Annotated in this window: 81 protein-coding genes and 2 tRNA genes (1 of these 83 only partly in view); 41 read left to right on the top strand and 42 right to left on the bottom strand. The window is 44.7% G+C overall.

Going from position 1 to position 93,280, the window contains the following annotated elements; translation table 11 throughout:
• The first annotated feature begins 274 nt into the window (after positions 1-274).
• Positions 275-667 carry a hypothetical protein gene (locus AC23N5_RS12800; protein WP_487755889.1) on the top strand — a complete coding sequence of 131 codons (393 nt, stop codon included), beginning with the start codon at positions 275-277 and terminating at the stop codon, positions 665-667.
• 8 nt (positions 668-675) lie between these two features.
• Here AC23N5_RS12800 and AC23N5_RS12795 read toward each other — a convergent pair whose 3' ends face one another.
• Positions 676-1,413, bottom strand: coding sequence for an alpha/beta hydrolase family protein (locus tag AC23N5_RS12795; protein WP_487755888.1), 738 nt, complete (start codon positions 1,411-1,413; stop codon positions 676-678).
• A 244-nt stretch (positions 1,414-1,657) separates the two neighbouring features.
• Here AC23N5_RS12795 and hppD point away from each other — a divergent pair, with 244 nt between their 5' ends.
• The 5 genes from hppD (at position 1,658) to AC23N5_RS12770 (ending at position 4,746) form a co-directional block, all read left to right on the top strand.
• Positions 1,658-2,791 carry a 4-hydroxyphenylpyruvate dioxygenase gene (gene hppD, locus AC23N5_RS12790; RefSeq protein WP_183975858.1) on the top strand — a complete coding sequence of 378 codons (1,134 nt, stop codon included), beginning with the start codon at positions 1,658-1,660 and terminating at the stop codon, positions 2,789-2,791.
• Between the two features lie 18 nt (positions 2,792-2,809).
• Positions 2,810-3,535, top strand: a complete 726-nt coding sequence (gene phhA, locus AC23N5_RS12785) for a phenylalanine 4-monooxygenase (RefSeq protein WP_487755887.1) — start codon at positions 2,810-2,812, stop codon at positions 3,533-3,535.
• Positions 3,536-3,650: 115 nt separating this feature from the next.
• Positions 3,651-3,737, top strand: a tRNA-Ser gene (locus AC23N5_RS12780).
• Positions 3,738-3,758: 21 nt separating this feature from the next.
• Positions 3,759-3,833: transfer RNA gene (locus AC23N5_RS12775), tRNA-Pro, on the top strand.
• A gap of 367 nt (positions 3,834-4,200) precedes the next feature.
• Complete coding sequence (locus AC23N5_RS12770; protein ID WP_183975862.1) at positions 4,201-4,746, top strand: fasciclin domain-containing protein; 546 nt, start codon at positions 4,201-4,203, stop codon at positions 4,744-4,746.
• A gap of 72 nt (positions 4,747-4,818) precedes the next feature.
• On the opposite strand, the gene AC23N5_RS12765 is transcribed toward AC23N5_RS12770, so the two are convergent.
• Positions 4,819-5,295 (bottom strand): methylated-DNA--[protein]-cysteine S-methyltransferase, encoded by a 477-nt coding sequence (locus AC23N5_RS12765; RefSeq protein WP_487755886.1) that lies wholly within the window; start codon positions 5,293-5,295, stop codon positions 4,819-4,821.
• Positions 5,296-5,383: 88 nt separating this feature from the next.
• Here AC23N5_RS12765 and AC23N5_RS12760 point away from each other — a divergent pair, with 88 nt between their 5' ends.
• Entirely contained in the window at positions 5,384-6,601 is a 1,218-nt protein-coding gene (locus tag AC23N5_RS12760) for a pyridoxal phosphate-dependent aminotransferase (RefSeq protein WP_183975866.1), read from the top strand.
• Between the two features lie 71 nt (positions 6,602-6,672).
• Here AC23N5_RS12760 and AC23N5_RS12755 read toward each other — a convergent pair whose 3' ends face one another.
• The 5 genes from AC23N5_RS12755 to AC23N5_RS12735 all read right to left on the bottom strand — a co-directional run bounded on the left by AC23N5_RS12755 (position 6,673) and on the right by AC23N5_RS12735 (position 10,452).
• A complete protein-coding gene (locus AC23N5_RS12755) occupies positions 6,673-6,984 on the bottom strand; it encodes a DUF3817 domain-containing protein (protein ID WP_487755885.1) in 312 nt (103 codons plus the stop codon).
• 10 nt (positions 6,985-6,994) lie between these two features.
• Complete coding sequence (locus AC23N5_RS12750) at positions 6,995-7,459, bottom strand: hypothetical protein (protein ID WP_487755884.1); 465 nt, start codon at positions 7,457-7,459, stop codon at positions 6,995-6,997.
• A gap of 63 nt (positions 7,460-7,522) precedes the next feature.
• On the bottom strand, positions 7,523-8,431 hold the full coding sequence (locus tag AC23N5_RS12745; RefSeq protein WP_487755883.1) for an AraC family transcriptional regulator: 909 nt from the start codon (positions 8,429-8,431) through the stop codon (positions 7,523-7,525).
• Positions 8,432-8,445: 14 nt separating this feature from the next.
• Positions 8,446-9,399: a serine hydrolase gene (locus tag AC23N5_RS12740; RefSeq protein ID WP_487755882.1), complete on the bottom strand. Its 954-nt coding sequence runs from the start codon at positions 9,397-9,399 to the stop codon at positions 8,446-8,448.
• A 63-nt stretch (positions 9,400-9,462) separates the two neighbouring features.
• Complete coding sequence (locus AC23N5_RS12735) at positions 9,463-10,452, bottom strand: 2-hydroxyacid dehydrogenase (RefSeq protein ID WP_487755881.1); 990 nt, start codon at positions 10,450-10,452, stop codon at positions 9,463-9,465.
• Positions 10,453-10,572: 120 nt separating this feature from the next.
• On the opposite strand from AC23N5_RS12735, the gene lysM reads away from it, so the two are divergent.
• A complete protein-coding gene (gene lysM, locus AC23N5_RS12730; RefSeq protein ID WP_028524782.1) occupies positions 10,573-11,034 on the top strand; it encodes a peptidoglycan-binding protein LysM in 462 nt (153 codons plus the stop codon).
• A gap of 224 nt (positions 11,035-11,258) precedes the next feature.
• Positions 11,259-12,203: a polyphosphate kinase 2 gene (gene ppk2 / locus AC23N5_RS12725; RefSeq protein WP_122929887.1), complete on the top strand. Its 945-nt coding sequence runs from the start codon at positions 11,259-11,261 to the stop codon at positions 12,201-12,203.
• A gap of 41 nt (positions 12,204-12,244) precedes the next feature.
• Here ppk2 and AC23N5_RS12720 read toward each other — a convergent pair whose 3' ends face one another.
• Both AC23N5_RS12720 and dnaA read right to left on the bottom strand, forming a co-directional pair.
• A complete protein-coding gene (locus AC23N5_RS12720; RefSeq protein ID WP_487755880.1) occupies positions 12,245-13,210 on the bottom strand; it encodes a GNAT family N-acetyltransferase in 966 nt (321 codons plus the stop codon).
• Positions 13,203-14,630 (bottom strand): chromosomal replication initiator protein DnaA, encoded by a 1,428-nt coding sequence (gene dnaA / locus AC23N5_RS12715; RefSeq protein ID WP_122929889.1) that lies wholly within the window; start codon positions 14,628-14,630, stop codon positions 13,203-13,205. Before dnaA ends, AC23N5_RS12720 begins: the two co-directional genes overlap by 8 nt.
• A 238-nt stretch (positions 14,631-14,868) precedes the next feature.
• On the opposite strand from dnaA, the gene AC23N5_RS12710 reads away from it, so the two are divergent.
• The 5 genes from AC23N5_RS12710 to AC23N5_RS12690 all read left to right on the top strand — a co-directional run bounded on the left by AC23N5_RS12710 (position 14,869) and on the right by AC23N5_RS12690 (position 20,802).
• The gene (locus AC23N5_RS12710) at positions 14,869-16,266 is read left to right on the top strand and encodes a methylmalonyl-CoA mutase subunit beta (RefSeq protein WP_487755879.1); all 1,398 of its coding nucleotides are present in this window, start codon (positions 14,869-14,871) and stop codon (positions 16,264-16,266) included.
• A 13-nt stretch (positions 16,267-16,279) separates the two neighbouring features.
• Entirely contained in the window at positions 16,280-17,314 is a 1,035-nt protein-coding gene (locus AC23N5_RS12705; protein WP_183975882.1) for an AI-2E family transporter, read from the top strand.
• A 60-nt stretch (positions 17,315-17,374) separates the two neighbouring features.
• The gene (gene scpA / locus AC23N5_RS12700; protein WP_487755878.1) at positions 17,375-19,525 is read left to right on the top strand and encodes a methylmalonyl-CoA mutase; all 2,151 of its coding nucleotides are present in this window, start codon (positions 17,375-17,377) and stop codon (positions 19,523-19,525) included.
• 102 nt (positions 19,526-19,627) lie between these two features.
• Entirely contained in the window at positions 19,628-20,137 is a 510-nt protein-coding gene (locus tag AC23N5_RS12695) for a hypothetical protein (protein WP_487755877.1), read from the top strand.
• 77 nt (positions 20,138-20,214) lie between these two features.
• On the top strand, positions 20,215-20,802 hold the full coding sequence (locus AC23N5_RS12690; protein ID WP_487755876.1) for a hypothetical protein: 588 nt from the start codon (positions 20,215-20,217) through the stop codon (positions 20,800-20,802).
• A 76-nt stretch (positions 20,803-20,878) separates the two neighbouring features.
• Here AC23N5_RS12690 and AC23N5_RS12685 read toward each other — a convergent pair whose 3' ends face one another.
• Positions 20,879-22,060 carry an ATP-binding protein gene (locus tag AC23N5_RS12685; protein WP_183975886.1) on the bottom strand — a complete coding sequence of 394 codons (1,182 nt, stop codon included), beginning with the start codon at positions 22,058-22,060 and terminating at the stop codon, positions 20,879-20,881.
• 318 nt (positions 22,061-22,378) lie between these two features.
• Here AC23N5_RS12685 and AC23N5_RS12680 point away from each other — a divergent pair, with 318 nt between their 5' ends.
• The 7 genes from AC23N5_RS12680 to AC23N5_RS12650 all read left to right on the top strand — a co-directional run bounded on the left by AC23N5_RS12680 (position 22,379) and on the right by AC23N5_RS12650 (position 36,085).
• Positions 22,379-23,173 (top strand): thymidylate synthase, encoded by a 795-nt coding sequence (locus tag AC23N5_RS12680; RefSeq protein WP_487755875.1) that lies wholly within the window; start codon positions 22,379-22,381, stop codon positions 23,171-23,173.
• A 22-nt stretch (positions 23,174-23,195) separates the two neighbouring features.
• Positions 23,196-25,091 (top strand): helix-turn-helix domain-containing protein, encoded by a 1,896-nt coding sequence (locus AC23N5_RS12675; protein ID WP_487755895.1) that lies wholly within the window; start codon positions 23,196-23,198, stop codon positions 25,089-25,091.
• A 345-nt stretch (positions 25,092-25,436) separates the two neighbouring features.
• The gene (locus AC23N5_RS12670) at positions 25,437-28,310 is read left to right on the top strand and encodes a SusC/RagA family TonB-linked outer membrane protein (protein ID WP_487755874.1); all 2,874 of its coding nucleotides are present in this window, start codon (positions 25,437-25,439) and stop codon (positions 28,308-28,310) included.
• A 17-nt stretch (positions 28,311-28,327) separates the two neighbouring features.
• Complete coding sequence (locus tag AC23N5_RS12665) at positions 28,328-29,923, top strand: RagB/SusD family nutrient uptake outer membrane protein (protein WP_487755873.1); 1,596 nt, start codon at positions 28,328-28,330, stop codon at positions 29,921-29,923.
• Positions 29,924-30,042: 119 nt separating this feature from the next.
• Positions 30,043-31,353: a SusE domain-containing protein gene (locus AC23N5_RS12660; RefSeq protein ID WP_487755872.1), complete on the top strand. Its 1,311-nt coding sequence runs from the start codon at positions 30,043-30,045 to the stop codon at positions 31,351-31,353.
• 103 nt (positions 31,354-31,456) lie between these two features.
• Positions 31,457-33,292 carry a glycoside hydrolase family 13 protein gene (locus tag AC23N5_RS12655; protein ID WP_487755871.1) on the top strand — a complete coding sequence of 612 codons (1,836 nt, stop codon included), beginning with the start codon at positions 31,457-31,459 and terminating at the stop codon, positions 33,290-33,292.
• A 9-nt stretch (positions 33,293-33,301) separates the two neighbouring features.
• Positions 33,302-36,085 carry an alpha-amylase family glycosyl hydrolase gene (locus AC23N5_RS12650; protein WP_487755870.1) on the top strand — a complete coding sequence of 928 codons (2,784 nt, stop codon included), beginning with the start codon at positions 33,302-33,304 and terminating at the stop codon, positions 36,083-36,085.
• 1 nt (position 36,086) lies between these two features.
• Here the strand turns inward: AC23N5_RS12650 and AC23N5_RS12645 are convergent, their stop codons facing one another.
• Genes AC23N5_RS12645 through AC23N5_RS12635 form a run of 3 tightly spaced genes read right to left on the bottom strand, consistent with a single transcriptional unit; the run spans position 36,087 to position 39,089 of the window.
• Positions 36,087-38,075, bottom strand: a complete 1,989-nt coding sequence (locus tag AC23N5_RS12645) for a hypothetical protein (RefSeq protein ID WP_487755869.1) — start codon at positions 38,073-38,075, stop codon at positions 36,087-36,089.
• 5 nt (positions 38,076-38,080) lie between these two features.
• Complete coding sequence (locus AC23N5_RS12640) at positions 38,081-38,455, bottom strand: MerR family transcriptional regulator (RefSeq protein ID WP_487755868.1); 375 nt, start codon at positions 38,453-38,455, stop codon at positions 38,081-38,083.
• Positions 38,442-39,089: a hypothetical protein gene (locus AC23N5_RS12635; RefSeq protein ID WP_487755867.1), complete on the bottom strand. Its 648-nt coding sequence runs from the start codon at positions 39,087-39,089 to the stop codon at positions 38,442-38,444. The genes AC23N5_RS12640 and AC23N5_RS12635 overlap by 14 nt, the downstream gene beginning before the upstream one ends.
• A gap of 432 nt (positions 39,090-39,521) precedes the next feature.
• On the opposite strand from AC23N5_RS12635, the gene AC23N5_RS12630 reads away from it, so the two are divergent.
• The 7 genes from AC23N5_RS12630 to AC23N5_RS12600 all read left to right on the top strand — a co-directional run bounded on the left by AC23N5_RS12630 (position 39,522) and on the right by AC23N5_RS12600 (position 48,614).
• Entirely contained in the window at positions 39,522-41,882 is a 2,361-nt protein-coding gene (locus AC23N5_RS12630) for a TonB-dependent receptor (RefSeq protein WP_487755866.1), read from the top strand.
• An 11-nt stretch (positions 41,883-41,893) separates the two neighbouring features.
• Positions 41,894-42,652, top strand: a complete 759-nt coding sequence (locus tag AC23N5_RS12625) for a type III pantothenate kinase (protein WP_183975908.1) — start codon at positions 41,894-41,896, stop codon at positions 42,650-42,652.
• On the top strand, positions 42,645-43,913 hold the full coding sequence (bamG, locus tag AC23N5_RS12620) for a BamG family beta-barrel-assembly machinery protein (protein ID WP_487755865.1): 1,269 nt from the start codon (positions 42,645-42,647) through the stop codon (positions 43,911-43,913). The genes AC23N5_RS12625 and bamG overlap by 8 nt, the downstream gene beginning before the upstream one ends.
• Positions 43,914-44,185: 272 nt before the next feature.
• Positions 44,186-44,743: an LPS export ABC transporter periplasmic protein LptC gene (gene lptC, locus AC23N5_RS12615; RefSeq protein ID WP_229600075.1), complete on the top strand. Its 558-nt coding sequence runs from the start codon at positions 44,186-44,188 to the stop codon at positions 44,741-44,743.
• Positions 44,744-44,831: 88 nt separating this feature from the next.
• Entirely contained in the window at positions 44,832-46,538 is a 1,707-nt protein-coding gene (locus tag AC23N5_RS12610) for a hypothetical protein (protein WP_487755864.1), read from the top strand.
• Positions 46,539-46,575: 37 nt separating this feature from the next.
• Positions 46,576-47,895 carry a Gfo/Idh/MocA family protein gene (locus AC23N5_RS12605; RefSeq protein WP_487755863.1) on the top strand — a complete coding sequence of 440 codons (1,320 nt, stop codon included), beginning with the start codon at positions 46,576-46,578 and terminating at the stop codon, positions 47,893-47,895.
• 68 nt (positions 47,896-47,963) lie between these two features.
• Positions 47,964-48,614, top strand: coding sequence for a MerR family transcriptional regulator (locus AC23N5_RS12600; protein ID WP_487755862.1), 651 nt, complete (start codon positions 47,964-47,966; stop codon positions 48,612-48,614).
• Between the two features lie 32 nt (positions 48,615-48,646).
• On the opposite strand, the gene AC23N5_RS12595 is transcribed toward AC23N5_RS12600, so the two are convergent.
• The 16 genes from AC23N5_RS12595 to AC23N5_RS12520 all read right to left on the bottom strand — a co-directional run bounded on the left by AC23N5_RS12595 (position 48,647) and on the right by AC23N5_RS12520 (position 64,874).
• On the bottom strand, positions 48,647-49,081 hold the full coding sequence (locus AC23N5_RS12595) for a c-type cytochrome (RefSeq protein ID WP_229601375.1): 435 nt from the start codon (positions 49,079-49,081) through the stop codon (positions 48,647-48,649).
• Positions 49,068-49,712 (bottom strand): SCO family protein, encoded by a 645-nt coding sequence (locus tag AC23N5_RS12590; protein ID WP_487755861.1) that lies wholly within the window; start codon positions 49,710-49,712, stop codon positions 49,068-49,070. The genes AC23N5_RS12595 and AC23N5_RS12590 overlap by 14 nt, the downstream gene beginning before the upstream one ends.
• On the bottom strand, positions 49,709-50,140 hold the full coding sequence (locus tag AC23N5_RS12585; protein ID WP_487755860.1) for a hypothetical protein: 432 nt from the start codon (positions 50,138-50,140) through the stop codon (positions 49,709-49,711). The genes AC23N5_RS12590 and AC23N5_RS12585 overlap by 4 nt, the downstream gene beginning before the upstream one ends.
• A 62-nt stretch (positions 50,141-50,202) precedes the next feature.
• Complete coding sequence (recN, locus tag AC23N5_RS12580; protein WP_183975922.1) at positions 50,203-51,879, bottom strand: DNA repair protein RecN; 1,677 nt, start codon at positions 51,877-51,879, stop codon at positions 50,203-50,205.
• A gap of 77 nt (positions 51,880-51,956) precedes the next feature.
• Positions 51,957-52,184, bottom strand: a complete 228-nt coding sequence (locus tag AC23N5_RS12575; RefSeq protein ID WP_487755859.1) for a hypothetical protein — start codon at positions 52,182-52,184, stop codon at positions 51,957-51,959.
• Positions 52,184-53,116, bottom strand: coding sequence for a type IX secretion system protein PorD (gene porD, locus AC23N5_RS12570; RefSeq protein WP_487755858.1), 933 nt, complete (start codon positions 53,114-53,116; stop codon positions 52,184-52,186). Before porD ends, AC23N5_RS12575 begins: the two co-directional genes overlap by 1 nt.
• 52 nt (positions 53,117-53,168) lie before the next feature.
• Positions 53,169-54,377, bottom strand: a complete 1,209-nt coding sequence (coaBC, locus tag AC23N5_RS12565) for a bifunctional phosphopantothenoylcysteine decarboxylase/phosphopantothenate--cysteine ligase CoaBC (protein ID WP_487755857.1) — start codon at positions 54,375-54,377, stop codon at positions 53,169-53,171.
• Positions 54,378-54,459: 82 nt separating this feature from the next.
• Positions 54,460-54,774 carry a DNA-directed RNA polymerase subunit omega gene (locus AC23N5_RS12560; RefSeq protein ID WP_028524748.1) on the bottom strand — a complete coding sequence of 105 codons (315 nt, stop codon included), beginning with the start codon at positions 54,772-54,774 and terminating at the stop codon, positions 54,460-54,462.
• 23 nt (positions 54,775-54,797) lie between these two features.
• The gene (locus AC23N5_RS12555) at positions 54,798-55,718 is read right to left on the bottom strand and encodes an outer membrane protein assembly factor BamD (RefSeq protein WP_487755856.1); all 921 of its coding nucleotides are present in this window, start codon (positions 55,716-55,718) and stop codon (positions 54,798-54,800) included.
• A gap of 85 nt (positions 55,719-55,803) precedes the next feature.
• Positions 55,804-56,427, bottom strand: a complete 624-nt coding sequence (locus tag AC23N5_RS12550) for a T9SS type A sorting domain-containing protein (RefSeq protein WP_183975932.1) — start codon at positions 56,425-56,427, stop codon at positions 55,804-55,806.
• A gap of 164 nt (positions 56,428-56,591) precedes the next feature.
• Positions 56,592-58,289 (bottom strand): OstA-like protein, encoded by a 1,698-nt coding sequence (locus AC23N5_RS12545; protein WP_487755855.1) that lies wholly within the window; start codon positions 58,287-58,289, stop codon positions 56,592-56,594.
• Between the two features lie 248 nt (positions 58,290-58,537).
• Positions 58,538-59,515, bottom strand: coding sequence for an N-acetyl-gamma-glutamyl-phosphate reductase (gene argC / locus AC23N5_RS12540; RefSeq protein WP_487755854.1), 978 nt, complete (start codon positions 59,513-59,515; stop codon positions 58,538-58,540).
• A gap of 32 nt (positions 59,516-59,547) precedes the next feature.
• Positions 59,548-59,889 (bottom strand): gliding motility protein GldC, encoded by a 342-nt coding sequence (gene gldC / locus AC23N5_RS12535; protein WP_183975938.1) that lies wholly within the window; start codon positions 59,887-59,889, stop codon positions 59,548-59,550.
• 114 nt (positions 59,890-60,003) lie between these two features.
• The gene (gene lon, locus AC23N5_RS12530; protein ID WP_487755853.1) at positions 60,004-62,496 is read right to left on the bottom strand and encodes an endopeptidase La; all 2,493 of its coding nucleotides are present in this window, start codon (positions 62,494-62,496) and stop codon (positions 60,004-60,006) included.
• A 343-nt stretch (positions 62,497-62,839) separates the two neighbouring features.
• Positions 62,840-64,480 (bottom strand): chaperonin GroEL, encoded by a 1,641-nt coding sequence (groL, locus tag AC23N5_RS12525; protein ID WP_183975942.1) that lies wholly within the window; start codon positions 64,478-64,480, stop codon positions 62,840-62,842.
• A gap of 115 nt (positions 64,481-64,595) precedes the next feature.
• The gene (locus tag AC23N5_RS12520) at positions 64,596-64,874 is read right to left on the bottom strand and encodes a co-chaperone GroES (protein ID WP_157607636.1); all 279 of its coding nucleotides are present in this window, start codon (positions 64,872-64,874) and stop codon (positions 64,596-64,598) included.
• 330 nt (positions 64,875-65,204) lie between these two features.
• Here AC23N5_RS12520 and AC23N5_RS12515 point away from each other — a divergent pair, with 330 nt between their 5' ends.
• Positions 65,205-65,921, top strand: a complete 717-nt coding sequence (locus AC23N5_RS12515; protein WP_487755852.1) for a hypothetical protein — start codon at positions 65,205-65,207, stop codon at positions 65,919-65,921.
• Here the strand turns inward: AC23N5_RS12515 and AC23N5_RS12510 are convergent.
• Together AC23N5_RS12510 and AC23N5_RS12505 are read right to left on the bottom strand one after the other, a co-directional pair.
• A complete protein-coding gene (locus AC23N5_RS12510; RefSeq protein WP_487755851.1) occupies positions 65,918-66,487 on the bottom strand; it encodes a TetR/AcrR family transcriptional regulator in 570 nt (189 codons plus the stop codon). The genes AC23N5_RS12515 and AC23N5_RS12510 overlap by 4 nt on opposite strands.
• A gap of 189 nt (positions 66,488-66,676) precedes the next feature.
• A complete protein-coding gene (locus AC23N5_RS12505; protein WP_122929933.1) occupies positions 66,677-67,144 on the bottom strand; it encodes a redoxin domain-containing protein in 468 nt (155 codons plus the stop codon).
• A 126-nt stretch (positions 67,145-67,270) separates the two neighbouring features.
• Here AC23N5_RS12505 and AC23N5_RS12500 point away from each other — a divergent pair, with 126 nt between their 5' ends.
• The 4 genes from AC23N5_RS12500 (at position 67,271) to AC23N5_RS12485 (ending at position 71,254) form a co-directional block, all read left to right on the top strand.
• The gene (locus AC23N5_RS12500) at positions 67,271-68,197 is read left to right on the top strand and encodes an ROK family protein (protein ID WP_183975950.1); all 927 of its coding nucleotides are present in this window, start codon (positions 67,271-67,273) and stop codon (positions 68,195-68,197) included.
• Between the two features lie 50 nt (positions 68,198-68,247).
• Positions 68,248-68,664 carry an EVE domain-containing protein gene (locus AC23N5_RS12495; protein ID WP_183975952.1) on the top strand — a complete coding sequence of 139 codons (417 nt, stop codon included), beginning with the start codon at positions 68,248-68,250 and terminating at the stop codon, positions 68,662-68,664.
• A complete protein-coding gene (locus tag AC23N5_RS12490; protein WP_487755850.1) occupies positions 68,651-70,252 on the top strand; it encodes a hypothetical protein in 1,602 nt (533 codons plus the stop codon). The genes AC23N5_RS12495 and AC23N5_RS12490 overlap by 14 nt, the downstream gene beginning before the upstream one ends.
• A gap of 120 nt (positions 70,253-70,372) precedes the next feature.
• Entirely contained in the window at positions 70,373-71,254 is an 882-nt protein-coding gene (locus AC23N5_RS12485) for a class I SAM-dependent methyltransferase (RefSeq protein WP_183976240.1), read from the top strand.
• A gap of 71 nt (positions 71,255-71,325) precedes the next feature.
• Here AC23N5_RS12485 and AC23N5_RS12480 read toward each other — a convergent pair whose 3' ends face one another.
• Positions 71,326-72,711 carry a Gfo/Idh/MocA family oxidoreductase gene (locus tag AC23N5_RS12480; protein ID WP_487755849.1) on the bottom strand — a complete coding sequence of 462 codons (1,386 nt, stop codon included), beginning with the start codon at positions 72,709-72,711 and terminating at the stop codon, positions 71,326-71,328.
• A 157-nt stretch (positions 72,712-72,868) separates the two neighbouring features.
• Here AC23N5_RS12480 and AC23N5_RS12475 point away from each other — a divergent pair, with 157 nt between their 5' ends.
• The 4 genes from AC23N5_RS12475 (at position 72,869) to msrB (ending at position 77,941) form a co-directional block, all read left to right on the top strand.
• Positions 72,869-74,590 carry a GMC oxidoreductase gene (locus AC23N5_RS12475; protein ID WP_183975958.1) on the top strand — a complete coding sequence of 574 codons (1,722 nt, stop codon included), beginning with the start codon at positions 72,869-72,871 and terminating at the stop codon, positions 74,588-74,590.
• Between the two features lie 84 nt (positions 74,591-74,674).
• Positions 74,675-75,334: a hypothetical protein gene (locus AC23N5_RS12470; RefSeq protein ID WP_487755848.1), complete on the top strand. Its 660-nt coding sequence runs from the start codon at positions 74,675-74,677 to the stop codon at positions 75,332-75,334.
• Positions 75,335-75,606: 272 nt separating this feature from the next.
• Positions 75,607-77,319: a GMC oxidoreductase gene (locus AC23N5_RS12465; protein WP_183975962.1), complete on the top strand. Its 1,713-nt coding sequence runs from the start codon at positions 75,607-75,609 to the stop codon at positions 77,317-77,319.
• Positions 77,320-77,392: 73 nt separating this feature from the next.
• Positions 77,393-77,941, top strand: coding sequence for a peptide-methionine (R)-S-oxide reductase MsrB (msrB, locus tag AC23N5_RS12460; protein WP_487755847.1), 549 nt, complete (start codon positions 77,393-77,395; stop codon positions 77,939-77,941).
• A gap of 2 nt (positions 77,942-77,943) precedes the next feature.
• On the opposite strand, the gene AC23N5_RS12455 is transcribed toward msrB, so the two are convergent.
• From AC23N5_RS12455 to AC23N5_RS12425, 7 genes are all read right to left on the bottom strand, one after another.
• Positions 77,944-78,660 carry a VIT1/CCC1 transporter family protein gene (locus tag AC23N5_RS12455; protein WP_487755846.1) on the bottom strand — a complete coding sequence of 239 codons (717 nt, stop codon included), beginning with the start codon at positions 78,658-78,660 and terminating at the stop codon, positions 77,944-77,946.
• Between the two features lie 14 nt (positions 78,661-78,674).
• Positions 78,675-79,442 carry a c-type cytochrome domain-containing protein gene (locus tag AC23N5_RS12450; protein WP_487755845.1) on the bottom strand — a complete coding sequence of 256 codons (768 nt, stop codon included), beginning with the start codon at positions 79,440-79,442 and terminating at the stop codon, positions 78,675-78,677.
• 4 nt (positions 79,443-79,446) lie between these two features.
• Positions 79,447-79,998: a YceI family protein gene (locus tag AC23N5_RS12445; RefSeq protein WP_487755844.1), complete on the bottom strand. Its 552-nt coding sequence runs from the start codon at positions 79,996-79,998 to the stop codon at positions 79,447-79,449.
• 8 nt (positions 79,999-80,006) lie between these two features.
• Positions 80,007-80,909 (bottom strand): DUF5777 family beta-barrel protein, encoded by a 903-nt coding sequence (locus AC23N5_RS12440; protein ID WP_487755843.1) that lies wholly within the window; start codon positions 80,907-80,909, stop codon positions 80,007-80,009.
• Between the two features lie 13 nt (positions 80,910-80,922).
• Positions 80,923-81,351, bottom strand: a complete 429-nt coding sequence (locus AC23N5_RS12435) for a QcrA and Rieske domain-containing protein (protein WP_487755842.1) — start codon at positions 81,349-81,351, stop codon at positions 80,923-80,925.
• Positions 81,352-81,443: 92 nt separating this feature from the next.
• The gene (locus AC23N5_RS12430) at positions 81,444-82,754 is read right to left on the bottom strand and encodes an FAD-dependent oxidoreductase (protein WP_183975983.1); all 1,311 of its coding nucleotides are present in this window, start codon (positions 82,752-82,754) and stop codon (positions 81,444-81,446) included.
• A 129-nt stretch (positions 82,755-82,883) separates the two neighbouring features.
• A complete protein-coding gene (locus AC23N5_RS12425) occupies positions 82,884-83,246 on the bottom strand; it encodes a c-type cytochrome (protein ID WP_183975985.1) in 363 nt (120 codons plus the stop codon).
• Between the two features lie 114 nt (positions 83,247-83,360).
• Here AC23N5_RS12425 and AC23N5_RS12420 point away from each other — a divergent pair, with 114 nt between their 5' ends.
• From AC23N5_RS12420 to AC23N5_RS12410, 3 genes are all read left to right on the top strand, one after another.
• Entirely contained in the window at positions 83,361-84,026 is a 666-nt protein-coding gene (locus tag AC23N5_RS12420) for an RNA polymerase sigma factor (protein ID WP_487755841.1), read from the top strand.
• The gene (locus AC23N5_RS12415; RefSeq protein WP_487755840.1) at positions 84,019-85,320 is read left to right on the top strand and encodes a hypothetical protein; all 1,302 of its coding nucleotides are present in this window, start codon (positions 84,019-84,021) and stop codon (positions 85,318-85,320) included. The genes AC23N5_RS12420 and AC23N5_RS12415 overlap by 8 nt, the downstream gene beginning before the upstream one ends.
• A gap of 134 nt (positions 85,321-85,454) precedes the next feature.
• A complete protein-coding gene (locus AC23N5_RS12410; RefSeq protein WP_487755839.1) occupies positions 85,455-85,889 on the top strand; it encodes a DUF3592 domain-containing protein in 435 nt (144 codons plus the stop codon).
• 385 nt (positions 85,890-86,274) lie between these two features.
• Here the strand turns inward: AC23N5_RS12410 and AC23N5_RS12405 are convergent, their stop codons facing one another.
• From AC23N5_RS12405 to AC23N5_RS12395, 3 genes are all read right to left on the bottom strand, one after another.
• Positions 86,275-87,447, bottom strand: coding sequence for an efflux RND transporter periplasmic adaptor subunit (locus tag AC23N5_RS12405; RefSeq protein ID WP_487755838.1), 1,173 nt, complete (start codon positions 87,445-87,447; stop codon positions 86,275-86,277).
• A gap of 13 nt (positions 87,448-87,460) precedes the next feature.
• Positions 87,461-91,792 (bottom strand): CusA/CzcA family heavy metal efflux RND transporter, encoded by a 4,332-nt coding sequence (locus AC23N5_RS12400; RefSeq protein WP_487755837.1) that lies wholly within the window; start codon positions 91,790-91,792, stop codon positions 87,461-87,463.
• Positions 91,793-91,889: 97 nt separating this feature from the next.
• Positions 91,890-92,276: a hypothetical protein gene (locus tag AC23N5_RS12395; RefSeq protein WP_487755836.1), complete on the bottom strand. Its 387-nt coding sequence runs from the start codon at positions 92,274-92,276 to the stop codon at positions 91,890-91,892.
• 165 nt (positions 92,277-92,441) lie between these two features.
• Between AC23N5_RS12395 and AC23N5_RS12390 the strand changes: the two genes are divergently transcribed.
• A protein-coding gene (locus AC23N5_RS12390; RefSeq protein ID WP_487755835.1) for an aminotransferase class V-fold PLP-dependent enzyme crosses the window boundary here: on the top strand, positions 92,442-93,280 show its 5' portion. 421 nt of this gene lie beyond the right edge of the window; 839 of the gene's 1,260 nt are visible here — the first part of the coding sequence; its start codon is at positions 92,442-92,444; its stop codon lies beyond the right edge, outside the window.

Below are 93,280 nucleotides of genomic sequence, written 5' to 3'. Positions count from 1 at the left end.
TCAGTATCTAGTTACCATTGAGTAATCGGTTTGACTCCTTCATTACCAAATATTATTTCGCAAAGGTAAATCTACAATGAGTAACCGCTTGCACGGAATGTGCTTTCGGTTGCTCACAACCGAAAGCTTGCGCCGAGGTTTAATTCGCAGCGGGCTGCGGTTATGAATAACCGCTTGCACGGAATGTGCTTTCGGTTGCTCACAACCGAAACCGTGGTCACTCATAACCACGAAAACCAAAATGAGAAAGCGTAGTTTTAATTAAAAAAGACCAATGGAAATCATTAAAAATAGTTTTTGGATAGTCGCTTTGTTTTTGAGTCTGATAGGATGTACATCGGCTCCTGACCGAATTGGCGATTTAGACCTAAAAAAATGGCGCAGCGACCGTGGAGGTTGTGAAGGCATTCGTAAAAACCAGCTTGCAGATTTTAAAAAAATAGAATCACAACTCCTAAATAAGCACATTGATGAAGTGGGGCAGCTACTGGGGCGTCCCGATATTCATCAGCTAGGAGGTCGTGATCAAAAATTTTACGTCTATTTTTTTGAAAAAGGGACTCACTGTACCGACATCACCAAAAAATCAGAGGGGCAGAAAGTGATACTTCGTTTTAATGCCATCGGTTACTTAGCCGAAGTAACACACCAGACGAAACCGTTGTAAAACGACGGTCAATTCTTCAAAAAGCTCAACACATAAGTAATGATTTCTTTCCGTTGGCTTTCATTGGCGCTGTCATCCATATTATTGTGGATGGTATTGGGAAGCGGTATGACTGTTATACCATAGTTCTTTTGCTCAGCAGGAGTTGGTAGTACCCCCTCATCGGCGGGTTGGTCGCTCGAACGCAAGGAGTAAATTTGTGGGCGACGAGTGCGTGGAAATGGCATTCGTCGATTATCCAACGAAATCACTTTGGTGATTAATTTGGGGTATTGATGAGCAAAAAGCACCGACATATCGCCCCCATTAGAATGCCCAATCAATGCTACGTGTCGGTAATCAGCCTGAGGAAGGCGTTTTTTGAGCTCGCCTAACACAAAATGAATGTTAGTGGCACCACGCTCCCAATTTGGCCGCCGAACTACCTGAGGAACCCCCGTCAGAGGCAATAAATCATCTGTAGGAAGCTCGTGTTGGATGCTTGCTACGACGTAGCCCGATGCTGCCAACGCTTCTGTTAAATAAGAATAAGCTCGATTATCTCCCCCTTTATTGAAGCCGTATCCGTGGCTTAGTATTACCACTTTGGCCTTTTTCAACGAGTTGGGAAGGTAGAGCTCAACAGGAATAGCCCGATTTCTAGTTGCATCTAAAAACACGACACTGTCTTGTTTAAAAGGAGCGGATTGGGCAAAAGTGACAATTGAGAGGACAATCAGGCTGAAAACTGAAACAAAATATCGCATGGAGAAAATGAGGGACGGCTGTTTTGGGGCGAAGATACTACTTGCCCAAATGGAACAAAAGTAGTCGTTTCGGTTTCATCAAAATTTAATGGATAAGTTCATTAAAAATTCACAAGAAATTTGCCGTTGTAAATAATTGTCTATAAAATTGTAAGTAAAATAATAATTAGTAAAGCAATTAAATGTTTTGCACTTCATCAACAAACGTAAACTTAGTGCTCAATAGTCTAAAAATCAGAAAGATATGAACAGTGTAGTAGCAAATTTTGAAGAAGCAGTAAAAGCAACCACCGATTTTTTGCCGCTCAACGGGACTGATTATGTGGAGCTGTATGTCGGAAATTCCAAGCAAGCTGCCCATTTTTTTCAGACAGCTTTTGGTTTTCAACCCTTGGCGTATGCAGGTTTAGAAACGGGCCTTCGCGACCGTGAGTCGTACGTGTTGGTACAAGATAAAATTCGATTGGTGCTGACGTCGCCGCTTCAGGGTGGTACCGAAATCGGGAAACACCTCGACAAGCACGGCGATGGTATTAAAGTGGTCGCTTTGTGGGTGGACGATGCACACTATTCGTTTGAAGAAACCGTCCGCCGTGGAGCAAAGCCCTATTTTGAACCCGTAGTGGAAGAAGATGCGTTTGGGAAAGTGGTACGTTCGGGTATTCATACGTATGGGGATACCGTTCATATTTTTGTGGAAAGAAGTCAATACAAAGGCGTTTTCTTGCCAGGTTTTAAGTCGTGGAATCCTGCCTATCGCCCCGCCGAAATTGGCCTAAAATACGTGGATCACATGGTAGGAAATGTGGGTTGGAACGAAATGTTGCCTTGGGTAAATTTTTATGCCAATGTAATGGGTTTCAATCAGTTGGTGTCGTTTGATGACAAAGACATTTCGACCGATTACACCGCACTGATGAGCAAAGTGATGAGCAACGGCAACGGGCGAATCAAATTCCCCATCAACGAACCTGCCGAAGGAAAGAAAAAATCGCAGGTAGAAGAATACCTAGATTTTTACGGTGGAGCAGGGGTGCAGCATATTGCGGTGGCTACGGATAATATCATCGAAACGGTGACCGAATTGCAAAACCGTGGCATTGAATTTCTACGCGTGCCCACTACCTATTACGATGATTTGCTGTCGCGCGTGGGTCACATTGATGAAGACCTAGCACCTTTACGCAAGTTAGGTATCTTAGTGGACCGCGACGACGAGGGGTATTTACTTCAAATTTTCACCAAACCTATCATGCCTCGCCCGACCCTGTTTTTTGAAATTATTCAGCGGAAAGGAGCGAAGTCGTTTGGTAAAGGAAATTTTAAGGCGCTGTTTGAGGCCATCGAGCGTGAGCAAGAATTAAGAGGAACGTTGTAGCACCTAACAGGTAAAACAATGCAGCAGGACTTTAATAACTATTCGCCCAGCGATCACCAAGTGTGGAGGACGTTGTTTGAGCGGCAAATGGAACAATTGCCGCTCATGGCGAGCAAAACATACCTAGAAGGAATCAAAAAAGTGGGATTTGTCGCCGACCGTATCCCTAATTTTGAAACCGAAACCAATCCCCGACTACGGGCGCTGACGGGTTGGGAGGTGGAGCCTGTGACGGGTTTGATTCCCAAACGTGATTTTTTTGAATTATTGGCCAACCAAAAATTCCCCGCTTCGACTTGGCTACGTACGCCCGAGCAGTTGGATTATTTGGAAGAGCCCGATATGTTTCACGATACGTTTGGACACGTTCCGCTGTTGGCGCACCAGCCGTTTTGTGATTTTATGTCGGAGTTAAGTAAAGTGGCATTGCGGTGGCTCGACGTCCCCGAAGCCATTGAGCAAATCGGTAGTTTGTATTGGTACACCGTGGAGTTTGGGTTGATAGAAGAAGAAAACCGACTCAAAATTTACGGAGGGGGTATTTTGTCTTCGATTGGGGAAAGTACCTATTGTCTCCGCGCGGATGTTCCCAAAATTCGTTTTGATGTAAGAGCGCTTTTAGCCGCTTCTTACCACATCGACCGATTTCAAGACCATTATTTTGTCATAAATTCTTTCGATGAATTGTATCGTTCAGTGCCTGATATTGAGGCTGTTTTAACGGAAATGCACTTTTTGGTGTAAAAAAATATAAGTTTTTTTGCGAAAAAATTTGTTTTAAATATTTCAGAACCGCTATATTTGCGCCTCGATAAACGACAAACCAACGCGGTTTTAATTTATCGTTCAGCCTTTAAACGGAGAGATGGGTGAGTGGCTGAAACCAGCAGTTTGCTAAACTGCCGTACTCGCAAGGGTACCGAGGGTTCGAATCCCTCTCCCTCCGCTTGCTTGAAATAGCAGGAATCGGGATGTAGCGTAGTCCGGTCATCGCGCCTGGTTTGGGACCAGGAGGTCGCAAGTTCGAATCTTGCCATCCCGACAAAAAAGCCTTCCAACTTGGAAGGCTTTTTTTATTTTCTATAGCTTCATTTTTTACCCGCAGAAACCCCCTGAATAATACAAACGCAGATGGACGCTGACAGAAGACTTAATGAGTTTTTTCAGCGTCCATCTGCGGGTTAAATCTGCGAAAGTCTGCGGGTAAAACCTTAACCAAACTTAGCAAATACGCTACTTGTTTATTTTTTGTTATTTGTAAAATATTGATTATCAGTATTTTGAAAAATAATTTCAAAGAAATTTTAAGAAAAATAACCCACTTCAAATCTAACCGCTGACCAATCGCCGTAAGTCTGTTTGTAATTCAACATTTGAACAATCCATAAAAAAACCAAATTACAAACAGAATGAAAAAGCTAGTAATGTTGCTCGTGTCAGCGTTTATTTTCAACGCATCTTTTGCACAAGAAAAAACAGTTGAAGTAGGTGGAGCTCCTATGTATCCGTCGAAAAACATCGTGCAAAATGCAGTTAATTCTAAAGACCACACGACGCTTGTCGCAGCCGTAAAAGCCGCTGGGTTGGTAGAAACTTTGCAAAGTGCAGGTCCATTTACAGTTTTTGCTCCTACGAATGCTGCTTTTGACAAATTGCCTGCGGGAACGGTAGAAACACTCGTAAAACCTGAAAATAAAGGTACGCTCACTACAGTGTTGACTTATCACGTAGTGGCAGGTAAAATGGATTCAAAAGCAATTGCAGCTGCTATCAAAGCAGGAGGTGGAACGGCTACGTTCAAAACTGTACAAGGTGGAACGTTAAAGGCAATGATGAAAGGGAAAAAATTGGTTCTTACTGACGAAAAAGGCGGTATGTCAACAGTAACAATCAAAGACGTGTATCAAAGCAACGGCGTGATTCACGTTATTGACACAGTCGTAATGCCAGGATAGGTAAGTGCGGATGGTTGGCTTACGGCCTGCGAGCGGTGGATAATTTCCACCGCTTTTTTTATTTTGTGTCAACTAAAACAAACTTCCCTGCAATCCTCCCTTTTCAAATTCAATAAGCCATTTTTTGCGCCAAAGTCCACCTGCATAACCCGTAAGACTACCGTCGGAGCCAATGATGCGGTGGCAGGGCACAATGAGCCAAATGGGATTTTTGCCATTGGCGGCGGCCACGGCACGAATGGCTTTTTCGTCGCCTAGTTGCCGAGAAAGTGCTAAATAAGAAGTGGTGCGGCCAAAAGGGACAAGGAGTAAGTCCTGCCAAACGCGTCGTTGAAATTCGGTTCCTTTGGGATTTAGCTTTAGGTCAAAAACTTGACGTTTCCCTTCAAAGTATTCTTTTAATTGGGCTACACAGCTCTGAACTACCTCACAGGTTGGGGCTTCGACGGCAGGAAAGGCATCGTTGGTAATGGTCACTTTTTGGATGCCTTCGTCGTCACCTTCAATGTGAGCTACTCCGAGGGGCGTTTGCAAATACGCAATAGACATGGGTTGTAGTTGATAAAATTGAAATAAAAATAGGTTTTTTTTGCATATAATCGTAATTTTGCGCGCAAATTTTTTAAAACAACTTACTATGTCTGCTGTTGTAGAAACGGCCAGTGTTTTGGCCGACCGCATTAACGCGTTAGAAGAGTCTTCTACGTTGGGAATGACCAAAAAAGCGCGCGAACTCGCCGCACAAGGTCATAAAGTGATTAGCTTGAGCGTTGGTGAGCCCGACTTCAAGACCCCCAAGCACATCTGCGAAGCTGCAAAGCAAGCCATCGACGAAGGCTATCACGGCTATTCGCCAGTGGCAGGTTATGCCGATTTGCGCAAAGCCATTGCTGATAAGTTTAAGAACGAGAATAATATAAATTGGAAACCTGAAAATATCGTGGTTTCAACGGGGGCGAAGCATTCGTTGGCTAACGTGATTCAGGTATTGGTAAACCCAGGCGACGAAGTGGTGATTTTGTCTCCATATTGGGTGAGCTATTCCGAAATGGTGAAGTTGGCGGAAGGGAAATCGGTGATTGTGGATGGTAGCTTTGAAAATGATTTTAAAGTAACACCTGAGCAATTGGAAGCGGCCATCACGAGCCGTACCAAAGTAGTAATGTTTGCTTCTCCAAACAACCCAACGGGTTCGGTATATAGCGAAGAAGAACTTCGTGCGTTGGCAGCGGTGATTGCAAAATACGAAAATGTGTATGTATTGGCCGACGAAATCTACGAATACATCAACTTTACACCACAAGGTCACTTTAGTATTGGTTCTGTAGCCGAAATTCACGACCGCGTGGTTACGGTTAACGGAGTTGCCAAAGGATATGCCATGACAGGATGGCGCATTGGTTACATCGGTGCAGCTAAATGGATTGCCGATGGGGTAGAAAAATTACAAGGCCAAGTAACTTCTGGAACGGGGTCAATTTCACAGCGCGCTGCGTTGGCTGCCATCACAGGACCTAAAGATGCCGCCAAAGAAATGTGCGAAGCCTACGACCGTCGCCGTCATTTGGTGGTTGGTTTGTTGAAAGAAATTCCAGGATTCAAAGTAAATATGCCACAAGGTGCGTTTTATGCGTTCCCTGACATTAGCTATTATTTCGGTAAAACGGATGGTAAAACGGCCATCAACGACTCGGATGATTTCTGCATGTGGTTGTTGAACGAAGCGTTTGTGGCCACAGTTGCAGGTTCTGGTTTTGGAGCACCAAACTGTATGCGTATCTCAACGGCTGCTTCGGACGAAAACTTAACCGAAGCATGTCGTCGTATTGCAGAAGCCGTAGCAAAATTGTATTAGTCACAGACTGCGACTGACGAAAATACGTGTACCCCGAGAAAGCAAACGCGCTTTTTCGGGGTCTTTTTTTGCTATTGCTTTGGAAGCTTTTTAAGAATGGCTGAATCAATATAAAACGTACCAAAAGGAATAAAGCACGCCAGTAAAACTTTCCAAGTTACCGTTCGGAAAGGCCAACGTTGTTCAAGGCTTATTTTGAGGGTACTAAAAACAAAAAGTACAAAAAGGATACCATGGACAGGGCCAATGGCTTTTACCCAACTTGGATCATGCGCTATGTACTTGAGCGGGACTGCTACAAAAACAAGCACCAGTAGAGAAATGCCTTCCAAAAAGGCAATAAGCCGTAACCGACCTACGGAGGTCGTGAAAAAAGAGCTCATAATGTAAATGTTAGAAAGTTCTAAAAAGTGGTCGAGTAGAGAGCGGAGAAAATGGCCAAGGTATGGCAATAAAAATAACCAAGAGGGTCAATCCAAACCAGAAAAACATGGTTTTGAATTTATCGTGGTCGGTGACTTTTCGTTTTGCTAACGCCGAACCGATGGTGACAAGAACAACCGCGATAAACATTAGCAATGGATGAATCAATCCGAAGAATGTTAAATCTAATTGTTGAAAACCCATTCGGATATGTTTCAAAAAATACATTGCCATCGGGCTTTCGCTGTAAATCCATAAGCCGAGCATCAATTGAATATGGGCCATAGTAGCTGTCCAATGCCGAAAAGCGTTATCGGCTCTTGTGAATGGACGGGGTTGGCGAATTCCTAAATAAGCCCTAATCAGGGAGATAACTAAGCTGGCGACGACCAACCAACGAACCGTGGAATGTAGAAATAAAAGAAGTGAGTACATAAATCTTTTTTTGGCAAAGGTCGTTGCTAACCGAATACAAAAGTAGGACGAGAAAAGCCGATATTAGGACAAATCAATCCTTTTGCGAAACTCAAGCGGACTGACTCCCACGTATTTTTTAAATAGCCTACTAAAATAAGAAGCGTCTAGTAAGCCAAGTTCGGTAGCAATTTCACTGATACTCAGTTTGCTTTGAAACAGGAGCACTTTGGCCTCCAGCACGAGCGTTTCATCTATCCATTTGGAGGGAGATTGGTTTGTAACATCACGAATAATTTTGTTGAGGTGGTTGGGGCTAACGTGGAGTAATTCGGCGTATTCACTCACAAGATGTTTACTGCGAATGTATTGATGTAAGAATGCTTTGAAGCGATTGGTTAGGTGTAAAGACGTCGTGCTTTTTCCTTGTGCCAGTGGTTGATAAGCCGTATTTAACTCGCACAGTGCCGCAATAAAATAGGGCTGAATCAACGAACTTCCCAAGCCGTATTGTTGGTATTCGAGCTGTACCCGTTGAAAAAGCATTGCTAAAAAAGGGGCGCTTGACGGCTCTGGGCAAATGATGGGGTTGCCCCAAAGCGTAAGAAACTCAAATTGGTCAATCAGTTCTTTACTGCCAATTTTACCAATGAGAAAATCACTGTTAAAAACCGCGATGTATCCTTGATTTTGCTCGTATTTGTCGTAGGAAAAGACCTGTCCAGCGGGTACAACAAGGCATTCGTTGGCTTGAATGCAAACATCGTGGAAGCCAATTTTCATGGTAGCTTCCCCTGACGTTAAGTAAATAAGCGAGTGCGTAGTGGAGCGAGAAGCGGGAACGGGTAATTTAGACAGTTTTATCAATTCTTGCACATCTACAATAAAGAAGCGCCCAAAGTCGGGGCGCATCATTTCTTGCAGCGGAGGCTCAGGCTCAAAATACCTATCGACAAATTCGTAGGTCGAAAACGTTTTTATTTTTTTTGACACGGCACTTGTCTCGTTTATTCGACGGCTTCTTGGTACCATTTTTCAAAATTGGCAGGAGCCTGCCAAGGGTGTTTTGGTTCGTAATAATTCCAAAGCGCTTTTGCTACCTTTCTAAGTAAAACATAACCAGCGTTATTGGAGGTCCAACTTTCGTCTTTGTTGTTTTTGGTAATGACACAATACACGTACTCTCCGTGAGGCGCATGAACCAAGACGGCTTCTGAGCGAGAGCGATTGACCGCGCCATTTTTACAGGCCGTTTTGATTTCAGGGGGAAGTTGCGAAAGCCCTTCGCCGTCCCAATATTGGCGGGTTAAGTTACGGTACATACGGTCGGAGGCATCGGGGCTAATGGCTTTTCCCGTCCGAATCATCGCAATGAGTTCGGCCATTTCGCGGGGACTGGTTTGTCCCCAGCCGTAACGCGTGCGGTTGGCTTCGCGGCCAGGGGTTCGCGAATTGACTCGGGTGGCCGTGAATCCGTTTTTGTCCAACCATTCGTTGATACTTTTGCCACCTCCCGCCAAGGCTTGACACCAAAGACTGCCTGTGTTGTCGCTGACGGTTTCCATGAGCATTACCACTTCGCTCAGCGGAATTTTGGCGCCGTCTTTGAGTGAGCCCACAATCCCATCGTCGTAGTGTAACGAATCTTTGTAGGTAAGAATGGCATTGTATTTTAACTCACCCTTACTGATTTTGTCAAACAACCCGCACTGAATCGGTACTTTAATCATGCTGGCGGTAGGAAACAGCGTATCGGCATTGATTTCGACGATTTTGTTGGTTTTCAAATTCCGAACGTAAATCCCGACATCGCCTTCATGCCCCTTGATGAGTTCTTGAAGTAGCGCCGTAAGTTTTTTGTCCATTTTGGGGTTACCAATTGCGGAAGGCTGAGCCGATGCTGTAATAATACCGCAAAGGCAAATGATGATAAGAAAGGAAAGGCGAGTTGATGAAAACATGGGTTGGTGTATTGGGAATTAAAGTGTGCTTTCGGTTGCTCACAACCGAAATAGTGCGCTACGTTAGTGAACCAACGTGGTGGTTTCGGAAAGCTGGTTATTCTCAAAATCTGACAGGTTTTGCAACGTCACTTGGGCGATTTGCGTGAGGGCTTCTTCCGTAAAAAAGCCTTGGTGCGCCGTAATCAGCACATTTGGAAAACTCATCAGTCGCATGAGCATATCGTCTTGGATGATGCTTTCCGAAAAATCATTGAAAAACAAATCGGCTTCTTGTTCATAGACATCAATGCCCAAATATCCTAATTTTCCGTTTTTTAGGGCATTAATAACCGCTTTGGTGTCGATAAGCCCGCCGCGACTCGTATTGATGAGCATGGCGTTAGGTTTCATTTTTTCGAGCGACTCGCTGTTGATGAGGCGATTGGTTTGGGGCGTAAGCGGGCAGTGCAGTGAAATTACGTCCGACTGGGCAAATAGCTCGTCTAATTCCACAAATTGAACTCCAGCATTGATAAGAACAGGATTGGGATGAATGTCATAAGCCAGTACTTTGCACCCAAACCCTTTCATAATGAATGCAAAAGCCTCCCCAATTTTTCCTGTTCCGACCACGCCGACGGTTTTTCCGTACAAATCAAAGCCCGTGAGGCGTTCCAACGAAAAATTCCCTTCACGGACGCGGTTGTAAGCTTTATGCGTTTTTCGATTAAGCGTCATGATGAGTGCTACGGCGTGTTCGGCCACGGCGTGAGGCGAGTAAGCAGGTACACGAACGACGGCAATGCCCTGTTTTTGAGCCGCTTGAAGGTCCACATTGTTGAAACCCGCACAGCGTAGGGCGATGATTTTGATGTTTCGCGCGGCGAGTTGCGCAATGACTTCAGCGTTGAGTTGGTCATTGACAAAGACGCATACCCCGTCGTAGCCGTTGGTCAAATCAACGCTTTCGGCGTTGAGGGGATTTTCAAAGTATTTTAACTCATGGTATGTATTGTAGCGGTTAAAATAGATTTTATCGTAGATTTTTGAACTGAAAAATGCAATTTTCATACCTTTTGTGTGACTTAAAACTAAAATAACGGTCTAACGATTTGCAAGGACTTAAAAAACACTTAGATTTGAGCCTTGTGAATCAAATATAGTATAAACCAAACAAAATCTTTTTCAACCATGGGACTCATGTCATTTTTTAAGGGTGTTGGAGAAAAAATCTTCGGCAAAGACGAACCAGCTGCAGCACCTGAAAAAGTTGCGGAACTCAAAGCAGGCGCGTTGTTACAACACGTAAAAACGTTGGGCTTGCCTTACAATAAACTTATTGTAAAAGTTGCGGGTCACACCGTTATTATCGAAGGTGAAGTTGCGAAACAAGAAGACGCTGAAAAAATCGCGTTGGCAGTAGGAAACGTTGAAGGCGTTGAAGCTGTTGATAACAAAATGGAGGTAGCTGAACCAGCTCCAGAGGCTCAGTATCACACAGTTGTAGAAGGTGATTGGCTTTCTAAAATCTCAGCTAAGTACTACGGAGACCCAATGAAGTACGAAATTATTTTTGAAGCAAACAAGCCAATGTTGACTCACCCTGACAAAATTTACCCAGGTCAGGTGTTGCGCATTCCGCCGCTTTCATAATTCAACTTTCTGAAAGTTTTAACCCAACTTCCCGAAAGTTTTGAACTTTCGAGAAGTTCTCCACAAGCCCTTCTAAGCGTCATTTCTTGGAAGGGCTTTTTTGTTGTTACTACCCCCAAAAAAGTGAAACTGATTTTTATCATGGTTTGGGTTAACAAAAAGTCATAAAAGGCTAGTGGGAAAATGATTGTTTTGAGAACAAACATTTTAACCATCGTCGCACTATGACAAAACGTATTTCTTCCTCGACACCCATTGCGGCCCCAAGCCCCGCGTCAGAATCGGTAGTTGCTAGTTCCATTGTTGATGTAAATGAAGTGGATGCGTCCATTCAATTGTCCGAACTGCGCAACCTTCGCACCAAAAAAGACCTGTCCGATTTATTTAAACGCAACAACTCTGATCCCCGTAAAGTGCTGGAAACCATTCGCTACGAAGAGGAATTGGAGAAATTACAAATCGAACTAGTAAAACTTCAACGTTGGGTACAGGCCAAGGGAAAACGGATTGCGATTTTGTTTGAAGGGCGCGATGCGGCTGGAAAAGGAGGAACCATTCGGCGATTTACGGAACACCTCAATCCCCGTGCGATGCGGGTGGTGGCCCTACCCAAACCGACTGAAGAAGAAAAAGGTCAATGGTATTTTCAACGCTACGCCAAGCAACTTCCCAACCGTGGCGAAATTGTTTTTTTTGACCGAAGCTGGTACAACCGCGCGGTGGTTGAGCCAGTCAATAACTTTTGTACGGAAGGACAATACGATATTTTTATGCAGCAAGTGCCTGAGTTTGAGCACATGTTGTACGAAGACGGACTTATCATTATCAAGTTTTGGTTTTCGATTTCCAAGGAAGAACAGTTGAATCGGTTCAAATCGCGAAAAGCCAATCCGTTGAAACAGTGGAAATTAAGTCCCGTAGATATGCAAGCGCAAGAAAAATGGACGACGTACACGAAGTTCAAAGAACAGATGTTTAGCAAAACGCACACTTCGTTTAGTCCGTGGATTATTGTGAAGGCAAACAACAAACAAAAAGCGCGTTTGGAAAGTATTCGGTATGTATTGTCCATTATTCCTTACGAAGGAAAAGACAAAAGCGTTGTTTCACTCTATCCCAATCCTAATATCATTACGCGTTTTCACCGAAATGCAATGACGGTAGATTAATAGCTATCTTCCCGAAAGTTTAAAAAACTTTCGGGAAGATATTAAACTTTCGGTGAGGCTTTTCTCCTCCGATACGCCTGTAATTGTTTCAGCGGAAAAGGCAGGTTATTGTAATGCAGCACTGAATATTGTTCGGGCTGAGCACCGAAGGAAGCATAAAACGAGGCAATGGATGCCTTTTCGGGACTTTCAAAGTCGAAAATATAGCCCGAGTTGGCGTAGGTTTGAAAGAGTTGATCAATCAACAATGTACGCGCGTTGCCTTTGCGCCCGACGGGAGAGGCGGCGTTGAACAAATAAATAATGCGCTGGTCGTGGATGGCAAACAGCGCTCCAGCCTCTATTTTCCCGTCTTTGAGCGCATAAATAAGGCGCGCGGCTTTTTGGTGTCGCAATACTCCTTCCACCTTGCGTAGTAATTCGTAAGCCGTTTCGGCCACGCCCCCCTGAATGTTGGCAGCATGGTTTTCTTGAAATAATTGTATCAGTGGGTCAATGTCTTGGTTCTCGGTGATTTCCCACCCAAAACGAAGCGCCCGTTGTAGGTTCATCCGACGGTCGGGAGAATAGCGTTGACGGAGGGTAGGATAGTGCGCATCCAGCGGAAAAAGGTGCGTGTAGCAGTGCCGAAGTTCAAATTGTTGGGGAAATTGTTCTCCCAAAAACCGCCCCGAATAGCTAGAAACGTACCGAAAATGCGTAGAAAGAGCTTCCAAAAAAGCAGCTTGCACCGAGGTAAGCTCGACCGAAGGTGCAGTGAAAATTCCTAAAAATTGACAGTAAAATGGCTGTTGGACTACGTTTAACCCCCATTTTTGCTGAACAGGCAACGGCATGATGGCCTTCCAAATTCCTTCTTCTTCCCAAACCAATGCCTGCCACTGCGGCGAAACCACCTCCAAATACCACGAATAGGCATACACGACCCGCTGCGGGGAAGCCGCAATAAAAGCATCCCAACGGCTGAGGGAAAAATCGGTATGCGGGAGGAGGTGGAGGTTACCCAAAATTACTCCGAATTTTTTGGAGCGCTTCTTTGACTGCTTCGTCTTGTTCCATCAAATCACTGATGGTCTGTACGGCGTGAATGACCGTGCTGTGGTCGCGGCCGCCAAAGTGATAGCCAATGGACTTCAAGGACAAATCGGTGAGTTCTTTGGCAAAATACATGGCCACCTGACGCGGAAATACCAACTCTTTTTTACGGCTCTTGCTTTTCAAATCGGCGATGGTCACGTCGTAAAAGTCCGATACAATGTCCTGAATCGTGTCGATGTTGACTTCTTTTTCTTCGGTAGAAACAATGTTTTTCAACACGTTTTTGGCCAATTCAAGGTCAATATCGCGGCGAACAAGCGATGCCTGCGCCATAAGGGAGATAATTACGCCCTCAAGTTCGCGAACGTTGGTGTTGACACTGTGCGCCACGTACTCAATCACACTTGCCTCGATGTAAATCCCCTCGGCTTGGAGTTTGCGCTGAATGATGGCAATCCGCGTTTCGAGGTCGGGTTGTTGGAGGTCGGCCGTAAGTCCCCACTTAAAGCGCGAAAGCAAACGGTCTTGAAGTCCTTGCAATTCACTCGGACGGCGGTCGGAGGTCATGATGATTTGACGTCCCGATTGGTGCAAGTGATTAAAAATATGGAAGAAAGTATCTTGCGTTTTTTCTTTGCCCGACAAAAACTGCACATCGTCCAAAATCAACGTATCCACCCGCATGTAGAAGTCGGTGAAATCTTGCAGGGTGTTGTTTTTGATGGCGTTGATAAATTGGTTCGTAAATTTTTCCGAAGAAACGTACAACACCGATTTGTCGCCAAAATGACCTTTGATGTGGTTACCGATGGCTTGTACCAAGTGTGTTTTGCCCAATCCTACACCGCCATAAATCAGAAGCGGGTTGAACGAAGTAACGCCTGGGCGCTGGGCCACGGCCATTCCAGCCGAGCGGGCCAAACGGTTGCAATCTCCCTCGATGTAGTTATCAAAACTGTAATTGGCATTGAGAAACAAATCCAACTCCGTCGTATCAATCCCTCTCACGGGCGGTGGAGCAGGCTTTCGGGGTTCGGAAGCTGCTTTCTGACGCGCCTCGGCCGCTACGGGCGAGTTGGTCGTCGGAACGTGCACCTTAATTGGCGGCTGGCGGTCGGTGCCTGTGTCAACAATGATAGAGTATTCGAGTTGTCCTTCACGGCCAATAGCGAAATCGAGTGCGCGTCGAAGAACGTGAATATAGTTTTCTTCGAGCCACTCATAAAAAAACTGACTAGGTACTTGTATGGTCAAAGTTTTCCCATCAAGCCGAAAGGGAACAATCGGCTCAAACCAGGTTTTAAAACTTTGTTCGGAGATATTTGCCTTGATGACTTGCAGGCATTTCTCCCATACCTCATCGACTTCGCGGCGTAATTGATAGTTCACTCAACTCTATTTTTTGGACAAAGGGCTGCAAAATTAGGGAAAACTTACGCATAAACAACAAGCAGGAGGTGCTGATTTTTGTCAGAAATGCAGTTTTTTTGCAAAAAATCATGGGTTTTTTGCGCATCTATATCTATATAGCAGCAAATCCAGCACAAGGCTTGAAACGGAAAGTTATTCCCTCTATTTTTACCCCATCGTTATAAAATTATTTTTTCTTTAAAAAGTACCAAACTTCATGAACTTACCTCTTTTCTCCGAATTTTCCCCCGCCTCCAAAGAAATTTGGAAACAACAGACCCTCAAAGACTTAAAGGGAAAGGATTTTGAGGCAACCTTGTTTTGGAAAACGGCGGAAGGGATTGTGGTCGAACCTTACTATGCGGCGGAAGACCTTGTGGACGAGCGTTTTGTGGAAATACAAGCCTGCCAAGTCAAAAATACGGGTTGGCTCAATCAGCCACAAGTGGAAGTAGGGGAAGAAAAAGCAACCAATGCACAACTTAAGGCACTACTTCAAAAAGGAGTGGATGCGTTGACGTTGGATTTGGCAAAAAATAAAAAAATAGAACTGACAAAATTGCTCGATGGGATAAAGTTGAGCGAAACGCCCGTTTTTTTTCAAACAGGAGGACGAGAAGCGGCCACCGTTTCGGAATTACTCCGATTGATACCTTACCAAATGAAAGGCGGTTTGGCCGACGACGGCTTGGCGCGTTGGACGCAAACGGGGGAACTTTCAGCCACGTATTTTGAAGAGTTGGCCAACTGTATTCGACAAACTCAAACATCGCCGCAGTTTCGGTCGGTGTGCGTGAGTAGTCATGCGTTTCATAACGCAGGAGCCAACATTGCCCAAGAGCTGGCCTTCACGCTTTCATCAGCAGTGACCTTCCTAGATAAACTTACCGATGAAGGTCTTGCGGTGGAGGATATTTTGCCAAAAGTATATTTCTCCTTATCCATTGGTACAAATTATTTTCTGGAAATCGCCAAACTCCGTGCACTGCGGTATTTGTGGGAGCGAATTTGTGGGCAGTTTTTGAAGGAAGAAGGTACCTCCTTGCGTCGGTATGACAAAGCGAACTGCTACATCCATGCGCAGACATCGACGTTTTATGAGGCAGCCACCACGCCCAATACCAATATGCTACGCGCCACGACGGAGGCCATGAGTGCGGTTATGGGCGGTTGTGATGCGTTAACCGTACACGCGTACGATGCAGTTTTTCAGGAAACGGACGAGTTCTCAGAGCGGATTGCTCGGAATATTTCCATTTTGTTGAAGGGGGAAAGTTATTTAGACAAGACTATTGACCCTGCGGCGGGAAGTTATTACCTCGAAAACCTGACGCTTCAATTGGCCGATGCGGCTTGGGCATTGTTCTTGGCTATTGAAGAAAAAGGTGGGTTTATGGAGGCAATTGCCCAAAATTTTATTCAAGATGCCATTGAGGAGAATTTCCAACAAACGCTCAAAGCTTTGGAAGAAGGGAAACGTGTGATGGTGGGCGTCAATAAATTTAGGTTTGATGATGGCACCGTTGTGATACCTCCCGCCATTGATGAAAAGTCCATTCAATCAGCGTTTAAATTACTTGTCAACCGTCGAATTGCCCAATCGTTTGAAGTATAAAAGCTAGGATAGAATGACCACACCAGATAAAGTAAGTCGGTATTTACAAATCCTGCTCATGGGGGCAGTGATTATGTATTTCACCAAAGTGATTAGCATTCCGATGATGTTTGGGTTACTGATTGCGATGGTACTTTACCCGCTTTGTCGGTGGCTTGAACAACGTCGTTGGCCTCGTAGTGCTGCCATTGCGGCGTGTCTTGCCATTGTGTTGGTGATTGGCGCGGGCTTGGTTGGAATTATGGTGTGGCAAGTGGTCGAATTACGGCAGGAACTACCACGATTGACGCTGAAAAGTGACAAGATATTGGTTGATTTTCAACAGTGGCTCACGACGAAATGGCATATTTCGCTTGACATGCAAATCAATTGGCTGCGACAGACGGCTAATAATTTGGGCAGTCGATTGGGAGCAGTGCTGTTGGGGACGGTCAATGCGACGGCAAGTTTACTGTTCAATTTGGTGATGATACCGCTTTTTACGGCCTTGTTTTTAAGCTACCGAGAACTGTTGATGCGGGGCTTATATCAGCTTTTTGGCGATGCAAACCGTAACCGAGTAAGGGTGGTAGCGATGCAAACGGTAGATACCTATTATAACTACATCAAAGGCTTGCTCTTGGTATATTTGATTGTTGGTATTCTCAACAGTGTGGGCTTGGCCATTGTGGGGTTGAACCAAGCGATTTTGTTTGGTTTTATTGCGTCCATTTTGACCATCATTCCTTACGTTGGGATTGCGATTGGGGCGTTGCTGCCCATTTCGGTTGCTTGGATGATGCACGATTCTATTTGGTATCCGTTGGGTGTGGTGGCGGTTTTTGGCATCGTTCAGTATTTGGAAGCCAACGTCATTTTTCCTTGGGTGGTAGGCGTACAATTAAAGGTAAATACGCTGGCGTCGGTAGTGGCGTTGTTTTTGGGCGGGGTTATTTGGGGGGTATCGGGCATGGTGTTGTTTTTGCCTTTTGTGGCTATTTTAAAGCTCATCGCCGATAATGTGGACGAGTGGAAACCCTTAGCGACGTTTTTAGGGCCTGATAAATAAAAACCCATCTGTGTGCATCCGTACGAAAAATGGTATGAATTAACATTTGAACTATAAATTATGAAACCCAACTTCCTCAACATAGAAAAAGAACTAGCTACTTCCTTGCGTCAACATGACAAACCGCAAGAGGGGTTAAAACCCTTCGTTACCGCCGAAGGCATCAAAGTAAAAACAACTTTTACCAACGCAGACGTAGCCGATGCCGAACATTTGGGGTTTGCGGCGGGCATTCCTCCCTTTTTGCGCGGTCCGTACAGCACTATGTACGTGATGCAACCTTGGACGGTGCGCCAATATGCAGGTTTTTCAACGGCGGAGGAGTCCAATGCTTTTTACCGTAGAAACTTAGCCGCAGGGCAAAAAGGACTTTCAGTGGCGTTTGACTTAGCAACGCACCGTGGGTACGATTCCGACCATCCAAGGGTGGTGGGTGACGTAGGCAAAGCAGGGGTAGCCATCGACAGCGTGGAGGATATGAAAATTCTTTTCGACCAAATTCCCCTTGACCAAATGTCGGTTTCGATGACCATGAACGGGGCCGTGGTGCCGATTATGGCCTTTTATATTTTGGCCGCCGAAGAACAAGGCGTTTCTCCCGAACAGTTGGCAGGGACGATTCAGAACGATATTTTGAAAGAGTTCATGGTGCGCAACACCTACATTTATCCTCCCGCGCCAAGTATGCGCATCATTGGGGATATTTTTGCGTACGCAAGTCGTTTTATGCCCAAATTCAACAGCATCAGTATCAGTGGCTACCACATGCACGAAGCGGGCGCACCTGCCCACATTGAGCTTGCTTATACATTGGCCGACGGGTTAGAATACATTCGTACGGGCTTGGAGGCGGGTATGGACATTGATGATTTTGCGCCGCGTTTGTCGTTCTTTTGGGGGATTGGCATGAATCATTTTATGGAAATTGCCAAAATGCGCGCAGGACGGTTGTTGTGGGCAAAAATTGTGAATCAGTTTTCCCCAAAAAACAAAAAATCGCTGGCATTGCGTACTCACTGCCAAACCTCAGGCTGGTCGCTGACGGAGCAAGACCCGTTTAACAACGTGGCTCGCACGGCGATTGAAGCGATGGCGGCGGCCTTGGGTCATACTCAAAGTTTGCACACCAATTCGCTCGACGAAGCCATTGCTCTACCTACTGATTTTTCGGCGCGGATTGCTCGGAATACCCAATTGTATTTACAAAATGAAACGGACATTTGCCGCGTGGTGGATCCGTGGGGAGGGAGCTACTATGTCGAATATTTGACCAAAGAATTGGCTGAAAAAGCGTGGGCGTTGATTGAAGAAGTGGAGCAAATGGGCGGAATGACGAAGGCGATAGAGGCGGGCCTTCCCAAAATGCGCATTGAAGAAGCGGCCGCCCGCAAACAAGCCCGCATTGATAGCGGCAAAGATATTATTCTGGGTGTCAACAAATTTAAACCTGACTCGGAGAAGGCGCTGGATATTTTGGAGGTGGATAATCAGGCCGTTCGAGTGTCGCAAATTACGCGATTGAATCGTTTGAAAGCCGAGCGCGACCCCGAAAAAGTACGAGAAGCGTTGGAAGCCATTACGGAGGCGTGTCATCGGCAAGGAGGAACGGATTTTGACTCCAATTTGCTCAGTTTGGCCGTAAAAGCGGCGCGTTTGCGCGCAACTTTGGGAGAGATTTCGGAGGCAATGGAAAAAGTTTTTGGAAGATATAAAGCCGTGATACGTTCAATTTCAGGAGTATATAGTGCGGAGGTTTCGGACGATGAAAACTTCCGTTTGGCCCGCGAGATGGCCGACCGTTTTGCCGAACTTGAAGGGCGTCGTCCGCGTTTGATGGTGGCCAAAATGGGACAAGATGGCCACGACCGTGGTGCCAAGGTAATTGCGACGAGTTTTGCCGATTTGGGTTTTGACGTGGACATGGGGCCGCTGTTCCAAACCCCAGAAGAAACGGCTCGCCAAGCGGTAGAGAACGATGTGCACGTAGTAGGAGCGTCGAGCTTGGCAGCGGGGCACAAAACCCTCGTTCCACAATTAATTGAAGAACTCAAAAAACTAGGCCGCGAAGATATTATGGTGATTGCGGGCGGCGTGATTCCTCCCCAAGACTACGATTTCTTGTACAAAGCAGGGGTAAAAGGTGTTTTTGGCCCAGGGACAATTATCTCCATTGCTGCTCAGAAGATTTTGAAGGAATTGATGGGAGAGTAGAGAGAATAATAGGAGGATATTCTGTACTAAAAATATAATAAACTCGTTTGTAATAGAGTCTGTCTATTGCAAACGAGTTTATTGTTTAATGAGAAAAATAGTATGAAGAATTTTTTATACATCCTTCTTTTTCTTGCTTTTGTGAGTTGTAAAGACTCTGATGATCAAGGAACTATTCCGTTGAATCCGAATGAGCCGTTTGGCGCGCGCTACCAAGTCATGTTGAACTATCATATAAAAGTAATAGATTATGCCAACGGCTATAAGTCGTATTGGGTAGAAAAAGGAGGGAATCAAGCGGTGGTTCTATTTACATTAGAACCAGGTGCCGACAGAAGTTGCTGTGATAATGGTTCTCCTTTTATTGCCTTTGAAATAGACCCTAACCAACCCAAGTTTGAATATACTACGCCACAACAGCTTGAAAATGCGAAAGCAAATACAGGTTTAACAAACAGTTTTGCGGGGCCTCAGTCGTATGGATTAAAAGACGGAAAAGTGAGTGGTGTGAAAGTAACACCCAAGGAATGGCAAATCACCATGGATATTCCTCAAAAAACGAATAGCTTTTACAATGGTATGGTGGTGAAAGGGAATTTCGTTGAAATATAAAACCTAATTTCCTGCAAGAAATGCAAAGTAAATGGATGCCTTTAGTTTTGACACTGTGCTTAGCGATGGTATTAAGCTTGCTTGTCTCAAAATTTAAGAACTGGAAGTCGAGAGAAAATTTTGGTACTGCATATAACGACGAACGAGAAGGTTTGGGGATTCCTCCTATTGGCCGTAAATGGTATTTTTCAACAGACACTGTAAAAGTCCATAATATCGTCAACCTACATTGGTTTAAATATGAAAACCCAGAAAAGGTAATTTATAATTCTACCATATTGCCTCAGCACATCAGTAAAACAGTAGTTCTGACCAATGGCAAGCGTTCGTTGGAGCGTGATACCTATTATTTCAAAAGCAATGGAGTGTTTCAAACGTTGACCTTGAGTTATGATTTTGACGAAAAAAAATGGGGTAGTTCGTTGGAAGTAGATTACAACGCGGATATTTTGATGGAGATGAATGCCGAAATGACCGAAAATCTGGAAGAAATATCGTTAAATAATGAGGTGACTCTTGAAATTAGAAATCGGGTGATAAATGAAGTATCAAAAAAATACCAGCCCACAATGAAGGCACCTTCTAACACTTATTTTGAAGTAAATGCCTTACAAAAAGCCGATAGCATTTTGGCCAGTTGGAAACTACGGCGGGTTGAAGGTTAAAAAATGCAACTCTCAAACCTGTAGCCCCGTTAGCATTAGCGGGGCATTTTTTGTTATTTTGAGACGTACTGATTTTCTAAAATAGACTTCCGCCCCATAAAAAATTAGAAAAACCACTTTCGGGACGATAGCGGCCAATGAGCTGACAATCTCCAACTGATAATTGTTTTGTCCGATCTGTTAACGTTTTGAGGTCGTATGGCGTGCAGGTCTCTTTTACTTCAAAAGCTATTTCTCCGTTTAAAATAAAATCAATCTCTGTACCAGCACTTTTTTCAAAGTATTGAATTTTCCCCAGAGGTTGCAATTGATTGGCAATCTTGTTTTCGAACAAAGCTCCGCTACTGACTTTGCCACAAACTTGAAGTAAGCCCGTGTCAGAGAAGTACATTTTGGGTTGTTTACTAATTTCTTTATCAATTCCGTTTGTTAAGGGGGAAATGGTCTGAATAAAGTAAGTGTATTCGAGAAGGTGCAGATAATCTTTTATCTTGTGGCGGTTAAGCCCCGTTAAGCTTGCAAGTTTGGTATAATCAATTCGACTACCTACTCGATTAGCCAATAATAAAATGAGTTTATACAAACTATCGCTCACAGAGAAGTCGGATAATAGCTTAATATCAAGCTCAATATAGGCATTCAAAACGTCTTTGAGGTAGTCGATTTTATCCTGATGGGTATCGGCAAGAACAACCTCAGGAAATCCACCGAATTGGATGAATTCTTCGTATAGGTCGTGCCATAAATCAAAATAAGTGGGTAAGAACGGCCGAAATCGCTCACTCAGTAAACGATTTGCATCAAAACCTTTGAAAGTGACAAACTCTTCGAAGTCAAGTGGCCACATCTCAAAAATTTGCTTTCGGCCAGCTAAACTTTCCGAAAAATGATTTTTCAAGTAAAACGAACTCGAACCTGTTACCAAAAATTTTATGTCATAAGTATCGTATAGACTTTTAATTACGCTTGTGCTGTTGGGGACAAGTTGAATTTCATCAAGAGCGAGTACAGCAGGTTGTTTTAGGTTGAGCCCTAATGCGACTAATCCTCGTTCAATGTCATTGTATGATTGTTGGTTGAAAAGGACTCTGTTTTCAATACGCTCGAAATCTAGGTATAATTTGTTTGAATGGGTTACGTGGTCGAGTAAATAGCGTAAAGCTGTGGACTTTCCCACCCGCCTCATGCCAGTGATTACCGTAACTTGCCTTTTGGGTAAGTGGGTTAATAATTGCGAAAAAGTTTTTCTATTGTACATATTATCGGAATTTATGTATAAATATATGACAAAAATTCCAGAATTGGCATTTAATAAACAACTATTAGTAATGAAAAGGAAGGAAAGACACGGTTTGGATGGCTAATTGTGACTAGGGCGGTCTTGACCGTCAGTTAAATTTAAACCTGATACCTCCGTTAGCAATAGCGAGTCATTTTTTGTTATTTTGAGACGTATTTGATGCTCATCTTACAAAAGGTAAATGAGTACAAAGCAAATTTTGGGTAATGGATTTTTACTTAAATGTATCAAAATCAGAGGCCAACTTTTTAAAAATGAACAATTAACGAATTTTCAATGCAACAATACCACGACTTACTTCGCCATATTTTAGCCAACGGAACCCGTAAAACTGACCGTACGGGCACAGGAACCATTAGCGTGTTTGGCTACCAAATGCGTTTTGATTTACAAAAAGGTTTTCCTTTGGTCACAACCAAAAAAGTCCATACCAAATCAATCATTTATGAGCTGTTGTGGTTCTTGAAAGGCGATACCAATACCAAGTACCTCAAAGACCACGGCGTAAGCATTTGGGATGAATGGGCGGATGCCGATGGCAACTTAGGACCCGTCTATGGAAAACAGTGGCGTAGCTGGGAAGCTCCTAACGGACAGGTGATTGACCAGTTTATGGATGTGTTGAAACAATTGAAAAATAGCCCCGATTCTCGTCGGATTATCGTTTCGGCCTGGAATCCTGCGGATTTGCCAAAAATGGCGCTTAGTCCTTGCCATGCCTTGTTTCAGTTTTATGTCGCCGATAACAAACTTTCTTGTCAGCTGTACCAGCGGAGTGCCGATGTGTTTTTGGGCGTGCCCTTCAACATCGCTAGTTATGCGTTGTTAACGATGATGATTGCCCAAGAATGTGGTTTTGAGTACGGTGATTTTATTTGGACGGGTGGAGATACCCACATTTATCTTAACCATTTGGAACAAGTTGAGTTACAACTTAGTCGGGAACCTAAAGAGCTGCCAACCATGAAGCTCAATCCTGACGTGAAGAGCGTATTTGACTTTACATTTGAGGATTTTACCCTCGAAAATTATAATCCTTGGCCAGGTATCAAAGCCCCCGTGGCTGTTTAGTTGGACCTAATACTAAATCGTGATGAAGAATTGGTGGCGTTGTTTGATGGGAGTGCTGTTGCCTCTGTTTGCTTTTGGGCAAATTAGGATTGAGATTGTGCGTCATGCCCCTTTCAAAACGGCTAACCAGCGACTTTTTTTAGCCAGCGATTTTAATAATTGGCAACCTGGAGATGCCGCATTTGAATTTAAACGGGATAAAACGGGCAACTTCTTTTTGGATTTGCCCGATACACTGACCAATTTTAAGTTTAAGGTAACGCAAGGAAGCTGGGGGTTAGTAGAAGGGGATAGCACAGGAAAAAGCCGTCCTGACAGGGTCTATTATCGTTTTGATGAGAAAAATCCAAAATTCCTGCAAATCAGTATTGATGGCTGGGAGGCAAGGGCAATGTATCGTTTTGTGATTAACGAAATCCCCGAAAATACGCCCAAAGATGCCACAATTTACATCACAGGTAACTTTAATAACTGGCATGCGGGAGACGAAGATTTTAGGCTAAGAAAACAAGTAGATGGCACATACCGTGTCACAGTTGCGTCGGATTTACCAAGGCTGGAGTATAAGTTTACTCGTGGAGACTGGAATAGCGTTGAAGGACAGGAAAACGGAAAAACGCGAATCAATCGAATTTTATACCGAGGTCAAATTATTAATAATGAGAATATTGAAGTAAAAATAGAAAGTTGGGAAGACCTTTCGGGGACGTTTCGCTCCATTTCAATTTATGATCTTCTGTTGTTGTTTTCGGCCTTTCAAAGCATTTTATTAATCATTGCCATTACTTCCATGCAAGACTACAACCGACACGCGAATCGTTGGTTGGTGGTTTCGCTGGCGTTTATGGCTGTGGTAGTGGCTATCAAAGTGGTCAGTGCATACCGTGAAGTAGCGCAAGAATATACTAAGATGCTACTTATCCCCGATTTCGCGCTGTTTTTGTACGCCCCACTTTTTTATTTTTATATTCAAAAACTGCTTTTCAAAATTCCCAAATTTCCGCGCCACTGGTGGGGGCATTTTTTATTGCCAGCGGTTCAGTTGCTGGTCTATCTTCCTTTCTTTTTTATGGAAGAAAAGCGCCTTCAAATCAAAATTGTCAACCGTGAAATTGACATTGTTTGGTTGTTTTGGGGAACAGGAACGCTGGCGCTATTGACCAATTTGTACTACTGGATGGTGTGTTATCGCGCCATTCGTTCGTATCGGTCATTAGCTGCCAATCAATCTTCGTCTGAGTACAACCTTCAATACCTTTCGACGGTTTTGGGCTTGCAATTGGTCTGTTTGGTGCTTTGGCTTTTTTCGGGCTTGTTGTTTGGCGTGGGGTATTTTTTCAAAATTGAAACAGTGTCGATTGTCCAAAAAAGTATTGATACCATTTGGTTGGCTTTTTCGACGATTCCCTATTTCCTGGGTTATTTTGCCATTCACCAGCCCGAAATTTTTAAAATTCAGGCCAAACCTCAGCCTTTCCTGAAACCTACCGAAGAGCCAACGGTCACCATTGCATTGCACGATACATTGGCACCCGTGCTAGAAAAAGAGGTGGATACGCTCGAAAATTTAGGTGGGTACAAAAGCAAATTGGAAACCTACATGCTGCAATACAAGCCTTATACAAACCCTGGGTTGACGCTCAATGAATTGGCCCAGAAATTAAAACTTGCCCCTCATTTATTGTCAAAAATTATCAATGAAGGCTACAACAAAAACTTCTTTGACTTTATAAACGAATACCGAATCGAGGAATTTAAACAACGTTTTGAAGACCCGCGCAACAAGCATTTTACCCTTTTGGCGATTGCCTTTGAAGTAGGGTTTAATTCAAAAACGGCTTTCAACCGCGCTTTCAAAAAAATGACGCAACAAACCCCGCGAGAATATTTCTTTGAGGCGAGGATTGAGGATGAATAAGCAGAGTTAGCTTCGTAAATGTGTACCATTTTAATGGTTAGGACGTGCCACCTTCTAAAAGTGGCACGTCCTTTTTTTTGTAATATTCTGATAAATAGTTGTTTATAAAAAATAGTGGCTCTTTTTGTCATTATTGCAAAGTGGGACGACAAGCGGGGTTAAGTATGGTACTTTTGCAAGAAGAAATTGATGAAACGCCATGTTTACTCCATTTCAATCTTTCCAATTATCCAATTTAACTTACATCAAACCCCTATGATGATTTCGATGTACAAGGTTTTTGGCCGAACAAATGTTCGTCTAAATTTGATGATGTTGCTGTGGGCTTGTGTGTCCATAACAACCATGGCGCAGGACATTACTGTGTCAGGAAAAGTCCAAGAGTCCAACGGTTCGGTGCTCCCAGGCGTGAGCGTGTTGGTGAAAGGAACCACGCGCGGAACGCAGACTGACGCCGATGGTAACTTTAAAATTGCGGCGCCAAGCAGCGCAACGTTGGTGTTTAGTTTTGTGGGCATGACTTCGCAGGAGGTGGCCATCAACAATCGCACGCAGCTTTCGGTGACGTTGCAAAACGACAATAAGCAACTCGCTGAGGTAGTCGTGATTGGGTACGGAACGCAACGTAAAAAAGACCTGACGGGCTCTATCGCTTCGATCACTACGGCCGACTTTAACAAAGGCAACATTGCCACGCCCGACCAACTCGTAGCGGGTAAAGTTGCGGGGGTGCAGATTACGCCCAACGGCGGAGCGCCAGGCGCGGGAAGCACGATTCGTATTCGCGGCGGGGCTTCGTTGAATGCCAGCAATGATCCACTTATTGTTATCGACGGTGTGCCTTTGGACAATACCACCATCAATGGCGCAGCAAACCCTCTGAGCTTGATTAACCCCAACGACATTGAATCATTTAATATCCTTAAAGATGCTTCTGCAACGGCTATTTATGGTTCACGAGCTTCTAACGGGGTCATTATGATTACGACCAAAAAAGGTAAAAAAGGCGATGTGATGCGCGTAAACTTGAGTACGCAAGCGTCAGTTGGTCTTAAAACAGGCTTGGTTGATGTACTTTCGGGCGATGATTTCCGCGCGTTGGTCAATAAATACGGTACGGCAACGCAAAAAACGTTGTTAGGTAAAGCAAACACGGATTGGCAAAATGAAATCTATCGTGCGGCAGTAAGTACGGACAATAATTTGAGTATCACAGGGGCATTCAAAAATACGCCTTACCGCGTGTCGGTGGGTTACACCAACCAAAACGGTATTTTGAAAACTTCTAACATGGGCCGCACCTCGGCCTCGGTGGGATTGACTCCGATGTTGTTGGATAATCACCTCAAAATTGACATCAACGTCAAAGCGGCTTCGATTAAAAATAAATTTGCCAACCAAGGGGCTATTGGGGCAGCGGCTTCTTTTGACCCCACCCAACCCGTGTATTCGGGGACGGAAGCGTACGGCGGTTATTATGAGTGGGTAAACGCCGATGGAAAACCTAACACGATTGCGACGCGCAACCCACTTGGCTTGTTGAATTTGACGGACGACCGTGCCACTGTAAACCGCAGCATCGGAAATGCGCAGTTTGATTATAAATTTCACTTCCTTCCAGAACTACATGCTAACCTGAACGTAGGTTATGATGTGTCAAGAAGCGATGGTAAAAAGGTTATTCCTGCTTTGGCAGCTTCTAACTTCAGTAATGGCGGCGAAAAGACGGTTTATACCCAAGACCGCACCAACAAATTGTTGGATTTCTACCTCAACTACGTCAAAGACTTGACAAAAGATACACGCCTTGACTTGATGGCGGGCTATTCGTACCAAGATTTTATGAATTCGACGACGACCATCACCAAGGACGAAGCCGAAACCAAAACCCTCAACGACAGTCCCTACAAGACGCAAAACACCTTGGTGTCGTTTTTTGGTCGGGCCAATTTGAACGTGCAAGACCGTTATTTGTTGACACTGACCCTTCGTCGCGATGGTTCTTCTCGCTTTGCCAAAGAAAACCGTTGGGGAACGTTTCCGTCGGCGGCTTTTGCTTGGAAAATCAGCGAAATGGATTTCTTGAAAAGCTCTAGTGTGATTTCAGACTTGAAATTACGTGTCGGATACGGGGTAACAGGTCAGCAAGATGTGGGACAAAACTTCGCTTATTTGGCACGTTATACTCCAAGTACGGCCACTGCCCAGCAGCTTTTGGGAACAACCTACTACAACACACTCCGCGCCGAAGGCTACAATGCGAACATCAAATGGGAGCAAACGGTTACGCAAAACGTTGGATTGGACTTTGCGTTCAAAAAAGCACGTTTGTCGGGTAGCATCGACTACTACATGAAAAATACGTCTGATTTGTTGAACGTCGTACCAGTAGCAGCGGGCACCAACTTGACCAACGAAATCCTGTCGAACGTTGGTTCTATCGAGAACAAAGGTTTAGAGTTGTTGTTGAACCACAACACCATCAGCCGCGAAGATTTTACGCTAGACTTAGGCTTCAACGCGACTTACAACGAAAACAAAATCACCAAGTTAACCTCGGCCAATGATCCAAATTATAAAGGGGTATTGGTGGGTGGAATTTCAGGTGGAGTAGGAAGCACCATTCAAATCCACTCGGTTGGCTATCCTGCTTCTTCGTTTTTCGTAGCCCAACAAGTCTATGATGCCTCAGGCAAACCCGTAGAAGGTGTGTATGTGGATCGCAACGGCGACGGAAAAATCACGGTGGACGATTATTATCACTACAAATCACCCGCTCCACGCGTATTTATTGGTTTCAATGCCCAAGCGACGTACAAAAAATTGAGCGCAGGCTTTGTCTTACGTGGCAACTTTGGCAACTACGTTTATAACAACATTCTTTCAACCAATGGCGTATTGCAAGCCTTCCAAGGTGCCAATAATTCATTGGGCAACGTTGTGCCAAACGTCCTTACTACCTTGTTTGCGACACCTCAGTATTTTTCTGATTACTACATGCAAAATGGTTCGTTTGTACGCATGGACAACGCATTTGCAGGTTATGATTTAGGGAAAATATTTGGCGGAAAATCGACGGCCCGCCTTTCAGCAACGGTTCAGAACGTGTTTGTAATTACAAAATACACGGGGCTCAACCCTGAAGTGAGCGGAGGAATTGATAATAACATTTATCCTATTCCACGTACGTTTACCCTTGGCTTAAACATCGGATTCTAATCGAAACTTGAAAAAAGATGAAACATTTCATTTCTAAAAATACAGTACTTGGAGGGATTGCACTCGCGTTGACAATGTCCTCTTGTATCAAAGACCTAGACCGTAAGCCGTTCAATGAAGTTACTTCAGCAACGGTCTATAACGACCCTGCGGCCTACAAACAAGTAGCCGCCAAACTGTACGCTGGTATGATGCTGACTGGGCAGCAAGGCCCTGCGGGCGACGACCGTACGAAGGACATCAAAGGAATGGATGAAGGGTTTTCGAGCTATTTGCGTAATTATTGGTATTTGCAAGTACTCCCAACCGATGAGGCCGTGATTGCGTGGAGTGACGCAGGTTTGCCCGAAATCAATTACATGAAGTGGTCGTCGAATAACGCATTCATTCGTGGTTTTTACAACCGTGTCTTTTACCAAATTGCTTCTTGCAATGAATTTATTCGCGAAACCAGCGATGCTAAACTGACCGAAAGAGGTGTTTCGGGGACTATTTTGACCGAAACAAAAGCCCTTCGTGCGGAAGCGCGTTTTTTGCGGGCATTGAGCTACTGGCACGCATTGGATTTGTTCGGTGGCAATGTGCCTTTTGTAACAGAAAATGACGCTGTGGGTTCTGCTCCACCAAAACAAACAAATGCAAAAAGCTTGTTTGAATACATCGAATCAGAATTGAAAGCAATTGATGGCGAGCTAGTTGACGCTCGTAAAAACGAATATGCTCGCGCCGATAAAGCGGCTGCGTGGATGTTATTGGCGAAATTGTACCTCAATGCCGAAGCCCAAGGCCAAGGAAACCGCTACGCAGACGCGGCTACCTACGCCAAAAAAGTGATTGATGCAGGGTATTCTTTGCAAACCAAATACGAAGATTTGTTCAAAGCCGACAATAACACCTCAACGGAGGTGATTTGGGCACTCGCCGCCGACGGAACGCGTAGCCAAACTTGGGGTGGAATGACGTTCCTATGCCATGCACCCGTAGGTGGTTCGATGCCTGCTTCTGCCTATGGAATCGACGGTGGTTGGGGCGGTGTCCGTGTGACGCCGTCTTTTGTGAAGCTTTTTGCTGATCCAACGGGAAAAACGGACAAACGCGCGATGTTTTATACCGATGGACAAAAACTTGAAATCAACGAATTGAGCACATTTACGGACGGATATGCCATGCCTAAGTTTAAAAACGTAACCTCGGCGGGTAAAGTAGGAAGCAACCTAACGCACCCTGATACCGATTTCCCAATGTTCCGTTTGGCAGATGCCTACTTGATTTATGCCGAAGCTGCCGCTCGTGGCGCTGGTGACAAAGCATTGGCGTTGGACTATGTCAATAAAATCCGCGCGCGTGCCTATGGAAGTGCCGCTGGAAACATCACTTCATCTGAGTTAACGCCTGATTTTGTGTTGGCCGAACGTGCCCGTGAATTATCGTGGGAGGGAAGTCGCCGTACGGACTTGATTCGCTATGGTAAATTTACGGGTGCGTCTTATTTGTGGGCGTGGAAAGGTGGCGTTAAAGACGGTGCGGGGGTTCAAGATTACTTGAAAATATTCCCACTTCCATCTACTGACCTAACGGCGAATCCAAACTTGGTTCAAAACACAGGGTATTAGTCCGCTGTGCCTCTGGTTGCTCACAACCAGAGGACGTGATGAAGTGTTTCTGGTTGCTCACAACCAGAAAAAGCGCGAGACATTCATAGACAATAGTCAATAAAAAATTGAAAAGACAAATGAAAAAGTGGTTTCATAAATACGTATTCGCGGTCGTTGCGACGACTATGTTGGCCTCATGCGAAAAAGACGAAATAAAGGCCGTCCTCAATTCGGGGGCAGTGCCTGTGGTGACCCTTTCTTCGCAAACAGTCGTACTGACAAAAGAAAATGCGGACAAAGATGCCTTGACGGTATCGTGGGCAAAACCTGATTATGGTTTTGAGGCACCTGCCAACTACACCGTTTTGATTGACAAAAAAGGAGGTGATTTCTCCAATGCAGCGTCGATTGTGACGGGAACGGAATTGAAAAAGACGTTTAAAGCCTCTGAATTGAACCCGATTTTGTTGAAACTCGGCTTGAAAGCAGCTACCGCTGGCGACATCGACATCAAAGTTCAGTCGTTTTTGGGTGGAAGTACCACGTTAGCATCAACGGTGATGTCCGTAAAAGCAACACCATATTTGGACAAACTTGACCTTTCTACCAATTGGGGAATCGTGGGAAGTGCGACTGTAAACGGCTGGAATGGCCCAGATATGCCGTTCTACAAATCGGATAAAGCCAATGTGTATGTAGCGTACGTAGCGTTGGTGGACGGAGAAATCAAGTTCCGTCAAGACAACAAATGGGATGTAAACATGGGCGATAATGGCGCTGACGGTACCCTTGAAGCAGGTGGTGCCAACATTGTAGTCAAACAAGGGAATTATAAGATTACGTTTGATGCAGGCGCTTTGAAATATACCATTGATAAATTCTCTTGGGGAGTAGTGGGAAGTGCTGCTCCAAGTGGCTGGAATGCACCTGATGCACCGTTGTTCTATGACCCTGCCACCGATCAATGGCGTGCCATTGTGACGTTGAAAGACGGTGAAATCAAAATTCGTCAGAACGAAGATTGGGCGGTCAACTACGGTGACAAAGGGGCCGACGGCACGCTTGACGCAGGCGGTGACAACATCGTGGTAAAAGCAGGTTTGTATTTGATTACGGTTGATTTTAAGTCACTTAAATACACCATTGTTCCTTTCAAAGTATGGGGGGTTGTGGGAAGTGGCGCACCAAATGGCTGGAATGGCCCTGATACGAAATTTACGCCTGATTTTGGTAATGAGGGAATTTGGACATTGAACGGCATTAAATTGGTGGACGGAGAAATCAAATTCCGCCAAAATGATGATTGGGCTGTTAACTACGGTGACGACAAGGCCGATGGTGTAATGGAGGCAGGTGGTGCCAACATCGTCGTAAAAGCAGGAACGTACGACATTGTCCTCGACTTTACGGTGGCGGCAAAACCAACGTATAAATTGACGAAGAAATAACAATTGCATAAGTAACAAACTGAAAACTAATAGGTTGAACTGCAAAGCACCGATGAATTTTTGTCGGTGCTTTTTTCTACTACTTAACTCCTGTACAACCATCATGAAAAAATATAGCTTGTTTTTGTTCTTTATCGCAGCAGTACTGCCGCTTTATGCCCAGCGCGTCGAACCTGCCTTTTGGTGGGTGGGAATGAAAGAACCGCGTTTGCAGTTGCTCATCCACCAAAATAATATTGGTACTACCGAGCCTCAAGTGACCTACGCGGGGGTAAAATTGACCAAAGTGACGCGCGTAAAAAGCCCCAATTATCTTTTTTTGGATTTAACCATTGCAGCTACTACCAAAGCTGGAAGTTTCCCAATCACGTTTAAAAAAGACGGAAAAACGGTGGCAAGTTATTCGTACGAATTAAAAAATCGGGAACCTAATTCAGCTAATCGCCAAGGGTTTACCTCGGCCGACGCCATGTATTTGGTAACTCCAGACCGTTTTGCCAATGCGAATCCCGCCAACGATAACGTGGAAGGGATGACGGATGAAGTTGACAGGGCGGGCAAAGACAAACGGCACGGAGGTGACATTCAGGGAATTATCGAACAGTTGGATTACATTCAAAAGTTAGGTTTTTCGGCGCTTTGGATTTGCCCACTCCAAGAAAATAATCAAAATATGGGCTCGTACCACGGCTATGCCATGACCGATTTGTATAAAGTGGACGCACGTTTTGGGAGCAATGAAGAGTACCGAAAGTTGTCGAAAGAAGCCCAAAAAAGAGGCATAAAATTGGTGATTGATTTGGTGCCTAATCACTGTGGTTCAGAACATTGGTGGATGAAAGATTTACCCACCGACGACTGGGTGAATTTTCAAGGAAACCCTAAAATAACCCACCACGCTCGCGAAAGTATTCAAGACCCTCATGCGAGCGAATACGACAAAGAACTACACGCCAGCGGTTGGTTTGTGCCAAGTATGCCCGATTTGAACCAGCGTAATCCGTTGATGGCCAATTATTTGATTCAAAATACGATTTGGTGGATTGAATACGCTGATTTGCACGGAATTCGGGTCGATACGTATCCTTATTCTGATAAAGACTTTATGAGTCGCTGGTCGCAGCGCATCATGCGTGAGTATCCCCGTTTTAGCATGGTCGGGGAAGAGTGGTCGGTCAATCCTTCGATTGTCGCATTTTGGCAAAAAGGGAATAAAAACACCAATGGATACGTGTCGGAAATGTCAAGTATGTTTGATTTTCCGCTGCAAAATGCCTTGACAGAAGCCTTGAATGAAGATGACCGAATTTACAACCGTGGTTTGGTGAAAATATACCAAACGCTGTCGCAGGATTTTTTATATGCCTCGCCCAATGATTTGGTTATTATGCCCGACAACCACGACATGAGCCGTTTTTACACCCAAATCCACGAAAATTTCGACCTTTGGAAAATGGGAATTTCGTTTTTGCTGACGACGAGGGGCACACCACAAATTTATTACGGAACAGAAGTGCTGATGACCAATCCGAAAAGTGATTCGCACGACGAAATTCGGGGAGAAATGCCAGGGGGATGGGCTGACCATACCGTGAGTGCGTTTACGGAAAAAGGCTTGACGCCTCAGCAGTTGGAGGCAAAACAGTTTATGACAAAAATGCTGCAATGGCGTAAAACCAACGCGGCCGTTCAAACGGGGAAATTGAAACACTTTACCGCCCGCGATGGCCTGTATGTGTATTTTAGGTACAACGATGCCCAAAAAGTGATGGTGGTGATGAACAAAAATAAAGAACCCTTGAAGTTGGATTTGGGCAAATATTCAGAACTACTAAAAGGGGCTTCGACGGCAAAAAATGTGTTGACGGGAGAAACGAATTCGTTGGCCAATGGCTTGACTGTCAATGCGTCGTCGGTACTTGTTTTGGAGGTAAAATAAATCAATGGTATGAAAAAACTCATTTCTATTTTTCTAGGATTGTTGCTGAGCCAGTGGAGTTGGGGACAAGCGTTGGTCTTGAAACCAGAATTTCCCACCGCTGATGGTGAAGTAACGTTGACGTTTGATTTGACGCAAGCGAAAGATAGCCGTAAAGCTGCCTTGATGAATCAAGCCTCGGGGTTGTATATTTGGGCTTGGGGGGGCTCGGATGTATCGAACCGAACGTCCGAATTTGGCCCCGCTGGTCAATCCAGTTTTTCACAAGCCTACGCACCTGGACTGTTGACGCGGGTAAGTGACAACGTTTGGACGATTAAAATTACGCCTTCAAAATACCTGAGCGTGCCTGCGGGAAAAACGCTTCGGTGGATGGGCGTATTGGTGAAAAACGCCAACGGCTCAGGCCAAACCGAAGACTTTTTGTTTAATTTTTACGCTTCTAATCAGTTGTTTGTAAGATTTTCGACTCCGACCGAAAAAACACTTTTTGTCGATGCCAATGCTTCGTTGCGCGTTCGGGCAAGCGCTTCCACGAGTTCTCAGCTCACGCTGACGCTTGATGGAGTGACTGTTGCGTCAGTTAAAGATACGGCCATTTCTACCTCAATTTCGGTGGGGAATACGCCCAATCAGCGGCGAACGGTGAAAGTTACGGCAAGTGCTAATAACCAAGAAGTCACGGATGAATTTTCGTTTACGGTGAGTCCTACCCCTAAAGTAGCGGCTCTTCCTGCTGGACTGAAAAATGGCATTAATTACACTTCGGCTACGACGGCGACATTGGTGCTATTTGCTCCAAACAAGAAGTTTATCTACGTCACGGGCGATTTTAATAATTGGGAAACGCGCACCGACTATTTGATGAATCGAGCCCCTGATGGTCAGGCGTATTGGTTAGAAATCAAAGACTTAACACCTCAAAAAGAATACGCGTTTCAGTACTTGGTCGATGGCGTAACGCCCATCAGTGACCCGTACAGTGAGAAAATCTTGGATGCTGCCAACGATAAATTTATTCCCGCAACGAACTATCCTAACCTGATGGCGTTCCCCGCGAAGGCGTTGGGGAATAGCGCTTCGGTACTCCAAACGGCCCAAGTACCTTACGTTTGGAAAACCACCAATTTCAAACGTCCCGCCAACGAAGATTTGGTGATTTATGAGCTACTCGTACGCGATTTTGTCGATAGTCGTTGGTATAAAACCGTCGGTGATTCGCTTAATTACCTCAAAAAATTGGGTGTCAACGCCATTGAATTGATGCCCGTGATGGAGTTTTCGGGCAATGATTCGTGGGGGTACAATCCCATCTTCCACGCGGCCCCTGACAAGGCATACGGCACGCCCGATGATTTGAAGGCATTCATTGATAAGTGCCACGCCAACGGCATTGCGGTGATTTTGGATATGGTGCTCAATCAAGCCGATTATGAGTTTCCGTACGTAAAAATGTACTGGGATGGCAACCGCCCGTCGGCCGATAATCCCATGTTCAACATTCAAGCTACGCACCCGTTTAGCGTGTTTTTTGATTTTAACCACGAATCCGCCGCCACCAAGTCGTACGTGGAGCGGGTCAATGAATTTTGGTTGAAAGAATACCGTTTTGATGGCTATCGCTTTGACTTGTCCAAAGGATTTACGCAGGTGAATTCGGGAAATGACGTGGCTTTTTGGGGTCGTTACGATGCCAGTCGAATCGCGATTTGGAAGCGAATTTATGACCAAATTCGCAAAACTGACCCGACGGCCTACGTAATTTTGGAACACTTTGCCGATGATAACGAAGAGGCTGAGTTGACCAATTACGGAATGATGGTGTGGGACAACCAAAACGGTGCCGTACGAGAGGCCGTAAAAACGGGGAAAGGAAATTTTAACCGATTATCGTGGAAAAACCACGCAGGTTTTCAAAAACCAGCGGCCATTGGTTATATGGAAAGCCACGACGAAGAGCGAATTATTTACGACGCCATCACCAACGGCAGTGCTGAGGTGAAAAGTGTGGCCACGGCCATTGAACGCGTAAAGGCCGCCGCCGCGTTGTTTTTCCTAACGCCAGGGCCAAAACTGGTTTGGCAATTTGGAGAATTGGGCTACGACGTGTCGATTGACCAAAACGGTCGGACGGGGGCTAAACCCATTCGTTGGGAGTACTTGCGGGATAACAAACGACTTCAACTCTACAATGTGTTTTCGGAGCTTATTCGTTTCAAAACAACTCAAGCAGTCACGAAAACGACAGATTTTAGCCTCCAAACGACCGAAACGGTTAAACAATTGATTCTGAATACGCCGACTATGAAAGTGCAGGTTATGGCCAACTTTGGCCTTACCGACCAAGTTGTTGTTTTGCCCGTAGGCCGTTGGTTCGATTTCTTCTCGGGCGATGAAATCACGGTGACGTCTTCCTTGCCGCAATACGCGTTTCGGGCGGGGCAGTTTCACATACTGACCTCCGAAAAGGTAGCGGTTACCTCGCAAAATACCGTTTCGTGGAAAATTCAAACGATTACCTCGGTAGAACCTTCGTCCAAAGAGACAGCCCTGCAATTGTCGCCTAATCCTACCCAAGATTGGCTAAACGTGGCGTGGGAGAGTGCCTACCGCGGGGAGGTAAGAATAGAAATTATGGATATGACAGGACGGGCGCTGCGCTATTTTTTACCCCAAAAAACGACCAACCAAATGCAGCAGCGCATTTCGGTGAAAGAAGTGCCAGTGGGTACTTATTTCTTGAAAATAGGGGAAGGAACAGCCTCCCAAACCCAACGCTGGATAAAACAATAATTTAAAGGGCTTCGATGTACAGCGCATTGCCGTCGGTGGTGCGCTGTATTTTTTTGCCGTTGATAGTCACCGTAAACTGCACTGGTTCAAAGGCTTCTGCAAATGTGTCTTGGAACAATAGCAACCGTTTGCCCGTTTTGGGATTACGCCACACCTGCAACCACGGTTGATTAAACTTAAATGCCCGAGCAAATTCCCCCGTATCGTTTTGCCAAGTCGCTTTTTGGGTTTTTTGAGTAGAACGTTGGTAGTCAAAAGCATAACTTTCGCGTACTTGACTGCCATCCAAAATGAGTTGATGTTTTGCAAATAGCTCGTGCGCTTGCACCATCGCCGCTACGCCGAGGGCATCTTTTCCCATATAGTCTTCGGCAACTGTGGGGCAAGTGGGCTGGTCGGGACCTTGATAGTCATACACAAAATAGCCGCCTGTATTTTGCGAAACACAAGACAAATTACCGTTGATTTTGGCGTAACGAAGGGCTTGGTACGGGTCGTACGATTGGCCAAAAATCCAGTAGTTGGTATAAAAAACGCGGGGATTGCACAAGTGAACAAAAACCGCATCGCGCACCAAATTCATGGGATACATCACCCGATTGTCTAGTTGCCGAATGTAACCTTTTGAGCCGTGCCCCACCTTAAAACGTCGGGTGTGGCTTCGGCGCGCATCGGAAGGTTTGTCTTCGTACGGCCAAAAAAAGTTGATAAATTTCACCGATGGAGAAGCCGTGAGCGACTTGATATTCAGTATATCGAGGGTACGCAAGTACCAGTTGATGGGCGCTTTCCAAACGTGGGCGGGTTGGTCGGTGGCATCACTGGTATTGACAGTGCTGCTGGTATATCCAAAACCCGTCATAAGCACCACGGGCGAAGGTAGCTGTACTTGCTGAATGTCTTTGGGGTGTTCGTGAAGTGCTAAGTAATCATCAATTTTTTTCTTATCCGCACTCCAATTGTCGTTGGCGTAGCCGTCAAGTTTGAAATTTTTACCTTGAAACGTGAAAGTCAACGGGTCGCCAATCCACGAAAAAAAGAGCTTTCCGTGTTTTTTGTAGATTCTATCCGACAAATCGTACATGGTTTTCCGAAAAGCAGGGTCGCTCATGTCCCATTGCCAACCGTCAGCGGCGGGGTTGGCAGGCTCAAAATCAACAGCAAAGGTGGACGAAGGCAGTCGTTTGGCCAACCAATCGGCAGCTTGGTCGAGCTGACGGGCATCAAATCGGGTAATGCCTCGTCGGTTTTGGGCACGGCTGTGGTTCATCAGTTCGAGTACTTCGCCCGCGTACAAAAGTTTAAAACGATCATCGCTGACGTTCCAGCCCACTTTTCGCAAATTGGCGACGGGTTCATCGAGCGGTTTGGATTCCGAACCGTATTTTTTTTGAGAAGGAAGGGAAAAGGCGGGAGTTCGCTTGAAAATTTTACTGTCTCCCACGGAGCCGTTGTTAGGCCAAAGTGGTTGGGTATAAGCAAGTTCGCTAGTTGATTTTTGTAAGGAATCGCGTACCCAAAATATCACCTCCGATACGGACGAATATTTGGTCTGTCCCGCCACGGTATTCGTTTCTGACGTGAGCCACGCTTCTGAATTGATGTTGTTGATTTCGGCGGTGTATTTTACCAAATGAATCCAACGAGAAGGCTGAATCGGCAAGTCGCTGAGGCGTCGGGCGTCGGTGGCATTGACGCTGCCGTTGAGGGCATAATAGGTAATCCTTCCTTTTTCGGGCTTGGCATCATCGACGAGGTAGAGCCGATGGTCATTTCGCCGAACTACCCGCAGTTGAAGTTGTTGGTCTTCGTAGTTTTTTGGGTCGGGTTCGTGCTCAAAATAAACGATGCTAGCTTGCGAACGCGGCAATTCGGGCAGGAGCGGAGCAGGGGACGTAATGACAGGTTCGGGAGAACTAAACAGGTTATTTCGTTGGTAATAAACCACTAAGCTTACAATTGCTGCGAGCGTAATCCCTATTTTAACCATACGTTTCACGTTAATACCTCTTTCAAGTTTTCTAAATATAACTTTACTGTTTCTAACTGTTCGATGGCCCGATTTATTTTATTCCGTTGACTTCTACCCGATTCTATCAACTGACGAGCAGCGGCCAATTGATGTCCTTTGTACTCGACTAAATACACGATTTCGTCCAAAAGTTCGATGTCACCACGGTTATAAATACGATCACCTCCGCGTTTTTCGGGGCGTAACATGGGAAATTGAGTTTCCCAATAACGTAATTTAGACGTATTTTCAAACCCATAACGCTTGGCTACCTCGTTGATGTCAGAAATTAATTTGGGCTCGGGATAAACGGGTCTTTCGCCCTTGTTTGGAAGCTTTTTCGACTTAGTTATTGCCATAATATTGCAAATAAGTGACCAATCGCTCAAAATTACTAAGCTCGGTTTCGCTGGCAAACTTTAGGAGGTAATTTCGGTAGGTAGTTGCTAACTCAGTGTATCGCGGATTGTCGTTGAGTTTGGCCGCAATCAGTCCCTTGTAACAACGATGGACTTGATTGTAAAGGTATTTTGAAGGCTTGTGCGCCTGACCGTTTAAGATTTGGTCGATGTCGCAAAGTTTAGTGACGGAGTTTAAAAAGCTAAATCCTGAAAGGTTCATAAACTCCATGATGGAATCACAGGCGTCGTTGAGGTCTTCGTCGTTCTGGATTTTATACCGAAAGTATTTTACGTTGTTATAGTTACCCGTCGAAATAATGAGGGTATTGACATCTGCCCGAAAATCAATGAGGTTTGCATTCAAAAATTGCTGGGCAATCTGCTCAATCTGGTCATTACGGCATCCGACGTGTACTTCTACCCAAGCGTCGGCGTCTTTTTGGTATTCCGACACCGAAAAAATGACGTTGACAAACCCCGAAGGTGTATTTTTCCGAAACTGTTTTTTGTCCATCAACAAATGAAATTCTGCTGATTCAAAAAAATCGTAGAGGGCATAATACAACTTAGCTTCGGTGGTTTTAATACTCATAGATAGAATAGTTTAAACGATAACCATTTCCTCACGGAACAAGTTTACGGTTTTGTTAAGTAGTTGCGCATAAATTTTAGTGTATTAGTAGTTTATATCGCTTCGGAGAAGCGCAACCTTTGTAGTAGTAAGGAGAGCCATCCATAAAACCCTTTTGCTTCGGATGGGGCCGCCCGAGCGGAAGCATAACTTGTTGCTTTGTTATGCTTCTCCGAAGCAAAAATTAAAAAAATCTCCTCCTGCTACTACAAATGTTACGCCTCTACCGAGGCTATTTTGAACTACTCTAGAGTTTTTTACTTTATTACTTAAAACTATCCAAACGCGGTTTTTACATCGAAAGTACAACGACTGCACATTTTTTGTAGTGAGCGATTGAAAAAAAATGGCATTAATCAAGAGGGATGCCGTACTTTTGCAAAAAAATCGACAATGAAGTCCACCTTAAAATCCATTATTTTTCTTTGTACTTTTTCTTTGGGTTTGATTATCAACGGGTTTGCCCAAAATTCCCTCACCCAAACCCTCCGAGGTCAAGTAGTAGATGCCGATAACAACCAGCGACTGAGTGGGGTAAGCATCAAGCTCATTGGAACTGAAAAAGGTACATTATCAGATACATTGGGGCAATTTCGACTGATTTCAGTACCTATTGGTCGTTATTCGCTACAAATAAGTCGGGTGGGTTACGAAACGATGGTTTTACCCGAAATTCTGGTAGAAGCTGGAAAAGAAAAAGTGGTAGCAATTTCGTTGAAAGAAACGACCCAACAGCTTTCAGAAACGGTCGTGCGTTCGGCTAGGCCGTCATCCCAAACCAGCCTCCAAACGATTACCATTGAACAAACTCTGCGCTTTGCAGGTACATTTTTTGACCCAGCCCGTTTGGCTACGTCTTTCCCAGGGGTATCGGCGGCCAATGACCAAGCCAACGGATTAGTCATTCGAGGAAACTCACCGACGGGGACGCAATGGCGTTTGGAAGGGGTCGAAATTGTCAATCCTAATCACCTCAGCAACGCGGGTACATTCAGCGACCGACCCACGCAAACGGGCGGTGGAACCAATATTTTGAGTGCGCAACTTATGGAGCGTGCCGATTTTATGACGGGTGCCTTTCCTGCCGACTATGGCAATGTACTGGGCGGGGTGATGGATGTACATTTGCGAAAAGGAAATGACCAAAAACACGAATTTACGGGTCAAGTGGGCTTGATTGGCGTTGATTTTGCCGCTGAGGGGCCACTTTCGCGCCAAAACAAATCTTCTTATTTGGTCAATTACCGCTATTCGTTCACGGGTTTGTTGGCGATGATGGGGGTTAAATTTGGAGGAGAAGACATTAGTTTTCAAGATATAGCCTTCAATCTATCGTTTCCTACTAAAAAAGCGGGACACTTTACCGTCTTCGGAATGGCAGGAGCGAGCAGCAATGTTTTCCAAGCCGAACGCGATACAACCTTGTGGAAATTCCAGAAAGACGGGTACGACATCGAATTTAAAAACCGAATGGGGGCAATGGGCGTTACGCATTCCCTGAATTTGTCTCGAAATACCCTTTGGAAAACCACCTTGGCCGTGTCGGGGCTGGAGACCCGCCGCGAAGGATACCAATTGAACAAAGCTAATTTTGCCCGTAACTTGACCCAAGTAGATGCGTTTCGGAAAACCCGCTATTCGCTCTCAACTTCACTGACGCACAAAATCACGCCTAAAGTTCAGTGGAAAGAAGGTGTGATTATTACGTACCAACAAGATTCAGTACAAATCAGCAACGGTGGGGTATCCAAAGGGAAATTAGAAGGGTTGATTCTTGAACCGTACGTTGCGCTGTCGGGGACATTGGCATCGCGACTTACTTTCCAAGCGGGGCTGCATTATTTGAATTACACCTACAACCAAACGCAATCGCTCGAACCCCGCATTTCTTTCCGTTACAGCGCTACGGGACGGACGGCCTTCACGGCATCGTATGGTTTGCATAGCCAACTCCAACTGCCACAGACGTATTTGTCACTTTTTAACTCGGATGCGCAATTGAATTTGTTTCCCAACAAAAAATTGGGCTTTACTAAAGCACATCATTACGTGTTAGGTTGGGAACAACAATTGACGGCGTTACCAAAACAATCGTCTTTGAAAGTGGAAGCCTATTATCAGTCGTTGTTTAATGTACCCATTGCCCAAGCCAACAGCCAAATCGCAGGCACTAACTCGTTTTCGGCGCTGAATCTCATAGAAGGATTTACCAATGTGGGTTTAGAAAACAAAGGAACTGGACGCAATTACGGGGTGGAAGCGACCTATCAGCAGTTTTTGAGCAAAGATTTCTATGCCTTACTAACGGCTTCTCTGTATAATTCTACCTACAAAGGTCAAGATGGAATCGAACGAAATACGCGTTTTAATGGTAACCATACGTTTAGCTTGGCCGCAGGGAAAGAGTTTCACAAACGGGTCAATCGTACCTTTGGCGTGAACGTCCGAGTGTTATGGCTAGGAGGTTACCGCGATACACCGATTGACGCAGATGCCTCTAAATTAGCAGGACGAACCATTTACAAACCATCGGAACTTTATACCATTAAAGTAAAAGATTATTTCCGTCCCGATGTTCGTATTTTCTGGAAACGCAACAAGCCTAATTACACCCGTACTTGGTCGATCGATATTCAGAATTTGACCAATACCGAAAACGAAGCGTTCAGCTACTACGATACTTACCAGCGTCAGATTGTCCAGCAATTCCAGTTGGGAATGGTGCCTGTGATCAACTACCGTGTAGAGTTTTAGAAAACAGCATCATGGGTAAGACCAAACGCAATGCAGCCGTCGATGTCGGGAATACCTTCGCCAAAATTGGGTGGTTTGAGGGCGAGAAGTTGACGGAAACGGTGTCAAAAATCCCCATAGATACGCTGGAGACGCACCTTCGTGCCAATCCGCCAGCGTATGCAATATTTTCATCAACAAGCCAAGATACCACAAAATACACCGACTTACTGCGTGAATTTGGCGTAACTTCGTTTCAGTTGACCCCCACGTTGGCGTTGCCTATCGAAAAGAATTACGACACCCCTAACACCCTTGGAGCCGACCGCGTGGCGGCGGCAGTGGGAGCCAAAGTGCTTTTTCCCAACGACCATTGTTTGGTCATTGACATGGGTACGTGTGTTACCTATGATTGGGTAAGTGCAACGGGCGTTTTTGAAGGAGGAATAATTTCTCCAGGCTTTCGTATGCGATTTCAGGCCATGAACGCGTTTACTAAAAGGTTGCCTTTGATAGAAATCAACTCAACCGACTTTCAGGTACCAAGTTTAGTGGGAAAAAGCACCCGCACAGCCATGGAAAGCGGCGCATTTAATGGCCTTTTGGCCGAAATGCAAGGGTTTATCGAACGCTATCGTTCCGAACGAGGTGAATGTCAGGTGCTTTTGTGCGGAGGTGACGCACCTTTGTTTGAAAATAGCCTCAAAAATCGCATCTTTGCGGCACCAAATGTAGTTTTAACGGGTTTAAATCGAATTTTACAATATAATATCAATTTACAAAATGCGTAAGCTTTTCCAGTGGAGTTGGGTCGTAGGGGTTTTATTTATTCAATCAAATGTAAAAGCGCAAGGGTTAGGTAATGCTCCTTATTCTGCCATCGGAGCAGGCGAGTTAATGAGCCCTGGCTATGCTCCTAACAATGGAATGGGGGACGCTGGCGTGGCTACTGCAAACCCGTTGTATATCAATTCGCTCAATCCTGCTCTTTTGGTAACAAACCGCTTTACCATGTTTGACGTTGGGGTGGTAGGGCAGTATAAAGGACTCCGTGATGCTAGAGAAGCGCAACGCGATTTTGGCGGAAACATCAGCTACTTGGCCTTGTCATTTCCTGTGGCACCAAAATGGTCGGTTGGGATAAGTCTCAAGCCGTATAGTTTTATCAACTACCAACAAAACTCGTATGCGCGTATTGGTACTTCTATTTATGAAGCCCAGTATGTTTATTCAGGAAAAGGTGGGCTCAACCAAATCAACTTCTCTAATGGGGTTCAGATTACAAAAAACCTGAGTTTGGGGGTAGATGCTTTTTACTTGTTTGGAAACTACAACAAGAGCGTTACTTCGCAAGTGCGTATTGGCGATAGCCGCGACTACATCGTTAGCCGCGACGACCGTATTAATATGAAAGATTTGAATTTTAAAGGTGGTTTGGCTTGGAAACAAAAATTGAAAAAAGACCACTATCTCAACTTTGGCGCAACCTACAAACTAGGCTCAACTGCATCAGCCATTCGTAATACCACAATTGAGGTGCAAAGTAGCAGCAACTCGCCTGTGACAAACCCCGATACAATCGCTCAGACGGATCTAAAAGTAACCATGCCTTCTGCTTGGCGGGTGGGTATCAGCTACGAGTATTTATACCGCTTGACGGTTTCGGCCGACTATGAGCGTCAAAACTGGGCCAATTTTGTAGGAGTAGGAGGTACCAATGAAAACATGAGAAATGGTCAAAGTTATCATTTTGGAATAGAGTACATGCCTAAATTCAATTCAACGAAATACATGGATTTGGTGTTTTACCGTGCTGGTTTTACCTTTAATCAAACTCCTGTGGTTATTGGCACCAAACCTATCGACGACATGAGTGTTTCTCTGGGGGTGTCTCTGCCAGTAGGACGTAATTTTGTGAACTTGATTAACCTTTCGGTTGTGGGAGGGCAGCGGGGTAGTATTTCTTCCCAAGCTTTCCGAGAACGATACGCCCGCTTTGTGATTGGATTCTCACTGAAAGATACTTGGTTCCAAAAATTCAAAGTCGATTAACAACATTCAATGCTCTTTCCGAAGAGCATTTTTTTTCGCCTATCGTTTCGAGTTTTGAAAAAAAATTAAAAATGAGGGGTAAAATGAAAATATTTTTTCAGGCATAAACGCTTTATTATCAGTATATTCGTATGCTTGCATACAAATCTGTGCTAAAAAAAATGAAAAAAAATCTGATAAAAAAACAATTGCTTTTGGAAAGTCTTTCAAAAAAGGCTAATTTTACCGCCAAGATGTTAAGGTGGGTTAATACAACATCTGCAAAGATGCAAATGGGAGATAAACTTTTATCTCCTATTTGTTTTATATTACTTCTCACTTTTGGGATGGCTTGCCAAGAAGAAAAAAAAGCAACCAAGTTTATTCCCTACAAAGGTCCCCTCGAAGAAGCAGAAAAGATAGAAGTACTTTACAGCGAAGAAGGTTTGCTGAAAGTGCGGGTAAAAACCGCCAAACAAATCAAGTCAGGGTTAGACGATAAAATTTTTCCAAAACAAATTTTTGTGGACTTTTTCGGGCCAAACGGCCAGGTGCTTACAACCCTTGTGTCAGACTCGGGTAGGTACGATTCCCGAACGGGTATGTATCGCGTCATTGGAAACGTAAAAGTGGTCAATACCGTGAAGCAAGAGCGATTGCTAACCGATGAGCTTACGTGGAATCCGAATACCAAAAAGATATATACCGAAAAACCTGTCACGGTCGAAAACCAACTGTCAGGGGAGCAATTAAAAGGAATTGGGTTAGATGCAAACCAAGATTTTACCCAATACAGTATTCGGCGACCCACGGGCTTTTTCAACGCTCCAGCGGGAATGACGCCGAATTAATCCATTTGAGAAAGAATATTGAAGACAAGCGAGGAAAAATTAGACTTTCCTCGCTTTTTCTATGTAATTCCATCCCTCCGTTTCTCAAATGAAAAGACGAATTTTTATTCAAAATGGGGCAACAGCTTTGGCAGCTTTGCCTTTGGTTACTTTTGGTTCTACTATGACTCAAACGGCCGATAAACCCGCTTGGCTCGTTGAATGGATTAAAATTTACGATGAGTCAATTGCGAACTACCGTGCTTTAAAAGTCACTGACGCCAACCATGTGTATGCGGGAGGCTACAAAGACGATACCGACATTCCTAATCCGCACACCACATGCGGTTTTCTCATAACGGCATCTATGCTGATGTCTTGTCCAGAATCCAAGCATTATCAATCGCCAGCGCTTTTAAAAGAGATAGAAGCCGCCGCACAGTGTATGTTGAAAATGCAGCATTCGGATGGTACGATTGATTTACTTTCTACGAATTTTCACTCGACGCCCGACACCGCCTTCGTATTGGAAAACATGGTACCTACGTACCGCTATTTGAAAAAAATGTCGCTCAAAGGCCGTGAAAAATCCATTGAGCTGGTCACAACATTCTTGAAAAATGCGGGAGAAGCGTTGATTGTTGGAGGTATCCATACGCCCAATCACCGCTGGGTGGTTTCGGCGGCATTGACCAAACTCAACGAACTTTTTCCAGATGTTCGTTATGTAAAACGGATTGACCAATGGTTGGCCGAACACATCGACATCGACCCCGATGGACAGTACAACGAAAAGAGCACAAATACGTATTCGCCCATTGTCAATCGGTCGTTGATTATTATGGCGAAAGGGCTGCGTAAACCCGAGTTGTTGGAGCCTGTTCGCCGCAATTTAGTGATGACGACCTACTTTGTTCATCCAAACGGTGAAGTAGTAACAGAAGCCTCAAATCGGCAAGACAAAGGGACGATTGGGAATATGTCGCGTTACTATTATTGTTACCGTTATATGGCTTTGCACGACAAAGATGGGCTGATGGCAGCCATGTGTCGTCAGATTGAACAAACCAGCACAAAAGCCCAGTTGGCGGGTTATTTAGACTATTTTCTTGAAGACCCAAGCCTTTGGGACGAACTTCCCGTTAGTAAACCCCTGCCTACGAGTTATGCCAAAGCCTTTCCGTATTCGGGCGTAGTGCGGATTCGTCGGGAGAATTGGGATGCAACCATTTTGGCAAAAAATGCCGCTTGGTTGACCTTCCACAAAGGAAATTCGGTGCTTCAGGCGATGCGAGTAGCGGCTTCTTTTTTTGGAAAAGGCCAATTCCAAACCGAAAAAATTGAACAAGAAGGAGATACTTGGGTGATGACTCAAACGTTGGATGGGCCTTATTACCAGCCAATTGCGGCAGATAAAATTGCCCCCGACGGAGATTGGGACAAAATGCCACGCGCTGATAGACCCCAAAGCGAGGTACAAAAGCTGACATCGACAGTACGTATTAAAGAAGTAGCGGGTGGCCTGGAGGTTCGGGTGGAACTGACGGGAACGGAGGGTGTACCTGTGTCGTTGGAATTGATTTTCAGGGCAGGAGGGGAATTGTCGGGGGGTGTACCGTATGCTAAACGTGCAAATGCGTATTTGTTGGAAGGAGAGCAAGGAACTTACACGTTGAACGGCGACGTCATCCGTTTTGGAAAAGGGCGAGCGGAACACAAAGGCGTTGTACTTCGCGGGGCACTGCCACCAGTGGAAGCCCCAACGGTTTATTTGACAGGTTTCACCCCATTTACGCATACCCTTAGGTTAGGATAATTGAAGTAATTTCTATCATACTAAACGCTTACACCGAATGAAAAAAGAATCAACCGTTTCGAGGAGGGAGTTTGTGGGCAAGGCTGCTTCCGTTTTGGCGGGTTTTACGATAGTGCCACGTTTTGTTTTGGGAGGAACTCGCCCCGATGGCACCAAATACATTGCGCCGAGTGATGTCATTTCGTTGGGTTTTATTGGAACAGGCAAACAAGGACGTGGGCTTACGACGTCGTTTTTGAATACCAACGAAGCACGGATTGTGGCTTTGAGCGAAGTGTATAAAGCAAAAGCCCAGCTAACCCTTGATCGAATTAAGGCGCATTATGAAAAAAACACCCAATTGGGCGCTTATTCAGAGATTCCTGTTTATGTAGATTTTCGGGAGTTGTTGGCTCGTAAAGACATCGACGCCGTGGTGATTGCGACGCCCGACCACTGGCACGCAGCTATGTCGGTGAAAGCGGCGGAAGCAGGAAAAGATATTTATTGTGAAAAACCCCTCGCCTTGACCATACGGGAAGGACGTGCGATGGTGAATGCCGCCCGCAAATACAACCGAGTGTTCCAGACGGGAAGTATGCAACGCTCATGGCCTGAGTTTCGTCAAACCGCCGAATTGGTGCGTAATGGGTACATTGGTGAAATTAAAAGTATCAAAGTAAACGTAGGGCCACCACCGAAATCGTATGATTTGTTGGCTGAAACCATTCCTGAAGGCTTGGATTGGGACAAGTGGCTAGGGCCAAACAGCCCCGTGGCGTTTAATTCAGAATTGGCCCCTCCCATTTCTAAGGATGTTTTCCCCAACTGGAGAAACTACAAGGAGTTTGGCGGAGGCATGGTGACCGACTGGGGCGCTCACATGTTTGATATTGTGCAGTGGGCGTTGGACATGGACAACAGCGGCCCCGTAGAAATAATTGCTCCCGATGGAAAAGACCACCCGTTTTTGACCTACCGCTACGCAAATGGAATTACGATGACCCACGAAAAATGGGATTGGAGCAATGCGATTCATTTTGTGGGAACGGAAGGCGAAATAAAGGTTCAGCGTAAAAAACTAGAAACAACCCCTGCATCGCTCAAAGACAAAGTAATTGGCGACACCGAAAAACACGTTTACAAGAGCGAAAACCACTACAAAGATTTCTTGGATGCCATGCGCAAACGTAGCAAGCCGATATGTGACGTTGAAATTGGTCATCGCACTTCTTCGGTTTGTAACTTGGGTAACATCGCTTACGAATTGAAGCGCCCTTTGCAATGGAATCCTAAAAAAGAGCAGTTTAAAAACGACAAAGAAGCCAACGAACTTTTGGGGCGTTCGATGCGAGCTGAGTGGGGAATAAAAATATAGAAAATTTTACTTGACTCTTACCTTACGTGATAGCCTACATTTGTACAGTCAGTCAAAATGAAGGCAGTATGATACGTTATTCGGTTAAAAAATTGGCAAAATTGGCAGGTGTGAGCGTGCGCACGCTCCATCTGTACGATGAAATTGGGCGGATTCTTGATGCACCTGGTTTCGATTTACTTACTGCGTTGGGAAACCACAAAAAAGCCCTTGAAGCCAAACAAAGCCGAATTGAGACATTGCTTTTGACGATTGACAAAACAATGTTTAATCTAAAAGAAGGTATTATGTTGAAGCACGAAGAATTGTACGAAGGATTGTCGCAAGAAACTGCCGACGCCTATCGAAAGGAAGCCATCGGTATGTATGGCACTGAAGCCGTAGAAATAGCCGAAAAATCGTTGCGGTCGTTGACCAAAACGGATTTTGAGGCGCTAAAAAGGGAAAGTTTAGAAATTGGCAGTGGACTAGCTTCCATGACGGGCAACGACCCGACGAGTGAAGTCGTTCAGCGCCAAATTGCCCGACACTATGAAATAATTCGTAAGTTCTGGGGAACATCAGGTTCGACTGACCCACAAGCAGAGGCGTATAAAGGATTAGGAGATTTGTACGTCAACGATGAGCGTTTCACTCAAATAGATGGTCAACCCAATCCTATTTTTGCGCTATTCATGCAAAAAGCGATGGCCTATTTTGCAGAAACGAAACTGGTATAAAACAAAAAACGGCGGAAACCCCGCCGTTTTTCTTATTTTGGAGGACATTTTTCTAAAGCCGCTTGGACGGTTTCTACGGTCGTAATTTCCGTTTCTTTTCCCCAAGTAGCATAAACATAGGTCATAATTTCGGCAATTTCTAACTCTTTTAAATCAGGGTTTGCAGGCATAGCTCGATTATAGCTTTTACCGTTGACGGTCATGGGTTGATGAACCCCATTTTTAATCCAGCAAATTACCTGATTCTTGTCTTTGAGGTAGTTGGTAGCGAGGGCAGGGTAGAGGTTTTCCAATCCTTTCCCGTCGCGTTGGTGGCAATTGGCACAATGCGTTTGAAACAACGTAAATCCTTCGGCTACGTATTGCTCGTGCTTTATGGCGCTTCCGCCTTGGCACGCGAGTATCAAAACCACAAGAAAACTAGCCAATAGAAGACTCAATTTCATATCAATGCTATTGTTTTTCATCTTTGTACTCTTTACGAAGGCGGTCAATGTCAGCAATTAAGCGTTGCGTGCCCGCTTCGTCGGTACCGTTGTACATGCCTCTCACGCGTTTTTGTTTGTCAACCAACACAAACGCGCCACTGTGAATATACCCACCTGGCGCAGTCGAATCGGCTCCTGCCACGACCAAGTACTGTTTTTCCCCGATTTCGTAAATTTTTTCCCGTGGCCCCGTCACAAACATCCATTGGGTGCCAGATACGCCCAAATCCTTGGCATATTCTTTCAAAACTGCGGGTGTATCGTGGTCAGGGTCAATGGTGTGCGACAAAATGGCTACTTCATTTTCTCCTTTAAATTTTTCATACACCTTCTTCATTTGCTTTTTCATGACTGGGCAAATGGTGGGGCAGGTGGTAAAAAAGAAATCTGCTACGTAAATTTTGTCGTTGAAATTTTGAGCGCTAACGGTATCGCCTTCTTGGTTGACAAATTTAAAATCGGGGATGGTATGGTAAACCGTATCAACGACTTCTTTCCCATCCACCATTTTTTTCACTGTGTCGCGTTCCCCCAAAATTGGTAAACGTTCGGACGACCCCCCACAACTCCAAAGCGAGAACAAGGCTAGTACTATGATTAATTTGTTCATTTTCCTAAGAAGGTCTTGGCTTTGTCCATTCCTTCGCGCATTTTGTCGCGGACAGTGTTGATTTTTGTTTTTTCGGCACTCATGGCTTTGATGGCTTCTTCGCTGCCTAAGGCTTTGAGCGAATCGCCACGGTAATCGTGCATCCAATCCATCATCCCTTTATCGGCTTCTTGGAGCGTAGTGCTGATGGCCAAGGCTTCGTCTTTACGTTTTTGAAGGCTATCGTTTGACTTGATTTTCAGGAGGCTATCCAATTTGGTAATCTCGATTGACAGGCCATTTTTGTATTCCATGAGTTGCGACATTTGGGGCATGATTTCGTCATGAATCGCAAATACTTCTTTTTCAGCGTTTTCAACGGCGGCCTTATCTTGCCCACAAGAAGTCATAAGAGCTACGCAACACACTGCAATAAGTTTTATTTTCATTTTTCAGTTGGTTTAATGAATAAAATTGTATGAATCTCAAAGTCGGTTAGAATAAAATCAATCTAGCCTTTTTGGCGTTGAGTTACTTGCGTTTGGAGCATTTCGCGCGCATTTTGAACGATGGCTTCGCTTGGTTTTAGTCCCCCAATCATCTGAGCAATTTCTTGAACGCGTTCTTCAAAGGTTAATTTTTTGATTCGGCTGACGGTTTTTTCGGCTGAATTATCTTTATAGACAAAATAATGGGCATGGCCGTAAGTAGCGATTTGGTGCAAATGTGAAATAGCAATCACTTGGTGATTTTGGGCAATATCATTCATCATTTGACCCATTTTAATGGCAATTTCGCCCGAAACACCCGTGTCAATTTCGTCAAAAATAATGGTAGGGAGTTTGCGTTTGGTGGCTAAAATATACTTGATAACCATCATCAAACGTGAAAATTCCCCTCCCGATGCCACGTTCTTGAGCTGTTGTGGTTTAATACCTTTGTTGGCACTGAACAAGAAGTCAACATCGTCGATGCCATCTTCAGTCGGCTCGATGAGGGTCTGTTGGATGTGCAACGTGGCGTTCGGCATACCGAGATCAAGCAAGTATTTTTTTACTTCTTTTTCAACGGGTGCAATGGCCACTTTACGCGAATTAGAAAGTTTATCGGCACTTTTTTGGAGCTTTGCCTTGGTCTTCTCCACAGCCGTATGGGCTTTTGCAATGTCTTCGTCAAGGTTGAGAACGCGGCTTACTTTTACCTCCAATTCGTCCCGAATCGCGATGAGTTCCGCCAAGGTTTTTACTTGGTGTTTTTGCTGAAGATGATAAAACAGATTCAGGCGTTCACGTACATCTTCGGCGCGCGCATCGTCAATTTCAACGTTATCTTGTTCGTCACTAATTTCAGAAGCCAAGTCTTTTAGCTCAATGTACGCACTTTGCGTCCGTTCGCGAAGTTGTTCGTATTGAGGCGCAAATTTACTGATGGAATTGAGGCTACTAACGGCGTTTTTGAGCAGAGAAAGGGCCGATTGTTCGGGATTATCGAGGTAATCGTTGGCCAATTGAAGGCGCTCTTTTACGTCGGCTGCATTTTCAAGAATGGTTAATTCTTGCTCCAATTGCTCTTGTTCTTCGGCTTGAAGCTGGGCTTTGTCCAACTCATCAAACAAAAATTGATTGTAATCAGACTCTTTACGAAGCTGTGCTGCTTCCGATTTGAGCCGTTCGAGGACTTGCGTTGCTTTACGGTACGCCTGATAATCCGTGTGGTACTGACGAAGGATGGATTCGTTTTGGGCGTAGGTATCAACGATTTGCAACTGAAACTCATTCGAGCCCAACAGTAAAGTATCATGTTGCGAATGAATGTCCATCAATTGCCCCGTAATTCGGCGGAGCGTCTCTAGGTTGACGGGGGTATCGTTGATAAATGCCCGCGACTTTCCCGACGGGCTTATTTCCCGTCGAACGAGGCAAGTGGTCGAAAAATCAAGCTCTTCTTCTTCAAACAGATGCTCAATAAAGTACCCATTTAAGTCGAAAGTACCTTCAATGACACATTTTAAGGAAGGGTTGTACAGCACTTTGGTATCAGCACGGCTACCGAGCAATAAACCAATGGCACCCAACATGATTGATTTTCCTGCTCCTGTTTCCCCCGTAATAATATTGAGTTGAGAATCAGGAGTCAGTTCCAGATGTTCAATTAAGGCGTAATTTTTAATCAGCAAATGAGCAAGCATACAGCATATCTCGGTTGAACCGCCGCGAAGTTAGTCAACTATTCAACAAAAAGGAATGCCTTTGGGTTTGGAACTACTCAAAAAGTAGCTGATTTGTCATAAATTACCGATTCGATTTGCGTAAAAGCCAGTTGATGAGCGTGTTTTCGGAAATCCCGTAAAACAAAGAAGGTATTTTCGATGCGTTCACATTGCCCATAAAATGTTTGATTGCTTTTTAAAACAACATTGACCGTTTTCCCGATAAGCTCATTGGCGTGAGCGGGCAGATCATTCAGCGGAATTTTAACCAATCGTTTGCTCATTAGCGCATCAATTTACGGTACATTTCGGTTTTGGCAGGGTCGAGTTGTGAAAGAATTGCAAATGCTTTCTGTCGGTCTTCTTTACTAGCTTCTGCCATGATTTTGTAAATTTCTTCGCCTTTGGCATCGAAGAGCGTGTTGATATACACTGCGCCTGGCATTCCTTTGCTTGCTTGTTGGACGGCATTCAACAGGTTCATCACTTGTTGACGAGCGGCAACGGGGTTTTCGGTAAATTTATCCAACCCTGTTCGATGATAAGCGTACATAGATTCACGAACAGGAAGCATGATTTGATTATTAAAATTATCGATTAACCAATACCGATTCCGTCGGTCACCTCCTGTAGAGTTCCAGCCTGCGGGTGCGCCTGCGGGGCTAACTCCCGCCGCTAGGTTTGCCGTTTGTAGGGCTTTTTGTAGGTAAGGATTTCCGCCAAGTTTACTAAAAGAATCATAGTCAACGGCTAAAATTAGGTACGCATAAAACGCCAATGTCTGGGTTAATTCATCACTGTAAGTGTTTTCATTATAGTACATTGGGTTGCTTGGTAAGTAGCTAAAATTAAAATTACGATCAATGAAATTTAAAATAACACTTTCGTAATTAGTGCCATACACGGGGCGGGTTGCTACCACTTGGGCGGTGCCTTCATAAATCCCTTGGGCGGGTGAGCGAACAAGGTTGATGTTGATTTTACAGTTAATGCGTTCCTCTGGGTTGTAGTTGTCGTTGGTCCAGCGGCGGGCATTGATAAAATCCGCAATCACCGAACGAAGCTGATTGAGGTTGCTGTTGTCGGTGTTTTGCTGAGAAACAAGTTGATTGAAATTAAGCGTTACAGTGCAGTTAAGTTCTTGCGCTTCTGCTGATTGGGTAGATATAAAGGCGCATAAAGCAACCAACAACAACCAGCTATATTTCTTAATCATATTCATAAAGGCTATCATCAATAGTTGAATCACTGAAATTTCGAGTACTAAATTAGGACAACAATTTTGATACCACAAGTGCTAAAATATCCTGGGCTACTTCATTTTTAGACTTTAGCTCAAATTGATGCACGGTGGCGTCTGATTCAATAACGGTTATTTTATTGGTATCGTATGCAAAGCCCGCTCCTTTGTCGTTGAGGGAGTTGAGTACAATCAGGTCAAGGTTTTTGGAGGCTAATTTGCCAAGTGCATTTTCAAATTCGTTGTCGGTTTCTAAGGCAAAACCAACCATAAGTTGATGGGACTTTTTTTGACGACCAAGCGTAGCCGCAATGTCAACGGTTTTGGTTAGTTCAATCGAAAAATGAGTTTCCTTTTTCTTGATTTTCCTGTTCGCAGGCTGGGCAGGTGTGTAATCTGCAACCGCAGCAGACAAAATGATAATATCGGCAGCGGGAAACTGACCAGCCGTTGCTTCGTACATTTCTTGTGCCGATTTCACCTTAATGACATTGATAGATGAATCGTCTAAGGTTTGATTGGTGGGGCCACTCACCAACGTGACGTCAGCTCCCGCAAATGCAAACGCTTGAGCAATCGAATACCCCATTTTTCCCGTTGAATGGTTGCTAATGTAGCGTACGGGATCAATGGGTTCTTGGGTAGGGCCAGCAGTAATAAGTACTTTTTTTGCCTTTAAAACGGGCTGTACCGAAAAATGCTTTTCAAGAGCAGTGATGATATGTTCTGGCTCGGCCATTCTGCCAGTACCAACAAGCCCACTGGCCAACTCACCATGTTCGGCTTGGATAAGATGGTTGCCAAACGCTTGCAGGGTTTCTAGGTTCTTTTGAGTAGAGCCATGCTGATACATATCTAAATCCATGGCTGGGGCGAAAAAAACGGGACAACGTGCCGATAAATAAACGGCTGTTAGCAGGTCGTCGCACAGCCCAGTGGCGCATTTTGAAAGGGTGTGTGCCGTAGCGGGGGCAACAACTACGGCGTCGGCCCAAAGTCCTAAATCGACGTGGTTATTCCATTCGCCTGCTTCATTTTGTACAAACTCACTCAGCGCAGGCCGTTTGGATAACGTGGCCAAAGTAAGGGGCGTGATAAATGATTGGGCGGCGTTGGTCATGATTACTTGGACTTCAGCGCCTGCTTTAATCAGCAACCGAACAAGTAGGGCACTTTTGTAAGCAGCGATGCTGCCCGTAACCCCAACGATAATTTTTTTGTTTTGTAAGATAGACATAGAGGCTGTTGAGAAAAACAAAGAAAGCCGCACAAATCTAAGGATTGGTGCGGCTTTTTACTACGTATTTTTCAGATGTTTGTTATTTAGCGTCGTCTTCGTCGTTTGCACGCCAGTACAACTTATCTTCCATGAACTCTTCGATGGCGATGCTCGTAGGTTTTGGCTGACGCTCATAAAACTTAGAGATTTCGATTTGCTCACGGTTTTCAAACACTTCTTCAAGGTTGTCGATGCCAGATGCAAACTCAGCCAATTTGTTGTTGAGTTCTTCTTTTGTTTTAGAAGCAATCTGACGCGCACGACGAGAAATAATTGATACCGACTCGTACAAGTTGCCAGTTTTGGCGGCAAGTTTATCGGAGTCGCGTGTTATGATAGAAGGTGAAGCTGCCATATATATTAATTGTTACAGATGAATTACTTGTTTTGTGGTGTCGTTGACGACGGTGTTGAGAGCTTTCCAGTGTTGGACGGAACGGCGTCTTTGGCGGCCTCCTTAGCGGCTTTTTCTGCGTCTAAAATCGTCGCTAATTCCTTTTGGGTACTTTCGTAGAAGCGTTCTGCCTGACGTACAAACTTACTTTTGGGATACTTATCCAGGAAAGCAAGGTAGTATTTGTTTACATCTTGGTAGCGTTCCTTTTGTTTTTCAGCAAAACTCAATTTGGCAAGTTTGTACTGAGCATCAACCCGCAGGTAAGAAAGTTCTTCGTTGTATTTAGAATCTGGAAATTCTTTTTGGTAATTGTTGATTGTTACAACTGCCGAACGGAAGTTCGCGATATTGGCTTCACTTGTTTGGTAGTAAAGCTTTGCTTTTTCGTAGGCTTTCTTCTCCAACTTATCCCGAAGCTCTAGGATAAGCCCCGTACATTCTTCACGAAAAGCACTTTCAGGGTAAGTATTAATAAAATCCTGAAGGGCCGCAATTGCCGTTAAAGTACTGGTTTGATCTAAGTTGAAATTAGGAGAATCTTTGTAGAGCGAGTAAGCGTGCATGTACAACGACTCTTGGGCGTATTCGCTTCGTTGGAATGTCTCATAAAAGTTTTTGAACAAAAACTGAGACATGTTATAATTGGCTTGCTTAAAATTACAATACGCATTGTAAAACTGAGCAAGTTCAGCTTGTCTAGCATCTTTCCCATTGAGAAGGGGAGTGATTTCTTCAAAAAGAAGACCAGCATGATAATAATCCGCCTTTTTATAATATTGGAGAGCGGCCTCGTATTTTTGTTCGAGGGTTCCTTCTTTTTGAAGTTTTGAAAACTTACTGCACGAACCCAAAACGAGGGTAGTTAAGAAGAGCAGTGTATATCCGAATAGGGTCTTACGCATAGCAGGCACAAAAATACAAAAATAGCTTTATATCTCCCAACGAAATATAAAGCTATAAAAGTATGCTTTTGTATAGAATTCGATACTAATGGCGAATCAATAATTTTTTTGTTGCAGTTGCTTTTCCTTCGAGGAGTAAGCGGTAAAAATAAACACCCGTTGGCATTTCGCGAGTTGAGATACGAAGCTGACGGTCGTTTTTGTCTAATTCGTACTCTGCCACACTGTTACCAATCACGTTAAAGAGCGTAATTTTAGCTGGCCCTGTTAATCCTGAAATTTGATAATCAATTTCGGTATAATCATTGGCAGGATTAGGATACGCATTTAAAACACGGATTTTATCACTCAAAAAAAGCAAATCTTCCGACTTCGTTTCATCAAGTGAAGGGCGTGAATCGGTAGCGATAAAGCTTGCAGACTCCTTGGTTGTACGGTTTTTATTAACAGTTGCGCTGCCAGTTGTTGTGGGTGTATTAAGCATTACCGAACGATAATAGGCATTAATAGCCGCACTTGGGCGTAACTTGATACTTCTATCGAGCGAACTTGGAATCTTCGTTAAAGTTGCCGCAGTGCTTTCTGCGGGCTTTTTACCAATATTCAATCGGCTTTTGTTTCGATTGGCATCGGTTTGGGCGAATACATTACTAAGCGTCAGTAAACTGAAGCAAGTGAGCAATGTATATGTAAGTATAGTTTTCTTCATAGCTGATCTTGGACGAAATGAGCATAGTGTCGGCTCTAATGGTTGGACAAAAATATATTGAAATTAATTGAAAATCAAAAAATGGAACTTAAAATGTTGTTAAAAATTATTTTGCGGTTGTACAATATATACGACGAAAAAACGTAAAAAAGTTTCACTCTTTTCTAAAGTTTTTTTGACTTTGCTTTGACTTTCGGTTTTACCCCACCTTTGTTTACCGTTGTCTTGGGTTTTTCGGGGGCTTTTTCTACCGCTTTGACAACCGTGGGCGGGTTAGGTTTAAAGTTAGCCCTAGAAAAAATTTCTTCTTTTGTTGGTTTTTCTTTGTCTCTCCAGCTAAAACCTTCTAGTTGTTTTTCGTCACCTTTTATGTTTTGTGGTGGAATAAACCGCCCTTCGGGCTGTCCAACAAATTGTATTCGCTTTACTTGATTTTGTTTGAAATTGAGGGTCATTTTGGCGCACTCTACGCGGTTCATCCCCATGGGCTTCATGGCGTCGTCGGCTACAAAATAGACGCTTTCCCCGTTGCCCTCTACAAACACTTTTTGTAATCGAGTACTGTCATCAAAAGAAGCAGTAATTCGCCTGCCTTTGACTTGGTTAAAATTAAGCAATGTATCCCGAGCAATGACAAACGATTTTGCCTTCAAATACATCGTTCTCAGCTTTTGATCTACCAGTTGTGCAATGATGGAGTCGGCCTCCATTTGGTATTGTTTAGACCAAATTATTGGCTTCTTTAAAAAAGTGATATTTGAGTCTAATGAATTGTAAATCAAAGAGTCACACTTGCTTTGTAAATCTCTTTTGTACAACAAAACATTTTTATAACCAATCAATTGCCGCGGTTTTTGTTCGTTTGTCGAATCACTTTCAACGTTTTTTTGTCTTAGGTTCTGCCGCTTTGATTTTTGGGTAAGCGAGTCAGACTTAATTTCAATGGAATACAGCGTGTCGGCGGTCATAAACAACGTATCTTTGGAGATAACGGTGCGCGTGAGGGCGTGTCCCCATACCTTTGACTTACCAAGTTTTCCATCGTATTGCCCAAAATCGCCGTTCAAAATGGTTTCGTCGTTTTTGGCTACTAACTCTACTTTGCCTTTGGCAAATCCCCGTTTGTTGAGGTTATCAAACGTTAATGAGTCGCCAGTGAGGGTATAGTCAGGGTTGTTGATGGTGGTTCTTGTTCGGAAAATCGACGCGCCTGTCTCGGTGTTATAAGAACCATTTTTAGCAACAACTGTTCCGTCTTTGCTCACAACTTTTGTCAAACTCCTAAAGTCAGCAATTTTTGTTAGCGAGTTATAAACAAGTGTATCGGTAGTGAGGGTATATTTTTTGTTGACCAGCTTCACGTCTCGGTAATAGGTCGAGATTTTTGTTCTGGTGTCGTAATACCCCTGCTTACTTGTTAACGTATTTTCGGCATCTACTGTTTTTCCACGGTTGGGATAAAATGCAATGCCGCTTGCCATGTCATACTCAATTCGATTGGACGTAAGGGTACGTTTTTGGTCTTTAAGTGTTACTGTTTTCCCCGAAACTTTTGCCAAACGGCTATTACCGTAGTAAAACAAGGTATCTCCCGTGACCGTTACCGTATCGCCTTGTACAATTTTCACATTACCGTAGGCTTCAAGTGCATTTGATAACACATTGTGAATGGCCAAATTACAGTGCATGATGGCCCCCTTGTGTTGGAAAGTTACTTTGCCTTTCACTCGACGAACCTCATTGCCGTCTGTTTGTTTATAAAAAGTAATGCTATCGGCACCTAATAAAAATACCTTCTCTTCACCTGCAACCGCTGGGGTTGGGCGTTGGGCGTTGGTTTGTAAGGTAAAAAGTAAACCCATGAGAACTACGAGGTATTTTACTCGTAATACGCACAAAAGCCCTTGAGGGTTGCAATGAAATAAACGATTATTTGAAAAAATCATGGGCCGCGAAAAACTGGTCAGTTTAATGTACTGAATTAGAGAATGTGCAAAATTAACTAAAAACGGTTTGGCCTTCCATTCTTAACATACATTAACGAAAACAAGAAAGCCAACAGTCTGTTCTGCACTTCGACTGTTGGCTTCGAAAACTCTTAATCTGATGATTAAAACGAGGGGGCTTTCAAACGCAGACCTAAGTCTTCGGAAAGGCCAAAGAGAAGGTTCATGTTTTGGACTGCTTGCCCTGATGCTCCTTTGGTAAGGTTGTCTATTTCGCTCGTTATCAGTAGGTTATTGTCGTGTTTTTGCAGTTGAATCAAACACTTGTTGGTATTCACTACTTGCTTCAAATCAATGTCTTGGGTCGTTACGTGTGTAAACGGATGCGAGGCATAAAACGATTGATAAAGTGCAACGGCTTCTTCCAATGTACCTGTAAAATGTGTGTAAACATTGGCCATGATACCACGGGTAAAATCGCCACGGTAAGGAATAAAATTGACTTCTTTGTCAAAACCTTCTTGCAAACTCGCCAAGCTCATTTTGATTTCTTTGAGGTGTTGGTGCGTAAAGGCTTTGTAAATCGAAATGTTGTTGTTACGCCACGAAAAGTGTGTGGTAGCACTCAACGACTGCCCAGCGCCTGTAGAGCCCGTGATGGCGCTTACGTGGATGTCGTTCGTAAGCAACCCCGCCGCTGCCAGTGGGAGCAAGGCAAGCTCGATACTTGTTGCAAAACAACCTGGGTTAGCGATTTTGGTCGCCGTTTTGATTTGTTCCCGCTGAAGCTCAGGCAAACCATAGACAAAGCCATTGGACTGGTCACGAAAGTCGGTACTGAGGTCAATGATTTTGACCGTTGCTGGAACGGCATATTCTGTCAAAAACTTTTTCGATTCGTTGTGCCCCGAACAAAGAAAAATAACATTTAGTCCTTCAAGTTGGAGCAAACTGGCAATGTCTTCGCCCGAAAAAGTCAATTCGGTGTCGCCCAATAAATCGGTATGGGTAGCATAAACGGGCTTGCCCGCTTGGCTTTTAGAATGTGCCCAGCGAATATCTGCGTGGGGGTGATTGACTAAAATACGGAGCAGTTCGCCGCCTGTATAGCCTGCCGCCCCGACGATTCCTATTTGTATCATTGGTGGATGGTGAGTTTGAACTTCATCGAACATTACTTCGCTGCTTGCATTTCCTTTTGGAGCCGCTTCGTAAGGGCCAAGCCTACTTCGTCGATTTGAGCAGCCATGATTTCATCGCCAGTGGCATTGCGTAACGTATCAGCTACACAGCCAAGCATTTCGATGCAAAAACGTTTCATTTCAAACACTTCCATTTCTTTGGTCCAAAGCGGAATGAACAACGTTCCTTTGTGGAATTGATCCCACACACCTACTGCAATGGCTTTGGTTTCTTCTAACCCTTCGTTGGGGTTGTCGGTTGCCTCCCAATATATTTTTTCTGGGATTCTTTCAGCGTCTTGTTCAATGGTGAACCTAATTTCTTTTTGTGACATGCGGAGGATGAACTTATTTTGGGGGCGTAAAATTACGTAAAATTGGTAAAGAAAAGGTGTTGATAGTTGCCTACCAACACCTTTGGGAACGCAAAAACGTTCATTTAGATTCCTTTAATTGACCGATAAGGAGGTACTTTCCTTTTTTTCTTCGGGCAAAATAAACTGCATTGGATTTTTGACTTTCTCAGGCAACAAAGCAATCGCTAATACATCTTGAACCGTGTCCACGTAATGGAACGTCAGGTTTTTGATGTAACTAGCATTGATCTCTTCGACATCTTTGCGGTTTTTTGAACACATAATAATGTCTTTGATGCCCGCGCGGCCAGCGGCCAATATTTTTTCTTTGATACCTCCCACGGGCAATACTTTGCCACGAAGGGTGATTTCGCCTGTCATAGCCAAATGTGGCATAATGCGACGTTGGGTGAAAATCGACGCAATTGACGTCAGCATCGTGATACCCGCCGAAGGGCCATCTTTTGGCACCGCTCCCGCAGGAATGTGGATGTGAAGGTCGTAATTATGGAAAATACGGTAGTCGATGGCCAAGTCGTCCGAATGGGCTTTGAGGTAAGAAAGCGCCGTAATGGCCGATTCTTTCATGACATCCCCGAGCTGCCCAGAAAGGGTTAATCCTCCTTTTCCTCGGCTCAAACTTGATTCAATAAACAAGATTTCGCCCCCAACCGACGTCCATGCCAAGCCCGTCACGATACCTGCGGTGTCATTGCCTTGGTAAGAATCTTTGTCAAATATTTCGGCACCTAACCATTTTTCAATGTGCTCGGCCTTGATTGTTTTTGGGTATTCTTCTTCAAGCGCAATCGACTTGGCAATCTTACGAACGAGTGTGCCGATTTTTTGTTCGAGGTTACGTACTCCCGATTCACGGGTATAGTTTTCGATTACTTTTACCAATGCCTTGTCGTCAACCGAAAACGATTTGTTGTCTAAACCGTGGTCTTTGCGTTGTTTTGGAACAAGGTATTTTTTGGCAATCTGCAATTTTTCTTCTACCGTATAGCCTGTCAACTCAATGATTTCCATGCGGTCGCGAAGGGCGGGATGAATGCTTTCCAAAGAGTTGGCAGTGGCAACAAACATCACTCGCGACAAATCGTATTCTACCTCTAAGTAGTTGTCGTTGAAGGCGTTGTTTTGTTCAGGGTCGAGCACTTCAAGCAAAGCCGAAGCTGGGTCGCCACGGAAATTAGAGCTCACTTTGTCTATTTCGTCCAAGATAAAAACGGGGTTAGAAGAACCCGATTTTTTGATATTTTGGATGATTTTGCCTGGCATTGCCCCGATGTATGTTTTACGGTGCCCACGGATTTCGGCTTCGTCGTGCAAACCACCCAATGCCATACGGATGTACTTACGTCCGAGGGCTTTGGCGACTGATTTTCCTAACGACGTTTTACCTACCCCTGGAGGGCCGTACAAACACAAAATAGGTGCTTTGAGGCTATTTTTAAGTTTAAGAACGGCAAGGTATTCGATGATACGCTCTTTGACCTTTTCTAGGCCAAAGTGGTCAGCATCAAGGATTTTTTGTGCTCTCTTTAAGTCAAAATTGTCTTTTGTATATTCGCCCCATGGCAAATCAACCATCAATTCGAGGTAGTTGAGTGTCACGGGGTAATCAGGTGCCATTGGATTGATACGCTGGAGCTTTTGTGCCTCTTTGTCAAAGTGTTTTTTGGCATTTTCTGGCCATTTTTTCTTTGAGGCGCGAAAACGGATGTCTTCTAGCTCGCGTTCGGGAGTTTCCATGCCTAGCTCATCTTGCAATACTTTGATTTGCTGACGCAAGAAATAGTCGCGTTGTTGTTGGTCAATGTCCGAACTAGCCTTCGACTGAATGTCGCGTTTTAGTTCGAGCATTTGAATCTCACGCATCATCAGCTCAAGCAACTTGACGGCTTGTTCGGAGATGGTAGCTTTTTCAAGCAAGTCTTGTTTTTCGGCTACTTCGGCATTGAGATTTGACGACAAGAAGTGGGTCAAAAACGTTGGACTTTCTATGTTGTCCAAAGCGATACGCGCTTCTTGAGGAATATCTGGATTGAGACGAAGAATTCTATGAGCGGAGTCGCGGAGCGACTGAATGAGGGCTTTTGACTCTTTTTTGTTTTGATTGGGAAAGTAATCTTCGATGGGAGATACTTTGGCAATCATATAAGGTTCTTCGCGAACGTAATCACTAACCCTAAAACGTTGGCGTCCTTGTAAAATAATTGTGGTGTTACCATCGGGAAGGGTAATCATTTTGATGATGTAGCCCATCGTCCCAATGTCGTACAAATCAGTACTAACGGGTTCGGCTTTATCCTGATTTTTTTGGGCAATGACCCCAATAATTCGGTCGCCTTTGTACGCCTTTTTAACCAAACGAATGGATTTTTGGCGTCCGACTGTCACAGGGATGACCATGCCAGGGAACAAAACGGTATTCCTAAGGGGAAGAATGGCTAGTTCATCGGGCATTTCAATCGGCTCATCGTCGCCTTCTGGACCTCCAAGGGGAAGTATTTCGAGGTTATCAATGTCTGATTCCGCCAACATGAGTCGAGTATATAGTTCGTTTGGGTCAATTTTCATGATTGGGCTGTCATTTTGACAGTGCTTATTTAAAAACTTAAAATAACAAAATTTTAACGATTTTTTAGCTATGCTAAGGGCAGGAGAAATGAAATCAATTGTTTGTTAGACGGAAACTAATAAAAATGTATTGGTGCAAAGTGAAAAATTTTGTTATTCTAACTACTTAAGCAAGTACTAATACTGAGTATTTTTTCCACAAAACTACTTAAATGTTTTCAGGCGTAAGTAAAAGTCTGTTGACGTTAACCAATACAATTAACTGTGCGTAAGTATTGGTCGAAATAAAAGCCCCCGGAAGTCCGAGGGCTTTCGTTGTACGCTACTATGAGGAAGCTCCTGATTACATCATGCCACCCATGCCACCACCGTGACCATGAGCACCTGCACCTGCGCCAGCGCTTTCTTCTGGTTCGTCAGCAATCATACACTCAGTTGTCAACAACAAACCTGCGATAGACGCAGCGTTTTCAAGTGCCAAACGAGTTACTTTCTTAGGGTCGATGATACCTGCTGCGAAAAGATCTTCGTAAGTGTCGTTTTTGGCGTTATATCCAAAACCGCCTTTTTCGTCTTTGATACGGTTGATTACCACCGAACCTTCGCCACCTGCGTTGGCAACGATGGTACGAAGTGGAGACTCCAACGCTTGACGAATGATGTTGATACCCGTTACTTCGTCGTCGTTAGCACCTTGAACGGCATCCAACGCAGAGATTGCACGGATAAGCGCAACACCACCACCAGTTACGATACCTTCTTCAACCGCAGCGCGAGTTGCGTGAAGGGCGTCATCTACGCGGTCTTTCTTTTCTTTCATTTCAACTTCCGTAGCCGCACCGATATAAAGGATAGCTACGCCACCTGACAATTTCGCCAAACGCTCTTGCAATTTTTCGCGATCGTAGTCAGAAGTTGTATTTTCGATTTGTGATTTAATTTGGTTAACACGGGCCTTGATTTGCTCTTGGTCACCAGAACCGTTCACAATCGTTGAGTTATCTTTGTCGATGATGATTTTTTCGCAGTGGCCTAGGTAAGAAAGGTCAGCGTTTTCCAATTTGAAACCACGCTCTTCGGCGATAACAGTACCACCCGTCAAGATTGCGATGTCTTCCAACATGGCTTTACGACGGTCGCCAAAACCTGGCGCTTTTACCGCACACACTTTCAAGGCACCACGGATTTTGTTCACTACCAATGTTGCAAGCGCTTCGCCATCTACGTCTTCAGCGATGATCAACAATGGACGGCCAGTTTGAGCAACACCTTCCAATACAGGTAACAATTCTTTCATTGAAGATACTTTCTTCTCAGAAATCAAGATGAAAGGTTTCTCCAATTCGGCTTCCATTTTTTCCGCGTTTGTCACGAAATATGGTGACAAATAACCACGGTCAAACTGCATACCTTCTACTGTTTTTACTTCCGTTTCAGTACCGCGAGCTTCTTCAACTGTGATTACGCCTTCAGTACCTACTTTTTTCATGGCGTCAGCAATCATGTTACCGATTTCTTCGTCATGGTTAGCTGAGATAGTAGCAACTTGAGCGATTTTGCTGAAGTCGTCGCCTACTGTTTGCGCTTGAGCAGCAAGGTTGGCAGTTACGGCCAAAACAGCTTTGTCGATACCACGCTTCAAATCCATTGGGTTTGCACCAGCAGCTACGTTTTTAGAACCGATAGCATAAATCGCTTGTGCCAATACGGTCGCAGTTGTTGTTCCGTCACCCGCTGCATCAGCAGTTTTAGAAGCAACTTCTTTCACGAGTTGAGCACCCATGTTTTCCATCGCATCTTTCAATTCGATTTCTTTCGCTACTGTTACACCGTCTTTAGTGATAGCTGGTGAACCGAATTTTTTGTCGATGATAACGTTACGGCCTTTAGGTCCGAGGGTTACTTTTACTGCATTTGCAAGCGTATCAACACCTTTTTTGATTTTGTCGCGTGCTTCTGTATCGAAGAATATTTTCTTTGCCATTTTTTTTAAATTTGAAAATTATGGAATTTGGAAATTTGAAAATAGAGCAACTGAAAACTGGGCTGATATATAGTATCAAATTACCGAATTATCAAATTGCCACATTTGCATTGATTTAGATAATAGCGAAAATGTCAGATTCGCGCATGATGAGGTACTCTTGGCCTTCAACGGCGATTTCAGTGCCCGCATATTTACCGTACAAAATAGTATCTCCTACTTTTACTGTTAGGGGCTCGTCTTTTTTACCTGGGCCTACTGCTACTACAGTACCACGTTGTGGTTTTTCTTTTGCAGTGTCTGGAATGATGATACCAAATGCAGTTTTTTCTTCGGCAGGTGCAGTTTGCACTAGAACGCGATCAGCTAATGGTTTAACTTTTACTTCTGACATGATTATCAGGGGTTTTGATGGTTTTACAACTATTGGAACTTAGTACTAAGTTTTGTCGTCTCTTTTTAACTCATTTTCTATGCCAGCTCAAAAATTGAATTATAGTCTGACATTTTTTCAGTTTTTGTAGTAAAGACATGGGAAAGTCTGACATTATCAAAATAATCATTGGGGATTCGCAAAAATACCTTTGATATTATTTGGTTGTGCTGCTTTTTTTTGTAATTTGGGACAGTCGAAGGAAGAGGTGGTAGATAAGATGCAAAGACCATTTTTCCTCTTGATATGCACAGGTTTCCGAATGTTTTCAACCACTGAAAGTTTTAAGACATGAGAAAATTGAATCATAACTGGCTCACGGAAGGATTGATAGACTTTGAGTATAAAAAATACGTGTTAAAGGCTTATTTACAGGGAGTTAATTCGCAGTTTGATGAGCACAAACTGTATCCGTATTTGCCCGAGGTTGAAAAACATTTTAAACTTTCGGCGCAGTTGAGGCAGTCAAAAAAGCAATTTTTAGCCTCTTTCCGAAAGCGTATTGTGGGGGTAGATGTACAAAAAATGGAATTTTTGTATGAACAAGTGGCACAGAGTGAAGAAATGACCGAAATTGACAGCATTTTAGAGTATTCTCTGCCACTTTTTCAGAAAACGCTGACACGCGGACAAGACCAATCCGAAGACATTGCCTCGAAATTGGTATTTACCCCCGTAGGTATCATGCCCTTGTATTTGAAAGAAGGGTATCTGTTTATTTACCGAACAACCCAGAAAGCAACCGATATTTTTCAATACAACGTACGTTTGTTTGAGAGCAGTGAGGAGCAGACTATCAAAACGAAGTACATTGAGTCGGTGCCAAAGAACGTGGCAAACACCTTTGAAAATCTCAAGTTGACCCTTATCCAAAAGCGCCGCGAATTGCCCAATCCTGCCACTTATTTGGTCGAATCGCCCATTGATTACCCCGTGCAGGAAACGCTTTTGCCTTTGGCCAAACAAATGGTGTATCGGGTGGTTTGCCAGCCAGAAAAATCGGCCTAACTAAGCCCTCTTACAAACCGTCGGACTGATTCCATAAAAATAGGTTCGAGGTTGGGAAGTTGCGGACGAGGCTGCGTGACAATCGAAATGAGTAAGAAGCCGTAAGTCAAGCACCACCACTCGTAAAAAGTCTTGGAAACCGCATCCGCAGACCTTGGGCGGATTTGGGCCAGTGCTTCCCAAACGGGATGGGTGTTGAGTTTGGCAAATTCTGCTTGATAGACCTGTTTTGAAAGACAGTTGGCGCCGTCTATGTTAAACATGACCTGAAACACCTCCGTTTGTTCTATGGCAAAGCGCCACTGGATTTGGGCAAACTCCATTAGTAGTTTTTCGGGACTTCGGTACAGGGTCTTTAATTTTTGCAATTCTTCGTGCAGTGCCGCAAAGCCATCGTTGCGGATGGTTTCTAAAATTTTATCCTTGTTGTCGAAATATTCGTAGAGCATCGGTGGGCTGTATTCAATCACATCGGCGATTTTACGGATAGAGACTGCTGCCCAACTTTCTTCACGCGCAATGTCCCTAGCGGTTTTTAAAATATCAGCGCGTAATTGCTTTTTCATGCGCTCACGACGTTCCACAATGCCCATTTTGACGTTAGATTTCTATTAGAATTTTCGTACTTGGAACACTTTACAGTGTTAAATATTCTACAATTAATAACTTCGGGCATGGAAATCCAAATCAATGGGCATAAAAAAAGCCTCGTAATGGCTTGATTACGAGGCTTAATATGTCGAATATAGTCGCGATTAAAGCGATTCGAGCGTGGCTTTGATGGCACCGAAGTCAGGCAAATTACCCGCACTTTCGAGGACTTCGGCGTATTGGATGGTGCCGTCCTTGTCGATCACAAAAGCAGCGCGTTTTGCGACGCCATTCATGCCAAAAACAAAGTTTTCGCAGAAAACACCGTAGTCTTGAATCATTTTTTTGTTGAAATCCGACAACAAATCGAAGGTGTAATTTTGCTCAGAACGGAATTTGCCCAAGCTGAAAATGGAGTCAATAGACACTCCTAAAACTTCGGCATTGAGGCGTGTGTAGTACTCAATGTTGTCGCGCATGGTGCAGAGTTGGGTAGTACAAACCCCCGTGAAAGCCAATGGAAAAAAATGGATAATGAGGTTTTTACCTTTAAAATCTTCGAGAGAAACCTCTTTTTTCTCTGTATTGAAAAGTTTGAAATCGGGAGCTTTGTCGCCTTTTTGTAATGACATGGTGATATATTTTTTGATTTGTTTCGGCAAAAATAGAAATACCCTTTGAAAACTTGACAAATGCGTAAATGTTCGTAATTATGCCAAAAAATTAGCTTTATACTAAACACCAACCATTTACAAAAAATGCAGACCATTTGGGGAATAGACCTTGGCGGAACAAAAATCGAAGGCGTTGTATTGTCATCACCTTCTCCCGACTCAGTTGTGATTCGTAAACGTATTGATACAGAAGCACATAAAGGGTATGCGCACATCGCCAGTCAGATTGTTAGGCTTGTCAGAGAACTCGAAGCCGAGACGGGTTATAAGGCGGAAAAAATAGGCGTAGGTACGCCAGGGACGGTTGAGCCTTCGACGGGGTTAATGAAAAATTGCAACACAACTTGTTTGAACGATATGCCTTTGCGTAGCGATTTGATGAGCATGTTGGGAATACCTGTGGAGATAGCCAACGATGCCAATTGTTTTGCACTTGCGGAGGCAGTTATGGGGATTGTGCCTGATGTCGTTCCAACGTTTAACTGTGTTTTTGGCGTCATCATGGGAACAGGTGTTGGTGGTGGTGTGGTTTTGAAAGGAAAAGACGGCCAAGCATTTGTGCTAAACGGTGTCCAAGGAATAGGAGGAGAGTGGGGGCATAATGAATTGGAACCCAACGGAGACGACTGTTATTGCGGCAAAAAAGGCTGCGTAGAACAAGTGCTTTCGGGGCCTGCTTTACAGCGTTTTTATGCTAAAATTAGTGGTGAACAAATCACGATGAAGGAGATTATGAAACGCTACGAAGCGGGGAATGACCCGTACGCTGCCCAGACTATCGACCGAATGTTGGAGTACTTTGGCAAGGCGGTGTCGGTATTGATGAATATTTTGGATCCCGATGCCATTGTACTTGGTGGTGGGGTTGGAAACATTGATTTGTTATACACCGAAGGGGTTGAACGGGCAAAAAAATATATTTTCAACAGCGGAAGAGTCGAAACCAAAATACTTCGACCCAAGTTAGGAGATAGTGCAGGGGTATTTGGCGCGGCCATGCTCGTTAGCTAATTGCAACAACACTCTCAAAAATAGCGTAGTAGAAAAGTAAAAGAAACAAGATGAATTATTGGTTGGTCAAATCAGAGCCCTTTGTGTATAGTTGGAATGATTTTGTAACGGCAGGAAAAAGTGTGTGGGATGGCGTGCGTAATTACCAAGCCCGCAACAACCTCCAAGCCATGAAAGAAGGTGATTGGGTTCTGTTTTATCATAGCAATGAGGGCATGGAAGTGGTAGGCATTGCTCAGGTATTGAAGGAAGCATATCCTGACCCTACAACCGACGACCCGCGCTGGGTGGTCGTGGAGCTTGTGCCTGTTCAGCCTTTGGCCAAACCCGTGACATTGAAGCAAATTAAAGCAGATAATAGATTGGATCAAATAGCGTTAATTAGGCAATCTCGATTGTCGGTAATGCCTATCCGACCCGAAGAGTTTGATGTCATACTAAGTTTAAGCCAAAATGAAAGCACATAAAAAAACGTCCATTGTGGACAACCCAAAATGGGTTTTTAGCATAGTTCTGATTGCGCTCTTGGGAGCACTTCTGTCGGGAGTTCAAGCCCAAACGATAAAACGCGTGGAGTTGCCAGTGGTGGGAACGAGCGAGTCGTATCATACGATTTCGTTGGGCGCGCGCGGAGTGATTTTAGTGTCACAAATCGCGAAAAATGCCTTTAATCTCCAGAAACTAAACTCAAATTTAGATCGGGATTGGAGTATAAATGGAACAATTGAGGATAACCTCGACTTTGTCAAGTCGTCGTTTGATGGCCAATCGGTGTATTTGCTGTTTACCCGTAGCCGTACCGATTTTTACCAAGTCGTTAAAGTAGGTTTGGCGGGGTATATGGAGACATTCTATCTGTCGTCGGTCGATAAGTTTCAAATTACCGATTTTCAAACCCTGGGTTATTCGGTCTTTATGGCAGGTACGGTTCGTGACGAACCCATGCTTTTATATACCAATTTAGCTTCAAAGCAGAGTAAAGTATTGGCAGGCGTGACCCAAGCAAACACTGTGATTCAATCGGTAGATGTGGATACGCTCCATCATTTGGTCAATGTTTGCTATGCCGCTCGCAAGGGAAAGGAAATCAAGATTATTTCTCGAACGTTTGACGAATACGGTCAAGCCGTAGGACAAGTGACAATCAGCCCCGAACCCGATTATTCGTTATTGAACGGTCGGTTGTTTATGCTCAACGACTCAACCAAACTGATGATTGGGACGTATGGCTTCCGCAATATGCAAGGCAACAACAACAGCGCTTCTCAGGGCTTATTTTTGAGTAAAATTGTCTATGATGAAGTCGAATTTACGCAGTACCATAGCTTTACCGATTTCAAAAATTTCTTCAATTTTATGTCGGAGCGGGAGCAAGAGCGAATGCAACGAAAGATTGAGCGGAAACGTGAAAATGGCGACGATGTGAAGCTGAACTACCGCTTGTTGGTACACGACATCATTGAACAAAATGGCAATTACCTGATTTCGGGAGAAATATTTTACCCCGAATACAAAAACAATAACATCGGCCCCTACGGCACGAGCTCGTGGTGGGGCTCACCAATGATGTATGGTGGAATGGGAATGTATCCGACGATGGGGCTTTTGAATCCGTTTTATTGGGATCCTTGGTACGGAGCTCGTCGGATGAATAATGGCCAGATTTTCAATGGATTTGTTTATACCCATGCCATCGTGGCAGGTTTTACGGCCAAAGGCGATTTGATTTGGGATAACTCGTTGCCTTTTGAGAACGTTCGTAGCATGGAACTCAAGGAAAAAATGCGCATTAAACCCAACGACGACAAAACGGTTTCGATGTTTTACAGCAGCCGTGGTGCCATCAAAGCCAAAGTTTTTGACCGTGATAAAGTGCTTGAAGACCTTCGTCCGATTCCTATCATGACGGCTGATTTGGGAGATAAAGTACGTCAAACATCAACCGATGAGGTGGTGTATTGGTATGATAACTTCTACTTGGCTTTTGGTTATCAGCGAATTACGGGTGACGACGGCCGCCGAAACGTGTTTTATTTGAATAAGATTTCGTTTTAATTTTTTTGGATAAATAACAAAGTAACTCTGCAACGGAATGAAAAATTTCGGTTTGCAGAGTTACTTTTGTGTTTGAATCATCCTAAAAAGCCCTCTGTACAATGGGCTGACGACTAGTATATGCAACTTCTGACTCCTCTTCACTGGAAAGAATACGAACTGATTGACAGCGGAAATTTTGAAAAATTAGAACGCTTTGGGGCGTATGTGTTGGCACGGCCAGAGCCACAGGCCATTTGGGATAAATCCCTTTCTGATCATGAATGGAAACAAATGGCGCAGGCAACTTTTCTGCGTGACAAAGGTTCGCCAGAAAAAGGAGTGTGGAAACTTGCGCCCAATATGCCCGAAAAATGGTGGACGCAGTACCGCCACGGCGGATTAAATTTGCGTTTAAAGTGCTCGCTTACTTCCTTCAAACACGTTGGGATTTTTCCCGAGCAAGCAGCCAATTGGGACTATTTAGATACCAAACTTCGAGCCATGAAGGTGGAGCGCCCAACGGTGCTCAATTTGTTTGCTTACACAGGGGCAGCTTCGGTGGCGGCTCGCCAAGCTGGTGCCGACGTAACGCACGTTGATTCGGTAAAGCCCGTGGTGACGTGGGCGCGTGAAAACATGGAAGGCAGCGAAACGGACAACATTCGTTGGATGGTGGAAGATGCCTTTAAGTTTGTGCAACGGGAAGTGCGCCGTGGTAAAAAATACAATGGCCTGATTTTGGACCCACCCGCTTATGGTCGCGGCCCTTCGGGAGAAAAATGGGTATTGGAAGAACAATTGAACGATTTGCTGAAATCGTGCGCAGAATTGCTGGATAACCAAGATTTCGTTTTTATTTTAAACTTATACTCGCTCGGTTTTTCGGCGTTGATGGCCGAAAACTTGGTACTTGATAGTTTTGGGGACGTTCCTAATGCGGAAAGCGGTGAACTCTTTTTGCCTGACCGTGCCAAACGGAAGCTGCCTTTGGGTATTTTTTATCGTTTTGCGAGTGTGTAAAACGAAGAACTTCCCGAAAGTTTTAAACTTCCCGAAAGTTTTGAACTTTCGGGAAGTTAGCTATACTATTTCTACCCAATTTTAATCTCCATCGAACGGCCATTTTTGCGACTTTCTTCGGCCATAAAACCCATCAAATGACTCTCAATTGAGGCTTCAATGGTGGAGGTAAGCAAGGCAGGATTATTTTGTGAAACGGCTTGTACAAAGTTTTGCATTAAGCCATAATCACCGCCTCCGTGTCCTGAGTTATTAAACTCTTTTTGAGCACTTGCTTTCCAAATCGTTACTTCTTTGGTGCGAAAATCAGTGACCCTGATGAGGTCGTTGTCGCCCTCAATCTCTCCCATGCTGAACATCACGCGGGTTTTGCGCGCTTCCCAGCCCGTGAACGCTTCGAGGCCAAAAGTGGCCAACACGCCTTTGTCAAACTGATAAATGCTGGTATAATGGTCGGGTTGGTCGTTGTTCATTTTATACACACAACGGCCATAATTGGAGGTTTTTAAACGTTCCAAAATCGCTGGGCCTTGCAGAGCTGGGTCTTCGGGTACATCGAGGACGTGGATGCGTTTTTTCTGTTCGTAATACACTTTTATGGCTGAAAAGGGGCATTCCCGTTCTACTTTACAGCCTTCAACGCAACGTTCGGTACTACCTTCGGGAGCGTTTTCGGCTTTGAACCACTTGAGGTTGCCGTAGGCCGAAACGGTTTTGGCGGGCTTGTTGGCAATCCAACGCATGATGTCGAGGTCATGGCAAGATTTAGCCAAAATAATGGGGTTCGTTTTCTTCGATTCGTGCCAATTCCCGCGTACGTAAGAGTGCGCCATGTGGACGTGTTCGATGCCTTCGAGGTGGTTGATGCTAATCATTTCGCCCAAATCTCCCGAGGCGCACAGCTCTTTTAGTTTTCGGAAATACGCGGTATAACGCAAAACGTGACAAACGGCAATGATGCTTTTGGACTTTTTGGCGGCGGCCAATATCTCCAAACATTCTTGCATGGAAGGCGAAATTGGTTTTTCGAGCAACACGTGGTAGCCCATTTTCAGTGCCTGAAGGGCAGGGCCGTAATGCAGCGTGTCGGGGGTAGAAATGATAATGGCATCCGCAAATTTTGGGACTTTAAACACGTCTTCCCAAGTATTGAAACGATGTTTGTCCTCAATTCCGTGCGTTTTTGAAAAACGTTCGTTACGAAACTGATTGGGCTCGGCCACCCCGACCATTTTGACGTCAGAAGGATTGGCTACGGCGTAGCGCCCATACACATTGCCTCGGTTGCCTGCCCCCAACACGATGGCCGTGACGGGCTGAGCGATAGGGACATAGAGTGGATTGGGCGAAAACGTAATTTCTTTGACAGTACTTGCCTCAGCAGAAGTTCCGATGGCCGAAACACCCGCCGAAAGGCCAAGGGCTTTTAAGACAGTGCGGCGATTAAAGGTTGGCATAACAAATTCAAGTAGATAGTCTATGGCCTAAAGTACCACATTCTTTAGCAATTACATAGCTTGGATGACAAAATTTTAGATTCCATCAGTAACAATAAAAATAAGCTACTTTTTATGTACAAAACCTGTCTGAAAATCAACAGCTAAAACATCTATCATGTCTTTCTTCAACATTGATTCGGTCAAGGAACGTACGTTTGATGCCATTGTCGTAGGCTCGGGAATTAGCGGCGGCTGGTCGGCCAAAGAACTATGCGACCACGGCCTTAAAACGCTCGTGCTCGAACGCGGTCGCGACGTCAAACACGTAACCGATTACCCTACGACTCTCAAAAACCCGTGGGAGTTTCCGCATTTGGGGGAGCTGCCCAAGGAAATTACTGATGCCAATCCCATTGCAAGTCGTTGCTATGCGTTTGGAGAGGATTCGGCTCACTTTTTTGTGAAAGACAACGAACATCCGTACATCCAAGACAAACCGTTTGACTGGATTCGTGGCTACCAAGTAGGAGGAAAATCGTTGATGTGGGCACGCGGAACGCAGCGTTGGTCGAAGTACGATTTTGAAGGCCCTGCCCGCGATGGATTTGCGGTGGAATGGCCCATTTCCTACGCTGAGTTGGCACCTTGGTACAGCCATGTAGAAATTTTTGCGGGGATTTCGGGAAACAAAGACGGACTAGCACAATTGCCCGACGGGGAGTTTTTGCCACCTTTTGAACAAGCTTGCGTGGAGAAACATTTTGGTCAACAAATGGCCAAGCACTACAAAGGAACTCGCCCCGTGATCGTGAGCCGTTGTGCGCATTTGACCAAACCACAGCCTATTCATTACAAGCAAGGTAGGGCACAGTGTCAGCAGCGCGATTTGTGCGTGCGGGGCTGTCCGTACGGTGGGTATTTTAGTAGCAACGCTTCGACCTTGCCCTGGGCGGCGCGCACGGGAAAAATGACGTTACGCCCACATTCGGTGGTGCATTCGGTGATTTATGACGAAAAACTAGGGAAAGCCACGGGCGTTCGGGTCATTGACGCCAACACCAAAGAAATGATTGAGTATTATGCCAAAATCATTTTCCTAAATGCCTCGACATTGAATACCAATTTGATACTGTTGAATTCGACGTCTAATCGTTTTCCCAATGGTTTGAGCAACGATAATGGATTGTTGGGAAAATACATTTCGTTTCACAATTTCCGAACGACCATTTTTGGTGAATACGAAGGGCTTTTGGATACGACCCAAGAAGGAAAACGGCCAGGAAGTAGCTACATTCCTCGCTTTAGAAACGTTTTTCAACAAGAAAAAACGGATTTTTTACGTGGTTACGCCGCAGGTTTTTCGGGAGAACGTGTGATGAACTACGACACCTCGGGCATGGGTGAAGGTCTCAAAACCAACTTAGCCAATCCTAAATACGGCAACTGGCGCGTGGGGTCTTGGATGATGGGGGAGACGATTCCGAAAGAAAGCAACTTTGTAACGTTGGACAAAAATCAGAAAGATGCGTGGGGGATTCCGTTGTTAAGAACCTCCGTCGCCTACGACCAAAACGACGACAACATGGTCAAAGATTTTCACGAACAAATGACCGAAATGTTGACCCTGGCAGGTTTTAAAAATATCGGAACCAACGATGTGCCTAGCAAAGCACCAGGGCTAGATATTCACGAAATGGGCGGGGTACGAATGGGTAAAGACCCCAAAACCTCGCAGCTGAACAAGTGGAATCAATTGCATCACTGCAAAAATGTGTTTGTCACCGACGGCGCTTGTATGACTTCCAATTCTACCCAAAATCCGTCACTTACTTTTATGGCCATCACGGCACGAGCTACCAATTATGCCGTGAAGCAGTTGAAAGCGAAGAGTTTGTGATATTATTTTGGGGAGCCAGAAGGGGTCTTGGTTTTGTTAGTTATCTTTGTGAGTATTGGTTAAAAAAACAAAACTATGGTGCAGATGGAAAAATCGTTTAGTGATTGTACGTTGCTCTACCTTGAAAAAAACTTTGGGTTGGAGCAAGTAGATACCTTGGCGGGACTCACCAACTGGCTACAACTTTCGGAAGAAATTGCCTTATCAGATTTTGAAAAAGAAGAACTAGCGCTTTTTCAAAGTTTGCTGAAAGACAATATTTTGCACTGGAATGAGCAAGAGTTATCGTTACATTTCATAGGCCCTATGTTCTCGTCGGTACGTTTTACCAATCGTCAGCATTACTTTAATCTCTTTGCTGAGCGGCCCATCGAAACTATCGTCGAAGATCTGAATCATCAATCCATTCGCCTGTACGGTAAACCTGACGGGCTGATTGCCACAGGCTACCGAGAACCTGAGTCGCCTTTTTTTTGCTTCACGGAATATAAAAAACACCGAGAGCCTAATGGTGAGCCTGAAGGGCAATGTTTGTCGGCGATGCTGGTTGGGCAAACAATAAATCAAAAACCTGTGCAAGCAATGTATGGTTGTTTTGTGATGGGGAGAGATTGGTATTTTATGGTACTAGAAGGTCAATCCTATTGCATATCAAGGGGTTATGATGCTACTACCGAACACCTATACGTGATTTTTAAAATGCTTAAAGCATTGAAAGAAACGATAAAAACGCTTACCTCTTAATTTTTTTTCGATTATGACATAATAAAAAAAGCCGTTTGCAATTGCAAACGGCTTTTTGCTTTCAACCCTTTAAGATTCCCAAAAACTTGTACTAGGTACTATGTCATGTTGATGAAGTGAATTGTGGCTACAAAGGTAGGGGGAGAATGTGGGATTAGGGAGAGAAAAATTGGCAACTTGGTATAGAGACTTTTTTGGGGGCTTTGGCCTTGAATTAAAAGTATGAAACGGGGTTAAAACACTTTTATAAGAAACATTTGTCTTTCGGAAGTATGTCAAATTTTAATATAGATTCGATCAAAGAACGCACCTTCGACGCCATTGTGGTGGGGACAGGAATTAGCGGCGGCTGGGCGGCCAAAGAACTTACCCAAAAAGGACTGCGTACGCTGGTATTGGAGCGCGGACGGGACGTGAAGCACGTTGTTGATTATCCCACGGCTATGAAAAACCCTTGGGAATTTCCACATTTGGGGGATGTGCCTTTAGAACTGAAACAAAGAAGCCCTGCGTCGAGCGGGCACTATATCTTCAAAGAACCGACGCTGCATTTTGTGGTGAAAGACTTTGAACACCCGTTTGTGCAGGAGAAACCCTTCTCGTGGATGCGTGGCTATCAAGTGGGTGGGCGCTCATTGTTGTGGGCGCGCCAGGCGCAACGTTGGTCGGATTTTGACTTTGAAGGCCCCGCCCGCGACGGTTTTGCGGTCGATTGGCCCATTCGTTACAAAGACATTGCGCCTTGGTATAGCTACGTCGAAAAATTCGCGGGGATTTCTGGAAACAAAGACGGGCTTCCGAACCTCCCCGATGGTGAGTTTTTGCCACCGCACGAGTTAAACTGCGTTGAAAAGCATTTTAGCCAACAAGTAGCCAAAAATTACACCGACCGCCAAATCATCATTGGTCGTACGGCGAACCTATCTCAAGCCAAGCAAATCCACCACGACCAAGGTCGTACCCAATGCCAACATCGGGTGCTTTGCGAGCGCGGTTGTCCGTACGGGGGGTATTTTAGCAGTAATTCTTCGACACTACCTTGGGCGATGAAAACGGGAAAAATGACTCTGAAACCTCACTCGGTGGTGCATTCGTTGATTTTTGATGAGAAACTGGGGAAGGCAACGGGCGTGCGGGTCGTGGATGCGAATACCAAACAAATGACAGAATACTATGCCAAGGTGATTTTCCTCAATGCCTCGGCACTGAATTCCAATTTGATTTTGTTGAACTCTAAGTCTAATCGTTTTCCGAATGGTTTTGGTAACGATAGCGGGGTGTTAGGCAAATACATTGGTTTCCACAATTACCGTGGTCGGGTGTCGGCCGAATTTGACGGTTATCACGATTCCACATACGAAGGGAAACGCCCGAATGGCGCTTATTTGCCGCGTTTTAGAAATGTGACCAAGCAAGAAACCGACTTCTTGAGAGGATATGCAGCCTCGATTAGTGCTTCTAAACTGGGTAATCCGACCGAAAATAGCTGGGGAGAAGACCTAAAGAATACCTTAGCAACACCTTCAAAAGAGGGCTGGAGCATCGGCGCGAACATGATGGGAGAGGTGTTGACCAAAGAAAGTAATCACGTTCGTCTGCATTCGGATTTGAAGGATGACTGGGGCATTCCACAAATGGTCATGTCGGTCGATTTTGACGATAATGACATGAAAATGGTGAAAGATTTTTACGAACAGTTTTCCGAAATGTTTGCCAAATCAGGCTTCATCAACATCAAAACCGCCGATACCAAACGCGTTCCAGGCAACGAAAACCATGAAATGGGGGGCATTCGGATGGGGAATGACCCCAAAACGTCGATGTTGAACCGTTGGAACCAAATGCACGCTTGTAAAAATGTGTTTGTCACCGATGGTGGGTGTATGACTTCTACTGCCACCCAAAACCCATCACTGACCTACATGGCACTCACTGCCCGCGCGGTGGACTATGCCGTGAAGGAGTTTAAAAAAGGGAATCTGTAAACCATAACAAAACAAACCAAAAGGAATCTTATTAGCGACGGTATTCGTTTATACCATAAAACGAATGAATGCTATGTATCGAATTGCCTGCATCTTGGCGCTCATAAGCCTTTGGAGTATTACAAGCTGTCAAAACCAAACTTCGACTTCTACTGCCAAAACGAATGATATGACCATGAAAAATCCGTATTATTCACGAACTGATACGTTGCCATTGAAGGTATCGGACGAAGAATGGAAGAAAGTCTTACCTGATAGCGTGTATCAAGTTGGTCGTAAGAAAGCGACTGAAATGGCCTTTACGGGTAAATATTGGAACTTTTCGGGCGTGGGAACGTACTATTGTGCAGTTTGTGGAAACGCCTTGTTTCGTTCGGGAGCTAAGTTTGCAAGTACGTGTGGGTGGCCTAGTTTTTTTGAACCCATGCGACCCACAAGCGTGATTTATGCCCCCGATAAGTCGTACGGAATGGAGCGGGTAGAGGTGCTTTGTGGACGTTGCCATTCGCACCTCGGGCACATCTTTGACGACGGCCCAGCTCCTACGCACAAACGCTTTTGCATGAACTCCATCGTACTAGATTTTGTCCCCGACGATAGTACTCAGGTGGCTATTCCCTAAGCTTACTCAAACAACTTTGCCACTCCAAATGCCGCTGCGGCCGCTACTGCGCCAATGAGGGTTACTTTAAGAGCTCCTAGCCACGGGTGTTGTCCTGTGGCTTTGCTCTTAAAGTATCCAAAGATAAAGAGACAAATCAGCGTTGTGACGGCCGACCAAATGAGTCCTTCAGAAGGAGTAGAGGTGAAAAAATAGGGCAACAAGGGCACCATGCCTCCCAAAGCGTACGAAATTCCAATCGTCAGGGCGCTTTTACGAGCTTGGTTGGGGTCGGGTTTTTCGAGGCCAAGTTCATATTTCATCATAAATTCAACCCATTTGTTCTTGTCTTTCGCAATCTCTTGCGTCACTTTTTCTTGCAACTCAGGACTAAGCCCCATGTCGGCAAAAATCTCTTTGGTTTCGTCAATTTCGCGTTGTCGGAGATTCTCTATTTCCCAATATTCGCGTTTTTGTTCGGCATCGTAGTGTTCTACTTCCGTTTGCCCAGCCAAAAAACCACCCAATCCCATCGCGATTGACCCCGCCACAATTTCGGCGATACCTGCCGTTACGACCAACGCGTTGCTGTCAACAGCACCACTCAAACCCGCTGCAAGGGCAAACGGAACCGTTAGACCATCGGACATACCAATGACGATGTCGGTAATAAAGGCAGAACTGGTGAGGTGTTCTTCTTTGTGAAGAATACTATTTTCGTGGTGGCGGATGGTATCCATTTTTTTTGGGAAAGTTAATTGTTGAGCATGCCCGAGTCGATCCACTTTTTGACCAACCCAATCTGACAATCTGAGAGTTTCAAACTACTACTAGGCATGGGTTGATAGCCCGATGCGTGCGTGATAGCTCCGTATAACTTGCCGTTTTTGGCCAAAGTTTGTACGTTGGCGTAGCCTGTTAAATTGATGTTTCCCGATTGTGTGGTGCTATTGTGGCAACCCGTGCAATAATAGTCAAAGATAGGCACTAAGTGCTTTGAATAACTCGCTACCTGCGTAGAATTTGTGGAACCGCTGGTTTCGCACGTGATATTTTTGGCACCTTGGTCAATCCATGACGCAATCAGTTGAATTTTATCGCTACTCATGGGCGCGTTGGGCGGTGGCGGCATTCGTTCTCTACTGGTATCAATGATGACCTGATACAGTTTACTTTTCTTGGCGTTTCCTGCCGTAATGCCTTTGCGAACTATTTTTTCGTACGACGTGAGGTCATAGCCTTCTTCGGCGGTCTTGGAATCGTGACAGCCACTCGTGGCGCAGTTGGCTAAAAAGAGGGGCAAAATGGCCGTGTTAAAACAAACCTGATTTTGAGCATTGGTGGTTGTAGGAGCGCCGCAAGGCAACGAATCAAGGGCAGCGGTACTCCCACCTCCTCCGTTGGTCTCGGTTCCGCCGCTGGTACTTGTGTCAGATGGAAGTGGGCCACCTTTTTCGTACAAACAACCTCCCAATAAACCCATTAAAATTGCGAAAAAAAAGGCGTTGATGAATGCTCTCATGTGCTTACTTTTTTTGTTCGTACGGGATAAATGAAAAGTTGGTTTTGACCGCAATCACTTCGGCAATTTTCTCAAAAACGAGTTTCGGGACTTCAATTTTGTGATCGGTTAGCGGAACATTGAATTCACAAACCAACGATGCGCCCGTTTTTGTTACGGTTAGTTTTCCCGTCATCGTACGTTCTTTAGCAACACCGTGCATGTTCAACATTCCTTTTGCGGTAATCGCTTGTACCCCTTCTTTACTAAAATCAACCTTCTCCTGAATTTTTCCCGTAAAAGAAGCCGTTGGGTATTTGTCGGATTCTAAGTAGTTTTCGTTGAAGTGCTCTTGCATCAGCTTGTTCGGAAATTCAAACTGCGCCACTTGCATTTTTACGGCCACTTCGCTGGTTTTGGTGTTGAGAATGGCCGTGACGTTTTTGTTCAAACCTGAAATATTTTCGAGGGGTGTTTCAGAGAAAAAACTAATCTGAGCATTTCTTGCAATCAGGACGTCCTGAGCCAAGACATTGCCCATCATTAAGCTGAGGAATAAAATCAATGGAAATTTCATAGTGGTAGTTATTTGTGCGTTTTTTTAGCGTCTCGGTCAAAGCTAAATACGCGTGAAATGTTGAATCCGTAGAAAATATCACCTTTGCTCCAACTTCCCGTGGTGGCGCCAATAAATTGGTTTTCAATCATCCCGCGTGAGTTAGACAAATGCAGTTGGAAGACGTGCCCGCCCGTTTCGATGTCAAAACCGAGTGATAAACAATCTTTGTACTGTGGGTCACGAACGTAGGCCGTACCGATTTTTTTGACGGTATAAAAATATTCGGCGTTGAACGAAGTACGTTTGCTAAGTTTGAAACGCCCCCCAATGCCCGTGCCAAAAACGTCGTTTTCGTCGATTTGGCTTTCGGTTTTGTTGCGATGTAAAAACGTGGGACTCAATTGCAATGAAACTCGGTCGTTGAACTTTCGAGCGATGAGCAACTGACCCACGTACATTTGGCGTTCGAGGTTGTTATAAAATTTCATGTCGGGCGCAGTGGGCATCGTATTGGTATAAGCCCCTGCAAAAACCGCAATACTCACAGGCTCGAACCACCGATTGGATTGTCGCAAAAGCTTGTATTTGGCAAAATAATCGTACGTTTTTTGGTACGAACTCCGCCCCGCTCCAATCATCAAACGGTCGGTAACGCCGTATTCTAGTCCAATCCGAATGCGTGATTCGTCCAACCCCCACAAATTTGAAAACCCTGAGTTTAAAGCCCCAAATCGGTGAGAAATCCGAAAATCGAGGTGCTTTTTAGCGATGGTTTCAACGGATTGGCCATTGATGACCCGTGTCGATTTGAACGTCGCCGTGGCATACAAAGGGCCTGTCGATTCGTTGTCAAGCATTTTGAGGAGGTCATCTTGGGCCATGGCGCTGCCATAGCTCAAGATGAATACTATTAGAATGATTTTCTTCATGACTGATTGTCAATTATGCAGCTTTAACTGTTAGGGTAGAATTCAAAACTGTCGTTTGGTATATCTTCAACCCTTTTTTCCCTTCCGTATTTAATCCTTTGCCCGTTTGGTCGAAGCGAGCGCCGTGGGCAGTACAATACCATTCGTTGTTCTTAAACGTAATTTGGGTCTTACCCTCGTGACTACACGTAAGGGTAGCGGCAATGTAAGTAGTTGCGTTTACGCGAGCAATCACCACCCCGTTTTTAATGACATAACCACCGTTCGTTTTTAGTTGGGCGTTGGACGCATCGGCTAAATCGACGGTAATATCACCAGCGAGGGGTGCCACGTTTGATTCGTTTTGGCAACTGTCGAGGGTGTAAAGGGCGAAAAGAGCCGCGCCTGAGAATCCAAGTTTTTTCAAAAACTCGTTTCTTTTGATTTTTTCTTGCTGATTCATAGAAATGTATTTAGACGTTTGTGTAAAACAGTAAGTGGTAAACTTTGCCCAAGAATCGCTGCCTTGGGCAAAGTCGAATGCAAGAAACCCTACTAAGCAAATGTGTCTGACATCAAGTTGTCAAACCATTTGAGCATATCTTCGTGAAAATCTTTTGATGCGCCGTTTGATTCCACAACGCCTTTGCCCGTTGGTAACATAGTCGCAGTGGCAGGGTCATAACGGAACACCACCGACAACCAAGAAGCCGTTGTTTTGGTGATGGGAGTAAAACAAGAGGAATTGGTGATAGGAGCCTGATTGACCGTTTCTCCACGGAACAATTTGATAATGGCATCAACGCATACTTTCGCTTCAGCGTTGGCAATGTGGCCTGCTTTGGGCTGCGTAGTTGACGAAGCATCACCAATAATGTGAACATTTGGTACGGCCGTTGACTCGTACGAAAGCACATTTACTCCCGCCCATCTTCCGCCACCAGCATTGGCCAGTCCGATGCCCGATTGGGTAATCAAGTTACCTGCTTTGTGCGTTGGAATGGCGTTAATTACTTTTCCATTGAACGAACCCACGGCGGTATTTACCGTACCTGTGTTGGCATCAATGCTGTTGATAGTAGCGCCTGGCACGTACGTGATGATGCCTTTGTGGGTGTTGTTAAAAGCATTCGTAAAGTTGGTAGGTTGTGCCTGAATCCCTGAGTTCGCATCCAGAATGATTACTTTTCCGCCGCCTTTCACGCGTTTTAGGTAATCGGCTACCACGCAAGCACGCTCGTAGGGGCCAGGCGGACAGCGGTACGGTTTGGGCGGAATGGTCAAGATAAAGGTGTCATTCTTGGTCATTGATTGGATTTGCGCTTTCAGGGCCGTTGTTTGGGCACCTGCTTTCCAAGCGTGCAAAATTTTGGCTTGATTGTCGGCCGTTCCTGAAAGTGGAAGTGGGTCAAAATCAATGCCTGGGGCTAAAATCATACGGTCGTAGGCCAGCGTTTTTCCGTTGCTCAGGCGAACATTTTTCCCGATGGGGTCGATGTTGGTCACGGCACTGGTTTCGAGTTTTACGCCGTATTTACTAACAAGGGTATTGTAATTAAAGGTAATTTGGCTCAAGGTACGGTCGCCCGTTAACACCATGTTACTGAATATGTTAGAGTAATAGACCGCATTGGGTTCAACGAGGGTGACTTCTACTCCCGTTCCACCCCACAAACGTAGGAACTTGGCGGCAGTAGTACCTGCCATACCTCCTCCCACCACAACCACGCGGCCACTTACGCCCGTATTGGTGGGTATTTGAATGGGGGCATTGGAAAGAATAGTGCCATCGGCGAAGGCTTCCTGTATAGCAGCTAACCCCAAGGCAGAAGCCCCAAGATGATTGATAAAATCGCGTCTTTTCATAATCTGTCAGTAGTCTCTAGGTTAAAAAAATTGGTTAAAAAGGCTTCCTGAAACCGCCAGGAAAGCACAAGAGGATTCGACTTACACCTACGCAGCAGGGAAGTTTAGAAGAAAAAGAGGAAGGCGGAATTATTGCTTTGAAAAAAAATCGGCGATTAGTTTGATTTCATCCGCGGTGTACGCTTGGGCATGTACATTCATAATGTCTGCACCTACGCTTTTGCCTTTCATCTCATTGAGTTCACCAATCAACTCCGTCGTTTTCATGCCCGCTAGGTGTTCCATACCGTAGCCGTTGGTGCCGTGGCATTGAAAACAGTTGGAAGCCATGAGCCTGCCTGGGTGCTCGGTGACGGCCGCCGCACGGGCACTTTGCTGAGTAAGTCCAGTAGTTGGGGTTTCGGCCAGGAATTGTTCTTTACAAGATGAAAAAATAACCGCGCTGACCAGGGCGCCTACGGCAATTTTTGGTTTAAAAGAGGATAGATTCATAAAAAAAATAATTTAATGGTTAAACAAGTGTAAAGGAGGAAGGTCATTTATAATAGCATACGCTGGTAGGCATTTGAAACGCTTCTTCGGTACCTCAATATTTTTTTTATTTTTTTGAAGAAGCATTCTACGTATCTTTCTCGTATTCTAAATCGTAAGAACCTCAACGCAGCAACAAGGGTGATTTTCAAAAGAAAAAGTAGCGCTACTACGTGGCAAGAAATACTGGAAGGGTGTCTTAGGCGAGATACAAAAGCGCAGCGTCAGTTGTATGAACGCTACGCCAATTTTGCCAAGAATACCTGCCTCAGGTATGCTCAAAATGAGGTAGAAGCGGAAGAGATGGCCAGTGACGGATTTTTAAAAGTATTTGATAAAATAGAAAAGTATGATCCTACTCAGCCGTTTGAAGGGTGGCTGAAGCGGATTATGATTAATACCGCTATTGACCATTATCGACGGAACTCGCACAAAATCAGCTGGTCTGATTTGGACGAAGCATCGCAAGTGCCTTATTCGGATAGTTATTACAAGGATGAACACCTGGTAAATATTACGGCTGACGAAATAATGACGTTCGTCCAACGGCTCCCAGCATCGTACCGTGCGGTTTTTTCGCTGTCGGTCGTCGAAGGGTACAACCACAACGAAATCGCAGAAATGCTCGGAATTAGCGAAAGTGCATCACGCTCCAACTTGTCGAAAGCCAAGGCAAAACTGCAAAGTTGGATTAGTGCGTATGTTATTCAACAAGATGAAATCACACACAAACATGAATAATGATTTTTTTGAACGGAGAATCAAACAACAACTGGAGTCCGTCAACCGCCCGATGAGCCCCGAGGGCTGGGAAACGGTCAAAAAGAGATTGCCCGTTCCTTGGTATTTGTCGTTTTTAAGAGAGTGGGGATTGCTGACCATGGGTGGACTTATTTTTACGGGTTTGCTCGGGAATCTTTATTATCAGTTTAAAAATCAGCAGCTTATAAGACGACTCTATGAAGAAAATTCTATCTTAAAACAAGATGTGGCAACGCTGCGGCGAACGACTTCCTCATCGGCGGAACTCGTCACCGCTCACCAAGTAGATACGGTTTATATCATCAAAAAAATGGTGGTAGAGCACCGCTATGTGTCTAACACTGACGAAAACGGTTATCAATTGGCCAGTACGAATGCTAGTTCAGAAGGAACTAAAAATCAGCGGTTAAAAAAGGAAAATGTAAAGAAAAATCCAGCGCAAGTAGCACTCGAAGCGCGTGGCGCCAAAGCAACGGATACCCTGGCGGTAGCGGCTACCGAGAAACTGCTCGAAGCGCAACCGACGGAAGCCGTACCAACCGAGCCAACACCGAATGAAACCACTGCGAAGGACGATTCTTTGACCACAGAATCAAAACCAGTGGCGCAGTTGCCTACTTCAAAAGACACCACGGCCAAAGCCACACCTCCCTTGGCAAAGAAAACGTTCAAATTCCCAACACCGCGCGTACGGGTAGGGGTAGAATCGGAGTTTGGGCTCCGAAAAATAGGCGTCGGGCCGAGTGTTGAACTGTTTTTATCACCCAATTTTAGCATTTCGGCAGGCTTACATGCGCACACGTTTTTGAGCCAAGAGTATGAGACTGTCAAAGAGTATAATGCCGCCACAGGGTTAGATTTTGTCAAACAATTTGCCGACGTCATTCCGCCCAATGATCATTTGGAGGAAATCGAAACGCACGTTTCAACGGTTGAAATGCCGATTGGGTTCAAGTATTATTTACCACTACGGCGCGATTTTTCCTTGGTTTTTGCCACGTCCACCAACGTGGATTTGCGGGCTTTTAATCAAGTAAAGTTTGAAGCGTACAAAGATGGAGCAGAGCAATACCTTTCTGCCGAAACCAGACACGTACCCAAATCATTTTACGAATATACGTTTGGGTTGGGTATTCAGAAGAAATGGAAGCAAGGCATTGCGCAAGTACAGCCCTTTGCCAACTTTTCGTTTCGTCAACCCGAATATGCCGTTGGGGGGAACAATGTGTTTGGAATAAAAGCCTCGTTGTGGGTAGAGTTTGGGAAAAAGTGAGTTGGTTCTTTGGCTAAAAACAACGGCTTAGTCTCTCATTTTGAAGGTTCAATAGAAAAAAATTGAGCGAATTGTTTTCGTATCGCAACTTTGGTGTCATAAAAAACGGACTACACAAAGTAAACAACTTGCGGATGAAAACGAGCGAAATTTCTTGGAGCTGGGTAATTTTTAGTGGCGCCTTTGCACTGGTAGGACTGGTGTGTTTGGGGTTTGCTTACTATTTCTGGAATAAAAACAGAAAACTAAAATCAAGCGGGCTAGAAACGACCGCTTTGGTGATTGCTCATTATAAAAAGCCGCAAATTCCCCCTTCCACGGCCAAGGCCGTTGTGATTCAATTTACCGATAATCGTAACCAAACAAGGGTATATTACTCAGCGCTTTACACGACGCCCGTGCAATTTCAGGTGGGTGAAACAATTCGTATTTGGTACCAAAAAAGCAACCCCAACGAGGTATTGATGGAAGGCAAAGATGAATGGCTACTTCCTACCGTGTTGGGGGCCTTTGGGGTAGTGTTTTCTTTGATTGGGCTGCCTAGCTTACTCAAGGAATTGTTTTTCTAGCTAATAGTTTAAAAAAAATTTACCCGCAGATGGGCGCAGAATAATGCAAGCGCAGATTTTCGCAGTGAAGGTAGTTTTAAGTAGTTGAGCATAAATTTTAGAGTATTAGAGTTTACACTGCTTCGTAGAAGCGTAACCTTTGTAGTAGTAGTAAAGAGAGCCATATATAAAACCCTTTTGCTTCGGAGAAGCATAACAAAGTACCAAGTTATGCTTCTCCGAAGCAAAAATTAAAAAATCACCTGCTGTTACTACAAATGTTGCGCCTCTACCGAGGCTACTTTGAATTACTCTAGAACTTTTGCTTTATTACTTAATTGTCATTATTCAGCGAAAATCTGCGGCTTTAAATCTGCGCCCATCTGCGGGTAAAGAATCAATGTACTTACTCTTCTGACTTGTTTTTCAAGCTCATCAAAAGCGTATAAGCGCCTTTTATGACGAAATTTTGCTGACTGGGCGCTGGAGATAAAATCTCGGTAAAGCCATTTTCAGTATTTCCTACGTTGACTTCGTTCATCAAATATTCTTTATTTGATTTCTGGACAAAAGCGTACTGTTTGCCTTGGTACCTCACGATGGCATCTTCGGGAAGAACGTAGGCTTGGTTGTTTTTAACTTCTACTTCCGCGTTCATGTAGGTGCCTGGAATGAGGGCTTTGTCATACTGTCGAAAGTGACATTGTACTTCCGTGGCACGGTCAGAGGTGAGGTCTTTTCCAATCATAATTACTTCTGAAAGGTGTTTTCGCTCGGGTTGATTGTTGGTATAAGCCCAAATTTTCTGCCCTATGTAGAGTTTATCCACGTCTTTTTCAAACACTTTCAGTACCAAGTGAATATCCGAAGGGTTCACCAATTCAAACATAACTTCGGTAGGCGAGACGTACTTACCGATGTTGGTGTTGATTTTAGACACATAGCCGTTGATGGGCGAAATAACCTTAACGGTACGCGTAATGTTGTTTTCGCTCAAATGGTCGGGATTGATGCCTACCAACCGAAGTTTTTGGGCCAAGGCGCTAATCAATACTTTTTGGCTCCGAAACTCCGCTTCCGAAAGCTGGTACACTTTGTCGCTGCTGGCTTTGCTTTGATTGAGGTCTTTTTGGCGCAAATACTCGTTTTCGAGGAAGTTGATTTTGGATTTTGCTGTCAAATAATCTTGTTGGAGTTGAATGTACTGCTGGTCTTCCATCACGGCCAACACTTGCCCTTTGCGAACGTTCATCCCTACCAACAAATCGGTTTCTTCCAAATAACCACCCGTAGGTACGCTGATGGAAACCACGTTTTGGGGTGGAACTTCAACGCGTCCGTTTACTTTTAACACCGACGAAATAGGCCTTTGGGTCAATGCGCCCGTTACAATCTCGGCGTTTTTGAGCTGGGCATCGCTGAGTTGAATCAAGTTTTCCTCCACTGGGGCAGCGGTCGCGTTGGTTTCGGAGGTTTTTTTACTGCAAGCTGTTAGAACAAAAACGGCTGAACAGAAAAGGAGTCCACTCAAAAAAGAGGGAGCGAAAGGCATTTTTGGGAATTTTATGGTACGTTTCATAGGAGTCGAAGGATTAATTGGTTTGACTGAAATACTGGAGCTGGATGGCAGCGTTGTTGAGGTTTTTGACTGCCTCAACGTAGTCGTTTCGTACCGTGGTGGCTTGGTTGACGAGCAGAACCCACTCCAGATAATTGATGTTTCCTGCCAACAATTGTTGGTTGGCGGTTGTCATAATTAATTGAGCGTTGGCCAAAGCCGTATTTTCAAAATAAGTGACCGTATTCAATAACTTCTGGTACTGGGCTTTGGCCGTTTGGTAATTGGTTTGAAGCGATTGGACGCCTACTTGAACGTTACTTTCAGCGATGAGTTTTTGAACTTTAGCGCTGTTGATTTGGGCTTTTTGAGCCGCTGCAAAAATCGGGATTCCTACGCCAAATTGTACCGATTGAAAGCGGTGAAAACCTGTATAGATTTGATTATCAGCGCCTGTTCCTCGGATGCTACCGTTGTTATACAGCACCGAAAGGTTCGGCAACAAGCGCGCTTTTTCAACCTGAAAACTAGCCTCGGCTACTTGTTGCTGTTGTCGCAACCACCGTAAATAAGGGTGGTCGTTGAAGGAAAGAAGTTGAGAAGGGGAGGCGAGTTTGAACGCCAAAACGGTCGGAGTAAATAGGGTCGTTGTATTCAACAGCAGTTGAAATTGCCATTGAAGCGCTTCGGAATCAAACTGAAGTTGATTCAACTGCGTCGTAATTTGCCCCAATTGCGTTTCGGCCGTGGCTTTTTCAAGGATGTTACTTTCGCCTTTGGCAAGCCGTAATTCCGCCCGTTTGAAGAAGTCAGTATAAAGGGTATCGGCAAACTGGAGCAACCGTTTCTTTTGTTGTAAATACACCAATTCGTAAAAAACTTGGGCAACTTGCTTCCGAACGTCCGCCTCCCGAACGTTGATGGCCAACACACTGCGTTGCCACTCGGCGTTCAATAAATTTTGTTGGGTTTGATACACTTTCGGAAAGCTAAACGATTGACCAATACCGACTTTGGAGTCAAAATAAACGCTGTTGATTTGTCCTAGTTCGGCCGTGACGGTCGCTTGAGGGAGCGCTTTGGCGGTTTTCGTCAGGGCTTGTTGGTAGGCCGAAACGAGCTTTTCGTTTTTGATTAATAAGTTGTTTTTCAGTGCAGTATCAATTGCTGCTTCCAACGTAATGGGCGTTTGAGCTTGTGTTGAAAAACTAATAAAACCTAACGCCACGAGAACAGCTAGGGGAGGTTTTTTCCCAATTTTTTCAAACGTCATGTATAAAATGGGCAAGACAAACAACGTCAGAAAGGTAGCAATCATCAGCCCGCCAATCACGACCGTAGCAAGTGGACGTTGGACTTCGGCACCTGCGCCGTTGCTGATGGCCATCGGCAAAAAGCCCAGAGATGCGACGAACGCCGTCATCAATACGGGGCGAAGTCGAACCTTGGTGCCGTTGATGACAATTTGTTTGACGTCTTCTAGTCCGCTCGCTTTGAGTCGGTTAAATTCAGCAATGAGTACAATGCCGTTTAAAACAGCTACCCCAAACAAGGCAATAAACCCAACGCCCGCGCTGATACTAAAGGGCATTCCGCGCGCGGCCAAAAGCAAAATACCCCCAATGGCCGACAGAGGAATGGCAGAATAAATGAGCAGTCCTTGCTTGACCGAATTGAAGGCGAAAAAGAGCAACAGAAAAATTAACGCCAACGAAACAGGTACGGCAATCATCAGCCGTTCTTTGGCTGCGTTGAGGTTTTCAAACGCCCCGCCGTACGTAATATAGTAGCCCGTTGGGAAGCGAATTCCTTGGGCTACTTTGCCTTGGAGTTCATTGACAATGCTTTGAACGTCGCGACCGCGAACGTTGAACCCCACGACAATACGACGCTTGGCGTCCTCGCGCTGAATTTGGTTGGGTCCTTCTTTGATTTGAACATCGGCCAATTGATACAGCGGAACTTGCGGGCCGTTGGGTGTGGGAATCAGCAAGTTTTGAACCGAAGTCAGGTCTTTCTTTTGCGCGCCACTAAGGCGGACGACCAAGTCGAAGCGTTTTTCTCCTTCATACACCATACCGCTGCTTTGCCCCGCAAAAGCCGTATTCACTACCCGATTGATGTCCGTAATGTTGAGGTTGTATTGGGCAATGGCGTTTCGGTTGTACTGAATCACAATTTGGGGAACCCCCGACACGGTTTCCACGTAGAGGTTTTTAGCGCCGTCGATTTTTTCGATGAGCGTCCCTAGTTTATTGGCGTAGGTGGCAAGCGTATCTAAGTTTTCTCCAAAAATTTTACAAACTACGTCTTGCCGCGCGCCCGTCATTAGTTCATTGAAACGCATTTGAACGGGAAACTGAAACCCTGCGGTTACCCCAGGGATTTCGGCCAAGGCTGCTCCCATTTTTTCGGACAATTCACTAAACGATTTGGCAGAAGTCCATTCTTTTTTGTCTTTTAAAATTACCATCATGTCGCTGGCATCCATGGGCATGGGGTCGGTAGGGACTTCGCCACTCCCAATTTTTGTGACCACTTTTTCCACTTCTGGAAAGCGAGTTTTGAGAATATGTGCCGCTTTTTGGGTGCTTTCAACGGTCGTCGAGAGGCTACTTCCCGTAAGCACACGGGTGTCCACGGCAAAGTCACCTTCTTCGAGAGCAGGGATAAATTCGCCGCCCAAAGTGCTGAAAACCAAGATTGAGATAGCAAAAAGAGAAATCACGCCGACTAAAACCATTTTTGGGAACTCTATGATTTTGGTAAGGGCATTTTGGTAAAACATTTCCACTTTTGCCATGAATCGGTCGGAGAAATTGGGGACATGATGAATTTTTTTACTCAAAAACACCGAACTCATCATGGGGATATACGTCAGCGAAAGCAAAAATGCGCCCAATAAGGCAAAAGCTACGGTTTGTGCCATGGGCTTAAACATCTTTCCCTCAATGCCTTGGAGGGTAAAAATGGGTAAATACACCACCAGAATAATGACTTGCCCAAACACAGCACTGTTCATCATTTTACTGGCCGATTGTTGTACCTCATCGTCCATTTGGGGCTGGCTAAGGTGCGTTAGTTCGTTAAATTTTTTGTTGTGGGAAAGTTGGTGCATGACCGCCTCCACAATAATCACCGCCCCATCGACGATAAGCCCAAAATCTAACGCGCCCAAACTCATTAGGTTGCCGCTTACGCCAAAAAGGTTCATCATAATGATGGCAAACAGCATCGCCAATGGAATCACTGACGCAACCAGCAAACCCGCGCGGAGGTTACCCAAAAAGAACACAAGTACTAAAATGACGATTAAGGCACCTTCTAAGAGGTTTTGTTCTACCGTTCCAATGGCATTATTAACCATTTTGGTTCGGTCCAAAAACGCTTCAATGACCACACCTTCGGGCAGGGTTTTCTGAATTTGGGTAATGCGCTCTTTGACGTTTTTGATTACCTCGCTGCTGTTGGCACCCTTGAGCATCATTACCACCGCACCCGCTACTTCTCCTTGGTCGTTGTAAGTCATTGCTCCAAAGCGGGTGGCATATCCTAGTTTAACATCGGCTACGTCTCCAATAAATAAAGGTGTACCCCCGCTGAGGCTCTTGATGGCAATATTTTTGATGTCATCCAACGTACCTACCAGCCCCTCACTGCGAATATACAGCACCGTAGATGCTTTTTCGATGTAAGAACCTCCCGTATTTTGGTTATTGGTTTCGAGGGCTTTGAAGACATCATTGATGGTAATTCCGTACGCTTGTAGTTTGTTGGGATCCACTTCAATGGAATATTGTTTGAGTTTGCCTCCAAAGCTACTCACTTCCGCAACGCCCTTTACACCAAGGAGTTGGCGGCGGACTATCCAGTCTTGGATGGTTCGTAAGTCGGTTTCGTTGTACTGTGATTCGTAGCCTTCTTTGGGACGAACCACGTACTGATAAATTTCGCCTAAACCCGTCGAAACAGGGCCTAGTTCAGGTACTCCAATCCCTTGCGGGATTTCAGCTTGGACTTTTTGGAGGCGTTCGGCTACTTGCTGCCGTGCCCAATAAATGTCTGTGGCATCGTCAAAAACGATGGTTACTAGCGATAATCCAAAACGTGAAAAGCTTCTTATTTCGATAAGTCCCGAAATGTTGTTATTGGCTTGTTCGATGGGAAAAGTAACTAAGCGCTCAATGTCGGTCGCTCCCAATGACGGCGCAATTGTAATGACTTGTACTTGATTGTTGGTGATGTCGGGGACGGCATCAATGGGGAGTTTGGTTACTTCGTAGGTTCCGTAACCGATGAGGGCAAGGACAAATAGCCCAATGATGAGTTTGTTCCTGACGGAAAACTCAATGATTGAATTTAGCATGGCAAAGATGTAAAAATGAAACAATAGCATCGCCTCGCGGCACTAAAAAGAGCAGCAAGGGAAAAAATGGAGCCAATAGAGGCTCAAAAATGTTTCATTAGGCGCGTTGTGGCGGTTGCCAAATCGCTGATAAATAGGTAGCTAGTAAATCCGAATCAGAATAAAAGGAAGGTTTTTCTGATTGTAAAACGACCACACGAGGTGCTAAAGGCTCAAACCTCGGAAAAAGATAAATGGGAACTTGAAACGACCCACAGTCATCGTGTGACTGAAACGGCAGTTGCTGGTCGCGGGCGGTGTCGCCATCATCCGCGTGATTGACAGCATAGTGGTGATAAATAAAACTGAAGAAAGAAGTACCCGCGTCTCGGTGTTGGTGTTCGTGGAAGTGTACTACAAGCACAGGCAACTTGAGCAACTGATTACAAGGAGTTGCTGAAAGCAGGTAAATTGCCAATAAAAGCTTTGAAATGAACCCTTTCACGAGTGAATTTTACAGTAATACAACCTAAATAACGACAACGGGAATTTGTTTTTCAATGATGGTTGTCATAATCCAACGTAATTACGAAGAAATTGGTGCCTACATGGGATACTTTTGGGGAAGAAAAATTACTTTTACTTTTTAACCATACCCCTTACCATCATCATGCTTCTCAACAAACGTGAATTTCTCCAGTCTGTGACAGGATTGGTCGCATTGAGTCAAACAACAGTGGATACGGCTTTGGCAGCTTTTCAACATCAATCACCCGAAGAAATAGCTCAAAATGAAAAATTTTGGGCAGAAGTTCGTAAAGGCTTTACCGTGACTTCTGAGTTTATTCACCTCGAAAACGGCTATTACGTTTTGGCATCCGACGAAGTACTAAATACGTATATAGAACACGTTAGGGATATAAATAAAATTTCATCGCGGTATATGCGGACGCGGCAGTTTGATGACAAGCTGGCCGTGCGGAAACAATTGGCGGAATTGGTGGGCGCTTCTTACGAGGAAGTTATCATTACGCGTAATACCACAGAATCGCTCGATACCATCATTTCGGGCATCGACTGGAAAGCAGGCGACGAAGTGGTGATGGCTTTACAAGATTATGGTGCCATGGTTGATATGTTTAAACAACAAGCTCGCCGCTATGGGATAGTGAACAAATTTGTTTCGGTACCGAATCATCCCGCCTCCGACGACGAAATCGTGACGCTTTACGAACAAGCCATTACGCCTAAAACCCGCCTTCTGATGGTGTGCCACATCATCAATATCACAGGTCATATTTTACCCATTCAAAAAATCGCTGACATGGCGCACGCCCGTGGGGTAGAGGTGATGGTGGACGGCGCACATGCGGTAGGGCATTTTGACTTTAAAATCCCTGATTTGCACTGTGATTACTACGGAAGCAGCCTTCACAAGTGGTTGGGGTGCCCGTTGGGGGCAGGTTTGTTGTACGTAAAAAAAGAAAAAATCAAGCAAATTTGGCCTTT

It is taken from the genome of Runella sp. R5_40 (assembly GCF_057652295.1).
The sequence above is the reverse complement of the archived record's forward strand: the minus strand, read 5'-3'. Positions and strand labels throughout refer to the sequence as shown.

Coding starts and splice junctions, on each gene's coding strand:
- AC23N5_RS12800 (WP_487755889.1), top strand. CDS start 275: ATGGAAATCATTAAAAATAGTTTTTGGATAGTCGCTTTGTTTTTGAGT.
- AC23N5_RS12795 (WP_487755888.1), bottom strand. CDS start 1,413: ATGCGATATTTTGTTTCAGTTTTCAGCCTGATTGTCCTCTCAATTGTC.
- hppD (WP_183975858.1), top strand. CDS start 1,658: ATGAACAGTGTAGTAGCAAATTTTGAAGAAGCAGTAAAAGCAACCACC.
- phhA (WP_487755887.1), top strand. CDS start 2,810: ATGCAGCAGGACTTTAATAACTATTCGCCCAGCGATCACCAAGTGTGG.
- AC23N5_RS12770 (WP_183975862.1), top strand. CDS start 4,201: ATGAAAAAGCTAGTAATGTTGCTCGTGTCAGCGTTTATTTTCAACGCA.
- AC23N5_RS12765 (WP_487755886.1), bottom strand. CDS start 5,295: ATGTCTATTGCGTATTTGCAAACGCCCCTCGGAGTAGCTCACATTGAA.
- AC23N5_RS12760 (WP_183975866.1), top strand. CDS start 5,384: ATGTCTGCTGTTGTAGAAACGGCCAGTGTTTTGGCCGACCGCATTAAC.
- AC23N5_RS12755 (WP_487755885.1), bottom strand. CDS start 6,984: ATGAGCTCTTTTTTCACGACCTCCGTAGGTCGGTTACGGCTTATTGCC.
- AC23N5_RS12750 (WP_487755884.1), bottom strand. CDS start 7,459: ATGTACTCACTTCTTTTATTTCTACATTCCACGGTTCGTTGGTTGGTC.
- AC23N5_RS12740 (WP_487755882.1), bottom strand. CDS start 9,399: ATGTTTTCATCAACTCGCCTTTCCTTTCTTATCATCATTTGCCTTTGC.
- AC23N5_RS12735 (WP_487755881.1), bottom strand. CDS start 10,452: ATGAAAATTGCATTTTTCAGTTCAAAAATCTACGATAAAATCTATTTT.
- lysM (WP_028524782.1), top strand. CDS start 10,573: ATGGGACTCATGTCATTTTTTAAGGGTGTTGGAGAAAAAATCTTCGGC.
- ppk2 (WP_122929887.1), top strand. CDS start 11,259: ATGACAAAACGTATTTCTTCCTCGACACCCATTGCGGCCCCAAGCCCC.
- AC23N5_RS12710 (WP_487755879.1), top strand. CDS start 14,869: ATGAACTTACCTCTTTTCTCCGAATTTTCCCCCGCCTCCAAAGAAATT.
- AC23N5_RS12705 (WP_183975882.1), top strand. CDS start 16,280: ATGACCACACCAGATAAAGTAAGTCGGTATTTACAAATCCTGCTCATG.
- scpA (WP_487755878.1), top strand. CDS start 17,375: ATGAAACCCAACTTCCTCAACATAGAAAAAGAACTAGCTACTTCCTTG.
- AC23N5_RS12695 (WP_487755877.1), top strand. CDS start 19,628: ATGAAGAATTTTTTATACATCCTTCTTTTTCTTGCTTTTGTGAGTTGT.
- AC23N5_RS12685 (WP_183975886.1), bottom strand. CDS start 22,060: ATGTACAATAGAAAAACTTTTTCGCAATTATTAACCCACTTACCCAAA.
- AC23N5_RS12680 (WP_487755875.1), top strand. CDS start 22,379: ATGCAACAATACCACGACTTACTTCGCCATATTTTAGCCAACGGAACC.
- AC23N5_RS12675 (WP_487755895.1), top strand. CDS start 23,196: ATGAAGAATTGGTGGCGTTGTTTGATGGGAGTGCTGTTGCCTCTGTTT.
- AC23N5_RS12670 (WP_487755874.1), top strand. CDS start 25,437: ATGGCGCAGGACATTACTGTGTCAGGAAAAGTCCAAGAGTCCAACGGT.
- AC23N5_RS12665 (WP_487755873.1), top strand. CDS start 28,328: ATGAAACATTTCATTTCTAAAAATACAGTACTTGGAGGGATTGCACTC.
- AC23N5_RS12660 (WP_487755872.1), top strand. CDS start 30,043: ATGAAAAAGTGGTTTCATAAATACGTATTCGCGGTCGTTGCGACGACT.
- AC23N5_RS12655 (WP_487755871.1), top strand. CDS start 31,457: ATGAAAAAATATAGCTTGTTTTTGTTCTTTATCGCAGCAGTACTGCCG.
- AC23N5_RS12650 (WP_487755870.1), top strand. CDS start 33,302: ATGAAAAAACTCATTTCTATTTTTCTAGGATTGTTGCTGAGCCAGTGG.
- AC23N5_RS12645 (WP_487755869.1), bottom strand. CDS start 38,075: ATGGTTAAAATAGGGATTACGCTCGCAGCAATTGTAAGCTTAGTGGTT.
- AC23N5_RS12640 (WP_487755868.1), bottom strand. CDS start 38,455: ATGGCAATAACTAAGTCGAAAAAGCTTCCAAACAAGGGCGAAAGACCC.
- AC23N5_RS12635 (WP_487755867.1), bottom strand. CDS start 39,089: ATGAGTATTAAAACCACCGAAGCTAAGTTGTATTATGCCCTCTACGAT.
- AC23N5_RS12630 (WP_487755866.1), top strand. CDS start 39,522: ATGAAGTCCACCTTAAAATCCATTATTTTTCTTTGTACTTTTTCTTTG.
- AC23N5_RS12625 (WP_183975908.1), top strand. CDS start 41,894: ATGGGTAAGACCAAACGCAATGCAGCCGTCGATGTCGGGAATACCTTC.
- bamG (WP_487755865.1), top strand. CDS start 42,645: ATGCGTAAGCTTTTCCAGTGGAGTTGGGTCGTAGGGGTTTTATTTATT.
- lptC (WP_229600075.1), top strand. CDS start 44,186: ATGGGAGATAAACTTTTATCTCCTATTTGTTTTATATTACTTCTCACT.
- AC23N5_RS12610 (WP_487755864.1), top strand. CDS start 44,832: ATGAAAAGACGAATTTTTATTCAAAATGGGGCAACAGCTTTGGCAGCT.
- AC23N5_RS12605 (WP_487755863.1), top strand. CDS start 46,576: ATGAAAAAAGAATCAACCGTTTCGAGGAGGGAGTTTGTGGGCAAGGCT.
- AC23N5_RS12600 (WP_487755862.1), top strand. CDS start 47,964: ATGATACGTTATTCGGTTAAAAAATTGGCAAAATTGGCAGGTGTGAGC.
- AC23N5_RS12595 (WP_229601375.1), bottom strand. CDS start 49,081: ATGAAAAACAATAGCATTGATATGAAATTGAGTCTTCTATTGGCTAGT.
- AC23N5_RS12590 (WP_487755861.1), bottom strand. CDS start 49,712: ATGAACAAATTAATCATAGTACTAGCCTTGTTCTCGCTTTGGAGTTGT.
- AC23N5_RS12585 (WP_487755860.1), bottom strand. CDS start 50,140: ATGAAAATAAAACTTATTGCAGTGTGTTGCGTAGCTCTTATGACTTCT.
- recN (WP_183975922.1), bottom strand. CDS start 51,879: ATGCTTGCTCATTTGCTGATTAAAAATTACGCCTTAATTGAACATCTG.
- AC23N5_RS12575 (WP_487755859.1), bottom strand. CDS start 52,184: ATGAGCAAACGATTGGTTAAAATTCCGCTGAATGATCTGCCCGCTCAC.
- porD (WP_487755858.1), bottom strand. CDS start 53,116: ATGATTAAGAAATATAGCTGGTTGTTGTTGGTTGCTTTATGCGCCTTT.
- coaBC (WP_487755857.1), bottom strand. CDS start 54,377: ATGTCTATCTTACAAAACAAAAAAATTATCGTTGGGGTTACGGGCAGC.
- AC23N5_RS12560 (WP_028524748.1), bottom strand. CDS start 54,774: ATGGCAGCTTCACCTTCTATCATAACACGCGACTCCGATAAACTTGCC.
- AC23N5_RS12555 (WP_487755856.1), bottom strand. CDS start 55,718: ATGCGTAAGACCCTATTCGGATATACACTGCTCTTCTTAACTACCCTC.
- AC23N5_RS12550 (WP_183975932.1), bottom strand. CDS start 56,427: ATGAAGAAAACTATACTTACATATACATTGCTCACTTGCTTCAGTTTA.
- AC23N5_RS12545 (WP_487755855.1), bottom strand. CDS start 58,289: ATGGGTTTACTTTTTACCTTACAAACCAACGCCCAACGCCCAACCCCA.
- argC (WP_487755854.1), bottom strand. CDS start 59,515: ATGATACAAATAGGAATCGTCGGGGCGGCAGGCTATACAGGCGGCGAA.
- gldC (WP_183975938.1), bottom strand. CDS start 59,889: ATGTCACAAAAAGAAATTAGGTTCACCATTGAACAAGACGCTGAAAGA.
- lon (WP_487755853.1), bottom strand. CDS start 62,496: ATGAAAATTGACCCAAACGAACTATATACTCGACTCATGTTGGCGGAA.
- groL (WP_183975942.1), bottom strand. CDS start 64,480: ATGGCAAAGAAAATATTCTTCGATACAGAAGCACGCGACAAAATCAAA.
- AC23N5_RS12520 (WP_157607636.1), bottom strand. CDS start 64,874: ATGTCAGAAGTAAAAGTTAAACCATTAGCTGATCGCGTTCTAGTGCAA.
- AC23N5_RS12515 (WP_487755852.1), top strand. CDS start 65,205: ATGAGAAAATTGAATCATAACTGGCTCACGGAAGGATTGATAGACTTT.
- AC23N5_RS12510 (WP_487755851.1), bottom strand. CDS start 66,487: ATGAAAAAGCAATTACGCGCTGATATTTTAAAAACCGCTAGGGACATT.
- AC23N5_RS12505 (WP_122929933.1), bottom strand. CDS start 67,144: ATGTCATTACAAAAAGGCGACAAAGCTCCCGATTTCAAACTTTTCAAT.
- AC23N5_RS12500 (WP_183975950.1), top strand. CDS start 67,271: ATGCAGACCATTTGGGGAATAGACCTTGGCGGAACAAAAATCGAAGGC.
- AC23N5_RS12495 (WP_183975952.1), top strand. CDS start 68,248: ATGAATTATTGGTTGGTCAAATCAGAGCCCTTTGTGTATAGTTGGAAT.
- AC23N5_RS12490 (WP_487755850.1), top strand. CDS start 68,651: ATGAAAGCACATAAAAAAACGTCCATTGTGGACAACCCAAAATGGGTT.
- AC23N5_RS12485 (WP_183976240.1), top strand. CDS start 70,373: ATGCAACTTCTGACTCCTCTTCACTGGAAAGAATACGAACTGATTGAC.
- AC23N5_RS12480 (WP_487755849.1), bottom strand. CDS start 72,711: ATGCCAACCTTTAATCGCCGCACTGTCTTAAAAGCCCTTGGCCTTTCG.
- AC23N5_RS12475 (WP_183975958.1), top strand. CDS start 72,869: ATGTCTTTCTTCAACATTGATTCGGTCAAGGAACGTACGTTTGATGCC.
- AC23N5_RS12470 (WP_487755848.1), top strand. CDS start 74,675: ATGGAAAAATCGTTTAGTGATTGTACGTTGCTCTACCTTGAAAAAAAC.
- AC23N5_RS12465 (WP_183975962.1), top strand. CDS start 75,607: ATGTCAAATTTTAATATAGATTCGATCAAAGAACGCACCTTCGACGCC.
- msrB (WP_487755847.1), top strand. CDS start 77,393: ATGTATCGAATTGCCTGCATCTTGGCGCTCATAAGCCTTTGGAGTATT.
- AC23N5_RS12455 (WP_487755846.1), bottom strand. CDS start 78,660: ATGGATACCATCCGCCACCACGAAAATAGTATTCTTCACAAAGAAGAA.
- AC23N5_RS12450 (WP_487755845.1), bottom strand. CDS start 79,442: ATGAGAGCATTCATCAACGCCTTTTTTTTCGCAATTTTAATGGGTTTA.
- AC23N5_RS12445 (WP_487755844.1), bottom strand. CDS start 79,998: ATGAAATTTCCATTGATTTTATTCCTCAGCTTAATGATGGGCAATGTC.
- AC23N5_RS12440 (WP_487755843.1), bottom strand. CDS start 80,909: ATGAAGAAAATCATTCTAATAGTATTCATCTTGAGCTATGGCAGCGCC.
- AC23N5_RS12435 (WP_487755842.1), bottom strand. CDS start 81,351: ATGAATCAGCAAGAAAAAATCAAAAGAAACGAGTTTTTGAAAAAACTT.
- AC23N5_RS12430 (WP_183975983.1), bottom strand. CDS start 82,754: ATGAAAAGACGCGATTTTATCAATCATCTTGGGGCTTCTGCCTTGGGG.
- AC23N5_RS12425 (WP_183975985.1), bottom strand. CDS start 83,246: ATGAATCTATCCTCTTTTAAACCAAAAATTGCCGTAGGCGCCCTGGTC.
- AC23N5_RS12415 (WP_487755840.1), top strand. CDS start 84,019: ATGAATAATGATTTTTTTGAACGGAGAATCAAACAACAACTGGAGTCC.
- AC23N5_RS12410 (WP_487755839.1), top strand. CDS start 85,455: ATGAAAACGAGCGAAATTTCTTGGAGCTGGGTAATTTTTAGTGGCGCC.
- AC23N5_RS12405 (WP_487755838.1), bottom strand. CDS start 87,447: ATGAAACGTACCATAAAATTCCCAAAAATGCCTTTCGCTCCCTCTTTT.
- AC23N5_RS12400 (WP_487755837.1), bottom strand. CDS start 91,792: ATGCTAAATTCAATCATTGAGTTTTCCGTCAGGAACAAACTCATCATT.